Origin of the sequence: Methylobacterium isbiliense (assembly GCF_022179325.1) — a bacterium.
In the GTDB taxonomy this organism is placed as follows: domain Bacteria; phylum Pseudomonadota; class Alphaproteobacteria; order Rhizobiales; family Beijerinckiaceae; genus Methylobacterium; species Methylobacterium isbiliense.
On the sequence record NZ_BPQQ01000040.1, the window covers coordinates 1 to 111,283 of the forward strand.

The window sequence follows — 111,283 nt, forward strand, 5'->3', positions numbered from 1 at the left end:
TGCGCCGGGGGTTTTCTGCGTTCCGGACAGGCCGGAGTACGTCAGTGCCACTCCGGATGATGCGGCACGTCGTGACCATGAGCGATGCCGACGAGTCCCACCTCACCGTGCAAGTCCGTCTCCAGGGCCGCATGTCCCGGTGCCGCCGAGCCTGACGGCTTGGTGTCGGTCGCAAACACCAGCGTGCCATCCGGGCCGATCGCGGCCAGAGCGGGACTTGATGCGGCTGTGGCACCCGCGCCGTGCGAGGCCGGACCGCCTTGCGCTCCCGCGGTGGGCGACGAAGAGGACGGAGCGGCACCCGGCGTCACGGGCGAACCCGATCCGGTTGCGTCCAGCGGTGCATGCGCGACAGACGGGTGCTGCGGATCCGCCGCGGTGGCCGGACGGTGATCCTGGTTTGCCCCGGTGGCTTCCGTCCGCGACGGACCTGTCCCCACGGCGCTCGCTTGGCCGGTAGTCGTCGGCAAGGCTGCCGTCGCGCTTTGAGCACCTGGGGCGTGGCTGCCGGCGGACGCTTGCGGCACCGGAGCGGCGAGATCGGCCGTCGCACCCGGGCTCTGACTCGCAACGGTGCCGTCCTGCGACGTGCCGGCCCCATCCGCGCTGGTCTCGGTGCTCATCTGGCCCGGCGTGCTCGGCAAGGTGTCCGCCCGCGACGCGTGCGCGCCCGCGCCGGCGTGATCAGGACCGGTCGTCGTCACGGCCTCGGGCGCGCTGGCGGCGACGTGGCTCGGACCGGATGCTGGCCCGTGCGGGGAGGTCACGGCCTCCTGTACGGGCGTCTCCTGCGCCGCCGGGCGGCCGACCGCGCTGGGGCCGTCCGAACCGAGGACGTCCACCGGCTTGGCGGCATCGACCGCCGGGCTCTGACCGGGCGCTGCACCGTCCGCAGGCAGGTGGCTCGCCGCGGGCGCTGTGGCCGGGGTGCTCGTCGGCGGGCCGTGGCCGCCTGCAGCCTCGCTGTTCACCGTCGCGGCGCCGTCGGCTGCCGGGCTCGGCCCCCGAACCGGCGTGCCACTGACCGCATGGGCTTGGCTGGCCGCGGCTGCCGTACCGGCTGCATTCGTCTCGCCCGGCAGGTCCGATGGGGCATCCGCCTTCGGGCCGTGTGCGACTGTGCCGGAGTGATCCGTGCCGGTGCTGCCTTCTGCCGGTGCCGTGCCGGCGAGCCCGCCCTGGCTCGGACCGGGCGCTGGGGCGCCTGCCGCCGGGCTCGCCTCCGGTGCCTGGGCCTTGGCGCCCGCCGCATCGGGAGCTGCGGGCAGGGCGCCTGCCGCCGGGTTCTCAGAGGCCGGCCTGTGGTCGCCGGACGGCGTGCCTTGCCCCGGCGCCGAGGCGCGCGCGACCTCGCCGCTGGTCTGATCCGAGACCGCGCCGTGCACGGGCGTGGGGCCGGGTCCGGCCGCGCCGGTCTCGGTGCCCGTGTGGCTCGGCGTGCTCGCTGATGCGTTCGCCGGTGAGCCGTGTGCGCCCGAACCGGGCTGGTCCGGAGCAGCGCTCGGTGCCGTCTCGGGCGTCCCCGCGGCGACCGCTTGGCCGTCGCCAGCTGGTGGACTGGCCGCTTGTGAGGCTCCGGCCTGCGGTGCGCTGGCCTCGTGCGATGCCGCCGGGCCGGCGGTTGGACCGTGAGCGGCAGCACCGCTGCTGTCCCCCGGCGTGGCGGCTCCGCCAGCCGGGCTTGGTCCGGACGCCGCACCGTCCACCGCAGGATCCGGCGCCGGTGCCTTGGGCTCTGAACTCGCCGCCTGCGGTGGAGCGGAGGCTGCGTCCGCCCGCGCAGCCTGCGCGTTCGAGCCGGGGTGATCGCGCGTGGCCGCCTCGGGCGTGCCGGTGGCGCCGGCGTGGCCCGGGCCGGACGCGGCGGTGCTCGCCTGCGAGGCGGCCGCCTCGGATGCCTTGGTCTCGGCGGCGGCCTTGGGCGGCGCTGCCGCGGAGGTGTTTTCCGTCGGACCGTCCTTGCCCGCACCACGGCTCTCCGCCGTCGTGGAGACGCCGCCGGCCGGGTTCGGGCCGGGGCCGGACACGCCCTTGCCCGCAGCGGTGTGGTCCGCCTGGGGCTGGCTCGCCTCGGCCGGTCCGGCCCCGGTGCCGGCCGGGTCCGGCGTGCCGTTCGCCTTTGCGGCGGAGGCGTCCGAGTCGGAGCCGCGGGACCCGGCGGCCTTCTGTGTCTCGGCGGTGTCGACGGCCGGGCTCTGGCCTGGGGTGGAGGTGCTCCGGCCCGCTGCGGCGCCCGTCTGGGTGGCGTTCTCCTTGGCGGTGTTCTCCTTGATGGGGTTCCCTTGGGCGGCGTTCCCTTGGGCAGCGTTCCCTTGGGCTGGGCCGGCCCCGGCCTCGTCGCTCCGGGGGGCAACCGCGCCGGGCGTACCCGGTGCGGCCTCCGCCCTCGCGCCGCGCGCCTCCGGGCCAGGATGGTCCGATACGGCGCGGAGCACCGGCTCGGCGAGGTCGAGGGCCGGGCTCTGGCTGCGGCCGTGAGGCGACGCCGGGCCGTCCGCCGGGGGCGCACGGCCCGCATCGGCCTCAATCGGCACGGCGGGCGAGACCGCCGGTGGTGCATCGGCCCTGGCCGGACCGGGAGTCTCGATCGCCGGACCCGCGGCACGGCTTGGTTCGGGCGCCGGATCGGCCGGAGCCCGGCTCTCGGCGGGTTTGGGATCGGGTCGGGACAGCACCCTCACGGCATCGAAGCGAAGCTCCGAGGCGGCCGCGGCCGGCGGATCCGACGTGACCTGAAGCGCCGATTGCGCTGCGCTCGGCTGCACCTTCGAGCCCGCCTCCTCGGTCGGCCCCCCCGGCGTGGAGACGGCCGGCGCGGAGGCAACCGCGGGGGCGGCGGGCGGGGATGAGGGCGCCGCGCTGGTATGCTTCACCTCGGCGCTGCCGTCCGACGCGCTCGCCGTCTCCGCCGGACGGTGATCGCTCGATGGGCGTTCGGTCGCGGTGCGGGGATGCCCCGTCTCGATGCTCCTGACCTGTCGGATGCCGTCGAGCTTCAGGCCGGCGGGGTGATCGACCGTCGGCAGCTTCGGAAAGTCGGGTCCCTCGATGCCGATATCGGGCCGGCTCTGCTGGATCACGCTGCTGTGCTCCGCCCCCGAGGGCGTCGCGTCCGTGTGCGCTTGGCGCGCCAGGGCGGGGGCCGGGGACGGTGCCGATGGGGCGCCCGGATCCGGCGCGCGTCCGCCGCCGGCGGCCGGGACCGGCGGCAGTGCCATGTCGCCCTGCGCCGCCTGGTCCGCCGTGTGGCTCGCCTGCCGGGTCGCGGTCAGCTCGGGATTCGTCTTCGGATCCAGATCGTCGACCGACGCCGTCTGCGCGGCGAACAGCATCGCCGAGAAGACGATCGCCTCGATCTGCCGGCGGTGGTCGGCGTGCTCGGGGGCGTCCGCGCCCCGCTCTTCCGACGTCCGCGCAGGGGAGGGGGGCTCGACGTGACGGGAGCCGGCGGCCGGCGGCACCGCCACGGGTCCCTCCGGCTCGGCCGGGGCGATCCCGCCGGCGAAGGCCTCCTCGGGCGACAGGCTCAGGGCCGCCGCGGCGATGATGGCGGTCAGCAGGGCTGCCGGATGCACCACGAGCTTGGCGCCCGGCTCGGCCCGCGGGATGGGCAGGAGGGTCGGGTACTGGGCCGCGATCTGGTTGAGGAGGCTGCGGAAGTCGGGCCCCCGCATCGGGTGCTCCAGCGCCTCCGAGGCGACCACGTAGCTGCCGTCGATCCTGGCGAAATGCATGATCGCATCGCCGTTCGGCCGGCAGAAGACGAACCACGGATCGTCCTCGTCGCTCAGCCCCTGCTCGCAGGTGATCCGCATCCCGGCCCGGATCAGCGCGGCCTCGACCCGGTAGAACTCGGCCAGCTCCTGCTGGGACCATGCGCCCTGCGTGGTCGGAGCGGGCCGGAAGAAGGAGATGATCGCACCCATATCGCTCTCACTCCCGGGAGCCGGATGGCCACGCGGCGGCCGGGCCGCCGGGGCGGACCGGTCGCCGCGCTCTGCGTCTCGCACCCGGTCTAGCGCTCATGGAAGGCCCGTCCCATGGCGTCGAAGAAGGGGGAGACCATGTAGTCGAGGGCGGTCCGCTCGCCTGCCGAGACGACCACCTCCGCGGGAAGCCCCGCCACCAGGCGGTGCTTCACCTCGTCCGGGATCTCGTGCTCGTCGATCTCGACGACCCCGGCGAAGTAGGCCTGTTTCGTCGTGTCGTCGATCAGGCGGTCGCGCGACACCGTCCTGAGCGTGCCGAAGATCGCCGGGGTCCGGCGCGTCTGGAAGCTCGGGAACTTGACCTCGGCCGCCATCCCGGCCCGCACGGTTTCCAGCTCGTGGGGCGAGAACTGGACGCTGATCACCAGCCTGTCGCTGATCGGGACGATCTCCATCAGCGCCTCACCCGACCGGATGACCTGCCCGATCGTGTAGACCTTGAGGCCCTGCACCACCCCGCCGTGCGGGGCGCGGATCTCGTGCCGCCGCAGCACGTCCTGCGCGACGAGGAGCTTCTCGCGCACCTCGGCGATCTTCTGGCGCGTCTCCAGGAGCTGGGCGCTGACGGCTTCCTGCAGCTTCTGCTTGATCTGCGCGATCTGGATCACCGCTTCGCCGATGGCGTTCTGCGCCTTGGCCGTCTCCGCCACGGAGCGTCCGATCACGCCCTGGAGCCGCGTGCGCTCGCGCTCCATGACGAGCAGCCGCGAGAGCGGGATCAGGTTCTTCTCGCGCAGGCTGCGCAGGCCGCCGAGCTCCTCGTCGATGAAGCCCACCTGGGCCTCGACCGACGCCTTCTCGACCGCGAGCCCCACCATCTCGTTCTGCAGCTGCTTCACGCGTGCCTCGATGAGGTCGATCTGCGACCGCAGGGACTTGCGGCGCTCCGCCAGCTGGTTCGTCTGGTCCCGGATGGTGCGGGCGATCGCCGGCTCGTCGCGCCGCGCGACGATGTCCGGCGGCAGCTCCAGCTCGGTCGTCTGGTCGTGTTCGGCGCGCAGGCGCGCTTCGAGGATGAGGGCGGCGTCGAGCTGCGTCCTGAACAGGTCCGCGCTCGCGCGGGATTGCAGGGGATCGATGCGCAGGAGGACGTCGCCCTCCCGCACGGTCTGGCCGTCGCGCACCAGCACGTCGAGGACCATGCCGCCCTCGAAATGCTGGATCACCTTCCGGCTGCTCTCCACCGTGACGACGCCGGGGCTGATGACGGCGCGGTCCAGGCGGACGACGGCCGCCCAGCCGCCCATGATTCCGAAGGTCGCCAGGATGAGGGCGTAGCCCGCGACCGCGTAGCGGCGCCAGCTCGTCAGGCCCGGCGGCGGCCCGGCCCTCCGCTCGCCCCGGTCCTCTCCGGGGCGGGGCGGCCGGTCTGCCGGCCAGGAGGGGGCGGAGGATGAGGGGGCGGAGGCCGTCGTCATGGCTCAGCCCGTCGCCGCGCGCGGCCGCTCGAGGAGCCGGCGGTCGACGGTCGCGTCCGTTCCCGTCGCGGGGAGCGGGGCGGGCCTCGCGCCGGTCACCTGCGCAAGGATCTGCTCGGCCGGGCCGAAGGCCTGGATGCTGCCGCCGTTCAGCACCAGCACCTCATCGGCCTCCGCCAGGAGGGCGAGCTTGTGGGTGACGATGACGACCGTCGTGCCGGCCCGCTTCAGCTCCGCCACCGCCTGCATCAGGGCCGTCTCGCCGGCCTGATCGAGGCTCGCATTCGGCTCGTCGAGCACGACGAGGCTCGGCTGGCCGTACAAGGCCCGGGCCAGCGCGATGCGCTGGCGCTGCCCGCCGGACAGTCCGTGTCCTCCGGTCCCGATCCGGGTGTCGTAGCCGTCGGGGAGGCCCTGGATCAGGGCGTGGCAGCCGGCCAGCCGCGCCACCGCGATCACCGCGGCCTCGTCCTCGACGCCGAAGCGGGCGATGTTCTGCGCCACGGTGCCCTCGAAGAGTTCCACGTCCTGCGGCAGGTAGCCGATGTGGCGTCCGAGCGCCTGCGGGTCCCAGTGCCCGATCTCGGAACCGTCGATCCGCACCGTGCCGCTCGCGAGCGGCCAGACGCCCGTCAGCGCCCTGACGAGCGTCGACTTTCCCGCCGCGCTCGGTCCGATCACGCCCACGACGTGTCCCGCCTCCAGCCGGACGCTGAGGCCGTGCAGGATGGGCGCCGTCGTGCCGGGCGCCGCCACGACGGCGGCCTCGATCTCGACCACTCCCTGCGGGCGCGGGAGGACCATCCGGTGGGGCTCCGATCCGGCCGCCGCGACCAGGCCGGTCAGGCGGCGGTAGCTGGCCCGGGCGGCGGTGAAGCCCTTCCAGTTCGCGATCACCAGCTCGACCGGAGCGAGCGCGCGGCCGATGATGATCGAGGCGGCGATCATCGACCCCGCGGAGATCTCCCGGCGGATGGCCAGATAGGCGCCCAGGCCCAGAACCATCGTCTGCAGGAACATCCGGACGAAGCGCGTCGCCGCGACGATCACGCTGGCCCGGTCGCTGGCGCGCGCCTGCAGCAGCAGCACCTCGTCGTGGCGCGAGCGCCACCGCTCGCGCAGCGCGCCGAGCATGCCCATGGATTGCAGCACGTCGGCGTTCCGGACGGTCGCGCGGGCCTGCTGCCCGGCCACCGCGGAGGCGCGGCTGGCCGCGGTGAGCGACCGGCGCGTGGCGAGTTCGTTGAGGAGCGTCAGCCCGAGGATCACCGACCCGCCGGCGAGCGCCATCCATCCGAACCACGGATGCAGGATGAAGCAGGCGAGGAGGAAGATCGGGGTCCAGGGCGCGTCGCAGAAGGCCAGGAGGCCGCTGCCCGTCAGGAACTCGCGCAGCGTGTCCACGTCGCGCAGGGCCGTGTCCTGCCCGAGGCCGGGCCTGCGCAGGACGCTGCGATGCACGGCATCGTAGACCGGCCCCGCGATGGCGTGGTCGAACGCCACCCCGCCGCGGACCAGGATGCGCGCGCGCAGCATCTCGAGGATCGCGTAGACGGCCAGCGCGAAGGCGGCGATGAGCGTGATGCCGAGGAGGGTCGCCTCGTTCCGGCTCGCCAGCACCCTGTCGTAGATCTGCAACATGTACAGGGGGCCAACAAAAAGCAGTATGTTGATGAAAAAGCTGAACACGAAGGCCGTTACGAGCATGGGGCGCATCGACCGTATGCCATTTTTCAATGCGGACGATGCCTCGTTGTGGGCCATGCCAATGTCCCGCCGGAATATTGTCGCTTGGCAATAATAGCCGATGCCACAGGGCCGTCACAATGCCCGTGGATTTGTTCTCCATCAAGCCGGGTATCGCGCGATCGGCTCTCGACCGCCCTGCAGGAGCGATAGCGTGCGCCGCGCAGGGTGCGCCGGGGTGGTCCCCTCAGGATGATCCGCTTTGGCTTCAGGCAAGTCCGTCCATGATCATGCGTACCGGCTCCTCTGCGGGCATCGCTCCGTCGGGGCGCGCCGTTGCGCCGAACGTTTGTTGTAGACTCGACCGGGCCTGGCGGCCTATGTGTATATCACTGTACGGGTCGACACGACGCCATCCACGCCCGCGAGAAGGCTCCCTCCCCGTGTATGCTCATCACCAGCGCTTGGATTCGGAAGAAGTTCAGGAACTGCGCCGGGAAGGCGGGCGCTACCTGAAGGAGTTGCGCGAGGCGCGCGGCCTCTCGCAGCGGCAGCTCGCGGCCCTGGTCGGGACCGAGTACTACACGTTCATCTCGCAGCTGGAGACCGGGCGCGGCCGTATTCCGCCCGACCGGTACCGCGCCTGGGCCGAGGCGCTGGACATCGACGTCCGGCAGTTCGTCCAGACCCTGATGCGGTTCTACGACCCGTTGACCTACGACATTCTGTTCGGCCCCGAGAGGGGCAGCGCCGCCCGGAGCGGTGGCCCCGGCCCGCGCGGGACGACCGTGCAGGCCGGCTGATCGCGCCTCGCCGGCGCGGATGGCCCGGTGCGGTCGATCGGGTCGGAGGGGCCGGGCACGGCCTCGGAGGACGGCAGGGGAGAGGGGCCATGCCCGCGGGAGGTCGGCAGGATCCGCACCCGGCGACGCCGAAGGCCGACCCCGTCGAAACACGGATGGTGTGTCGTGGCGGCTTGATGGCGATCGGGCTGCGGGTATACAGTGAAAAGATAACATGATTTTGCTGTATGGTCGGCGGGATCGGGGCGGGCGCGAGGGCAGCGACGACGAGGCTCGGTCGGAGGGATGGTTCACGGGCCGACCGGGAGCGAGGTGACAATCGAGAGCGTGCGCAGAGCGAGAGGAGCCGGACGCCATGTCTCACGCCGCCAAGATGATCATGCTGGACGAACACCCGCCTCACGGTCACGCGACCGCGGACGTCCGCACTCACGTGCGCAAGCTGATCCTGGACCTCGTCCGCAAGGGCGCGAGCGGCACCGGCTGCGGGAAGCCCTGATCCGACCGCCCCTGCGTGCGGCGGCGGGCGGGAGAGGGACCGGGATGCCGGAGCGGCCGGGGGTGCCTCATGCGCGCTGCGTCAGTACGAGGCAGGTGTAGGGGCCGAAGCCGATCGTGCCGCTGAAGCCGAGTCCGTCCCGGGGCTCCGCCTCGGCCGTCGTGGGGTGGCCGGGATGATCGCCGAAATCGGGTGAGTAGCCGGACCCGTCGCTGTTGAGGACGACCTGCCAGCCGCCGCCGCGCGGCAGCCCGATCCGGTAGGCATCCCAGGCCCGGTTGGCGCAGTTGAGCACCACCACCACGTCGTCCCCCGGCCCGCCGCGATCCCAGCGGTGGAAGGCCAGGACCTTGTCCCGGTCGTTCAGGTGAAAGACGTTCACGCCCTGGCCGGTCAGGCCGCGGCTGCGGTCGTTCCAGTTGCGGCGCAGCCGGATCAGGTCACGGTACAGGGCCAGGATACCGGCGAAGCGCCGGGTCTTGCTCCAGTCGAGCGGGTCGACGTCCCGGAACCACTCGTCCTCCAAGAATTCCTGGCCCTGGAACAGCATCGGGATCCCCGGCGCCGTGAGGACGAGCGCCGCACCGAGCGTGGAGCGCTTGCGCGCGAACCAGCCGCCGGGATCGTCGGGCGCGATCTCGCTCGGCAGGCGCGCCTTCCCGTTCGCCACCTCGTCGTGCGATTCGGTGTAGAGCACGCGCGTGAGCGCGGTCCCGCCGTAGCGGCCGAGGATCGCGTCGCGCAGAGCCGCCATGCTGCGATCCTCGTCGCGCGCCGCGATCAGCGTCCGGCGCACCGGGTGCACGAAGTTGGCGGCCCATTGCGCATCGAACGCCGCCCCGCCGTCCTCCGCCGCGACGGTGAGCCAGGGATTGTCCTGCAGATCCTCCGCGATGCTGATCTTCCAGGGATAGCGCGCGTCGATCTCCCGGTTGATCCACTGCATCAGGCTCCAGCCGTCGGGCAGGGTCTGGCCGGGATCGGCTTCGTTCCCGTCGACGGTGCGGATGTAGAGCGTCATGTCCCAGCGCAGGCCGTCCGCGTGAAGCTCCTCCAGCCAGTAGAGCGCGCTGTCGCGCAGGTACTGGCGCACCTCGCCGCGCCCGTAATCCGGCCGCCCGCTCTCCGTCCAGGGCGTGCGGGAGCGCCAGTCGTTGTAGAAGTAGATGCCGCCCTTGCCGGGCTCGTGCCAGCCGTCGAACTGCCACAGGATGAGGTCGTCCGGCCCGAGATGGTTGTAGACGACGTCGATGATGACGGCGAGGCCGAGCGCGTGGGCCGCCTTCACGAACGCCTTGATCGCGTCGTAGCCGCCGTACCGGCTCTCGATCGCGAAGGCGGAGGCCGGGTTGTAGCCCCACGAGAAGTCGCCCGGGAATTCCTGCAGGGGCATGATCTGCACGGCGTTCGCGCCGAGATCCGCCACATGCGCGAGCCGCCCGATCGCCGCCGTAAGGTCCCCGGGCGCGCCGCCCGGCACGTCGTTGAAGGTGCCGACATGCATCTCGTAGATGACGAGTTCGTGCCACGGCGGCGCCCGGAAGCGTTCGTCCTCTCCCCACGCGAAGGCGTGCGGATCGACGATCACCGAGGGGCCGTTCGAGTGATCGAGCTGGCGCGCGTAGGGGTCGCGCCGGCTGAAGCGCTGGCCCGCGTGATCGATGACATAGCAGTAGCGCGCGCCCGGACCCGCGCCCGCGACCTCGGCGGACCAGTAGCCCTGCCCCTCGGGCGCCAGCGGATCCTGCGTTTCCGACCAGCCGTTGAAGTCGCCCGCGACCGCGACCCGGGTCGCGTGGGGCGCCCAGACCCGGAACGCCGTGCCGCCCGGACCCGGGACGGCGCCCATGCCGGGCCGGCGCGCGGGGCGCGGCCGGTCCGCCTCGACGGGCCGGATCTCCGAATCCATGGCCGCCTCCTCGCAACCCGGGCGTGCCCGCGCGCCATGCGCGGGACCCGGCCCGGACTACCCTACGGTTCGGCGAGAAGAATGCGGGAAAACGCGCAGAATCCAAGCACGGGCGCGTCCTCAGGCCGCGCGCGTCTTCAGCCGCGCCGCCACCGTGTCGAACGCCTTCTGGTAGACGCCGTCGTGCACCTGGGGGATCAGCACGAGGTCGTCGGCCGGCGAGGCGGTCCAGTCGCCGAACCACGTTCCGAAGGTGCGGTTCGTGTCCGTCACCGGCCACAGGCGCGGTCCCGAGACGTAGTGCAGCCAGGGCATCGGGCTCTTGGTGATGCGGTAGGTGTAGGAGCGGCTGCGGTCGCAGAGCTGGATCAGCTCCTCGTTCAGGTGCCCCTCACCGAACAGGAAGTCGCGCACCCCCGAGACCTTGTCCGCCCGCACGCCGCCGAGCATGTGCATGCGCGAGATCTCGTCGTGCCAGCCGGCCATGCCGGCGAAGTCGCGCATCATCGCCCAGACCGCGTCGACCGGCGCGTCGATCACCGAGGAGCAGAACACCTTGTGCGGCGGCAGGCCCTGCCAGCGCACGGCGCCCGCGGGCGGCGCGGGAGTCTCGGCCGCGATCCGCGCCTTCAGGGCGTCCCAGCCGGCCTTGAAGACGTTCGTGGCGATGATCTCGCCGTATCGGCCTTCGTCGCCGGGGCGCTCGTCGAAGGTCGCCTCCCACTCGGCGAAGGTGGCGTTGCCGTTCGTGACCGGGATCAGCGCGACCCGGGCGAGGTAGTTGTCGACCGGGAAGGCCGGCGTCTCGAAATTGTAGCTGAAGCCATAGCGGTGGTCGTCGAGCGAGAGCAGGCGCTCACGCACGAGCGTGCCGTCCCGGAGGTGGAAGGCGCGCACGCAGCCGACGACGTCGGCGTCGAGCCCGTCCTCGATCGTGCTGTCGGCGACGGCGGGCACCCAGGACGGCAGCCCGTTGAAGTCGCGGATCAGCGACCAGACGGTCTCGACGGGGGCCTCAATGATCGTGGAGGCGTAGGCGCGGGCCATCAGGCGGTCTCCGGGAAGGCGATGGACTTGAAGGCGCGGGTCTGGCCGGTGAGGGCCGTCTCGGTCGGCAGGCGCTCCATCGAGGAGGCGCCGTAGAAGCCGTGGCAGAGGCTGGTGTTGGCGAGCACGTAGGCGGCGTCCTCGGGCGTGGCGATCGGCCCGCCGTGGCAGAGCACGATCACGTCGTCGCGCACGCGCCGCGCGGCCTGCGCCCATTCCTCGATCAGGGCGGGGCAGTCTTCGAGCTTCAGGGCCGTCTCGGCGCCGATCGCCCCGCCGGTGGTCAGGCCCATATGCGGGACGATGATGTCGGCGCCGGCGCGCGCCATCTCGGCCGCCTCGTCGGCGGAGAAGACGTACGGGGTGGTGAGCAGGTCCTTGGCATGGGCGAGCCGGATCATGTCGATCTCGAGCGAGAACCCCATCCCGGTCTCCTCCAGGTTCGCCCGGAAGGTGCCGTCGATGAGCCCCACCGTCGGGAAGTTCTGCACGCCCGAGAAGCCGAGCGCGATCAGTTCGTCGAGGTGGTGGTCCATGATCACGAACGGGTCGGTGCCGTTGACCCCGGCGATGACGGGCGTGTGCCGCACCACCGGGAGCACCTCGCGGGCCATCTCCTTCACGATCTCGTTCGCGTTGCCGTAGGCGAGCAGCCCGGCGAGCGAGCCGCGCCCGGCCATGCGGTAGCGGCCGGAATTGTAGATCACGATGAGGTCGATGCCGCCGGCCTCCTCGCACTTGGCCGAGAGGCCGGTGCCGGCGCCGCCCCCGATGATGGGCCGGCGCCGGGCGATCATGTCGTGGAACGTCGCCAGCAGGTCGCGGCGGGCGTGGCGGGGCATGGGCTCAGGTCCTCTCCTGCGCGGCCTCGCGGAAGGCGGCGACGAGCGCCTGCGCGAAGGCCGGGTCGTTGATGGCGGCGTCGACCGCGACGAGCCGCCGGTTCGGGGCCTCCCGGAAGCCGGCGCGGATCGTCTCGAACAGGGCGGCATCGGCATCCGGGTCGTGGAACGGCAGGCCGGGCACGTCGATCGCCGAGACGCCGCCGAGGGGCAGCAGGAAGCGCACCGGCCCCTCCATGCGGTTGAGCCGCTCGACGATGAAGGCGCCGATCCGCCGGTTCTCGTCCGGCGTGGTGCGCATCAGGGTCACCTGCGCGTTGTGGACGTAGAGGTTCCGGTCGCGGTACCGGGCCGGGACCGTCTCCCGGGCGCCGAAATTCACCATGTCGACCGCGCCCACCGAGCCGACATAGGGCAGCCGGGTGCGGATCGCGGCGCCGAAGCGGTCCGCCGTGCAGGGGAAGACGCCGCCGAACAGGTGGTCGGGCACCTCCGTGGTGGTGATGTCGAGGAAGCCCGCGAGCAGGCCGGAATCGGCGAGCTTCTCCATCGACTGGCCGCCGGTGCCGGTGGCGTGGAAGACGTAGGGCTCGTACTCGGCTTCGAGCATTTGACGCACCTGCGTCACGCAGGCCGTGGTGACGCCGAACATGGTGAGGCCGAGGCCGGGCTTGTCGGCGTGCGCCTCCGGGGGCGTGCGCAGCGCCATGCCGGCCACCGCATGCGCGGCGTTGCCGATCACCCGGCGCGAGATCGCGTTGAGGCCCGCGACGTCCACCACCGAGTACATCATGGCGATGTCGTTGGGGCCGACATAGTCGGCGGTGTTGCCCGAGGCCACCGTCGAGACCATCAGCTTGGGCACGCCAATCGGCAGCGCGCGCATCGCCCGCGTGACGAGCGCGGTGTTGCCCGAGCCGCCGAGGCCGAGCACCGCGCCGATGTCGGTACGCCCGGCGAGGAAACGCGTCAGGGCCTCCGCCATCGCCGAGACGGCCGCCCCCCGGTCGTCGCGTCCGAGCACGGCGCCCGCGCCCTCGGGATGGTGGCGCGCCACCTCCCCGGCCGGCACGTCCGCACCGGCCGATGCGCCGCGCGTGCCGACATCGACGAGCAAAGCCGGGACGCCGGCCGCCCGCACGAGGTCGCGGGCGTAGACGAGTTCGGCCTCCTTGGTGTCGCAGGTGCCGATGACGTAGACGTGGCCCGCTCCGTGATTCGCTCCGTGGTTCGCTCCTTGGCCCATCCGCTCCCTCCCCTCAGTGGCTCCCGGCCGCGACGCCGAGGTAGCGCCGCTGCAGGGCCTCGTCGGCGACGAGGTCCGCCGCCGGCATCGTCGCGGCGATCCGGCCCGTGACCATCACGGCGACCGTGCCGCAGACCGCCGCGGCCATGCGCAGGTTCTGCTCGACGAGGAGCAGGCCGGTGCCCTCGGCCGCGAGCCCGCGCAGCACCTCCGCGAGGTGGTCCACGATCACCGGCGCCAGCCCCTCGGAGGGCTCGTCCATGATCACGAGCCTGGGATTCATCAGGAGCGCGCGGGCGATGGCGAGCATCTGCTGCTCGCCGCCCGAGAGCTGCGTGCCGCCGTTGCGCCGCCGCTCGGCGAGGCGCGGGAAGGTCGCGTAGGCCCGCTCGATCGTCCAGCGGGCGCGCGGCCCCTGCGCCACGAGCCGCAGGTGTTCGTCCACCGTGAGCGACGGGAAGGTCCGCCGGCCTTGCGGCACCAGGGCGAGGCCCGCCCGGGCGACCCGGTTCGGCGGCCGGCCGGCGAGGCCCTCGCCGTCGAGGCTGATCTCGCCCTCCCCCGGCACCATGCCCATGATGGTCTGGCAGAGCGTCGTCTTGCCCATGCCGTTGCGCCCGACGATGGCGAGGGGCTCGGGCCCCACCGCGAGGTCGACGCCCTGGAGGATGTGCGCTTGGCCGAAGCGCACGTGCAGGCCGCGCACCACGAGCATTCAGTGGCCTCCGCCGAGGTAGATCGCCTGCACGACGGGGTCGGAGCCGATCCGGTCGGGCGGCGCCTCGACCGCGATGGCCCCGTCCTTCATCACCGTCACCACGTCGGAGGCGGGCAGCGCCACGTCCATGTCGTGCTCGACGAGGACCAGGGTGAGGCTGCGCGGCAGGCCCTTGAGCAGCGCCAGCAGCTCCGGCCGGTCGCCGGGCGACAGGCCCGCCGCGGGCTCGTCCAGCATCAGCACCTTGGGGTCGCAGGCGAGCGCCATCCCGACCTCCAGCTGCCGCCGCTGCCCGTGCGAGAGGTCTGCGACCGGCCGCTCCGCCACGTGGGCGAGGCGCATCCGCTCGGCCAGCGCCCGCGCGCGGGCGAGGTCCGGGTCGCCGCGGCCGGGCCTGCGGACGGAGAAGCGGCCGGGTCGACCGCCGCGCACCGCGAGGTAGAGGTTGTCGAGGACGCTGAGACCGTTGAACAGCAGCGAGGTCTGGTAGGTCCGCCCGATGCCGAGCCGCGTGCGGCGGTGCGGCGGCAGGTGCGTGATGTCGGCGCCGAAGAAGGCGATGCGCCCCTCGGTCGGCGGGATGTCGCCGCAGACGAGGTTGAACAGCGTGGTCTTGCCGGCGCCGTTGGGGCCGAGCACCGCCCGGCGCTCGCCGGCCGCCACCGTGAGCGTGACGTCCCGCACCGCGTGCAGCGCGCCGAAGCGGCGGCCGATCCCGGTGAGGTGGAGGGCGGGGGCTGGGTCGGGGGGCATCGCTCGCGAGGCTTCCACGTGAGGCAGGGGGGAGAACCCCTCTCCCGAGGGGGAGAGGGGATCCCGCGCTCATCCTGGACGGTCGGCGCCGCTCACCCCGCCACGATGCAGCCGGTGTTGTTGCGCGAGGGCGCGCCCAGGGCCAGGAACTGCGCCTCCGGCACGCCGAGGGTCTGGTTGATCTGGGCCGCGCGCGCGAAGGCCACCGTGACGGGCTTGCCCTCCCGCTCCTCGATCTTGGTGAGGAAGATGTCGGAGACGGCCTGGCGGTTGTGGTCGAGGGAGACCTCGGCCCCCATCGGGTTCTTGAACCGCCGCTTGGCCAGCGCCGCCTGGAAGGCCTGCTGGTCGCCCGAGAGGTCGCCGCGCACCTCCTCCAGCGCGCCGAGGATGCCCTGGAGGTTGGTGGTGTAGTTCACCCCGTGGATCGACGGGGACTGGAAGCCGCCCTCGTTCGCCCAGCGCTTGCGGTAGCGGGCGACGAACTCGTTCCAGTTCGGGTCGTCGTTGACATCCGCGATCGGCCCGCCGCTCACCATGCCGGTCATCAGCTTCCGGTGCGGGCCGCGGGCCGACATCATGGTCTGGTCGGCCATGATCGAGCCGCCGATGATCGGCAGGGAGCCGCCGGCCTGCGCGTACTGCGTCATGAAGGCGAGGCCGTCGGTGCCACCGTGGACCACCACGAGGGCGCCGGCGCTCTTGGGGATCTGGGCGATCTGCGAGGCGTAGTCGGTGGTGCCGAGCGGCGACCAGAGGTAGGTCGCCTTGCCGCCCGCGCGGCAATATTCGAGGCTAAAGCCAAAAACCTGCGCGTACGGAAAGGCGTAGTCGCCCGCCACCACGCAGACCTCCGGGATGTTGAGGGTCTTGCGCACGTAGTTGCCGACGCCGGCCATCCACTGCGTGCCGTCGGTGGAGAAGCGGAAGAAGTTCTTCGAGGGGTTGCGCAGGGTGGTGTCGGCGGCGGCCGAGGAGCCGTTGACGATGGTCTTGCCGGTGAGCGTCGCCGAATAATCCTTGAGCGCGATACCCTCCGCCCCCGAGAGCGGCCCGAGCACGATGTCGACCCCGTCCTGCTCGACGAGCTTGCGGGCGCGGGCGAGCGCCACGTCGGCCCGCGCGTTCGAACTCTCGCGGATGAACTCGATGCGCCGGCCCCCGGCCGTGTGGTTGATGCGCTCCAGCTCCATCTGGACGCAGCGGTAGGCGTCCTGGCCGCCGGTGGCGAAGGGGCCTTCCAGGGTGGTGAGTCCGCCGAGCTTGATCGGCGCGTTCTGGGCGATGGCCGGGGCCGGGAAGGTGCCCGCGAGCGTGAGGGAGCCGGCTCCCGCGAGGGCCTGACGGCGGGTGAGCGTGGGGGTCATGGTCGTCTCCTCCTGTCGTTCTTGTGGGGTCCGGCGTCGGGCCGCCGGGGTTCAGCCGGTCTCGGCGGGTCTCGGGGCGGGCTGCTCCCCGGCGCGGGATGGCCGACGCAGGCCGCCGAGGCGGCGCGCGAGGCCGACGATCCCGTCCGGGGACGCCAGCACGATGCCGAGGAAGACGAGGCCGATCAGGGTGTTGAAGCGGTCGCGGTCGTACAGGGAGGCCGCGAAGGTGTCGAAGACCGCGAAGATCAGCGAGCCCACGAAGGCGCCCGCCGGGTGGCCGAGGCCGCCGATCACGCTGATGATCAGGATGTTGACGCTGGCGCCGAGCCCGATCGAGCCGGGCGAGATGCCGATGTTGTAGATCGTCGTCAGCACCCCGCCGCAGCCCGCGATGAAGCCCGCGACCCCGAAGGCGGCGATGCGGTGGAGGGAGACGTCGTAGCCGAGCGCCGCCACCCGGCGGGGATTGTCGCGGATGCCCTGCAGCACCAGCCCGAACGGGGTGCGCACGAGATAGAGCACGCCCGCGTAGAGGGCGGCGGCGGCCGCGAGCGCGACGTAGTAGAACAGGTGCGGATCGCGGAACGGCACGCCGAACAGCACCGGCCCCACCACGTTGCGGATGCCCTCGTAGCCGTTGAACCAGTCGATGTTCGATTCCGCGAAGCGCGCCACGCCCATCGCCAGCGCCAGCGTGATCATCAGGAGGTAGATGTCGCGGGTGCGCACCGCGATCGCCCCGACGAGGAGTCCGGCGAGCGTCGCGGCGAGCAGGGCGGCCGGCACCGCCGCCGCGTAGGGCAGGCCGCCGACGATCCCCGGCACCGCCCCCTCGACCAGGATGGCGAGCGCGTAGCCGGCGATGCCCGCGAGCGTCATCTGCGCCAGCGAGACGAAGCCGCCGTAGGTGGCCAGGAAGGTGAGCGAGAGCGCCACGATGCCGTACACCAGCGCGCGGCCCAGGATGTTGGCGGTCCAGAACTGCGCCTGGTTCGGCGGCAGGACCAGCCCGAGCAGGGCCGGCGCCAGCACGAGGAGCGCGAGGGCCAGGAGGGAGAGGCGGGCGCTCACGCGGAGCGCCCCAGCAGGCCCTGCGGGCGCACGGCGAGCACCGCCACCATCAGCGCGAAGGTCAGGATCACCGCATAGGTCGGAAACAGCGCCTGCCCGACCTGCTCGGCGAGACCCACCAGCACGGCGCCGACCGCGGTGCCCGGGACCGAACCCATGCCGCCCACGATCACCACGACGAGGGAGGTGAGGAGGAAGCGCCCGTCCACCCCCTGCGCGAGCGGCTGGGCGGTCGCGCCGATCACCCCGCCGAGCCCCGCGAGCGCGGCCCCGAGCCCGAAGACGGCGAGCGACACCAGCGGCACGTTCACGCCGCAGGCGGCGAGCATCGCCCGGTCGTCGACGCCCGCCCGCACCATCAGCCCGAGCTTGGTGCGCGCGAGCAGCCACCACAGCCCGATCCCCACCCCGAGCGCCACCGCGATCTGGACCAGCCGGAAGGTCGGGTAGCGGCCGACCAGGGGCAGCGGCGTGGTGCCGAACAGCGCGTCGGGGGCGAAGAACTGCCGGGGCGTGCCGCCGAACTGCGCGAGCAGCTGGTCGGCCACCACGATCGAGACGCCGATGGTGACCAGGGCTTGGCGCAGCTCCTGGCCCTGCATCCAGCCGAGCAGCACGCCCTGCAGGGCGATGCCGGCGAGGCCGGCCGCCGCCATGCCCACCGGCACCGCGAGGTACCACGCGTACCACGCGTCGCGGTCGTAGAGCGGCTCGAACACCGCGTAGGCCACGTAGGCGCCGACGAGGTAGAGGGCGCCGTGGGCCATGTTCACGGTGCGCATCAGGCCGAAGATCAGCGAGAACCCCGACGCCACCACGAAGTAGAGCGCCGCGAGCGTCAGCCCGTTCAGCAGCACGGTGGCGGCGAGCGCCATCGATGATCCCTCCCCCTGCGCGGCCTGTCCGTCCGCGCGCCGGTCCGCGATCCCGGCCGGTCTGCGGGCGGAGAATTCCTTGGGCGGGGCCGGGCGGTCCAGTGCGGGAGCGCGGGCTTGCGGGTAAGAATGGGTAACCGCAGAACGAGGGGAGGGGCGAGGGACAGGCCATGAGGCAGCCGATCTTCCGCGACCGCCCCGCCAACGACCTCCTGGTCGGGGCGGCGATCGGGCTCGGCATGACCGCGCGGGCGGTGGTGCAGGGCGGGGCCGACTTCCTGCTCGCGCTCAATGCCGGGCGCCTGCGGGTGATGGGCGCGGCCTCGATCGCCGCGCTCTTCCCGCTGCGCGAGGCCAACGGCTTCACGGATGCCTTCGCGCGCAGCGAGATCCTCGACCGGGTGCCGGTGCCGGTCTTCTTCGGCGCCTCGGTGTTCGACCCGCGGCTCGACGTGCCGGCGCTCGTCGCCCGGCTCGCCCGCACGGGCTATGCGGGCCTCGCCAACTTCCCCACCGCGATCCACTTCGAGGGCCGGTTCCGCGCCGCCCTGGAGGCGGCCGGCATCGGCTTCTCGCGCGAGGTCGCGCTGCTGCGCAGCGCCCGCGCGGCGGGGCTGTCGACCTTCGGCTACGCCAAGACCCGCGAGGAGATCGAGGCGCTGCTCGCCGCCGAGGTCGACATCCTGTGCCTCAACTTCGGCTGGAACGCGGGCGGCTCGCTCGGCATCGCGGGCGTGGCCCTCGACGAGGCGGCGGACCGGGCGCGGCGGGTGTTCCAGTGGGTGCGCCAAGCCCGGCCCGGGACGCTCTGCATGGTGGAGGGCGGGCCCATCGTCGATTCCGCCGACATGATCCGGGTCTGCGACGAGGCCAAGGCGGACGGCTACGTCGGCGGCTCCACCCTCGACCGGCTGCCGCTGGAGATGTCGGTGATGCAGACGACCTCCGCGTTCAAGACCGCGAGCCTGCTGCGGCCGCTGCGCGACGAGGCGCAGCGCGAGCACGTCCGCATCACGGCGCTCGCGGGCCTCGTCGGGCAGTCGGAGGCGATCGCCCGCATGGTCGAGCGGATCGCCCGGCTGGTCGCCACGGACCTCGCCGTGCTGGTCTGCGGCGAGCCGGGCTCCGGCCGCACCACGGTCGCGCGCGCCGTCCACGTGGCGAGCCGGCGCACCGGGCCGTTCCTCGTCCTCGACGCGGCCGATCCGGAGATCGAGGCGACGCTGTTCGGGGGCACGGGCGCGCTCGCCGCGCCGGACGCGACCGTGGTGGTGGAGGGCATCGCGGCGCTCGCCCCCGCCCTGCAGGAGCGTCTCGCGCGGGTGCTGGAGCAGGCGGTGGTCGGGCGCTTCGGGCGCGGCGAGCGGCGGGGCGGGCGCCTCGTCGTGACGGCGGGCGACCCGGCCGACCTCGCGCCCGCGCTGCTGGGGCGGGTCGAGGCCGGGCGGGTGGACGTGCCGCCGCTGCGCGACCGGCCGGAGGACATCCCGCTCCTCGCCCGCGCGATGCTGCGGAGCGTCGCGCGCGAGAAGCGGCCGGCCGTGGTGATCGAGCCCGCCGCCTACCGGCTGCTGATGACCCGGGACTGGCCGGGCAACCTCCGCGAGCTGCGCTCGCTGCTGGCCCGCGCGGCGAGCGAGAGCCCGGACGGCACGATCCGCAGCGACCTCGTGGCCCGGCTCTGCCGCGGCCCGGCCGCGGCCCGGCCCGAGCCGGTGACGGACGAGCGCGCCTGGATCGTCGACGCGCTGCGCCGCAACCGCTTCCGCCGGGCCGAGACCGCGGCCTTCCTCGGCCTCTCGCGAAAAACCCTCTACAACAAGATGCGCCGCTACGGCCTCAGCGGGTGAAGGGGGGGAAATCGCGCCGGCCCGCGCCGGGCGGCGGCACCGCGCGGATCTCCGTCATGCCGGCGGCCGCGAGCCGCGCCGCGAAGGCGGGCGAGGCGGCGCAGCCGACCGCGACGAGGCCGGCCTGCCGCAGCCGCAGGAGCGTCGCCAGCTCCTCCTCGGGCCCGTACCCCACCGCCGCGATGGCCCGGCCGGTCTCCCCGTCGATCACCTGCACGCTCGGATAGTTCGCCACCCGGCGCACGCCCGCCGCCAGCAGGGCCTCGGCCATGTCCGCCACGCGCAGGAACGGATCGGCGCAGAACACCGCCGCGACGGGCGCCTCCCCGGGCGGAAAGCGCCCCTGCCGCGCCAGCGCCGCCAGGAGCGCGCCGTTGACGTCCGCCACCGGCAGCAGCGCCAGGAGATCGAGCAGCGCCTCCGGCGCCCCCGCGAGGGCGGGCAGGAACAGCGTGCGGGCGCGCTCCGCCGTGTCAAGCCCGTCGAGGGTAGCGCGCAGGATGAGGGGGGCGGTCATGGGCGGGGGCGTCTCCGGTGGTCCCGATCCGATGCTTGGCACCTGCCACGAGGAGCTGCTTGCGGCCCTCAACAGGCATTGGCGTGCGCCGTTCCGAGCCGCAGCGTCCCGTTGCGGTTCGAGGGGTGTATGTTCAAACTGCGGTGGCCAATGTCGCCCGGAGCCTGTGCGCGGTGCCTGCCGAACCGATCAAGGGGCCTGCCTCGTATTTTCCATCGATCGAGAAGAAGTACGGCCGACCCATCGGGGAGTGGCAGCAAATCGTTCGTGACAGGCTACCGGCCAAGCATATGGAACTGGTCGCGATGCTGAAGGCCGAACATGGCATGGGTCATGGGCACGCCAATGCGATCGTGGCGTACGTCCTGTCAGCGGAGAGGACCTGACAGGCTCAGACGCTGTAGGGCTTGGGCCGCTTTTCACCCCTTGCGGGATGTCCCGACAGCGACCTGATCCGCCGAGCCACCGGGGCCGATCTGCCGCTGCTCGCAGGCTGGCGTCATCGCGAGCACATCCGCCGCTGGTGGGGACCACCGGATAGCGAGCCTGAAACACAGAGGTGGCGCGAGGCGCGATGGCGGGAGACCGTCCTGTGGCCTTCATCCAGGGATTACGCCGTCGCCGACTGGTCATCCCACCACTTCAATGATCGTCCGCCCGGCCGATGCGGACGGGATCTCTCCCCCGGCGAGGTCGATGCGCTCGGCCAAGGGCACGGCGCCAGGATCGCGGCAGCACGTCGATCATCTCGTCCATCTCGGCGTACCGGCCGTCGACATCGATCCCGATCCGGAGACTATGCGGGCGCGGGGGGCTTTCGCGCGGCCAGGGTTCGAGAGGGCCGCTGCTCCCCTCGACACCCGCTGGGACCGGGCGATGCTCCTGCACCGGTTCGCGTGAGGGAGGCGTCCGTCGGGCCGGAGATCGAACGTCCGGCCTCCACCGGTTGCGCACCGCGCGAGCCGGCACCAAGCATCGGACCCGGACCCTCAGGACCCAGGCCGTCCCCCGCGGTCGTCTGGCTCGACGACGACGTTCGGCACGGCCTCGCCGAGCGCCTGCTTCAGCTCGCCCTCCTCGATCGACGCGACCGTCGCCTCCGGGGTCGGGGCCGCGATCCGCCGCGCCCGCGGCGACGCGGTCGCGGGCGCCGCGGAGGCCGCCTGCTCGGCCGCCACCGCCGTCACGGTCTCGGGGGCGACCAGGCCGAGGCCGGCGGCGTGCTCGGCCATCGCGCGGCTGTCGGCGGCGAGCACGAGGCTGCTGCCGGCCGCCGCCACCGTCACGGCGAGGCGCTCGATCTCGGAGGCCCGGCCCGGATCGGGCGAGACGTTGCGGATGTAGACCGCCAGCACCCGGCCGGGATGGGCGCCGACGATCGCGGCATAGACCTCGGGGTCGTGCTGGCCGCTGTCGCCGATCAGCACGAAGGGCAGGTCGCGGTAGAGCGCCAGCATGCGGTCGATCAGCTCGCGCTTGTGGTCCTCGGCCCGGCGCGGCAGCGGGTGGCGCCAGGACAGGCCCCATTCGCGCAGGAAGAGCACCGGGCCGATCGGGATGCCGTGCAGGCGGAAGAACTCGGTCAGCATGTCGTAGATGCCCCACGGCGCCCGCGAGACGTAGAGCATCGGGTTCTGCTCGGCGCCGGCCGCGCCGTCGTGCAGCGCGCGGTAGAGGGCTGCCGCGCCCGGAAAGGCGACCCGGCTCTGCGCATCGGCGACGAAGAGGCGCCAGAGCATCGTGAGCCGGTTGGCGACGCCAGTGTGCATCACCGTGTCGTCGATGTCGCTGATCACCACGAAGCGGCACCGGTCGGGCGGGATGAACACCCGGGCCTGCGCGGCGACCGGCGGATCGGTGTCGAGGGTGAGCGCCACCGGGTGCCACGCCGCCGCGCCGTCCGGCCGCTCGCGCGGGCGCAGGTGCACCCGGAAGTAGCCGTCCCGGTCCGTGGCCACCCGCACGGTGCTGCCGCCGAACCGGGCCGTGATCGCGGCGCCGGCGAGCTTGCGGCGGCGGATCCGCCGGCCGATGTCGCGCAGATGCGCGCGCAGATCGTCCGGGTCGGCCTCGGGCGCGGCGTGCGACTGCCGGAAGACCCGGCCGATCAGAAAGATCTCCTCGCGCGAGCCGTAGCCCCGGTAGGGCTCGACGACGACGCCCTCCGCCCCCTGCGCCCGGCGCGCCGGCCGGGCGACGAGGCCGAGGAGCCGGATGGCGGCGCGTCGCCAGCCCCTCGCGCGGCCCGGCGGCACGTCCTAGCCCGCCAGGCTCGACGGCGGCTGCCAGATCACGCCGGGATGCTCGCGGATGTCGCCGGCCGCTTGGCCCGTATCCGCGTCGCTCACCCACTCGCCGGGCTCCGCGACCTCGGCGATCGCCGCCTCGGGATAGGCCGCTTCGAGGAAAAGCCGCGCCTCGCCCTCGCCGGCCGCCCGCACGGTCACGAGGGGGCGCGGCCGGCCCGCCTCCACGATCTTCGCGATGAAGAGCTTCGCCATGCCGAGCCCCCTTCGTGGCCTTGCGCGGTGATCCGCCCCCGACAGATAGGGCGGTCCGCGCGGAACGGCTCGTCGTCCGCGATCCCTGATGGCGATGCCGGCATCACCATCAGGAAGATCGAGACAGGGAGGACGGCGCAGAGCACGCTCAGCCCCGGGACATCACTCCGTCGCCGAGCGGCCGCCGGCACGCCGCGCGGCAGGACACCCCCGCGCGGCGCCTCAGAGATAGCCGGTCCCGGCCTCGGCGGCGAAGCGGTCGGGGGTGCCCTCCCAGACGATGCGGGCGTGCTCCAGCACGTAGACCCGGTCGGCGTGGGGCAGCGCGAAGGTGACGTTCTGCTCGCCCAGCAGCACGGTGATCGGCGTCGTCTGGCGCAGGCGCTCCAGGGCCTTCGAGAGCTGTTCGAGGATCACCGGCGCGAGGCCGAGGGTCGGCTCGTCGAGGATCAGGAGGCGCGGGCGCATCATCAGGGCGCGGGCGATGGTGAGCATCTGCTGCTCGCCGCCCGAGAGGGTGCGGGCCATCTGGCCGCTGCGGCTGCGCAGGATCGGGAAGAGGTCGAGCAGCCAGTCGAGCTGGCGCGCGCTCTCGGCCTTGGGCAGGTGCTGGCCGCCGAGATCGAGGTTCTCGCGCACGCTCATCTCGCCGAACAACTCGCGCGTCTCGGGCACCTGCACGATGCCGGAGCGGGCGATGGCCGCCGGGGTGCGGCGGCTCAGGTCCTCGCCCCCGCAGGCGATGCGGCCGGAATACGGAACGAGGCCCGACACGGCGTTGAACAAGGTCGTCTTGCCCGCCCCGTTGAGGCCGACCACGGAGACGAACTCGCCCTCGTGCACGTGCAGGCTCACGCCCTGCAGGGCCTGCGCCTTGCCGTAGAGGACGTCGAGCGCCTCGATCTTCAGGAGCGGCTCGCCCGAGAAGGCGGATTGCGGGCGCGCCGCCGTCTCGATGGCGCCGCCGAGATAGACCCGGCGCACGGTCTCGTTGCGCATGACCTCGGCGGCCGAGCCCTCGGCGACGCGCTCGCCGAGATACATGGCGAGCACCCGGTCCACGAGGGCGGCCACGCTCTTCACGTTGTGGTCGACGAGGAGCACGGCCTTGCCCTCGTCGCGAAATCCCCGGATGAGCTGCGAGAAATCCGCGACCTCGCCCTGGGTCAGGCCCGCGAAGGGCTCGTCCACCAGCACCACCTTGGGGTCGCGGGCGATGGCCTTGGCGAGTTCCATCCGGCGCAGGTCCGCGAAGGGCAGCGTGGCGGGCCGGCGGTCCATCACGGCGCCCAGGCCCACCCGCTCGGCGATGACGCGCGCCTTCGCCTCGACGCGGGGATCGGCGATGAGGCGCAGGAGGTTGTCGGGCAGGAGCGCGAGCTTGATGTTCTCCAGCACGGTCTGCCGGTGCAGCGGCCGGGAATGCTGGAAGACGAGGCCGATGCCGGCGCGCGCCACCCGGTGCGAGGGCCAGCCGGCGATCTCGGTGCCGTCGAGCCGGACGCTGCCGGCATTCGGCCGCTCCAGGCCCATGATGAGCTTCATCACGGTGGACTTGCCCGAGCCGTTCGGGCCGATCAGGCCCAGGATCTCGCCGGGGCGGACCGCGAAGCCGATCGACTTCACCGCAACGAGGCCGCCGTAGCGCTTCTGCAGGCCCTCGACCGCCAGCAGCGGGCGGGCTGCGACGGGAGGATGCAGGGGGTGGGGGAGGACGGCCGCGGTCATCACGTTCCGCTCCGCTTGCGAGGGCGCCGTCACGCCCGCTGCCCCTGCCGGGTGAGGAGGCCGAGCAGGCCCGCCGGCACGAACAGGATCACCACCAGGGCGGCGGCCGAGACCACGAAGGTGGAGAGCGCCCCGAGCGGCCGCAGCAATTCGCCCGCCGCGATGAGGAAGACCGCCCCGAGCACGCCGCCCACGATGGTGCGCCGCCCCCCGAGCACCGCCGCGATGATGACCTGGACGCCCACCGACACGTCCACCAGCGTGCCCACCGAGGCGGTGCCCATGTAGAAGACGAGGAGCGCCCCCGCGAGGCCGGAGAAGACGGCGCTGACGCAGAAGGCCGCGAGCTTGTGCTTGGCGACGTTGAAGCCGAGCGCCCCGGCCTCGACCGGGTCCTGCCCGCTCGCCTGCAGGATCAGCCCCACCGGCGAGGTGGCGATGGCAAACAGGATCAGCCCGCTCACCGTCATGAAGCCGAGCGCGATCCAGTAGTTGGTGGCGGCGTCGATGCTGATGACGTCCGGCACCGTGAGGCCGATCTCGCCGCCGGTGGTCTCGGCGAAGACCACGATCAGGTTCTGCAGGATCAGCACCGCCACGACCGTGGTGAGGCCGAAATAGGGACCCCGTACCCGCAGCGCCGGCAGGGCCAGCACCACGCCGCCGATCACAGCCGCGGCCGCGCCCGCCGCGAGGCAGAGCGCGATCGGCACGCCGTGCCCGTTGAGGATGCCGGCCGAGTAGGCGCCGAGCCCGATCAGGAAGGTCGGCCCGAAATTGACCTCGCCGGCGAAGCCGAACAGCAGGTCCCAGGCCATCGAGAACACGCCGAAATAGTACGCGACCGTGAGGAGGCCGAGGATGTAGCCGGAGACCCACAGCGGCAGCACCGCGGCGAGGCCGAGGCCGATGACGGTGAGCCAGAGGAGCGGGCTGCGCAGGAGCGTGTGGAGCATGAAGCCTCTCGGGAGGGGCGGGGGCGCTCAGCGGCGCCCGAGCAGGCCTTGCGGGCGCACGTACATCACCGCCACGAGCAGCAGCAGGGACGGGATGGTGCGGTAGGCCGGGGAGATCAGGTAGGCGGTCAGCGTCTCGAGATAGCCCACCACGTAGGCCGCGATGAGCGAGCCCGAGACGCTGCCGAGGCCGCCCAGCACCACGATCGAGAAGGCGCTCGCGGTGAGCGGGCCGACGCTGTAGGGCGACACGCCGAGGAACTGGCCGAGCAGCACGCCCGCGATTCCCGCGAGCACGCCGTAGATCAGCCAGATCGCCACGTAGATCCGCGACAGCTCGAAGCCCAGCAGCGTGACCCCGCGCGGGTTCATCGAGGCCGCGAGCACCACCTTGCCGGTGCGGGTGCGGTTCACCAGCACCCACAGCAGCGCGATCGTGCCCCAGCAGATCACGGCGGTGAAGATCTGGTTCCAGGGGGTGCGCACGCCCGCGATCACCACCACGCCCTCGACGATCGGCCTCACCGTCTTGGCGTTGCTGGTGAACAGGTAGGCGATGAACTCCTGGATCATGATGCCCCACAGGAGCGTGCCGGTGAGGATGAAGATCTCCTTCTCCTCGGGAGGGATCGCCCGGGAGCGATCGATCGGCTTCACGACGAGGCCGTAGGTGGCGAGGGTCAGCAGGGTGCAGACGGCGACGCCGACCCCGGCGCCCGCATAGGCGCCGAGGCCGAGCTCGCTCGACGCCGCCCAGGCCACCACCGCCGCCGTCACCATGAGCGCGCCGTGGGACAGGTTGAGGACGCCCGACACCCCGAAGATCAGGGTGAAGCCGGTGGCCCCGAGCGCGTAGAGCGCCGAGATGGCAAAGCCGTCGATGAGGATCTGGATGGCCGTCATGATGTTCCGCGGGCCGAAAGGCGCGGGAGGCCGGCAGGCCCCCCGCCGGAGGCGCCGGGACGCGCGGGGCGCCCCGGACGCGGCGGGGCCGCCGTCAGTTCGCGGCCGAGCCGGCCTTGACGAAGCTCGGGAAGGTGATCTTGCCGTTGGCCACCTGCGGCGGCCAGACGGCGAGCTGCTTGCCGTCCTGCCACTGCATCATCATGCCGGAGACGAGGCCGGGGCCGTACTTGATCGAGTGGGTGAAGTCGTCCTCGCGGCCGTAGAACTGGATGCGCCCGAGCGTGCCCTCCCAGTCGGTCTTCTCCAGCGCCTCGACCAGCTTGTCGGGATCGGTCGAGCCCGCGCGCCGCACGGCATCGGTGATGTAGTAGACCTCGTCGTAGGCGGTGTAGCCAGCATAGCTCGGGTAGTTGCCGTACTTGGCCTTGAAGGCCTCCGCGAAGGGCGCGGTCTTCGGGGTGACGTTGGTGCCCGGGGCGGCGAACATCTCGAACAGCACGCCCTCGGTCGCGCCGTTCGTCTCCTTCCAGAAGGTGGCGTTGGTGGCCTGCGAGGCGATGCCGATCATCGGGATCGGCACCTGCTGGCTCCTCCACTGCACGGTCGGCTGCACGCCGACATGCGAGATGCCGGTGACGATCACGTCGGGCTTGGCGCCCTCGATGCGGCTGAAGATCGGGTTGAAGTCGGTGGTGCTCGGCGAGAAGCGGATGTGGTCGAGCACCTTGAGGCCGACCTTGGGCAGGCATTCCTTGTAGCCCTCGTCGAGGGGCTTGGTCCACGCCGCGTCCTCGCTCATGATCACGGCGGTCTTCATCTGCCGGCCCTCGACGAGGATCGCCTTGGCGGCGTCGCAGACCGCCTGCGACTGGGCCTTCGAGGTCAGGTAGCCGTGGAAGGAGTACTTGTTGCGGGCATAGTCCTTGTGGACGTTGAGCGGGATCTCGTTGGAGGCCGCGCCCGGCGTGATGAAGGGCATCTTCAGGCGCGCCGACCACGGCTGGAGGGCGAGCACCACCTCGCTGATGTAGCTCGCGATGACGGCGTGGACCTTGTCCTCGCTGGCCGCGCGCTGGAAGGCGCGGACCGAATCCGCCGCCGAACTCTTGTTGTCGTAGGTGACGAGTTCGACCTTGCGCCCGTCGATGCCGCCCTTGGCGTTGATCTCGTCGGCGGCGATCTGGGCCGCCTGCGGGATCGAGGCGCCGGCAAGCGCCTGGGCCTCGGCGATCACCGCGATGCGGATCGGGTCCGCGGCCTGGACCGTTGACGTGACGGCATGGCTGCCGATCAGGACGGTCGAGGCGAGAAGCGCACGGACGAGCCGCCGCGTCGCGGCAGGCGCGAGTTTCCTCATGGCGTTTCCTCTCCGATGCCGCTGATTGTATTGGTATTGCGGCGCGGACCGGAGTGTAGCGCGGTCGATTGTTATAACAAGCGGGCGGGTCCGCCTTCGCGGCGATGCCTGCCGCCGCGCCGCCGAGCCATCGAATTTCTGCATGGCTCGGCGCGGGCGAGGCCTCAGCGCACGAAGCGGCTGACGTAGTCGGCGCCGAGACCCGCCTGCGTATAGTGGCGGCGGCACATCTCGATCTTGGTGAAGACGTCCTCGTAGCCGGTCTGGCGGCCCCAAGGGTCGACGTAGATCATCACGCCGGTGATGTGGAAGAGCGTGATCATCTCGGGGCAATCGTCCGGCACCACGAGCGTGTGCGTCTCGCCGGGCGGCTCGAACACGTAGGATCCGGTCTCGGCCACCCAGTCGTGTTCGAGGTAGTGCCAGCGCCCGCGCAGCACGTGGCCATGCACCGGCGCGGGGTGCCGGTGGCGGCTCAGCACGCCGGCCCGGCGCACCCGCAGCAGGTTCACCCAGTAGCCCTGGGAGGCGTTGAGGCAGAGCGGCCGGAACCAGACGTTCTCGGCCTGCGGCACCCAGATCCGCTCGTCCTCGGGGATCGCCTGCGGCTCCACGATCTCCACGCCGGCCTCCGGCGGGAAGGGGAGCTGGTAGGGCATGCGGCGCTCGTCGGTCTCGGACATGGTTCTTGGTCTCCGTCAGGGCGCCGCTCAGGCGATGAGGTAGCCGCCGTCCACCGGCAGCACGGTGCCGGTGATGAAGGCGGCGGCGGGGGAGCAGAGGAACACGACCGCGCCCGCGACGTCCTCCGGTCGGCCCCAGCGGCCGAGCGGCGTGCGGGCGAGGATCGGGCCGGAGCGGCCGGGGTCGTCCTGCAGGGCCTGGGTCAGCGGCGTGGCGATCCAGCCCGGCGCCACGGCGTTGACCCGGATGCCATCGGGCGCCCAGCCGATGGCGAGGCTCTTGGTGAGCTGGGCGATGCCGCCCTTGCTGGCGCTGTAGGCCGGCACCAGCCCGCCGCCGAAGAAGCTCAGCATCGAGGCGACGGTGACGATGGCGCCGCGGGACTGCGCCAGCAGCGGCCGGCAGGCGGTGCACAGGCGCATCGTGCCGGTGAGGTTGACGGCGATCACCTGCTCGAAGACGGGCAGGTCGTACTCGGCGCCCCGGCGGATGATCCCGGCGGCGTTCACCAGGATGTCGAGGCGCTCGAACCCCGCCGCCAGCGCCTGCACGCTGTCGGGGTCGGCGACGTCGAGGGCGCGGGCGGGCGCGCCGGCCTCGTCCCGCACGCCCTCGCCGCCCGTGAGGTCGGCGACGATCACCTCGGCGCCCGCCTCCCGCAGCCCGGCCGCGATCCCGGCCCCGATCCCGCTCATGCCGCCCGTCACCAGCGCGGTGCGGCCCGTCAGGTCCATCCTCATGGCGCCTCCCGATCGTCTCGTTGCGACCGTTATCTCACAGGCTGCGCGCCGCACGCACGCGCGGCGGTCAGGGCGGCCATGCCGGCCGGAAGTGGTCCGCGGCCCGCATCCGGTGCTAACGAGCGCGAACGAGCCGGCGCAGGGAACGCCGGCCGGGGAGGAGACGGGCGGCATGGGCCTCATCACCTATCTCACACGCATCCAGTTCGAGCGCGGCGCGATCCGGCTGATCCCGGAGGAACTCGCGCTGCTCGGCGCGCGCCGGCCGCTGATCGTGACCGACCGGGGCGTCGTCGCGGCGGGGCTCGTCGCGCGGATCGTGGCGACGCACGCCGCCCTCGCCGAGGCGCCGGTCTTCGACGCGACGCCGGAGAATCCCACCGAGGCCGCGGTGCTGGCGGCCCGGGACCTGTTTCGCGCGCGCGGCTGCGACGCGGTGCTGGCCATCGGCGGCGGCTCGCCCCTCGACCTCGCCAAGGGCGTGGCCCTGATGGCGACCCACGCCGAGCCGCTGTCGCACTACGCGGCGGTGCTCGGCGGCCTGCCGCGCATCCGCGCCGACCAGCCCCCCGTCCTGGCGGTGCCCACCACCGCGGGGACCGGCAGCGAGGTCGGGCGCGCGGCGCTGATCACCCTCGCGGACGGGCGCAAGCTCGGCTTCATCGCCCCCTCGCTGATCCCGAACGTCGCGATCTGCGACCCCGACCTGACGCTCGGCCTGCCGCCTCACCTCACCGCGGCGACCGGCATGGACGCGGTCACGCACTGCATCGAGACGTATCTCAGCCCGCGCGACAACCCGCCCGCGGAGGCGATCGCCCTCGACGGGCTGAAGCGCGCGATCCCGGCGCTGCGGCGGGCCTACCGGGACGGCCACGACATCCCGGCGCGCGAGGCGATGATGATGGCCGCGCTCGAAGGCGGCATGACCTTCCAGAAGGGGCTCGGCGCGGTCCACTCGATGTCCCACGCGCTCGGCGGGCGCAAGATGCAGCCCCTGCACCACGGCACCCTCAACGCCGTGATCCTGCCGCACGTGCTGCGCTTCAACGCGCCGGCCTGCGAGGCGAAGTACGCGGCCCTGCGCGAGGCGATGGGCCTCGCCCCCGGCGCCGACCTCGCCGAGGCGGTCGAGGCCCTCAACCGCGACCTCGGCCTGCCCCGGACACTCGCCGAGATGGGCGTCACCGCCGAGGAATGCGAGGCGCTGGTGCCCTGGGCGGTGGAGGACCACTCGACGGCGACGAACGGGCGCCCCGTCGGCGCGGAGGAACTGCGGAGGCTGTTCGCGGCGGCGTTGCGGGGGTCCTGACGACCTCCCCCGAGGAAGGCGGCGGGCGCGCCGTCACCGCCGCGCGGCCAGGTCGTCCGCCACCGCGCGGATCACCTCGCCCGCCCGCGCGATGCCGGCGCGGTCGACCTCGAGGCTCGCGGTCGCCCGGATCATCTCCTCGCCGATCGCCCGCACCCGCACCTCTTCCGCGAGGCAGGCGGCGGCGAAGGCCGAGGCGGTGACGCCGAGCCCGGCCACCGAGAAGCACAGGATGTTCGACTGGCCCGCCGTCTCGTCGAAGGCGAGGCCGGGCGCGTCGGCGATCGCCGCGTGCAGGCGGCGGGCATTCGCGTTGTCCTCGGCGAGCTGGTCCATGTGGTGGTCGAGCGCGTAGAGGCCCGCCGCGGCGAGCACGCCGCTCTGGCGCAGGGCGCCGCCGAGCCGGTACTTCCAGCGCCACGCCTCGGTGACGAAGTCCCGGCTGCCGCACAGCACCGCGCCGACCGGGCAGCCGAGCCCCTTGCTCAGGTCGATCCAGGCGCTGTCGAACCCCGCCGCGTAGGCGTCCGCCGGGATGCCCGTGGCCACGACCGCGTTGAGGAGCCGCGCCCCGTCGATATGCGCCTTGAGGCCGTGCGCGTGGGCGAGGTCGCGGATCGCCCGCATGGTGCCGAGGTCCCAGACCGTGCCGCCGGAGAAGCTCGTGGTCTGCTCGATCGAGATCAGGGCCGAGCGCGGTGCGGTGCGCTGCGGGACCCGGATCGCGCCTTCCGCCTGCGCGAGCGTGTAGAGGCCGACCCGCGTCGGCAGCGCCCGCACCGACACGCCGCCGATCGCCGCCGCGCCCGCGGCCTCGGTGTTGTAGATGTGCGACTGGTCGTCGACGATGATCTCGTCGCCGGCCCGCGTCTGCACCAGGATCGAGACGAGGTTGCACATCGTGCCGGAGGGCATGAACACGCCGTCCTCCAGGCCGAGCAGCGCCGCCACGCGCTCGCACAGCGCGTTCGTGGTCGGATCGGAGCCCGACTGCTCGTCGCCGACCTCGGCCCGCGCCATCGCCTCGCGCATGCCCGGCGTCGGCCGGGTCTGCGTATCGCTGAAGAGATCGATCATCACCGCGTGCGCGCCTCGTGGAGCAGGTGGGGAGTCTTGCCGTCTGCGGCGGATCGGCCGCGTCGCGGATTCGCGGTTCCCATGATACCGGAACCTCGGTCGCGGGAGGACCCGCGCCCGCCGCGACGTGAGGCGCGCTCGCCGAACCTTCCAGGGCCGACATCGACGGTTGGGTCGGTGCATCGGCCGGCTGCGCTGCCGACGCAACCATCGGACGCCTACGTCCGAATTCGTTTGACTCTCGGACGTCTGTGTCCGGCATCCCGTCCGCGGCAGCGGAGGCGGAGGGGATGAAGCGGGAGGATCTGATCCGGGACCTTCGCCGATAAGCCAGGAAGAACAATCTGGAATTTGCAGTGTTGAAGGACAGAGGGGCGGGCTCTCACTACATGGTCAGACTCGGAGACCACGTGACGATCGTGCAGAACGGTGAGTTGAGTCCCCTGATGGTTCGCAGGATCTGCAATCAGCCGAAGATCGATCCGAACCGGCTTCAGGATGGCAGCACCCGGTTCTGGCCTGCCGTTCAGGACCGGCGGCGAGGAGGTCGCGCGATGGAACAGGAATGGGTCTACGGCTACGCCTTGCGGGAGGAGGAGGGAGAGATCCACGCCTACGCCTCGGCCGCCCCCGAGGCGATCGTGTCGGGTGCGACGCGTGAAGAGGCCGCACAGGCGATGCGCGACGCCTTGACCGCAGCCGTGCGCGGACGGATCAAGCTGGGACTCGATCTGGTGCCGCCGGCAGCGCCGGACGCCGACGAACGGGAGGTTTTCATTCTGCCCGCAGCGCTCGCCGCCAAGGCGACCCTCTACACGGCGTGGAAAGCCTCCGGCCTGTCCAAGGTGGCGCTCGGAGCTCGGATCGGCTGCGCGGAGAAGGAAGTGCGCCGCATCCTCGATCCCGACTATCCGACCGGCCTCGCGCGCAGGGAGCAGGTGGCCCGGGCACTCGGGGTGGAACTGGTGGTCGGCGCCCGGCCGGCCGCCGCCGTCGCGGCCTGATCGGCCCCAGGATATTTCATGACAGCACACATGCAGCCGAATTCCGGACTGGCCCGGCGGCTGGCGGCCTCCCTGCAGGGGGAGGTGCGGTTCGACGCCTTCACCCGCGGGCGCTACGCCACCGATGCCTCGATCTACCAGATCATGCCGGCGGGCGTGGTCTTCCCCAAGAGCCGCGACGACATCGCGGCGACCCTGACGGCCGCGGCCGAGCACGGCCTGCCCGTCATCCTGCGCGGCGGGGGCACCTCGCAGAACGGGCAGCCGATCGGCACCGGCCTCGTGGTGGATTGCTCGCGCCACCTCGGCGCCGTCACGGCCTACGATCCCGAGGCCGGCACGGTCACGGTGGAGCCCGGCCTCGTCCTGGAGCGGCTGAACGCGCGGGTGAAGGCGGACGGCTGGTTCTTCCCCGTCGAGCCCTCCACGGCGAGCCGCTGCACCATCGGCGGCATGGCCGGCAACAATTCCTGCGGCGCCCGCTCGCTGCGCTACGGCAAGATGAGCGACAACGTCCTGGCGATCGAGGCCTTGTTCCCCGACGGCGAGGCCTTCGGCTTCGGCCTCACCGGCAACGAGGGGCTCGGCGTCGCGGGATCGGCCCGCGCCCAGGATCTCGCCCGGCGGATGCTCGCCCTCGCCGACCGGAACCGCGACGAGATCGCGCTGCGCTATCCGAAGGTGCAGCGCCGGGTCGGCGGCTACAATCTCGACGCGCTGGTCGCGCCGCGGCCGAACCTCGCCCATCTCCTCGTCGGCTCGGAGGGGACGCTCGCCGCGACCACCGCGGTGACGCTGCAGCTCGCGCGCCTGCCGACGCACCGCGTCATGGGCGTATGCCACTTCCCCTCGTTCCGCGCCGCGATGGAGACCACGCGGCACATCGTCGATCTCGGCCCCGCGGCGGTCGAACTCGTCGACAACAACGTGCTGGTGCTCGGGGCCGACATCCCGCTGTTTCGCACCACGCTCGCCGACATCACCCGCGGCCAGCCGAACTGCCTGCTGCTCACCGAGTTCGCGGGCGACGACCGCGACAGCCTCGCGCGCGACCTCGCGCGGCTCGACGCCTGCATGGCCGACCACGGCTTCCCGGACGCGGTGGTCGCCGTGACCGAGCCCGTGCGCCAGCGCGCGGTCTGGGAGGTGCGCGAGGCCTGCCTCAACATCATGATGTCGATGAAGGGCGACGCCAAGCCGATCTCCTTCATCGAGGATTGCGCGGTGCCCCTGGAGCATCTCGCCGACTACACGGACGCCGTCACGGCGGTGTTCGAGAAGCACGGCACGCGGGGCACGTGGTACGCGCACGCCTCGGTCGGCTGCCTGCACGTGCGCCCGATCCTCGACCTCAAGCAGGCCGGGGGCGTCGCCCGGATGCGTGCCATCGCGGAGGAGACCGCCGAGCTGGTGCGGCGCTTCAAGGGCTCCTATTCGGGCGAGCACGGGGACGGCATCTCGCGCTCCGAGTTCGTCGCCCCGCTGTTCGGGCCGGTCCTCGCCTCCGCCTTCGAGACCGTGAAGGACGCTTTCGATCCCGACAACCGCCTGAATCCCGGCAAGATCGTGCGCCCGCTGCGGATGGACGACCGCAGCCTGATGCGCTTTGCGCCCGGTTACGCGGCGACGCAGCCGGCGGCCCCCGTTCTCGACTGGTCGGACTGGGGCGGGTTCGGCGGCGCGGTCGAGATGTGCAACAACAACGGCACCTGCCGGAAGCTCGCGGGCGGGGCGATGTGCCCGTCCTACCGCGTCACGCGCGACGAGCAGCACCTCACCCGCGGCCGGGCCAACTCGCTGCGGCTGGCGATGTCGGGCCAGCTCGGCCCGGACGCCTTCACCAGCCCCGAGCTGAAGCGCACGCTCGACCTCTGCGTCTCCTGCAAGGCCTGCCGCCGCGAATGCCCGACCGGCGTCGACATGGCCCGGATGAAGATCGAGTTCCTGCACCACTACCATGCCCGGCACGGCCTGCCGCTGGCCGAGCGCCTCGTGGCCGAGCTGCCGCGCTACGCCGGCCTCGCCGCCCGGCTCGCGCCGCTGCTCAACTGGCGCGACCGCGTGCCGGCGCTGGCGCGCCTCTCCGAGCGGGTGCTGGGCCTGTCGGCGCGCCGCTCGCTGCCGGCGTGGCGCCGGCCCTGGCGCGAGACCGGGGCGACGGCGAGCCCGGGCGATGTCGTGGGCGATTCCCGCGACGTCGTGCTGTTCGCCGACACCTTCAACCGGGCCTTCGAGCGCGAGAACCTGGAGGCGGCCGAGCGGGTGCTGCGCGCCGCCGGCTACCGCCTGCACCGGGTGGCGCCGCCGACCCGGCGGCCGCTCTGCTGCGGCCGCACGTGGCTCGCCTCCGGCCAGACCGGGCGGGCGCGCGAGGAGGCGCAGCGCAGCCGCGAGGCGCTCCTGCCCTTCGTGCGGGCCGGGGCCCGCATCGTCGGGCTGGAGCCTTCCTGCCTGCTCACCTTCCGCGACGAGGCCCTGGCGCTCGATCCCGGCGAGGCGGCGCGGGAGCTGGCCGGCGCCGCCCTGCTGTTCGAGGAGCTGCTCGCCGCCGACCTCGCGGCGGGGCGCATCACCCTCCCGCTCGGCGATCAGGGCGGACGCGTCGCGCACCTGCACGGGCACTGCCACCAGAAGGCGTTCGGCGCCATGGGCGCGGTGGAGAGCGTGCTGCGCCGCGTGCCGGGCCTCGACCTGCGGGTGATCGAGTCGAGCTGCTGCGGCATGGCGGGGGCCTTCGGCTACCGCCCCGACACGGTCGACGTCTCGTTCGCGATGGCCGAGCTGTCGCTGTTTCCGGCCCTGCGCGCGGCCGGCCCCGACGATCTCGTGGTCGCGGACGGGACGAGCTGCCGCCACCAGATCCGCGACGGGGTGGACCGGGAGGCGCTGCACGTGGCGCGCGTGCTCGACGCGGCGCTGGCGCCCTGACCGGCGCCCGGGCCGGCGCGGCCGATCCGGGCCGACCGGTCCCCCGACGGACGCACGCCCCGTTGCCCGCACCGCGTCGGCGGCCGAAGGCCGCGTGCCGTCAGGGCGAGGCGGAGGCCACGCGCCCCGGCAGCAGCCGCCGGACGAGGCGCCGGCCGATCTCGGACAGGGGCCCCCAGACGAGGAGCAGCAGGCCGAGGATCATCAGCGTCGAGACGAGCCCGTTCGAGAAGAACACCGACAGGTCGCCGCCTGAGCCGAGCAGCGCCTGCCGGAAGGCGTCCTCGGCGCGATCGCCGAGCACCAGCGCCAGCACCAGCGGGGCGAGGGGGTAGTCGAGCTTCTTGAACACGTAGCCGACGACGCCGAAGACCAGCATCAGCCAGATGTCGAAGCGGGAGGATTCCACCGTGTAGGCGCCGATGGCGCAGACGACGAGGATCAGCGGCGCCACCAGCGCGAAGGGGATGCGCATGATCGCGGCGAAGACCGGCACGGTGGCGAGCACGATCAGCAGGCCCGCGACGTTGCCGAGATACATCGAGGCGATCAGGCCCCAGACGAACTCCTTCTGCTCCACGAACAGCAGCGGGCCGGGCTGCAGGCCCCAGATCATCAGGCCGCCGAGCAGGACCGCGGCGGTGGCCGAGCCCGGGATGCCGAGCGCCAGCATCGGCAGCAGCGCCGAGGTGCCGGCGGCGTGCGCGGCGGTCTCGGGGGCGAGCACGCCCGCGACCTCGCCCTTGCCGAACCGCTCGGGGTCGCGCGCGAAGCGCTTGGCGAGGCCGTAGCCCATGAAGGAGGCGGCGATCGCCCCGCCCGGGGTCACGCCCATCCACATCCCCACCACCGAGGAGCGCACCAGCGTGGCCCAGTGGCGCGGCAGGGCCGCCCAGGTGCGCAGCACCACCGCGAGGTCGATCGCCGCCCGCTTGCCCTTGAAGTGCAGCCCCTCCTCGATAGTGAGCAGGATCTCCGACACCCCGAACAGGCCGATCACCACCACGAGGAAGTCGAAGCCCTTCATCAGCTCGCTCGCCCCGAAGGTCAGGCGCAGGTCGCCCGAGATCGTGTCGAGGCCGACCGCCGCGAGCAGGAAGCCGAGCGCCAGCGAGGCGACGATCTTGGCCTTGTTCTCCTTGCCCATGCCGATGAAGGAACAGAAGGTGAGGAAGAAGACGCCGAAGAACTCGGCCGGGCCGAAGCGCAGGGCGAAGCGGGCGACGAGCGGCGCCACGAAGGTGATCAGCACCACGCCGGCGAGCGCGCCGATGAACGAGGCCGTGAAGGCGGCCGTCAGCGCCTCGCCCGCCCGGCCCTGCTGGGCCATCGGGTAGCCGTCGAAGGTGGTCGCTACCGACCACGCCTCGCCCGGGATGTTGAACAGGATCGACGTGATCGCGCCGCCGAACAGCGCCCCCCAGTAGATCGACGACAGCAGGATGATCGCCGAGGTCGGATCCATGCCGAAGGTGAGCGGCAGCAGGATGGCGACGCCGTTGGGGCCGCCCAGGCCCGGCAGCACGCCGACCACGATGCCGAGCAGCACGCCGATGATCATGAAGGCGACGTTGTGCCAGGTCAGCGCGATCTGGAAGCCCAGGAGCAGCTGGTTGAGATTGTCCATCGCGGATCCTTCCGGGGCTTCAGTAGCCGAGCGCGGCCTCGAGCGGCCCCTTGGGCAGGGGAACCCGGAACTGCAGTTCGAACACCCAGAAGACGACGAGCGGCACCAGCAATGCGGCGAGCGCCGTCTGCCACCAGCGGAAATCTCCCAGCGTCAGCATGAACCCGGCCATGAAGGCGGCCGAGGCGAGGTAGATGCCCAGATACGCGATGGCCAGCACGTAGAGGGCGAGGGGCACGAAGACCCGGGCCACGAGGCGCAGCTGGCCGTAGGTGACGAACACGCTCTCCTCGCGGCGCAGCGCGCTCACCAGCGTGGCGAGCGCCGCGGCGGCCAGGATCCAGCCGACGCGCGCCGGGAAGAAGCCGTTCTCCGGCCCGCCGTCCCAGCCGGCGCCGCGGCCGTAGGAATCCCACAGGGTCAGCGCCGCGACGCCCAAGAGCAGGAGCGAGACGAGGCATTCGACGAGACGGCGCGAGACGCCGCGCTCGTCGGCCGGAGGGGAAGCGTCGATCATCCGTATCCTTTCGTGCCGCCGGAGACCCGGTCCCCGGCGGGACCCGCCCGGCGCGGGCCGCATGCCGGGGTATCGAGGCGGCCGCCCGGTTCCGTTCCCGACCGGCCGCCGGGTCATCGCCCCGACGTCCGACCGTCGGGCTCATTGCGTGGCGATGAAGCCCGCCTTGCCCATCAGTTCCTTGTGCTTGCGCTCGTCCTCGGTGAGGAAGTCGACGAAGGCCTGGCCCGAGCGGAAGTCGGGCACCAGCGCGTTGCGTTCCAGATAGGCCTTCCACTCCGGCGTCTCCGTGACCTTCCGGAAGAGGTCGACGTAGAACGCCTGCTGCTCCGGCGTGACCTTGCCGGGCATGAACATCCCGCGCAGCATCTCGTAGGTGACGTCGAGGCCCTGCGACGGGCAGGTCGGGATATCGGCCCAGCTCATGTCCGCCGTCACCTTCTGGGTGTAGGCGAGCGGCTTCTTCGAGAAGACGCAGAGCGGCCGCGTCGCGCCGGAGCGCCAGTTGGCGACCTCCTCGGCCGGGTTGTTCATGTTGGCGTCGATGTGCCCGCCCGCGAGCTGGACCGAGGAGGGGCCGCCGCCCTGGTAGGGCACGTAGGTGATCTTGACCCCCGCGCTCTGCTCCATCGTCACGGAGATCAGGTGGTCCTCGCGCTTCGAGCCGTTGCCGCCCGTCTTGAGGGGCGGGGCCGCGGTCCGGGCGGCGTCGATGAAGTCCTTGGCGGTCTTGTACGGCTTGGCGGCGTTCACCCAGAGCAGGAAGGCGTCCTGGGCCATCATCGCCACGGGCGTGAAGTCCCGCCAGCTCACCGGGAGCTTGGTGGCGAGCGGGGTCATGTAGATGCCGCTCGACGTGGTGATCAGCTTGTGCGGATCGCCCGCCGACTTCTGGATGTCGAGCATCGCCTCGCCGCCGGCGGCGGCGGGCTTGTTCACGATGATGATCGGCTGCTTGGCGAGTTCGTTCTTCTGGATCGCTCCCTGGATGGTGCGGGCCATCTGGTCCGACGAGCCGCCGGGCGGGAACGGGACGATAATCTCGATCGGTTTCGTCGGCTCCCAGGCGTGGGCGGAGGCGAGGGGCAGCACCGCGACCGCGGCCGCAACAAGGGCTCTCATGGCGTCTCCTCTCGATCTGCTCTTGTCGGCACGATCGGATGAATCTTGGAGGATGTGCCCGGGGCGCGCAAGCGACCGATCCCGGGCCATTGGAATGAGGCGAGGAGGCCCGACCCGCGACGACCGGCGCCGTGCGCGCCAGCGGCAGAGGGCGGGCGCCCGGGCCCGGAGGCGTCGCGCCCGCCCTCTGCCGCAGGGCTGCCGGCAATCGTTCGCTAAAACAAACCCACATCGCGTCGGGCCGAGAAGCAGTCCCGGGTCCGCGCCTGCGTTGCGCGGTGCCAATGCCACGATCAGGCCAGCCGCCGCCGAAAAGAATGGGATTCTGCCCGCTTACGGCTCGACCAGGATGATCGTCTCCGCCGTGTCGTTCTTTTGATAGAACGTTTCATTGACCCGCTCCGGGTTCTGCAACAGCATTTCCGAACACGGGCGCCGGCCGCCGAGCGGCGGCCGCACCCCTCCGGAACCAGCAGCGGAACCCTCCATGACGCGCCTCAGACTCGTCGGCTTCAGCGCGAACCTGCAGCGGCCCTCCAAGACCCGCGCCCTCGTGGAGGCCATCGCCGAGGAGACCGCCGCGCGGCTGCCCGTGGAGGTGCGCCTCTTCGACGTGGTGGATGCCGGGCCGGGGCTCGGCGCCGCCTGGGCGCGGGCGGACCTGCCCCTGCCGGCCCGCCGCATCGTCGAGGCGATCGAGGAGGCGGACGGGCTCATTGTCGGCTCCCCGGTCTACAAGGGCGCCTATACGGGCCTGTTCAAGCACCTGTTCGACTTCGTCGAGCCGGGGGCGCTGGTGAACCGGCCGGTGGCGCTCGCCGCGACCGGGGGCGGGCCGCGCCACGCGCTGGTGGTCGAGCACGCGCTGCGGCCGCTGTTCGGCTTCTTCTCGGCACTCGCGGTGCCGAGCGCGGTCTATGCCTCGGACGCGGATTTCCAGGACGGCGTGCTCGCGGCGCCGGCGATCCGCGCCCGGGTCGCCGAGGCGGCCGACCAGCTCGCCGGCCTGCTCGGACACGGCGCCGGCCTCCGGGAGCAGCCCGTCGCCCGTGCGGCCGGGGCCGGCCGATGATCAGCCGCCGCAGCCTCGTCGCCGCCGCACTGGCGGCGCCGGTCCTGCCGCTCTCCGCCGCCGCATCCGGTCTCCTGCGGATCGGCTACCAGAAGAACGGTATCCTGGTCGTCGCCAAGCAGCAGGCCGCGATCGAGGCGCGCCTGAAGCCGCTCGGCGTCGCGGTGAGGTGGGTGGAGTTCTCGTTCGGCCCGCCGCTCCTCGAAGCGCTGGGCCTCGGCAGCATCGATCTCGGCCAGACCGGCGACGCGCCGCCGATCTTCGCGCAGGCGGCGGGTGCGAACCTCGTCTACGCGGCGTCCCAGGAGGCGGCCGGCTCGGGCGCGGCGATCCTGCTGCCGAAGGGATCGGCCATCCGCAGCCTCGCCGACCTCAAGGGCAAGCGCGTCGCCTTCGCCAAGGGGTCGAGCGCGCACAACCTCACGGTGGCGGCGCTGGAGAAGGCGGGCCTGACCTACCGGGACATCGAGCCCGTCACCCTCGCGCCCGCCGATGCCGCGGCCGCCTTCGCCCGCGGCAGCATCGACGCCTGGACGATCTGGGACCCGTACTTCGCGATGGCGGAGGTCGGGGAGGGGGTGCGCATCCTGACGCTCGCCACCGAGATCGCGCGCCAGAACAGCTACCTGCTCGCCAACCGGGGCTTCGCCGAGGCGAACGCGCCCGTCCTCATCGCGGCGCTCGACGCGCTCGCAGACGTCGCCCGCTGGTGCGGGGAGAACCGCGGCGAGGTCGCCGCGCTCCTGTCGCAGGGCACCGGCGTGCCGCTGCCCGCCACGCGCCGGGCGGTGGACCGGGCCGAGTACGTCATCGGGCCGGTGACGCCCGCGATCATCGCCGAGCAGCAGCGCGTCGCCGACCGCTTCCACGCCCTCGGCCTGATCCCGCGGCCGATCCGCATCGCCGACGCGGTCTGGGCGCCCCCGATCCGGAACGGATGAGGTCCCGCATGTCCACCTCCCCCGCCCGCGCCTCCGCGCGCCTCTCGCCCCAATCCGGCCGCTGGCCCGGCGCGCGGGCGCGCCTGCTGCCCTGGCTGCTCCCGGCCGCGGTGCTGACCGGCTGGCAGGCGGCGAGCAGCGCCGGCCTCGTCTCGACCCGGTTCATGCCCGCGCCCCTCGACGTGCTCGCGGCGGGCTGGCGGCTCGCCGGCACCGGCGAATTGTGGACCAATCTCGGCGTGAGCTTCCTGCGGGCCGCGACGGGGTTCCTGATCGGCGGCGGCATCGGCTTCCTGCTCGGCCTCGCCAACGGCCTGTCGCGCCTCTCCGAGGGGCTCACCGACACCACCGTGCAGATGATCCGCAACATCCCCCACCTGTCGCTGATCCCGCTGGTGATCCTGTGGTTCGGCATCGGCGAGGAGGCCAAGCTCTTCCTCGTCGCGCTCGGCGTGTTCTTCCCGATCTATGCCAACACCCTGCACGGCATCCGCTCGGTGGATCCGCAGCTCATCGAGATGGGCCGGGTCTACGGCCTGTCGCGCGCGACGCTGTTCCGGCGCGTGGTCCTGCCCGGCGCGTTGCCGTCCGTCTTCGTCGGGCTGCGCTACGCGCTCGGCATCATGTGGCTCACCCTCATCGTCGCCGAGACGATCTCGGCCTCCTCGGGCCTCGGCTACATGGCCATGCAGGCGCGCGAGTTCATGCTGGTCGACGTCGTGGTGCTGGCCATCGTGATCTATGCCGGCCTCGGCAAGGTCGCGGACGCGCTCACGCGGCAGCTCGAACGCGCCTGCCTCGCCTGGAACCCGGCCTACCGCGCGGCCTGACCGCCGCGCCCGTCCCGCCCCCTCGCCGAGACCCTCCCCGCATGATCGCCAGCACGCTGCGCCGCCTCGACCCGACGTCCCTCCCCGCGGCCGCCTCCCGCCGCACCGCGCCGCCCGCCGCGTCCGGCCCCGGGACGGGGCTCGCCGTGACCCTGCGCGGCCTGTCGAAGGACTTCGACGGCACCCCGGTGATCCGGGGCGTCGACCTGCACGTGCCGGCGGGCCAGTTCGTCGCCGTGGTGGGCCGCTCGGGCTGCGGCAAGAGCACCCTGCTGCGCCTCGTCATGGACCTGGAGACGCCGAGCGGCGGCCGCATCGGCCTCGATGCGGCGCGCGCGGGCAGCCCCACGCGCCGGATCATGTTCCAGGAACCGCGCCTGCTGCCCTGGGCGCGGGTGATCGACAACGTCGCGGTCGGGCTCGGCGAGGAGGGCACGGCGCGGGCGCGGCAGGAGCGGGCGCGGGCGGCGCTCGCCGAGGTCGGGCTCGCCGACAAGGCGGACCAGTGGCCCGCCACCCTGTCGGGCGGCCAGCGCCAGCGCGTCGCCCTCGCCCGCGCGCTGGTGAGCGGCCCGGGGCTCCTGGCCCTCGACGAGCCGCTCGGCGCCCTCGACGCGCTCACCCGCATCGGCATGCAGGACCTGATCGAGCGGATCTGGCGCGCGCAGGGCTTCACGGCGCTCCTCGTCACCCACGACGTCGCCGAGGCGGTGGCGCTCGCCGACCGCATCCTCCTGATCGAGGACGGCGGCATCGCCCTCGACCTGCGCGTCGAGGTGCCCCGGCCCCGGCGGCGGGGCGATCCCGACCTCGCCGCCCTGGAGGGCCGCATCCTCGACCACCTGCTCGGCGAGCGCGCCGCTCTCCCGGAGACAAGCCGATGACCGCACAGACCGACGTCCTCTGGTTCCTGCCGACCCACGGCGACGGCCGCTACCTCGGCAGCCAGGACGGTGCCCGCGAGGTCTCGCTCGCCTACCTGCGCCAGATCGCGCAGGCGGCGGACGATCTCGGCTATTACGGCGTGCTCCTGCCCACCGGCCGCTCCTGCGAGGATTCCTGGGTGGTGGCCTCGGCGCTGGCGCCGCTCACCCGGCGCCTGCGCTTCCTCGTCGCGGTGCGCCCCGGCCTGATGCAGCCGAGCGCCGCCGCCCGCATGGCCGCGACCCTCGACCGGATCTCGGACGGGCGGCTCCTCATCAACGTGGTGACGGGCGGCGATCCGGTGGAACTGCGCGGCGACGGCGTCTTCCTCGACCACGAGGCGCGCTATGCGGTGACGGACGAGTTCCTGCGCGTCTGGCGCGGCCTGATGGCGGGGGAGAGCGTCACCTTCGAGGGCCGGCACCTGCGCAGCGAGGACGGACGCCTGATCTTCCGGCCGGTGCAGGACCCCCATCCGCCGCTCTATTTCGGCGGCTCGTCGGAGCCAGGGATCGCGGTCGCGGCCGAGCATTGCGACGTCTACCTCACCTGGGGCGAGCCCCCCGCGCAGGTCGCCGACAAGCTCGCCCGCGCCCGGCGCGCGGCGGAGGCGAAGGGCAGGACCTTCTCGTTCGGCATCCGGCTGCACGTGATCGTGCGCGAGACGGAAGGCGCCGCCTGGGCGGCGGCGGACGCGCTGATCTCGCGCCTCGACGACGCCACCATCGCGCGGGCGCAGGAGACCCTGCGGCGGCAGGATTCGGTCGGCCAGAGCCGGATGATGGCGCTGCACGGGGGCGACCGCAGCCGCCTCGTGGTGTCGCCGAACCTGTGGGCGGGCGTCGGCCTCGTGCGCGGGGGCGCCGGCACCGCGCTCGTCGGCTCGGCCGAGCAGGTGGCCGACCGGATGAAGGAGTACATCGATCTGGGCATCGACCGCTTCATCCTCTCGGGCTACCCGCACCTGGAGGAGGCCTACCGCTTCGCCGACCTCGTCTTCCCCAAGCTGCCGCTGCGGGCGACCACCGGCACCGCCCGGGGCCCGGCGCGCAACGACGGCCCCTTCGGCGAGGTGATGGCCAACGACATCGTGCCGGCCCGCCGCATCGCCGCCCACTGACGGGCACGGTTCGCCGCCTTGCCGGTCCCGGGGCGGGGTGCTAGGCGCCGGAGACGGGGGCGCCGCGCCGCCCCGTCAGCCGGATCCGAGACCCATGCCCCACCGCCTGCACCGCGGCGACCTGCCCGACGACTACGTGGCGGGGCCGGCCATCGCGGTGGACACCGAGACCCTCGGCCTCGAACCCCACCGCGACCGCCTCTGCGTGGTGCAGATCTCCCGCGGCGACGGCGAGGCCGACGTGGTGCAGATCCCCAAGGCCGGTCCCGAGCCGGTGGTGCTCAAGCGCGTCCTGGCCGATCCGGCCGTCACCAAGATCTTCCACTACGCCCGCTTCGACCTCGCGGTGCTCTCCCATCGGCTCGGCGTCATGCCGGGGCCGATCTACTGCACCAAGGTGGCCTCGCGGCTGGTGCGCACCTACACGGACCGCCACGGGCTCAAGGACCTCGTGCGCGAACTCCTGGGCGTCGAGCTGTCGAAGCAGCAGCAATCCTCGGACTGGGGCGCCGACACGCTCACTCCGGCGCAGATCGACTACGCCGCCTCGGACGTGCTGCACCTCCACGCCCTGCGCGCGCGCCTCGACGCGATGCTCGCCCGCGAGGAGCGCACCGAGATGGCGCAGGCCTGCTTCGCCTTCCTGCCGACCCGCGCGCGCCTCGACCTCCTCGGCTGGGACGAGGTGGACATCCTGGCCCATTCCTGAGGTTTTCGCGCGGACGGCCACAACTTCGACACCGGCCCGCGGCATGCCCGGGACCGGGCCGGCCTCTCCCGCGGCGGCATCCGAGCCGGAGCGCGTGCGCAGGTGGCCACCTCAGTCCTGGAACCGGTCGAGACCACGGGCCATCCGTCGCTGGATCCCCGGCGCCTGCGGGCGCACGGCCGGGCGCGGCGCCACAGCGCCCTGGTGCGTGCCCTGCGCGTGATGATTCCGGTCGGCTCGGCGGCGGCGGGCCTCGCCATCGTGATCGGTACCTACTTCAATCCCTTCGCGGATCTCGGCGTCTCGGTGAGCCTGGGCTCGATCGGCGTCTCCGGCTCCAAGGTGACGATGGAGAGCCCGCGCCTCGCGGGCTATCGCGGCAAGGACAACCGCCCCTACGAGGTGACCGCGAGGGCCGCGCTGCAGGACGTGCGCCGCCCCTTCGTGATCGAGCTGCAGAGCATGAAGGGCCGCATCCACACCGACGAGGCCGGCGGCCTCGCCCATCTGGAGGCGGCCAGCGGCGTGTTCGACACCCAGAAGGAATCGCTCGACCTCGCCCGGAGCATCCGGCTGTGGACCGACAAGGGCCAGGAGGCGCGCCTCTCCTCCGCCCAGGTCAACTTCAAGGCCGGGACCCTGACCTCGCGCGAGGCGGTCGCCGTCACGCTGCCGGACGGGACGATCCGGGCCGACGGGCTCGACGTCACCGACAACGGCAAGACCATCTCGTTCGTCGGCAACGTCAGGGCCGTGTTCGGCGGCGACACCGCCATGCCCCTGCGCACCTCCTCGGCGGAGGTCAGGGAGGACAAGCCGTGAGCCCCCGCATCGCCCTCATCCTCGCTCTCGCCCTCGCCCCCCTGCCGGCGGCCGCGCCCGTCCTCGCCGAGACCGCGCCGCCCAAGAAGGAGCGCGGCTCCGGCTTCGGCGCCTTCGGCTCGGCCAAGGACCCGATCAAGATCGACGCCGACCGCCTCGACGTGTTCGACCGCGAGAACAAGGCGATCTTCGCCGGCAACGTGGTGGCGGTGCAGGGCGAGAGCACCATCCGCTGCTCCAGCATGACCGTCCACTACCAGCGCAACCGCGACAGGGATGCGGGCGGCAGGGAGCCGCCGAAGGGCGCCGAGGCCAAGCCCGCCGAGACGAAGCCCGCCGATCCCGCCGACACGGGGGCGATCCGGCAGGTGGTCTGCGCCGGGCCGGTCACGGTGGTGTCCAAGGATCAGGTCGCGACGGGCGACAACGCCGTCTTCGACAAGGTGGCCAACCGCGTGGTCGTCACCGGCAACGTGGTGCTGAGCCAGTGCCAGAACGTCACCCGCGGCAGCCGCCTCGTCTACGACATGAACACCGGCCGGGCGAACATGGACCCGACCGCGGGCGGTCGGGTCTCGGCGATGTTCGTGCCCGGCTCCAAGGACGACAAGCCGGGCGGCAAGCAGGCCGGCTGTCCGCAGCCCCCGGGCCAAGCCGCCAAGCCGGCCCCGAAGAAGGCGCAGGCGAACTGAGCGCCGGCCGGGATCGATGGCCGGCCCGCCTCCCGCAGGTGGACGGCGCAAGTGGACGGTTCGATCCGAAGCCATGACGTCGCGATGAACGAGACGCTCATCGACGCAACCGCACCGGACCGCTTCGCAGACCTGACGTCCCTGTCCGAATCCGGAAAGGGGCAGGCATGGCTCGGAGAGGAGCGGGTTGTGCTCGGCTACCGGGATGACCTCGCCCTTCGCGCGCGGGCCGGCGACGAGGATGCGGAGGACGAGATGACGGTTCTCATCGCGGCGGAGCGGCAGCGCGCCATCGACGAAGGCGTCGACGTCGTGCTGCCGGGCTGGCTCGCCGAGGGCCGCGCGAGGGAACGGCAGCGTCCTGCGCGGGCTGCGTGATCACCGCGCCAGGGCACAGGATGACATCGCGCGCGGCCGGCCTCCCTCTGGACGGGTACCGCGACATCGAACGGGGTGCGGCCGCACCGACCCTAGAGGTGCTGGACCGCCTCTCCGCGGTGCTCGACCTCGATCCGGTTTGGCTGCGCCGCATCGAGGGCGGCCGCGCCGCCGGAGCCTGAGGGCCGTTCGCCCTCAGGGAAACTCCACGCTGTCCACCAGCTTGCGGAAGCGCGGGAGCATGGCCTCCCGGTCCTGGGCCTTCACCACCCCGACCGCCCGGAAGTAGCCGTCCGGCTTGAAGCGGATGGTCTGCGAGACCACCACTGGCATGCCGGAGGGCACGTCGGTGGCGCGCGCCACCAGCTCGTGCCAGTCGGCGCCCGCCTGCCGGAAGGTCTGGGCGCGCTCGATCGCGAAATCCTTCATGGTCTGGTTCGAGTAGAGCGCCGCCTTGGCGAAGGCGTCGCGCTGGTCGGCCGGCAGCGGCGGCTGCACCGCCTCGGCCAGCACCAGGATCGGCTGTTCGAGGCTCATCATCTGGTCCTTCGGGCCGTCGGTGTAGAGCACCGAGTTGCCGGCCAGCACCCGCACCGGCCGGAAGCCCGCCGTCTCGGTGATCCGGAACGGGAGGGCGGCGACCTGCTGCTCGACGGTGAGCGGCGCGCGCACCCGCACGCTCGTCAGCATGCCCCGCATGGTCTGCTCGGTCTCGACCCCCGGCAGGCTCTGGCCGATGACGAGGCCGGTCACGCTCGGGTCGGCGACGAGGAGCACCCACTTGGCGATGGTCGGGGCGCCGGGCTGCTCGATCGGCTGCTCGCCCGTGAACAGGATCCCCTTGCGGTCGTCGGGAAGCGTGATCTCCTCGCGGTTCTTCACCGTCAGGCCCTGCGACTTCAGGCTCTCGGCGGTGAAGCTCGCGGTGAGCGTGCCGTAATCCTGCGGCGGCAGTTCCACCACCGAGACCGTCGCCCCGCCGCCCGGCCGCTCGAAGCCGGTGAAGCGGCGGGAGACCTGCATGTCGGCGGCCGGCTCGAAGCCGAAGCGGGAGCCCGGCGGATAAACCGGCTCCGCCGCATGCGCCGCGCCCGACAGGACGAGGCTCGCGAGCAGGGCGGCGAGGACGCGCAAGGCCATGTCGAACGTTCTCCTGCGGGCCGGCCCCACGCGGCCGGCCGGATCTCTGGGCACCAGTCCCGGGCGATGGGTCGGCTTCAGGCCCGCCCGTGTCAAGCGCGGGCTGGGCCCGAGACGCGCCGCAGAGTCACATTCAGGCGACCGCCGGGCGGCACCGCCTCCCGCAGCACCGGGGCCGCCGGCGCACCCCCGAGGAGGTCGGGCGCGGCCGGCGGCAGCAGGCGGTCGACGCCGTGGAAGATCAGGCGCGAGGCCCCGCCGATCACCAGCGCGTCGCCGCTGCGCAGATGCACCGACCGGGTCGGGTCGCCGCGCCGCAGCCCGCCGAAGCGGAACACCGCCGTCGCCCCGAGCGACAGGGACAGGACGGGGGCCGACAGGTCCGCCTCGTCGCGGTCCTGATGCAGGCCCATGCGGGCGCCGGGCGCGTAGAGGTTGATCAGGCAGGCCTCCGGCGGCTGCGGGCAGCCGGCGAGCGCCGCCCAGGCGTCGCGGATCGCCGCCGGCATCGCCGGCCACGGGCGCCCGGTCTCCGGGTGGTGCGGCTGGTAGCGGTAGCCGTCCCGGTCCGAGACCCAGCCGAGCGGCCCGCAATTGCTCATCCGCACCGAGAACGGCTTGCCCGTCCGCGGCATGGTGGGGGTGAAGGGCGGGGCGGCGCGCAGCACGGAAGCGAGGTCGGCCGCGAGCGTGGCCTGCGCGGCGGCATCGAGGTAGCCCGGATGGTGGTCGAGGCCCGGGGCGAGGGAGATCAGGGGCGGCCTCCTGCGGTCGGATCCGCGGTCCATAGCGCGATTTCCGCGTGAGGCCAGGAATCCCGCATGGTAAGCGCGCCGCATGACCGTCCGTACCGCCACCCTGATCGGATCCGGCGCGATCCTGCTGTGGTCGCTGCTCGCCCTGTTCACCGCCGCCTCCGGCGCCGTCCCGCCGTTCCAGCTCGCCGCCATGACCTTCCTGGTCGGCGGCCTGATCGGCTGCGCCACCTGGGTGGTGCGGCCCGCCGGCCTCTCGGCCCTGCGCCAGCCCCCCGCCGTCTGGGCGCTCGGCCTCGCCGGCCTGTTCGGCTACCACGCCCTCTACTTCGCGGCCCTGCGCCTCGCGCCGCCCGCCGAGGCCGGCCTGATCAACTATCTCTGGCCGCTCCTGATCGTCCTGTTCTCGGCGCTGCTGCCGGGGGAGGCGGGCCTGCGGCCGGCGCATCTCGCGGGGGCGCTGCTCGGGCTGTCCGGCGTGGTCGCGCTCTTCCTCGGGCGCGGCACGCTCAGCTACGACGCCGCCGCGCTGCCGGGCTACCTCGCGTCGCTGGCCGGCGCCTTCGTGTGGTCGGGCTACTCGGTGCTGTCGCGGCGCGTGGGCGCGGTGCCCACCGACGCGGTGGCGGGCTTCTGCCTCGCCACCGCGGCGCTCAGCCTCGCCTGCCATCTCGCCTTCGAGACGACGGTCTGGCCCGCCGGTCCCGGGCAGTGGGGCGCGGTGCTGGCGCTGGGGCTCGGCCCGGTGGGCGCGGCCTTCTATCTCTGGGACATCGGCGTGAAGCGCGGCGACATCCGCCTGCTCGGCATCGCCTCCTACGCGGCCCCGGTGCTCTCGACCCTGATCCTCGTCGCGGCCGGCTACGCGTCCGCGACGCCCGCGCTGGCGCTCGCCTGCGCGCTCATTGTGGCGGGGGCGCTGGTGGCGACGCGGGCGGGACGGCCCCGGGACAAGCCGGCCTGACCTGCGTGGCCCGGCGCCGGCGCCGCGACGCGCGGCACTCCCGTCCCGGCTCCGTCAGCCCACGCCCCGCGCCGGCTCCGTGTCGGCCGCGAGCACGCCCAGATAGGTCTCGACCACGCGCTTGTCGGCCTGGAGCGCGCGGCTCTCCCCCTCCAGCACCACGCTGCCGCCGTCCATCACGTAGCCGTAATCGGCGACCTGCAGCGCCGCGCGGGCGTTCTGCTCCACGAGCAGCACCGCCACGCCCTGGCCGCGCAGATCGGCGACGGTGCGCATCACCTCGGCGACGATGAGGGGAGCGAGCCCGAGGCTCGGCTCGTCGAGCATCAGGAGGCGCGGGCGTCCCATCAGGGCACGGGCCATCGCGAGCATCTGGCGCTCGCCCCCCGAGAGGGTGCCGGCGAGCTGGCGGCGACGCTCCTTGAGGCGAGGGAACAGCGCGAACATCGCCTCCAGGCTGCCGCCCTCCTGCGGGCGCCCGCGGAACCGGAAGGCGCCGAGCCGCAGGTTGTCCTCCACGCTCATGGTGGCGAACAGCTCGCGCCGCTCGGGGATCAGGCTCAGCCCCGCCGCCACCCGCTCCTCGACCGGCAGCCGCGCGAGGTCGCGGCCGTCGAAGCGGATCGCGCCGCGCGCCGGCAGCACGCCCATGAGCGCGTTGAGCAGGGTGGTCTTGCCGGCGCCGTTCGCGCCGAGCACCGTCACGACGCGGCCGGGCTCCACCGCGAGCGACACCCCGCGCACCGCCTCGATCTTGCCGTACGCGACCGTGACGTCCTGCGCCTCGAACAGCCGGCTCATGCGGCGCTTCCCAGGTAGGCCTCGACCACGGCGGGGTTGGTGCGCACCGCCACGGGCGGGCCCTCGCACAGCTTGGCGCCGAAGTTCATCACCACGAGGCGGTCGGCGAGCCCCATCACGAAGTCCATGTCGTGCTCGACGAGCAGGATGCCGAGCCCGTCCCGGCGCAGCTGGCGAAGCAGGTCGCCGAGCGCCTGCTTCTCGCGGAAGCGCAGGCCCGCGGCCGGCTCGTCGAGCAGGAGGAGGGCCGGGGAGAGGCAGAGCGCGCGGGCGATCTCGACGATGCGCTGCTGGCCGAGCGCGAGGCTCGACGCCGGGCGGTCGGCCAGCTCGGCGAGGCCGACGCGCGCGAGCTGCCGGCGCGCCTCCGCGAAGATCGCCGCCTCCTCGGCGCCGTCGAGGCCGAGCGCGCCGCGCACCGGGCCGGCCCGCCCCCGCAGATGCGCGCCGAGCGCCACGTTCTCGATCACCGACATGCCGCCGACGAGCTTCACGTGCTGGAAGGTGCGGGCGATGCCGAGCCGCGCGATGGCCCGCGCCGGCTCGCCCGAGACGTCCCGGTCGAACAGGCGCACCCGGCCGGCGGTGAGGCGCGCCACCCCGGTGACGAGGTTGAAGGTGGTGCTCTTGCCCGCCCCGTTCGGGCCGATCAGCGCCACCACCTCCCCGGCCTTGACCGAGAAGTCGATGTCGTTGACGGCGACGAGGCCGCCGAAGGTCTTGCGCAGCCCCGCCGCGTCGAGGAGGACGCGGCCGGGGGGCTCGGCCGGGCGGGGCGCCAGCGGCGCGGCCGGCGCGGGATGGTGCGGCGGCAGCGGCGTCGCCCGGCGGGTGAGGAGCGGCCAGAGGCCGTCCGGCGCCCGCTGCAGGATCAGCACGAACAGGATGCCGAAGACGATCGCCTCGAAGTTGCCCTGGGCGCCGAGCAGCAGCGGCAGCACGTTCTGGAGCTGGTCCTTGAGCAGGGTCACGAGCGTCGCCCCGAACACGCCGCCCCAGACCGAGCCCGCGCCGCCGAGCACCGTCATCAGCAGCACCTCGATGCTGGCGTTGAGGCCGAACGGCGTCGGGTTGATGGCCCGCTGCATGTGGGCGTAGAGCCAGCCCGAGAGCCCGGCGAGCATCGCCGCGTACACGAAGGCGACGATGCGGGTGCGGCCGGTGTCGACCCCGAAGGCCTCGGCCGCGATCACCCCGCCCTTGAGGGCCCGGATCGCCCGCCCGGTGCGCGAGCGCAGCAGCCGCTGCGTCACGAGGATGCTCAGGGCCACGCAGACCCAGATCAGCGCGAAGAGGTGGCGGCTCTCGACGAGGGGGAAGCCGAACAGGACGATCGGCGGCAGGCCCGACAGGCCGTCGTAGCGCCCGAGCGCATCGGTGTTGCCGAGCACGTAGAAGAACGAGATGTTCCAGGCGATGGTGCCGAGCGGCAGGTAATGGCCCGACAGGCGCAGCGTGATCGCCCCGATCACGAGGGCGGCGAGCCCCGAGGCGGCGAGCGACACCGGCAGGCTGAGCCAGGGCGAGAGGCCGAGATGCAGGCTCAGGAGCGCCGTCGCGTAGGCGCCGATGCCGACGAACATCGCCTGCCCGAAGGACATGATGCCGGCGATGCCGGTGAGCACCACGAGCCCCACCACCACGATGGCCGAGAGGCCCGCGTAGTTGAGGAGCGTGAACCAGAACGGCGGCACGCCCGGCACGAAGGGCAGCGCCGCGACGAGGAGGAGGCCGAGGGCCGCGAGCAGGGACTGGCGCATGCGGCTACTCCTCGTCCTCGACCGGATCGGCGCGGGCCGAGCGCCACAGCAGCACCGGGATGATCGCCATGAACACGATCACCTCCTTGAAGGCGCTCGCCTCGAAGGCCGCGACCGATTCGATGATGCCGACCAGCACCGCGGCGGCGGCCGCCGCCGGATAGCTCGCGAGCCCGCCGATGATCGCCGCGACGAAGCCCTTGAGGCCGATCAGGAAGCCCGTGTCGTAGTAGATCGTGGTGAGCGGCGCCACCAGCACGCCCGAGAGCGCCCCGATGAAGGCCGCGACCGAGAAGCTGAGGCGCCCCGCCATGCCCGGACCGATGCCCATCAGCCGCGCGCCGAGCCGGTTGACCGCCGTCGCCATCAGGGCCTTGCCCAGAAGCGTCAGGCCGAAGAAGGCCCAGAGCGCGACGATGATCGCCAGGGTGAGCCCGATCATCCACAGCGACTGCCCGCTGACGCTGAGGGGCCCGGCCGGCAGCATCGCGTCGGAGAGGGGCGGCGTGCGCGAGCCCTCCGCGCCGAAGAAGACGAGGCCGAGGCCGGTGAGCGCGAGATGCACGCCCACCGCCGCCACGAGGAGCACGAGCACGCTCGCCTTCTCCAAGGGCCGGAAGGCGATGGAATGCAGGTAGGCGCCCATCGGCGTGACGATGGCCAGCGTCAGCGCGATGCCGAGCGCGAGGGTCGGCTTGCCGGGGCCGAGCGCGTAGGCGAGGGCGGCGACCGCACCCGGCAGGACGAGATCCCGCAGGGCGATCCGCAGGATCCGGCGCGCGTCGAGCGCGTGGCGCGCCTCGACCAGGTCCGCCGCGCAGGCGGCCGCGCCGAGCGCGAGCAGCAGCGGCACGGTGCCCGGCACCGTGCCGGCCTCGAAGGCCGCGAGGGTGAGCGCCCCGAAGGCGACGAACTCGCCCTGCGGGATCAGGATCACCCGCGTGACCGTGAAGACGAGGACCAGGGAGAGGGCGATCAGGGCGTAGATCGCCCCGTTCACCACCCCGTCCTGGAGCAGCAGCATGAGGATCGTGGCGTCCACGGGCGGTGTTCCGGTTGGCTGTCTTCGGGCGGGCGTCGCGTGCCGTCGCGGCGTGGACCGGCGCGGGGTCTCCTCCCCCTCTCCCGCACGGGAGAGGGGATCCCCGCATCCGCTCGGAGCCCCTCTCCCGTGCGGGGAGGAGGGGCTCCGCCGGGCTCAGTTCGTCGGCGACAGCAGCTTCCAGCGCCCGTTCTCGATCGTCACCATCACGCGCGAGCGCTCGTCCTGGCCGATATGGTCGGAGGGGCTCATCGTGGCGACGCCGTGCGTGTAGACGACCTCCTTCAGGCCCTCGATCGCGTCGCGCAGGGCCGTGCGGAATTCCGGCGTGCCCGGCTTGGCGGTCTTGAGCGCCACGGGAAGCGCGCTGGCGAGCAGCACCGAGGCATCGAAGGCGTGGCCGCCGAAGGTCGCGAGCGTGCCGGGGCCGTACTTCGCCTCGTAGGCCTTGGTGTAGTCGAGCGCGACCTTGCGCACCGGGTTGCTCTCGGGAAGCTGCTCGGCGACGAGGAGCGGCCCCGCCGGCAGGATGGTGCCCTCCACGTCCTTGCCGCCGACGCGCAGGAAGTCGGCGTTCGCGACGCCGTGGGTCTGGTAGTACTTGCCCGCGTAGCCGCGCTCCTTGAGGGTCTTCTGCGGCAGCGCCGCGGGGGTGCCCGAGCCCGCGACCAGCACCGCGTCGGGCTTGGCGGCCATCACCTTGAGGGCCTGGCCGGTGACGCTGGTGTCGGTGCGCGCGTAGCGCTCGGTGGCCACGAGCTTGATGCCCTTGGCGTCGAGCCGCGGGGTCATCTCCGCCAGCCAGCCGTCGCCGTAGGCGTCGTTGAAGCCGATGAAGCCCACCGACTTCACGCCCGCCCGCACCATGTGGCCGACGATCGCCTCGGCCATCAGGCTGTCGTTCTGCGCGGTCTTGAACACCCAGCGCCGCTTGTCGTCCATCGGCGCGATCAGCTTGGAGGAGGCCGCGATGGTGATCATCGGCACCTTCGCCTCAGCCGCCACCTCGATCATCGCGAGGGAGACGGGGGTGATCGAGGAGCCGACCACGGCGTCGACCTTGTCGTCGCTGGCGAGCTTGCGGATGTTGGCCACGCCCTTCGTGGTGTCAGAGGCGTCGTCGAGGACGATCCACTCCACCGGCTGGCCGCCGACCTGCGCCGGCATCAGCGGCACGGAGTTCGATTGGGGGATGCCGAGCGAGGCCGCCGGCCCCGTCTTCGAGATGGTGACGCCGATCTTGATCGGCTGCGCCGCGGCCCCGAAAGCCACCAGCGCGCCCGTCAGCGACAAGGCCCAGACCAACCGCTTCATGTCTTCTCCTCCCTGTGGCGCGTCCCCGCGCGGGGGCGGCCCGCCGGCCGCGGCCGGTCGCGTGTCCTCCGGGCAGGCCCGTTATGCGCCGGGCCTTAGCACGTCCTTGCCGCCGCGGGAGGCCCCCGCGTCGCGCGCGGGTGCCGCTCCGGCAGGCGGCGGCGTATAATCGACCGGACGGTTGGTCAATGCAAGGGGCGGCGTGAGGGTCGAGGCTGCCGGGCGCGCCCGGCGGAGGGCGCGGCTGCGCTCCTCAGGTCGGCCCGGATCGTCTCAGCGCGGAGCACGGTCGGCCTCGGCGACGTCGCGCTTCGCACAGGCCAGGAGGATTTCGGTCGCGACCCGCGCCTCCAGGTAGTCGGGGGTGAAGCCCGCGAAGGATTCGAGCTGCCGGGAATCCGGGACCGTGAGCACGCCGCGGTTGAAGCGCAGCAGGCCGCTGCCGCGCAGGGCCTGGAGGGTCCGGTTGACGTGCACCGTCGAGAGGCCGAGCGTGTCGGCGAGATCCTCCTGGGTCAGCGGCAGCACGCAGCGGTCGCCCGCGCTGCGCCCGACCTGGCGCAGGCGCGTCAGCAACTCGCTGAACAGGTGGGCGACGCGCCGGTCGGCGCTGCGCGCGCCGATGTTGACGATCCACTCGCGCAGGATCTGCTCCTGCGTCAGCGCCGCCGACCACAGGGCGCAGCCGGCCAGGGGGTGGCGCAGCAGCAGGTCGGCCAGGGCCTCGCGGCCCACCGTCGCGACGAGGCAGGGTGCGAGGCTGGCGATGCCGGCATGGCGCGCGCCGAGCAGCACGGCCGGCAGGCTGCTGCAATCGCCGGGCAGCAGGAAGCCGGTGATCTGGCGGCCGCCGTCGCGCAGGTGCGAGAAGCAGCAGGCGAAGCCCTGCACCACGACGCAGAGGCCGCGGGCCGGCTCGTCCTCTCCGAGGATCACCTGCCGGGCCGGCACCGTGCGCGTCGTCGCGGTCAGGCGCTCGATCGCATCGCGGTCCGGACCCGACAGGGGGATGGTCCGCTCCAGCCTCGTGATGAACGGGTGCGTCATGAGCCGCCGCGCTGCCGGGTCCGCCCGGCGGATCGGCCGGACCGACCCGCCGCGGGCGCCGTCCGGGAGCCTGGGCCGGACGCCGGGTCGACCGAAGGAATCAAATGATAGACCGTTCCGGAGCGCGACAGGAGAGGCGGGAGGGATGGCGATCCGGCGCTCTCGGATGAGCCCGGATCGCCCGGAGGAGTGGTCCGGCTCCTCCGCAAGAGGCGCAGGCGGGCCGCCCGTTCGAGGCTAGGCTGTTCTGCGCACCGTGTCGTCCGCGGCATCCTGCCCGCGTCGCTTCGGCACGCCGGGAGGAGGCAGATGCCCGTCAAGGACACAGCACCGGAGAACCCCGTCGAGATCACCGCGGCCATCGTCAGCGCCTACGTCGCCAACAACCCCGTGGCGACGAGCGATCTCGCCCGGTTCGTCGCCTCCATCGGCGATGCGGTCGTCACGCTGCGCCCGGAGCGGCCGGCCCCGCGGCCCTCCGAGGCCGAGATCCGGGACTCGATCGGCCCGGACTACCTCGTGAGCTTCATCGACGGCCGGAAGTACAAGCTGCTGCGCCGCCATCTGCGGGCGCACGGGCTGACGCCCGAGGCCTACCGGCGCCGCTTCGGCCTGCCGGCCGACTACCCGGTCGTGTGCACCGATTATTCGGCCCGGCGCTCGCGGATCTCGCGGGAGCGCTGGCACCCGGAGGATTCTTGAGGATCAGCCCCGCGGCACCCGCCACAGCACCGCGACGAGGACGACGTTCGCCGCCGAAAGCCCGGCCAGGAGGCCGAGCGTCGCCCCCGGCCCGCCCTGCGCGATCAGGAGGGCGGCGAGGGACGGCGCCAGCGCCTGCGCGAGCAGGTTCGGCAGCGCCAGGCGCCCCATCAGCGAGGCATAGCGCGCCGGCCCGAACAGGGCGAGGGGCAGCGTGCCGCGCGCGATGGAGGAGAGGCCGTTGCCCGCCCCGTAGAGCACTAGGGCGAGCCCCAAAGCCGGGACGGCCGCCCAGAGCAGGGCGAGGCCGAGCGCGACCAGCCCCATCGCGGCCGTCAAGGTCCAGAGCGGGTGGTGGCGGCTCCGGTTCGCCATCTCGATCACCCGGGCGCCCACCTGCGCCGGGCCGATCAGCGTGCCGAGGGCGACCGCCGCGGCGAGCGCCAGGCCCTGGGCCTGCAGCAGAGTCAGCAGATGCACCGAGACGATCGCCGAGGTGGCGCCGCCGAGCGTCATGATGGCGGCGAGCAGTGCGAAGGCCCGCCGCTCGCTCGCGAGCGGCCCGGTGTCGGCGGCGGCCTCCCCTGGCGCCGGCCCGGGACGCGGCGGGGCGGGCGGCAGCGCACGCAGGATCATGGGCAGCGCGACGGCGAGGTGCAGGCCCGCATAGGCGAGGCAGGTGCCGCGCCAGCCGACTTGCGCGACGAGAAAGGCCGAGAGCGGCCAGCACACCGTGCTGGCGAAGCCGCCCCACAGGGTGACGGCCGAGATGGCCGGGCGCGCCGCCGCGCCGTAGAGCCGCCCGAGCGTCGCGAAGGCGGCGTCGTAGAGCCCCGCCCCCATGCCGAGGCCGAGGATCAGCCAGCCCGCGACGAAGACCGGCAGGTTCGGCGCCGCCCCGACCACCGCGAGCCCGAGCGCCAGCACGAGCGCCGCCCCCGCGAGCACCGGCCGTCCGCCGTGCCGCCCGATCGCCCGGCCGATCCGCGGCGAGGCCAGCCCCGAGACGAGGAGGCCCGCCGAGAGGCTGCCGACGATCCAGGGCAGCGGCCAGCCCGTGTCCGCGGCCACCGGCCCGGCCAGGACGGCGAGGAGATAGTAGGAGGTGCCCCAGTTGAGGATCTCGACGAGGCCGAGGGCCGAGGTCACCTGCCAGCGGCGGTGTTCCCGCATGCGCGTCGGGCTCAGCGCGCGGTGGTCAGGATGCGCGCCGCGAAGGCCCCGAACAGCCCGGCGAACAGCCAGTCGATCGCCCGCAGCACCCGCGGCCGGGCCTGGAGCGCCCCGGTGATGCGCTCGGCGCCCAGCACCAAGAGCACGCCGAGCGGCAGGTTCATGGCCACGAAGGTCACCCCCAGGAAGGCGAGCTGGCCCGTGGGGTTGGGGGCGTCGGCGTGCACGAACTGCGGCAGGAAGGTGATGAAGAACAGGACCACCTTCGGGTTCGTCAGGTTGACGCCGAACCCCATCCAGACCGTGCGCCACAGCCCGGTGCGCACCCGCTCGGCCCGGACGGTGAGCGCCGAGCCGTGCCGGATGGCGTCGATGGCGAGCCACGCGAGGTAGAGCGCCCCCACCACCTTGAGCACCGTGAAGGCCGTGGCCGAGGCCGCGATCAGCGCCGAGATCCCGAACGCCGCCGCCAGCGTATGGACCAGCGTGCCGAGGCCGGTGCCGATCACCGTGGCGATCCCCGCCCGGCGCCCGCCCCCAATGGTGCGCGCGAGCGTCAGGCTCATGTCCGGGCCGGGCGTGATGAACAGCACGAAGCCGGCCAGCACGTAGGCGAGCAGCGTCGGGGCGTCGGGCATGAAGCTGAAGGGAGGGCTCATCGGGCAGGTCTCGGCGGGGCGGGAATCCCGCAAACCTCGCCTTGCACCGGCGCCGGGCGGGGGGCAAGCGGGCGAGGGCAAGCGGGCGAGGGCAAGCGGGCGCTTGGCTCGACGGCCGAGGCGGCGGCGCCATCTCGAATCCTGCGCCTTTCGGCGCCCGTCGACGGGCGGGTCCGGCTCGGATCACCGTAGGCTCCGGAAGCGTGTCGCAGAGGAACCCCTTTCCGGACTGGGAGAAGGGTCCCCGCGCCATACGTGTCACCGTCGGGCCACCCTCGACGGTGGGACCGCGATCCGCTTGGGTCGGCATCGGGGAGGCGGGCGCCGACCCTTCTGCCGGCCGCATGCCAAGGAGACTCCATGCCGATCCGCCGGACCCTCGCCGCCCTCGGAGCGGTCCTCGCGCTCGCCTGCGCGGTGCCGGCCCGCGCGCAGGGCCTGCCGCCCGGCATGCCGGGCGCGGGCGCGATCCAGTCCGACGCGGCCCGCCTCCTCCCGGCCTATGCGCCGCACGGGATGGTGGTGTCGCAGGAGGCCCGCGCGACCCGGGTCGGTGCGGCGATCCTCGCCAAGGGCGGCAACGCGGTGGACGCGGCGGTGGCGGTGGGCTTCGCGCTCGCCGTGACCCTGCCGCGGGCGGGCAATCTCGGCGGCGGCGGCTTCATGCTGGTGCACCTCGCCGCCCGCAACGAGACGGTGGCCATCGACTACCGGGAGACCGCCCCGGCGGCGGCGAGCCGCGACATGTTCCTCGGTCCCGACGATGAGCCGGACCCGAAGCTCTCGACGGCGTCGGGCCGGGCAGTGGGCGTGCCCGGCACGGTGCGGGGCCTTGCGGAGGCGCTCGCCCGCTACGGCTCCGGCCGCTTCCGCCTCGCCGACCTGATCGCGCCCGCCGAGGAACTCGCCCGCGCGGGCATCCGGGTCGAGGAGGATCTCGCCGATTCGCTGCCGCACGCGGCAGGGCTGCTGGGGCGCTGGTCGTCGAGCCGGGCGGTGTTCTTCAACGGCGAGCGGCCCTTCGCCTGGGGCGAGCGGCTGGTGCAGCCGGACCTCGCCGCGACCCTGCGGGCCATCGCGGCCAAGGGGCCGGACGCCTTCTACGCGGGCGAGACGGCGCGCCGGATCGCCGCCGCGGTGCGGGAGGCCGGCGGCGTGATGAGCGAGGCCGACCTCGCCGACTACCGGGTGGCGGTCCGCGCGCCCGTGCGCGGCACCTATCGCGGCCACGAGATCGTGGCGATGCCCCCGCCGAGTTCGGGCGGCGTGCACCTCATCGAGATCCTCAACATCCTGGAGGGCTACGACCTCGCCGCGATGGGGGCGGGCAGCGCCGACGCGATCCATCTCCTGGCGGAGGCCATGAAGCAGGCCTATGCCGACCGCGCCGCCTATCTGGGCGACCCGGACCGGGTGCGGGTGCCGGTGCGCGGCCTCACCGCCAAGGACTACGCGGCGACGCTCCGCGCCCGGATCGACCCGGCCCGCGCCCGCCCGGCCGAGGAGGTGAGGCCGGGCGACCCCCTGCCGCACGAGCCCGACCAGACCACGCACTTCTCGGTGGTGGACCGGGACGGCAACGCGGTGGCCAACACCACCACGCTCAACTTCTCGTACGGGCTCGGGCTGGTGGCGGCGGGCACGGGCGTGCTCCTCAACAACGAGATGGACGATTTCTCCGCCAAGCCCGGCGCGCAGAACGCCTTTGGGCTCGTCGGCGGCGAGGCGAACGCGGTGGCCCCGCGTGCCCGGCCCCTGTCCAGCATGACGCCGACCTTCGTGTTTCGCGACGGCCGGCTCCTCCTCGTCACCGGCAGCCCCGGGGGCAGCCGCATCATCTCGACGGTGCTGCAGGTGGTCACCGGCGTGATCGATTTCGGCCTGAGCCTCGCGGAGGCCGTGGCGGCTCCGCGGGTCCACCACCAGTGGCGCCCCGACGCGCTCCTCGTGGAGCGCGGGCTGTCGCCGGACACGCTCGCCCTCCTGCGCGCGCGCGGCCACCGGGTCGTGGTGGGGTCGAGTTCGGGCTCGGCGAGCTCGGTGATGGCGGTGCCGGGCGGTCTGGTCGGCGCCGCCGACCCGCGCCAGCGCGGGACCCTCGCCGAGGGGCCGTGAGGCCCTTCGCAGGCCCTTGCCGGAAGGCCCTTGTTTTAAAAACAATCGTTCGTATAGATTGCACAAAACACCCGGAGGACGCCCATGATCCCGAACGCCGCGCGCGAGTTCAATTTCGGCCTCGGCGAGACGGCCGAGGCCATCCGCGACAGCGTGCGCAGCTTCGCGCAGGATCGGATCGCGCCGCGGGCCGAGGAGATCGACCGCACCAACACCTTCCCGCGCGACCTCTGGCCCGAGATGGGCGCGCTCGGCCTGCACGGCATCACGGTGGAGGAGGAATACGGGGGCCTGGGCCTCGGTTATCTCGAGCATTGCGTGGCGATGGAGGAGGTCTCGCGGGCCTCCGCCTCGGTGGGCCTGTCCTACGGCGCCCATTCGAACCTCTGCGTGAATCAGATCCGCCGCAACGGCTCGGACGCGCAGAAGCGCAAGTACCTGCCGAAGCTCATCTCCGGCGAGCATGTCGGCGCGCTCGCGATGTCGGAGCCGGGCTCGGGCTCGGACGTGGTCTCGATGCGCACCCGGGCCGAGAAGCGCGGCGACCGCTACGTGCTCACCGGCTCGAAGATGTGGATCACCAACGGTCCCGTCGCCGAGACGCTGGTGGTCTACGCCAAGACCGATCCGGCGGCCGGCCCGCGCGGCATCACCGCCTTCCTGATCGAGAAGGGCCAGAAGGGTTTTTCGACGGCCCAGAAGCTCGACAAGCTCGGCATGCGCGGCTCGGACACCTGCGAACTCGTGTTCGAGGAGTGCGAGGTGCCCGAGGAGAACGTGCTCGGCGAGGTCGGGCGCGGGGTCAACGTGCTGATGTCGGGTCTCGACTACGAGCGCGCCGTGCTGGCGGCGGGGCCGCTCGGCATCATGCAGGCCTGCCTCGACGTGGTGCTGCCCTACGTGCACGAGCGCAAGCAGTTCGGGCAGCCGATCGGCGAGTTCCAGCTCGTCCAGGGCAAGCTCGCCGACATGTACGTCGCGACCAACGCCGCCAAGGCCTACGTCTACGCGGTGGCGCAGGCCTGCGACCGCGGCGAGACTACCCGCGAGGACGCGGCGGGCGCGATCCTGTACGCGGCCGAGCGGGCGACGCAATGCGCGCTGGACGCAATCCAGCTGCTCGGCGGCAACGGCTACATCAACGACTATCCGACCGGCCGGCTCCTGCGCGACGCCAAGCTCTACGAGATCGGCGCCGGCACCAGCGAGATCCGCCGGATGCTGATCGGCCGCGAACTCTTCGCCAAGTCGGCTTGAGCCGTCCGATGCCGGTCCTTCAGACGAGCGCCGACCTCGGCAGCACCGAGGCGGCCCAGAACCGCGCCGCCTGGGGCGAGTTGCGCGCCACCCTCAAGGCGCGCCGCGCGGAGGCCGCCGCGGGCGGTCCCCCCCGCGCCCGCGAGCGCCACCTCGCGCGCGGCAAGCTCCTGCCGCGCGACCGCGTGCTGCGCCTGCTCGATCCGGGCTCGCCCTTCCTGGAGATCGGGCCGCTCGCGGCCTACGGGATGTACGACGACGCCATCCACGCGGCCGGGGTGATCGCCGGCATCGGCCGGGTCGCGGGCCGCGAGGTGATGGTGGTGTGCAACGACGCCACCATCAAGGGCGGCACCTACTACCCGCTGACCGTCAAGAAGCACCTGCGCGCGCAGGAGATCGCGCTCCAGAACCGCCTGCCCTGCCTCTACCTCGTGGATTCGGGCGGCGCGAACCTGCCCCAGCAGACCGAGGTCTTCCCCGACCGCGAGCATTTCGGGCGCATCTTCTTCAACCAGGCGCAGATGTCGGCCGCCGGCATCCCGCAGATCGCCTGCGTGATGGGCTCCTGCACGGCGGGCGGCGCCTACGTGCCGGCGATGTCGGACGAGAGCGTGATCGTGCGCCGCCAGGGCACGATCTTCCTCGGCGGGCCGCCGCTGGTGAAGGCCGCGACCGGCGAGGTCGTCTCGGCCGAGGATCTCGGCGGTGCGGACGTGCATGCCCGCCTCTCGGGCGTGGCCGACCACTACGCCACCGACGACGCCCACGCGCTCGCGATCCTGCGCCGCATCGTCGGCACGCTCAACAGCGTCAAGCGGCCGGACCTCGACATCGCGCCGCCGCACGACCCGCTCCACCCCGCCGAGGATCTCGACGCGATCGTGCCGGTGGACCTGCGCAAGCAGTACGACGCGCGCGAGCTGATCGCCCGCCTCGTCGACGGCTCCGAGTTCGACGAGTTCAAGCGGCTCTACGGCACCACGCTGGTCACGGGCTTCGCGCGCCTGTGGGGCATGCCGGTGGGGATCCTGGCCAACAACGGCATCCTCTACTCGGAGAGCGCGCTCAAGGGGGCGCATTTCATCGAGCTGTGCTGCCAGCGCCGGATCCCGCTCCTGTTCCTGCAGAACATCTCGGGCTTCATGGTCGGGCGCGAGGTCGAGGCGGGCGGCATCGCCAAGAACGGCGCCAAGCTCGTCACCGCGGTGGCGACCGCCGCGGTGCCCAAGCTCACGCTCCTCGTCGGCGGCTCCTACGGGGCGGGCAATTACGGCATGTGCGGCCGGGCCTACTCGCCCCGCTTCCTGTTCGCGTGGCCGAACTCGCGCATCTCGGTCATGGGCGCCGAGCAGGCGGCGAGCGTGCTCGCCACCGTGCGGCGCGACAACATCGAGGCCTCCGGCGGCACCTGGGCGGCGGAGGAGGAGGAGGCGTTCAAGGCCCCGATCCGCTCCGGCTTCGAGGCCGAGGGATCGCCCTACTACGCCACCGCGCGGCTGTGGGACGACGGCATCATCCTGCCCGAGGAGACGCGCCGGGTGCTCGGCCTCGCCCTCTCGGCCGCCCTGAACGCCCCCGTGCCGGAGACCCGGTTCGGCCTGTTCCGGATGTGACCCCCAAGAGATCGCACGGATGAGTTCGCACAGGGACAGCTGCATGACCGGGCTCCGCTCCGTCCTCATCGCCAACCGGGGCGAGATCGCCTGCCGGGTCATCCGCACCGCCCGGCGCCTGGGCCTGCGCACCATCGCGGTGTACTCGGAGGCGGATCGGCGCGCGCTGCACGTGGCGCTGGCCGACGAGGCGCATGCGATCGGGCCGGCGGCGGCGGCCGAATCCTACCTGCGCATCGACCGCATCCTCGACGTGGCCAAGCGCAGCGGCGCCGAGAGCATCCATCCGGGCTACGGCTTCCTGTCCGAGCGGCCGGACTTCGCCGAGGCCTGCGCGGCGGCCGGCATCGTCTTCGTCGGCCCGCCCGCCGGGGCGATCCGGGCGATGGGCCTCAAGGATGCCGCCAAGGCCCTGGTCGCCGAGGCCGGGGTGCCGGTGGTGCCGGGCTACCACGGCGCGCGCCAGGAGCCCGATTTCCTCGCCGCCGAGGCGGCGGCGATCGGCTACCCGGTCCTGATCAAGGCGGTGGCGGGCGGCGGCGGCAAGGGCATGCGCCGCGTCGCGCTTCCGGAGGATTTCGCCGCCGCCCTCGAAGGGGCGCAGCGCGAGGCGCAAGGGGCGTTCGGCGACCCGCGCGTCCTGGTCGAGAAGTACGTGCTGAGCCCCCGCCACGTCGAGATCCAGGTCTTCTGCGACGCGCACGGCCACGCCGTGCACCTGTTCGAGCGCGACTGCTCGCTCCAGCGCCGCCACCAGAAGGTGATCGAGGAGGCGCCCGCCCCCGGCATGCCGCCGGAGGTCCGCGCCGCCATGGGCCGGGCCGCCGTCGAGGCCGCCCGGGCGGTGGGCTATGTCGGGGCCGGCACGGTCGAGTTCATCGCCGACGGCCGCGAGGGCCTGAAGCCGGACGGCTTCTGGTTCATGGAGATGAACACGCGTCTCCAGGTCGAGCATCCGGTCACCGAGGCGATCACCGGGCTCGACCTCGTGGAATGGCAGTTCCGGGTCGCGGCGGGCGAGCCGCTGCCGCTCGCCCAGGACGACCTCGCGATCCGCGGCCACGCCGTCGAGGCGCGGCTCTACGCAGAGGATCCGGCCGCGGGCTTCCTGCCCTCCACCGGGCGGCTGCGCGCCCTCGACCTGCCCGCGGGGGAGGGCGTGCGCGTCGATACCGGCGTGCGGGCGGGCGATACGGTCTCGCCCTTCTACGACCCGATGATCGCCAAGCTGATCGCCCACGGGGAGAGCCGCGATCAGGCCCTCGACCGGCTGGCGCAGGCGCTGGGCCGCACCCTGGTGGCCGGCCCCAAGGCGAACGTCGCCTTCCTGAAGGCGCTGGCCGAGGCGGAGGAATTCCGGGCCGGCCGCTTCGACACCGGCTTCATCGACCGCAACCTCGACGCGCTCACCGGCCGGGCGGCCGGCCTCGACCCCGACGCGGTGCGGGCAGGGGTCGAGGCCCTCGTCGCCGCCGTCGCGGCGCCCGCGCCGGGCCGGGGCTCGCCCTGGGATCGCGCGGACGGGTTCCAGCTCGGCGCCGGGCGGCGCCAGGCCTATCCCGTCCTGATCGAGGGCGAGGCGCGCGAGGTGGTCCTGGCCTGGCCCGAAGGCGGCGGCGCGCTCGCCGTCGAGGCCGGGGAGGGGAGGGGAGCGGCCCCCGTGGTGGTGCCGACCGAGCGCGGCGTGCTGGTGGTGGCGGGCGGGCGGCAGGTCGCGATCGAACCGCCCGATCCGTTCGACGTCGACCTCGACCACGCCGGCGCGGGCGGCACCGTCAAGGCGCCGATGCACGGCCGCCTCGTCGCGGTCTTCGTGCGCCCCGGCGAGCGCGTGACGAAGGGCCAGCGCCTCGCCATCGTCGAGGCGATGAAGATGGAGCACGCCCTCGCGGCGCCCGCGGACGGCGAGGTGACGGAGGTGACGGCGGAGGCCGGCGCGCAGGTCGCGGAGGGCGCGCGCCTCATCAGCATCCGCACGGAGGACGACGCATGACGAGCCCCAACCCCGTCCCGACCCATCCCCGCGGCGGCCTCTACTTCGAGGATTTCGAGGTCGGGCACGTCTTCCGCCATCGCCTCACCCGCACGGTGACGCAGATGGACAACATGCTGTTCTCCAACATGACGCTCAACCCGCAGCCCCTGCACATCGACGCGCATTTCTGCGCCACCGAGACCGAGTGGGGGCGGCCGCTGATGAACTCGCTCTTCACCCTCGGGCTGATGATCGGCATCTCGGTCAACGACACCACGGTGGGCACCACGATCGGCAATCTCGGCATGACCGACGTGCGCTTCCCCGCGCCGCTCTTCGAGGGGGATTCGATCCGGGTCGAGACCGAGGTGGCGGCCAAGCGCGAATCGCGCTCGCGCCCCGATGCCGGCCTCGTCGAGTTCCTGCACCGCGCCTACAAGCAGGACGGCACGCTCGTCGCCGAGTGCCGGCGCCAGGCCTTCATGCGCCGCCGCCCGGCGGAGGCCGCCTGATGCGCTCGCTGCTCTTCGTGCCGGGCGATTCCCCCCGCAAGCTCGACAAGGCCCTCGATTCCGGCGCGGACGCCCTGATCCTCGACCTGGAGGACTCGGTCGCGCCGAGCGAGAAGCCGGCGGCCCGGGCCGCCGCCGCGGCCTTCCTCGCCCGCACCCGCGGCGCGGCCGCCCGGCCCCAGCTCTACGTGCGCATCAACGCCCTCGATACGGGGCTCGCCGACGACGACCTCGCGGCGGTGATGCCGGCCGGCCCCGACGGGATCATGCTGCCCAAGGCCGTCGGCGGGGCGGACGTGGCGGCGCTCGGCGCGCGGCTCGCGGTGCACGAGGCGCAGGCGGACCTCCCCGACGGCGCGACCCGCATCCTGCCGATCGCCACCGAGACCGCGCAGGCGGTGTTCGCGCTCGGCACCCTGGCCGGCGCGAGCCCGCGGCTCGTCGGCCTGACCTGGGGGGCGGAGGATCTCTCGGCCGATCTCGGGGCGGAGACGAACCGCGACGAGGCCGGCTGGACCGCGCCGTTCCGGCTCGCCCGCAACCTCGCGCTGCTCGCCGCCGCCGCCGCGGAAGTCGACCCGATCGACACCATCAACGCCGCCTTCCGCGACCTCGACGGTTTGGCCCGCGAGTGCCGCGAGGCGCGGCGCGACGGCTTTACCGGCAAGATGGCGATCCATCCGGCGCAGGTGCCGGTGATCAACGCGGCCTTCACGCCCTCGCAGGCCGAGATCGCCCGGGCGCGGGCGGTGGTGGCGGCCTTCGCGCAGGCCCCCGGCACCGGCGTGGTCGGCGTCGAGGGCCAGATGCTCGACCGCCCGCACCTGCGGCGCGCCGAGCGGCTGCTGGCGCGGGTGAAGCCCGCGTGATCTCTCGGCGGCGGGGCGGCGGGTCGGACTTCTCGCGCCGGATCTCCTGTGCGACCCTTGTCCGGACGTTAGAACCCGGTGGCAGGAACGTGGAACTCACCGTCGCCATCCCGGATGATCTCGCCGAGCGGCTGGGAGCCGATGGCGAGGACATCGCCCGTCGCGCGCTCGAAGCCTTCGCGGTCGAGGCTTATCGGGCCGAACGCCTGACCTTGCCGGAATTGCGCCGACTGCTCGGCTTCGGCACCCGCGCGGCTCTGGACGCCTTCCTCAAGGCGCGCGGCATCTATGCTCCGCTCGAACTCGCGGATATCGACCAGGATCGGGCCGACCTCTCACGCCTGGGCTTATGAGCTTGCGGGTCGTCGCGGATACTGGGCCGCTGAACTATCTGCTGCTGATCGGCCAGATCGATCTGCTGCCGCACCTGTTCGACGGCGTGTGCGTGCCTCGGGCCGTGCAGGTTGAATTGAGTCATCGCGATGCGCCCGATGCGGTCCGGCTCTGGATCGCCGGTGATCCAGACTGGCTGACCGTGTGCCCCGATCCGATGATCGAGGAGGATGCGCTGCGCATGCTGGACGAGGGCGAGCGGGCCGCGATCGCGCTGGCGATCGCGCTGCGGGCCGACCTGATCCTCATGGATGACCGGGCCGGAGTCGGCGCCGCCCGGGCCAGGGCCTTCGCCGTCACGGGAACGCTGGGGATCTTGGATCTTGCAGCGCGGCGGGGCCTGATCGACTTGGAGCGTGCCGTGACCCGGTTGCGCGGGACGAGCTTCCGGTGCCGCCCCGCCCTGCTCGACGCGCTCCTGGACCGCCATCGCGCCGAGATGGGCGCGTCCGATCGCGGCGCCCGCGACATCCTGGAGCATGATGCCGAAAAGGAGCCCGGTTCTCCGAGGCCATCCCGTGATCCAGCGCAAGCCTGAGCGAAGCGGGCCGCATGACGGCTCTGATGTGGGAGAGGACCCGATGCCCGAGCACTACGACGCGCGCGAGACCGAGAGTCCCGAAGCCCGCGACGCCGCCCTGTTCGCCCGCCTGCCCGCGGCGCTTGGCGCCGCCCTCGGCACGCCGGCCTATGCGGCGCATCTCGGCGGGATCGATCCCGAGGCGGTCACCGACCGGGCGGCGCTCGCCCGGCTGCCGGTGCTGCGCAAGGGCGAGATGCCGGCCCGCCAGCGCGAGGGGCTGCCCTTCGGCGGCTTCGTGCCGGTGCCGCCCGGGCGCTTTCCCCGGCTCTTCACCTCGCCGGGGCCGATCTTCGAGCCGCAGCGGTCGGGCGAGGATCCGTGGGGCGGGGCGCGCTGCCTGCACGCGGCGGGCTTCCGGCCGGGCGACGTGGTGCTCAACACCTTCGGCTACCACCTCACGCCGGGGGGCTTCATCTTCGACACGGCGGCCCGCGCGCTCGGCTGCGCGGTGATCCCGGCGGGTCCCGGCAACACCGAGCAGCAGCTCGACCTGATCGAGGCCTACCGCCCGGCCGGCTATTGCGGCACGCCCGACTTCCTGAAGATCCTGGTCGAGGCGGGCCGGGCGGCCTCCCGGGACGTGTCGTCGGTCCGCAAGGCCCTCGTCTCGGGCGCGGCCTTCCCGCCCTCGCTGCAGCAGGCGGTGGCGGCCCTCGGCATCGAGGCGTATCAGGCCTACGCCACGGCGGATGTCGGCTTCATCGCCTACGAGACGCCCGCCCGCGAGGGGCTCCTCGTCAACGAGGACCTGATCCTCGAGATCGTGCGGCCGGGCACCGGCGACCCGGTGCCGGAGGGCGAGGTCGGCGAGATCGTCGTGACGGTGCTCGATCCCGACCGGCCGCTGATCCGCTACGCGCTCGGCGATCTCACGGCGGCGCTGCCGGGGCCGAGCCCCTGCGGGCGCACCGGGCCGCGCATCCGCGGCTGGATGGGCCGGGCCGATCAGGCCGCCAAGGTGAAGGGGATGTTCGTGCGCCCCGAGCAGATGGCCGAGATCGCCCGCCGCCATCCGGAGCTCAGGCGGCTGCGCCTCGTGGTGACGCGGGCCGACGAGACCGACGCGATGACCCTGAAGGCCGAGGCGGACCAGGAGGTCTCCGCGGACGCCGTCGCCGAGACGCTGCGGGCGGTGACCAAGCTCAAGGGCGCGGTCGCGATCGTGCCGCCCGGCAGCCTGCCGAACGACGGCAAGGTCATCGCAGACGAGCGGCCAGCCGGGTGAGCGGGGCCGGGGGGGCCTGGACCGCCGCCTCCCCCTCGCCGCGCGCGAGCGCCAGCACCATGCCGGTGAAGATGGCCTGCACGGCATCCGTCGAGAGCCGGCCGTCCGGCCGGTACCAGTTGCAGATGCCCGACAGCATGGCGAGGATGGCGAGCGTTCCCATCCGGGTGTCGGCGAGCTGGAACTCGCCGGTCTCGCGGCCGAGGTCGAGGATGGCGCCGAGCTTGCGCTCGTAGTCGCGCCGCATCGCCACGATGACCTCGAGATTGTCCGGTTCGAGGCTGCGCAGCTCCGAGTAGCAGATGAAGACCTGCTGCGGCCGCTCGATGTGATAGGCGACGTGGAACTCCACGAACCGCTGCAGGCGCTCGGCCGCGCTCCCCTCCCGCAGCAGGGCCGCATCGAGCGCGGCGTGCAGATCCTGCATGTGGGTGCGGATCAGGTCGAACAGGAATTCCTGCTTGTTGCGGAAGTAGTTGTAGAGGGACCCCTGCTGGATGCCGACCTCGGCGGCGAGCTGGCGCAGGCTCATCGCCGCGTAGCCGTGGGTGTAGAGAAGCTGAAGGCCCGCCCTGCGGATCGCCTCCTCGGTTCTCGGCCCGGATGAGCCTGCGATGCGCGCCATGTCCGTCCCGCGTCCTCTCCTGTCGACCTTATACCGGAGCCGGTCCGAACGGCAGCGTCCCGGATCCGCCCCGCCGGGCATCCCCGACGATCGTCGGGGCCAGTGTACGCTTGACGGCCGGAAAAAAACAGTCGAACGTATAGTCGGCATGCAGGGCTCCGCTTCGCGGCGTGCATGACCCAGAGGCAGAGCCGCCCCGCGCACGAGGGCGGCCGCCGCTCCAGAGGGAGGTTGCCGGTGGCGGAGGCCCTAGAGGTTCGCCAGATCTCGCTGCGCTTCGGTGGCGTGAGGGCCCTGACGGATGTCGGGTTCACGGTCGCGCAGGGCGAGCTGTTCTCGATCATCGGCCCCAACGGCGCCGGCAAGACCTCGATGATCAACTGCATCTCGGGGCGCTACCGGCCGAGCGAGGGGCAGATCCTGTTCCACGGCCGCGACATCACCCGCGAGAAGACCAATGCGCGGCCGAAGCTCGGCATCGGCCGCACCTTCCAGAACCTCGCGCTGTTCCACCACATGACCGTGCTCGACAACATCATGGTCGGCCGGCATCACCTGCTGCGCAACAACTTCCTGACCGGCTCGCTCTACTGGCTGCCGGGGGTGCGCGGCGAGGAGCTGGAGCACCGCCGCCGCGTCGAGGAGATCATCGACTTCCTCGACCTGCAGGCCTACCGCAAGGCCACCGCCGGCACCCTCTCGTACGGCCTGCGCAAGCGGGTCGAACTCGCCCGCGCGATGGCGCTCGAACCCAAGCTCATCCTCCTCGACGAGCCGATGGCCGGCATGAACCTCGAGGAGAAGGAGGACATGGCCCGCTACATCGTCGACCTCAACGAGGAGTTCGGCATGACGGTGGTGATGATCGAGCACGACATGGGCGTGGTGATGGACATCTCGCACCGGGTGATGGTGCTCGATTTCGGGCGCCGCATCGCGCTCGGTCGCCCCGAGGCGGTGCTGGCCGATCCCCACGTGCGCCGCGCCTATCTGGGCGAGGAGGACGAGCCGGAGGCGGCGCCGGTCGCCGCGCCCGGCCGCGAGGCGCAGCCCCCGGTTCGGGCGGTGTCGTGATGGCGGCCGATTTCGCCGCGCTCGCCGCCCGGGCCGACACCTTCCCCAAGCTGCTCGCGCTCAACGCCGCCGAGCACCCGCACGACATTGCGCTGCGCGAGAAGGATTTCGGGCTGTGGCGCCCGACGACCTGGGTGCAGTACAATGCCCGCGTGCGCGACTTCGCGCTCGGCCTGCGCGACCTCGGCCTCGGCGAGGGCGACGTGGTCGGGCTGATCGGCGACAACCGGCCCGACTGGGTGGCCGGCGAGATCGCCGCCCACGCGCTCGGCGCCCTCTCGCTCGGCCTCTACCGCGACGCGCTGGAGGACGAGGTCCACTACCTCCTCGATTACGGCGAGGCGCGCGTCGTCTTCGCGGAGGACGAGGAGCAGGTCGACAAGCTCCTGAACCTCGCCGACCGCCTGCCGCACCTGCGCCACATCGTCTATTGCGACCCCCGCGGCATGCGCAAGTACGACGACCGCCGGCTGATCTCGGCCGAGGCGCTGGCCAAGAGGGGGCAGGCGCTGGAGGCGGCCGAGCCCGGCCTCTACGACCGGCTGGTCGCCGCCACGCACGGCGACGCGGTGGCGATCCTGTGCACCACCTCGGGCACCACGGCGCGGCCCAAGCTCGCGATGCTGAGCGCCGGCCGCGTGCTGCGCCACTGCGCGAGCTACCTCGCGGCCGACCCCAAGGGGCCGCAGGACGATTACGTCTCGGTGCTGCCGCTCCCCTGGATCATGGAGCAGATCTACGCGCTCGGTCAGGCCCTCCTCTGCCGCATGACGGTGAACTTCGTCGAGGAGGCCGACACCCTGATGCACGATTTCCGGGAGATCGCCCCGACCTTCGTGCTCTTCGCCCCCCGGGTCTGGGAGGCGGTGGCGGCGGACGTGCGCGCCCGGATGATGGACGCCTCGCCCCTCAAGCAGTGGCTGTTCGCGCGCGGCATGGCGGCGGGCCTCGCGGCGCTCGATTCCGGCCGGCGCTCGCCCTTCGCCGACGCGATCCTGTTCCGGGCGCTGCGCGACCGGCTCGGCTTCACGCGCCTGCGCTCGGCGGCCACGGGCGGGGCGGCGCTCGGCCCCGACACCTTCCGGTTCTTCCGGGCGCTCGGCGTGCCCCTGCGCCAGCTCTACGGGCAGACCGAGGCGATGGGCGCCTACACGCTCCACCGCGGCGAGACCGTCGACTTCGACACGGTGGGGGTGCCGTTCGACGACGGCATCACCCTCCGGATCGCCGAGCCGGACCGCAACGGCATCGGCGAGATCCAGGCCCGCCACCCCAACATGTTCCTCGGCTACTACAAGGCCCCCGAGGGCACGGGCGACGTGGTGGACGGCTGGATGCACACCGGCGATGCCGGCTACCTCGACGCCAAGGGCGAACTCGTGGTCATCGACCGCGTCAAGGACCTCGCCACCAATGCCCGCGGCGAGCGCTTCTCGCCGCAATACCTCGAGAACAAGCTCAAGTTCTCGCCCTACGTCGCCGAGGCGGTGATCCTGGGGGCCGGGCGCGACTACCTCGCCGCCCTGATCTGCATCCGCTACGCCGTGGTGGCGAAGTGGGCGGAGAAGAACCGCATCGCCTTCACCACCTACGCCGACCTCGCCGCGAAGCCCGAGGTGATCGCGCTCCTGCGCGCCGAGGTCGAGCGGGTGAATGCCGGCCTCGCGGAGGCGCAGCGCATCGCCAAGGTCGTGCTCCTCTACAAGGAACTCGACGCCGACGACGGCGAACTGACCCGCACCCGCAAGGTCCGCCGCGGCGTCATCAACGAGAAGTACGCCGACCTGATCGACACGATCTATGCCGGCCAGCCCGTCTACCGGGTCGACACGGTGATCCGCTTCCAGGACGGCACGACCCAGCGCATCCGCACCACGCTCCCGGTGGTCGACCTGCTGCCCGCCGCGCCCGCCCTCGCCGCCGCCGAATAGGCCCCGCCCATGAACACCCATCTGCTGCTCCAACTCGTGCTCAACGGGCTGATCGTCGGTGCGCTCTACGGCGTCGTCGCCATGAGCTTCGTGCTGATCTACAAGGCGAGCCAGGTCGTGAACTTCGCGCAAGGCGAGTTCCTGCTGATCGGCGCCTGGGTGTGCTGGTGGCTGCTCACCACCTACCAGCTCCCGTTCTTCGTCGGCATGCTCGTCACCTTCGCGTTCATGCTGGTCTTCGGCATCGCCCTGCAGGTGGTGGTGCTGCGTCCGCTGATCGGCGAGCCGATCATCTCGGTGATCATGGTGACGATCGGCCTGTCGATCTTCTTCCAGGCCCTGTGCAAGTGGCTGTTCGGCGTGTTCGCCCAGCCCTTCCCGCCGATCTTCACCACGAGCCAAGTGTCGATCCTGGGGCTGGAGATCCAGACCGTCTACCTCATGAGCCTCGGCATCTCGGTGGCCATGATGGCGGCCTTCGCGTGGTTCTTCCGCTACTCCAAGCACGGGCTGGCCATGCGGGCCACCGCCTTCGACCAGCAGGTGGCCCAGTCCCTCGGCATCCCGGTGCGCAACGTCTTCGCGATGGCCTGGGCGATCTCCGCGGTGGTCTCGTCGGTGGCCGGCATCGTGGTCGGCATCGTCAACGGCGTCTCCTCGGCCCTGTCCTTCTACGGCATCAAGGTCTTCCCGGCGGTGATCCTGGGCGGCCTCGATTCGGTGGCCGGCGCGGTGGTCGGCGGGCTCGTCATCGGGCTGCTCGAGAACCTCGCCCAGTACGTCGACGGGCAGTACCTGCACTGGGGCAACCTCTACGAGATCGTGCCCTTCTACGTCCTGGTGGTGATCCTGATGATCAAGCCCTACGGGTTCTTCGGCACCCGCGACATCGAGCGGGTGTGAGACGATCATGGCGACCCAGAGCCTCATCCCGGCCGGCGACTTCCGCAGCACCTACGCGGCCGACACCACCATCTTCCCGACGGCGGGCAGCCGCTACGCGGTCTGGGCGGCGCTCGCCCTCCTGTGCCTCGCGCCGCTCGTCCTCGACCGCTACTGGCTGAGCCTGCTCATCCAGATCGGCTACTTCGCGGTGGCCGCGCTCGGGCTCAACATCCTGGTCGGCTTCACCGGCCAGATCTCGATCGGGCACGCCGCCTTCTTCGGCTTCGGCGCCTTCGCGTCGGCGTGGCTGTCGAACAACCTGCACATCCCGGTCGTGCTGGCGATTCCGCTCGCGGGCGTCGTCACGACGGCGGTGGGCCTCATCTTCGGCCTGCCGGCGGCCCGGCTGAAGGGCCTCTACCTCGCCATCGCGACCCTCGCCGCCCAGTACATCCTGCAGGACTTCTTCGCCCGGGCGAACTGGTTCACCGGGGGCGTGGCGGGGACGCACGCGGAGGCGTTCTCGATCCTCGGCTTCACCTTCGACACCGACCAGCGCTACTTCTACGTCGTGCTCGGCACCCTGGTGCTTTGCTTCGTGGCGGCGACGAACCTGATGCGCACCCGCGACGGGCGGGCGCTGGTGGCGGTGCGCGACCACTACCTCTCCGCCGAGATGATGGGGATCAACCTCACGCGCTACCGCACCCTGTCCTTCGGCCTCTCGGCCTTCTTTGCGGGGATCGGCGGCGCGCTCTACGCCCACTACTTGCAATTCGTCTCGGTGGAGGGCTTCGGCATCCTGCTCTCGATCCAGTTCCTCGGCATGATCATCATCGGGGGCCTGGGCTCGATCATGGGCACGCTGATGGGCACCGCCTTCATGGTGATGGTGCCGGAGGCCATGGGCTGGCTCACCGACGCCCTGCGCGGCTCCCCCGTCGACCGGGCGCTCTCCCTCAAGGACAACCTCTCCTTCCTGCGCGAGATGGCGATCGGCCTCGTGATCGTCCTCTTCCTGATCTTCGAGCCGGACGGCCTCGCCCACCGCTGGCGCCAGATCAAGGCCTACTGGAAGCTCTACCCGTTCTCGCACTGAACCCGAGAACCAACACGGCCAACAACCGCCGATCCCGAACCGGAGGAAACCCGACCATGCTACGCCCCGTGACCCTCGTCCCGAGCCTTGTCCCGAGCCTCGTTCTCGGACTCGCGCTCGCCCTGCCGGCCCGCGCCGCCGACGTGCCGATCGGCCACCTCGCCGACCAGAGCGGCGCCACCTCGGACGTGGGCGTGCCCTACGCGCAGGGCGTCGCCGACGCCCTGGCCTGGATCAACCGCAAGGGCGGCGTCGGCGGGCAGAAGCTCGCCGTCGAGACCGTCGATTACGGTTACCAAGTCCCGCGCGCGGTCGCCCAGTACAAGAAGTGGACGAGCGGCAGCAAGGTCGCGGCGATCCAGGGCTGGGGCACCGCCGACACCGAGGCGCTCTCCGGCTTCGTCGCCAAGGACGAGGTGCCCTACATCTCCGGTTCCTACGCCGCGCAGGTGAGCGACCCGACCGGGGCCAGCGGCAAGGCCAAGGCCGCCCCCTACAACTTCTTCTACGGGCCGACCTACTCGGACGGCCTGCGCGCCATGCTGATCTGGGCGGCCGACGACTGGAAGGCCAAGGGCCGGACCGGCAAGCCCAAATACGTCCACATGGGCGGCAACCACCCCTACCCGAACTCGCCCAAGGAGGCGGGCGAGGCGATGGCGCGCGACCTCGGCTTCGAGGTGCTGCCCCCGATCGTCTTCGCGCTCGCGCCGGGCGACTACACGGCGCAGTGCCTCACCGCCAAGAACGCGGGCGCGAACTACGCCTATCTCGGCAACACCGGCGGCTCGAACATCTCCCTGCTCAAGTCCTGCAAGGCCGTCGGCGCCGACATCCAGTTCATGGGCAACGTCTGGGGCATGGACGAGAACGCCGCCAAGGCGGCCGGCGAGGCGGCCAACGGCGTCGTCTTCCCGGTGCGCACCGCGGCGGTGACGGGCGGCAACGCGCCGGGCCTCAAGACCGTGGCGGAGATCTCCAAGGAATCAGATTCTGCCGGCACCGCCTACCGGCCGGTGCACTACCTCGCGGGCGTCTGCGCCGCCCTCTACATGAGCGAGGCGATCGGCTGGGCCAAGGACAATGGCGGGGTCACCGGCCCGAACGTCCGCAAGGGCTTCTACCAGAAGAAGGGCTGGGTGCCGGCCGGCATGGAGGGAGTCTGCGTGCCCTCGACCTGGACCGAGTCCGATCACCGCGGGATGATGGCGGTCAGCATCTACCGGGCGAAGGTCTCGGGCGCGACGGACGGCCCCATCGCCGACCTGATCAAGGCCGGCACCGTGAAGCTCGAGCCGGTGAAGACCGTCGAACTGCCGCGCAAGCCGGACTGGTTCGGCTGGTAAGTCCCTCGCCGGTCCCGCGCGAGGCGCGGGGATCCCCTCTCCCGTGCGGGTGAGGGGATCCCGCGCTTCGATCACGACCCCGCTTGCTCTCGGATGGTGCGGAGCCTGCCATGTCCCAGATCACGACGCTGGAGCGCCCCGCCCAGGAGGCAGACGTCAGGGCCGAGGGCAGGGCCGAGGCCGCGGCGCCGCTCCTGGCCCTGCGCAACGTCGAGGTCGTCTACGACGACGTCATCCTGGTGCTGCGGGGCCTGAGCCTCGACGTGCCGGCGGGCTCCATCACCGCGCTGCTCGGCGCCAACGGGGCCGGCAAGTCGACGACGCTCAAGGCGATCTCGGGCCTGCTGCGCTCGGAGAACGGCGAGGTCACCCGCGGCGAGATCCAGTTCGACGGCAGCCGCATCGACGGCGTCGAGCCCGACCTCATCGTCCGCCGGGGCATCTTCCAGGTGATGGAGGGGCGCCGCATCGTCGCCGACATGACGCCGATGGAGAACCTGCGGCTCGGCGCCTTCTCGCGCCGCGACCGCGGGATCGCCGACGACCTCGAGCGGGTGCTGACCTACTTCCCGCGCCTCAAGGAGCGCACCGGGGCGGCCGGCTACCTGTCGGGGGGCGAGCAGCAGATGCTGGCGATCGGCCGCGCCCTGATGGCCCGGCCCCGCCTGATCCTGATGGACGAGCCCTCGATGGGGCTCTCGCCGCTCCTCGTGAAGGAGGTCTTCGGCATCATCCGGCAGATCAACCGCGACCTCGGCGTCACTATCCTGCTCGTGGAGCAGAACGCCCGCGCGGCCCTCGCCGTGGCCGACCGCGGCTACATCATGGAGCAGGGCAAGGTCGTGCTCGACGGCTCGGTCGAGGAATTGCGCTCGAACGAGGACGTGAAGGAGTTCTACCTCGGCGGGGCTGGCGACCAGCGCAAGACCTTCAAGAACCTGAAGAGCTTTAAGCGCCGCAAGCGCTGGATCTGAGCGGCGGACGGACATTCCGATCGTGGCTTGCGATCATTTCGAAGCGGGGCGGCACCATCTTGGCCTCTCGGGCGTTATTGGGCGTCATACGGAGCCCGACGCGGATGTCCCTCACCACCCACCTCTCGCCGGATGAGCGCGATGCCCTCGCCAAGGCCGGCGAGGAAGCCCTGAATCTCTGCCTCGGCCGCTTCGTGGCGGAGGAGCGCGCCGCGTTCTGGCACGCCATCCGCTGCTGCTACGTGCAGTCGCCCAAGCCGGCGCCCAAGGCCCCGCAGATGCCGGCCGGCGTCCCGGTGACCGCGCCCGAGGCGCTGCCGCTGCCCGACCTCGCCGCCCTGCCGGATCCGGCGGCGATCCCGGCCCCCCACGTCATCCAGGCCGCCGCCGACCTGTAGTCGCGGCGGGGATCCGCTGAGGCGGCCTCCGGAAGCCGCATTACCGCCAGGACGGTGCCCGGGACCGCGCCTGGCCTCGCCATTGCGCGCCGCCAGAACCGGCTAGCGCCAACGGCCGATCGCCGCCGATGGTCCGCGCCTTGCGGTCCGGCCGGGATTGCGGCTTTGTCGGTGGCGCGAGGCGGAGCAGGACCCATGACCCAGCGGGCGAAGGTGGCCTTCATCGGCACCGGCGGCACGATCTCCTCGGTGGGCCGCGACAGCCTCGATCTCCTCGACTATACGGCCACCGGCACCCGCCTGGAGGCCGGCGCGATCCTCGACGCCGTACCCGAGGCGCGCGCGGTCGCCGACCTGATCCCGGTGCCGTTCCGGGCGGTGCCGAGCCCGGCGATCGGCTTTGCCGAGTGGCGCGACCTCGTGCTCCTGTGCGAGCGGCTGGCGGGCGACCATCCCGATCTCGCCGGCATCGTCATCGGCCACGGCACCGCGACCCTGGAGGAGACCGCCTACGCGCTCGGCCTCACCCTCACGGTGGATCTGCCGGTGGTGCTGGTGGGGGCGCAGCGCCCGATCAGCGCCCTGTCGAGCGACGCGGGGCTCAACCTCGTCGCCGCCCTGCGCACCGCCGCGGACCCGGCCTCGCGCGGCCGGGGCGTCCTCGTGGTGCTCAACGACGAGATCCAGGCGGCCCGCGAGGTGACCAAGACCTCGGTCGCCCGGCTCCAGACCTTCCGCACCGCGGATTTCGGCGTGCTGGGTCAGGTCGACGGCCCGGACGTCCGCTACTACCGCCGCGCCGAGCGGCAGCACGCGCCCGGCACGCCCTTCGACATCCGCGGCCTCTCCGCCCTGCCCCGGGTCGACGTGTCCTACGCCCACGCGGATGCGGACGGGACCGCGGTGCGGGCCTTCCGGGCCGCGGGTGCCCGCGGGATCGTGTCGGCCGGCCTCGCGCCCGGCATGACGCCCCCCGCCGAGGCCGAGGCGCTGGCGCAGGCGGCGGCCGCCGGGATCGTCGTGGTGCAATCGACCCGCGCGGGCAGCGGCGTCGTGCCCCTGACCACCCGCCTGCGCGAATGCGGCATTCTCAGCGCCGACAACCTCACCCCGCAGAAGGCGCGCATCCTGCTTGCGCTGGCGCTCACCGTCACCGCCGACCCGCAGGAGGTCGCCCGGATCTTCGCCACGTTCTGAAGGATTGAGCCGCCTTCATCGCCGAATCACCACGCCGCCTGCAGCACAGTGCCGGCTGGGAATCTGCAGTTATTTGCTGATTCAACAGTAACCTTTGTTAATTGAGCGGATTCTGCCTTATCTCTGCCACAAGTTGGCAAATCAATCCGGTCCGGGCGACGGGGTTCTTGTGCAGGAGTACCCGATGAGCATGGTGGTTCTCGACCCACTGACGGGAAACCGCGTCGTCATCGGCCAGGAGGCCAGAGGGACCGGCCATCCGGCGTCCGAAACGAGCGTTTCGGCCGCGCCGGGACGGGCCGGCCGGGTCGGCCCGGAGGATTGCGTATGCACCGCTTCTACTTCCATGCCCTCGTCGGCGAGGACATCGTCACCGACCTCGCGGGCGAAGCTTTTCCCGATCCCGAACAGGCCTGGCACGCCTCCCGTGCCGTGGTGGCGGCGATGATGAGCGAGCCGCGCACGCGCGACCGGCTGATGGAGGCGAGCCTCGTGGTGACGGACGAGTCCGGCGAGGTGGTGTTCGACCTCCCCTTCGCCGAGGGGCTGCCGCTGGCGGCCGAGCCCGAGGCGCTCTCCGCGGCGTAGGCGGCGGGAGAACCCGGGCGGGAGAACCCGGGCGGCCGGAGCGCCGGCACGGCGCGGCGACCGTCCGGTCCGTGCCGGCCTCCCTGCCGGCTGCCCGGCCGTTCGCGGCTTCGCCCTCGGACTGGGCGCAGAGAATCGGCGCGCCCGTGTCACACCGCACGGCCCTGTCTCGTCATGGGATCGACGGCGCCCCTCGGGCGCCCCCGAGCGGATGACAGGGAGCGGAGCGATGAAGATCGTGGTGATCGGCGGCACAGGGCTGATCGGCGGCAAGCTGGTGGAGCGGCTGCGGGGCGGCGGCCATGAGGTCGTGGCGGCCAGCCCCTCCACCGGCGTCGACGCCGTGACGGGGGAGGGCTTGGCCGGCGCCCTCACGGGCGCCGCGGCGGTAGTGGACGTGACGAACGCCCCCTCCTTCGCGGACGAGGCCGTGATGGCGTTCTTCGTGCGCTCCAGCCGCAACCTGCTCGCGGCCGAGGCCGAGGCGGGCGTGAGGCACCACGTCGCCCTCTCGGTGGTGGGCACCGATGGCCTGACCGTGAGCGGCTACTTCCGCGCCAAGCTGGCGCAGGAGGAGCTGATCACCGCCGGGCCGATCCCCTCCACCATCGTGCGCGCGACGCAGTTCTTCGAATTCCTGGACGGCATCGCGCAGGCGGCGACCCGGGACGGGCGCGTGCACCTGCCCCGCGCGCAGATGCAGCCCATGCTGTCCGACGACGTGGCGGCGGCTTTGGCCGAGGTCGCGCTCGCCGCGCCCGCGGGCGGACGCGTCGAGATCGCCGGCCCGGAGCCCTTCCGGATGGACGAGATCGTCCGGCGCCTCCTCACGGCCCGGGGCGACCCGCGCCCGGTCGTGACCGATCCGGCCGCCTCCTATTTCGGCATCGCTCTGGACGAGCGCTCGCTCCTTCCCGGGCCGCAGGCGCGCCTCGCGCCGACCCGCTTCGACGCGTGGCTGCAGCGCACCGCCCTCCGGGGCTGAGCCCAGCGCATCCCCATCCTTGAGGCCTCGTCATGATCAGGATCCTCACCCGCGCCGCCGTGCTCGCCGTCCTCTGCGGCGGCAGCGCCCACGCCCACGACCCCGCCGCGAGCGCCACGGTCACGCAGGTATTCGACCACGCGATCCCGAACCTTCCCGGCAAGAGCCTGAGGGGCGTGCTGGTCGCGTACGCGCCGGGCGGCGCCTCTCCCGCCCACACGCACGCGCCGAGCGCCTTCATCGCCGCCACGGTGCTGGAGGGCGCGATCCGCAGTCAGGTCAACGACGGTCCGGTGCGGACCTACCGGGCGGGCGAGCACTTCGTCGAGCGGCCGGGCGACCGCCACGCCGTCAGCGCCAACGCGAGCGACACCGAACCGGCGCGCCTGCTCGCCGTCTTCGTCGTCGACACGGCGGAGACGGTGCTCACCATGCCGATCCGGTGAGGCCCCGGGGTCACCGCCTGCCCATCCATCGACCGTCCCCGGACATGGACCACGCGCAGGCACGCTCCCGGAATGGGCTTGCGGGGGGCCGGGCATCGTCCAGCGGGAACACCCCCTTGCAGAGGCCGGTTGGTCAGGCAGCCCCCAGACGCCTGTCCCCTTTGCCAAGGCACACCGCGTGGAAAAGCCCCCTGCACGGACGACCTATCCGCCTCCTCAAGCCGGAGGATTGGCTCCCGCCCTCATCCGCAACATCCAGACGCTGCAGGAGCGCAGGAGGGCGGCCGAGCGAGGCGCGTCCACGCAGGAGCGGATGGCCGAGGCGATCACGCGATTCACAGGCAGCATGGCGTTCGTCTACCTGCATCTCGTGCTCTTCGGCCTTTGGGCCCTCGTGAATACTGGTCTGCTGCCGATCCTGCCGAAATGGGACGAGTCCTTCGTCATCCTGGGCACCTCGGCGTCGGTCGAGGCGATCTTTCTCTCGACCTTCGTGCTGATCAGCCAGAACCGGATGGCTGCAGCGGCCGATAAGCGAGCCGATCTCGATCTTCACATCAGCCTGTTGGCCGAGCACGAGGTGACGAAGCTCGTCGCCATGGTGTCGGCGATCACGGAGCGGCTGGGCATCGACACGGAAGCTGATCCTGAAGTCGATGAGCTCAGGCAGGACGTTGCGCCTGACGTGGTGCTCGACGAGATCGAGCGTAGCGCTCGGCCGTGATTGTCTTTTGTGTGGCAATCGCTGCAATTCAGCACATCTGGAAACCAGATGTCGGTCTGCTGAGGGCGGTTCTGCTTCCGGTCGCGTGCACTGACGGCATCGCGCAGCCTGAGGGACCACGGAGCGCCACCTCCAGACCTCGGCCCTTTGCCAGAACCGGGCGCCCTCGACGGGCGTTCACGCGGCCAAGCTGCCCGCGGCCAAGCTGCCCGCGGCCAAGCCGATTGCGTTCAGACCCTGCGCCGCCGTCGCCCTGCGGGATCCACCCCGGCGCGGCCGGCGGCTAGATCAGCCGCGCCGCCGCGAGTTCGCGCTTCAGGTACGCGTAGAAGACCGGCGCCGCCACCACGCCCGGCAGGCCGAAGAGCGCCTCCATCACCAGGATGGCGAGGAGCAGCTCCCAGGCCCGCGCCTGGATGTGGCCGCCCATCACCCGGGCGTTGATGAAGTATTCCAGCTTGTGGATGATCACCAGGAAGGCGAGCGAGCCCGCCGCCAGGAGGGGCGACACGCTGAGGCTGACGAGCACGATCACGGTGTTCGAGATCAGGTTGCCGACCACCGGCAGGAGCCCGGCCACGAAGGTGATCACCACCATCGTCTTGGTGAGGGGCAGCGGGAAGCCCAGCCAGGGCACGACCACCAGCAGGTAGACCGCCGTGAGCGCGGTGTTGATGGCCGAGATCCGCACCTGCGCGAACACCACGTCGCGGAACGCCGCCCCGAGCCGGCGGGCGCGCACGCTCAGCGCCTGCACCAGCGGGCCGCGCTCCGCCGGCCCGATCTCGCGGCTCACCGCGATCATGCCGCCGATCACCATGCCGAACAGGATGTGGAACAGGGCGCGCCAGACGTCCTGGCCGACCGAGCGCACCTGCCCGGCATGCTCGCGCAGCCACGCCACCGCCGTCGCCCGCAACTCGGTGGGCTCCTCGGGCAGCGAACTGAGCACCCAGGCCGGCAGGTGGCTGCGCGCGGTCTCGATCACCTCGGCGAGCTTCTGCAGCAGAACCGACAGGTTGTCCGAGCGGCCCGACAGCAGGGCGATGAGGCCCAGGATCGCCGCCCCGATCAGCGCGATGACCAGGGCCGCCAGCAGGGTGACGACCAGGATCTTGGCCGTGTGGTGGTGGACGAAGCCGCCCTCGCGGGTGGGGGCGAGCAGGCAGACCAGCTCGTAGACGAGGAGCCCGGCGAACAGCGCGGAGAGCAGGTGGAACTGCAGCGTGCCGAGCAGCGCCAGGACGGCCAGGACCTGCGCCGCGGCCTCGATCCGCGGGGAGGCGGCGAGGCCGGTCGCAAGGGGGGCGGCAGGGGGAGCGGCAGGCGGAGCGGGCGGTCGGGGATCGAGCATGGCGGCGGACTCGCGGAGAGGCGACACCTCCGTTCTACTGCGCCGCGGGCCGATCGCGCAGGATCATCCGGCACCCTCCGCGAGGCGCGCGTGCTCCAGGATGGCGCGGGCATTGCCGCAGAGGGGGCTGGCCCCGAAGGTCTGGGCCTCCCGCCCCGCCAGCAGGGCCGCCGCCGTGTCGGCCCGGCCCCAGGCCTGGAGCGCGCGCGCCGCCGCGAGCACGCCCAGCGTCTCGGCCAGCGCCCGCGCGTGGCGCTCCTCGGCGAGCCGGTGCGGATCGGCGCCCGCGAGGAGCGCCGCCGCCCCCGCGCCGAGGTCGCGCAGCGGCGCGAGATGCTCGCGCAGCCGCGCGAAGGCGTCCGCATCGCGCCCGAAGGCCCGCAGCAGGTCGAGGGCGATGACGTTGCCCGACCCCTCCCAGATCGCGTTGAGCGGGGAGGCCCGGAAGAGCCGCGGCATCGGCCCCTCCTCGATGAAGCCCGCGCCGCCCTGCACCTCCATCGCCTCGGCGACCACCGCCGGACAGCGCTTGGTCACCCAGTACTTGGCGAGCGGGATCAGCAGGCGCGCCAGCGCCGCCTCGCCGGCATCGCCCGCCACGGCGCAGTCGAGGGCCTGCGCGGCCCGGAAGGTCAGCGCCATGTGGGCCTCGACCTCGACCGCGAGGCCGGCCAGCACCTGCTCCATCAGGGGCTGGGCGACGAGGCGGCGCTGGAACGCCGTGCGCCCCTCCGCGTGGCGGATGGCGAGCGACAGGCTCTGGCGCATCAGGCTCGCGGCGCCGACCGCGCAGTCGAGGCGGGTGTGGTTGACCATCGCGATGATGGTGGGCACGCCGCGGCCCTCCTCGCCGAGGCGCCACGCCAGCGCACCCCGGTACTCGATCTCCGCGGAGGCGTTGGCCCGGTCGCCGAGCTTGTCCTTCAGCCGCTGGATCTCGATGGCGTTGCGCTCGCCGTCCGGCCGCCAGCGCGGGACGAGGAAGCAGGTCAGGCCGCCCTGCGCGTAGGCGAGCGTGAGGAAGGCGTCGCTCATCGGCGCCGAGCAGAACCACTTGTGGCCGGTGAGCGCAAAGAGCCCGTCGCCCGCGGGCGCCGCCCGGGTGGTGTTGGCCCGCACGTCCGACCCGCCCTGCTTCTCGGTCATCGCCATGCCGAGGGTGAGGGCGCGCTTGCGCTCCGCCGGCAGCACCCGGGGATCGTAGCCCGTGGCGAGCGCGCCCGAGAGCCAGGGTTCGGCCAGCGCGGGCGCGTGGCGCAAAGCCGCCACGGCCGCGTAGGTCATCGACATCGGGCAGGTCACGCCGCTCTCGGCCTGCGACATCAGGAAGAGCAGCGCCGCATGCGCGACGTGGCCGCCCTGCGGGTGCGTCCAGGCCCGGGCGGCCACGCCGGCCTCCAGCCCCATCGCCATCAGGGCGTGATAGGCGGGGTGGAACTCGACCTCGTCGAGGCGCCGGCCGTAGCGGTCGAAGGCGGCCAGCACCGGGGGATGGCGGTTGGCCTGCGCCCCGAGCGCCGCCGCCTCGGCGCTGCCGACGCGGGCGCCGAAGGCGGTGAGGTGCGCCGCATGCGCCGCGGCCCCCGCCCGCGCCACCAGACCGGAGAGCAGCCGGTCCCCGGCAAAGAGGTTCGCGTCCTCCAGCGGGGCGGGCTGGTTGAAGACCTCGTGCGTCTCCAGGGTCGCGCGCGGCTTGTAGGCGGTCATGCGCAAGGTCTCCCGTCTCTCGATGCCGTCTCCGCGGCGCGGAGAACAAACGTCGCAGCGGCCCGGGCCCCTGTGTCGTATGATACGGCTCGGGGGCGGCGCACGTCACGCACGACGATGTCGTGCAGGCGGGAGCGAGGGTCGGCTCGCATGCGAAGCCTTCCCCTGACGGCCCTGGTCGGGCGGGTCTTCGACCGGCAGTTGCGGGCGGTCCCGCTTGCCGGCCGCCTCACCATCGTGGCGGCCGATGGACGACGCTACACGGCCGGCGACGGCGGCGGCCCGCAGGTCACCCTGCGCCTGCGCGACGGGGCGGCCGCCTGCGCCCTCCTGCTCGATCCGGAACTCAAGCTCGGCGAATTGTACACCGAGGGCCGGATCGTCCTGGAGGGCGGCACGCTGCCCGACCTCCTCACGGTCCTGCTGGCGCGCAGCCACGGCGTGGCGCCGGTCGCCGCCCTGCCGGTCATGGCGGCCCTGCGCGCGCTGGTGCGGCGCCTCGGGCTGGGCAACACGCCCGCGCGCGCAAGGCGCAACGTCTCGCACCATTACGAGTACGACGAGCGCCTCTACGCGCTCTTCCTCGACGAGGCGTGGCAGTATTCCTGCGCCTACTACGAGGCGGAGGGGGACGACCTCGCGACGGCGCAGCAGGCCAAGATGCGCCACATCGCCGCCAAGCTGCTCGCCGGACCCGGACAGCGCGTCCTCGACATCGGCTGCGGCTGGGGCGGCCTCGCGCTCTATCTCGCCCTTGCCGCCGGCTGCGACGACGTGCGCGGCATCACGCTGTCGGGCCGGCAGCTCGCACGCGCCCGGGCGGAGGCCGCGGCGCGCGGCCTCGCCGGCCGGGTGCGCTTCGCCCTGGAGGATTTCCGCAGCACGCGGGGCACCTTCGACCGGATCGTCTCGGTGGGCATGTTCGAGCATGTCGGGCGGCCCGACTACGCCACGTTCTTCGACCTCGCCCGGGCGCGGCTCGCCGAGGACGGCGTGATGCTCCTGCACACGATCGGACGCACCGGCGCGCCCTACCCGACCAATCCCTGGATCACCCGCTACATCTTCCCGGGCGGCCACCTGCCGACCCTGTCCGAGATGATGCCGGCGATCGAGCGCTCGGGCCTGATCGTCACCGACATCGAGGTGCTCCGGCTGCACTACGCCCGCACCCTGGCGGCGTGGCGGGCGCGCTTCCTCGCACGGCACGAGGCGGCGCGGGGCCTCTACGGCGAGCGCTTCTGCCGGATGTGGGACTGGTATCTCGCGAGCTGCGAGGCCGCCTTCCGGTACGAGGACGTGGTCGTGTTCCAAGTCCAGCTCGCCCGGCGCAACGACGCCGTGCCGCTCACCCGCGGCTACATCGTGCAGGCCGAGGCGCGCCTGGCCGCGCGCGAAGCTGCCTTGACGGGCCGCCCCGCGATGACCGACGCCTGAGCCATCAGGTGCGGCGTGCCGGGAGGAGAGGCGATGGCGGACGGCTTGGCGGGGGACGGCTTGGCGGCGGACGAAGCGCGGGACGGGGTCGGGGCGGTCGCCCGCCGGGTGCTGGCGGCCCTGGACGGGCGGCGCCAGATCGCCTCGCTGGAGCGGGCGGGGGAGCTTCCCTCCCTGGCCGCGGCCTACCGGGTCGCGAGCGCCGTGCGCCGGGTGCGCGCGGCGCGGGGCGAGCGTCCGGTCGGGCGCAAGATCGGCTTCACCAACACGCGGATGTGGGACGAGCACGGCGTGCGCGCGCCGATCTGGAGCACCGTCTACGGAACGACGCTGATGCCCCTCGCGGGGGAGCCTCCGTTCGACCTCGCGGCCGTGGTCGAGCCGCGCATCGAGCCCGAGATCGTCTTCGGCCTCGCGCGGGCGCCGGAGCCCGGCATGGACGAGGCGGCACTCCTCGGCTGCGTGGCCTTCGTGGCGCACGGCTTCGAGATCGTGCAGTCGCTCTATCCGGGCTGGCGCTTCACCGCCGCCGACACGGTGGCGGCCTTCGGGCTCCACGGCGCCCTGCTGGTCGGGCCGAAGAGCCCCGTCACGCCCGGCACGGCGGCGGCGTGGCGCGCGAGCCTGTCGGCCTTCACGGTCACGCTCCTGCGCGACGGCGTCGTGGCGGACGAAGGGTCGGCCGCCGAGGTGCTGGGCGGCGGCCCGCTCACCGCCCTGCGCCATCTCGTCGAGATCCTGGCGGAGGATTCCGACGGCCCGCCGCTTGCGGCCGGCGAGATCGTCTCGACCGGCACCCTGACCCGCGCGCTGCCCGTGGCCCCGGGCGAGACCTGGACCTCGCGCCTCTCCGGCCTGCCGCTGCCGGATCTGCGCCTCACCCTGGCCTGACCGGGGGCGATGCCGCCTACGATCCGGTCCTGGCGGTGCTCGGCCTGCGCCCGATCCAGCAGGACGAGGCGGGCCCCCATGGCGGCACCGGCGACATCCTGTTCGGCCTCTCCCGGTCGACGGCCGCCCGGCGAAAGGCGCCCGCCACCACGCGCGAGGCGGTGACCGGCGCGGCGGCGTGGGGCGTGCCCTCACTTCGCGTCGGCGTAGACGGTCGCCCGGGACACGCCGAGATGGGCCGCGATGATCTCGGCCGCGCGCCGGACCTCCAGGCAGCCCTCCGCCTTGAGTTCGCGCAGCAGGTCCCGCCGCTCCTCCGCCCTGAGGGTGCGGGGCGTGGTGGCGCGGCGCGCCGCGAAGGCGTCGATGCGCGCCCGGATGGCGTCGGCCCCGACCGGCGCGAGGCTCTCGCGGCCGCCCGGCGCGTCGGTGCGGGCGAACCGGCCGACCAGGCCCTGGAGGGCGTGGAACAGCGTCAGGTCGACGTTGAGGCAGAGCGCCGCCACGTAGGTGCCGTCGTGGTCCTTGATGCCGATGGAGGTGCTCTTGGCCGGCCGGCCGTCCGCGAAGGCGTTCGCGTAGTTGGCGACGACCTGCGGATAGTCCGGGTCGGCGATGCGGGCGAGGCCGAGTTCCGTGGCGGGCTCGCCCACCGCGCGCCCGGACAGGTTGTTGTGGATGGCCAGGATCGCCTGCGCCGGATCGGTGAGGTCGTGCAGCACCACCTCGCAGAACGGCGCGAAGGTGTCGCCGAGCCCCTGCGCGATCTGCCCGAGCTGGTCGAACAGGGCGTCCCGGGCGGCGTCGCACGGGCGCGTCATCGCCGGGCGCCTCATGGCCGGGCGACTCATGGCCGGGCGACTCATGGCCGCGGCCCGTCCTGCACGAGGTCCGCCACTGCCGCGGCGGCCTTCAGCCCGGTTCCGGTGACGATCACCACGGTGGTCTCGCCGGCCCGGATGGCGCCGACGCCCGCCAGCCTGTCGAGGGCCGCCGCCGCGCTGGCGCAGGTGGGCTCGACGAACAGGCCCTGCCGCGCGAGCCGCCGCAGGGCACCGGCGATCTCGTCCTCGGTCAGCGCGACGGTGCCGCCGCTGCTCTCGCGCAGCGCCCCGATGATCTCGCGCAGCCGCAGCGGGCGCCGGATGGCCGTGCCCTCCGCGAGGGTCGGCGCGACCGGCCGCGGCACGGGCGTGTCGACGCCGGCCCGGAAGCTCGCGTCGATGGGCGAGCAGGCGAGCGGCTGGGCCGCGAACAGCCGCGGCAGCCGCGCGATCTGGCCCGCCCGCAGCAATTCCCGGAAGCCGAAGGCGCAGCCGAGCAGGCTGCTCCCCGCGCCGACCGGCATGACGACGTTGTCCGGCGCCGCGAAGCCGAGATCCTCCCAGATCTCGTAGGCGAGGGACTTGGTGCCTTCGAGGAAGAAGGCCTGCCAGTTGTGGCTGGCGTAGAAGGTGCGGTCCGCCTGCCGGATCGCCTCGGCCTCCGATTCCTCCCGCGGCCCCTCGACCAGCTGCACCGCGGCCCCGTAGGCGCGGACCTGGGCGATCTTGGCCGGCGAGGTCGAGGCGGGCGCCAGGATCTTCACGCCGAGGCCGCCCGCGGCCCCGTAGCCGGCGACCGAGGAGCCGCCGTTGCCCGAACTGTCCTCCAGCACCGCGTCGATGCCGTGCTGCCGGAGATAGGACAGCATCACCGAGGTGCCGCGGTCCTTGAAGCTGCCGGTCGGATTGAACCATTCGAGCTTGAAGACCGGCCGCAGGTCGCCCCAGGGCCGCTCGACCGCGGGCGTGCAGCCCTCGCCCAGGCTGATCGGATCGGCGATGGCGACGGGCAGCGCCGCCCGGTAGCGCCATAGCGACCGCGTCCCGCGCTCGATCTCGTCCCGCGACAGGCCCCGCCCCGGGGTGACGAGCAGCGGGCGGCCCTCGTCCGAGCACCAGCGCGGGCGGTCGAGTGGGTAGAGCGTGCCGCTCGCGGGGTCGACGTAGTGCGCCTCGGACATCATTCGGCCTCCCGCACGAGCACCGGCTCGCCTCGCGAGAAGACGAAATGTCTGAAGTCAGATTTTTTGTCCAGAGGCCGGGGCTACGTCGCCCGCCTGAGCGCCAGGGCCGCCAGCAGGGCGGCGCCCAGCAGCGTCACGGCGAGCGGCGTCGCCGAGGCGTCGTGCCAGGAGGCAACGACCAGGGTGAACACCGCCCCGAAGGCCATCTGCAGGAAGCCGTAGAGGCTCGATGCCGAGCCGGCCGCGTGCGGATCGACGTTCATCAGGCCCGCCACCGCGTTCGGCCCGAGCAGCCCCACGCCCACCGCGTAGAGGAGGAGCGGCGCGAGCAGGCTCGCCACGCTGAGCCAGCCAGACCGGTCGACGAGGAGCAGCAGCGCGGCGCCCGCGAGGCAGATCAGGTTGCCGGCCCGCGCCGCGCGCCGGATCGGGACCCGCCGGGCGAGCCGGGTCGCCAGCGACGCCCCCGCCACCATGCCGAGGACGACGAGCAGGCAATCGAAGCCGACCTCCTGCGCCGAGCGCCCGAGCCGGCCGACGAGCAGGAAGGGCGCGACCGCCAGGAATGCGTAGAGGCTGGTGCCCGCGCAGGCGCCCGCCACCGTGTAGGCGCGGAAGACCGGGTGGCGCAGCAGCCGCAGGTAGCCCGCCAGGATGGCGCCGAGGCCGGGCAGGGCCGTGGGGTGGCGGTTGGTCTCGGGCAGCGCGACGAGCACGAGGCCGGTGAGCAGGGCGACGATGCCGGCCAGCGCCACGAACACGGCCCGCCAGCCGAAGGCGTCGTTGAGGAGCCCGCCGATCGCCGGCGCGAGCGCGGGCGTCAGCGTCATGGCCATGGTCAGGATGGCGATCTTGCGCGCCGCATCCGTGCTGGTCGAGACGTCGCGCACCATCGCGCGCCCGATCACCAGGGAGCCGCAGGCGCCGAGGGACTGCAGGATGCGCGCCGCCACCAGCACGTCGATGCGCTGGGCGGGAATCGCGAGCAGCAGGCCGAGCAAGTAGAGGCCCAGGCCCGTCAGCAGCACCGGACGGCGGCCGAACCGGTCGGAGAGCGGCCCGTAGACGAGCTGCCCGCCCGCCAGCCCGACGAGGTAGAGGGTAATGGTGAGCTGCATCTCGGTCGGGCTGGTGCCGAGATCGACGGCGGCGGCCGCGAGCGCCGGCACGAAGATGTGCAGCGCCACGGTGCCGGTCATCGTGATGGCGACGAGCAGCCAGAGCGGGGCAGGGCGGGGCGGCGGGGGGCTCGGGAGGGGGGAGGGCGTCGTCACGAGATCCGTGGCGGAAGGGGGCGGAAGGGGCGCGGCAGGGGTGAGGTCACCAATAGGCGATGAGCCGGCCGGCCGCGATCGCCCCGAGCCAGCTCGCCAGGGACACGAGCCCGGCGGCGCGCAGGCGCGGACCGGCCGCCTCCGCGCGCCAGGCCGCCCGCCGGTGAAGGAGCGCGATGTTGACGAGGCCGACGCCGATCGCCGCGAATTTCGCGTAGAGGAGCGGGTTGGCGGCGTAGTCCACCGCCTGCACGGTGAGGAGCAGCGGCCCCGTCGCGAGGGCGAGCCCCAGCCCCGCCCCCGCCACCGGCACGAGCGGGCGGGCGAGCGCCTCCAGCGGCACGCCGCGCCACAGCCCGAGCAGGCGCAGGTCCAGCGCCGCGATCGCCCCGAACAGCAGCGCGATCCCGAGCAGGTGCGTCAGGTTGACGAGCGGGTAGAGCCACGCGCTCGCCCGCAGGGTCTGCGCCAGGGCGGTGGCCTGCAGCCACGCCGCCGCCTCGCCGATCACAGCCGGTCGGGGTAGATGTCGAAGCTGCGCCCGGCCACGACCAGGCGCTCGGTCTTCATCTCGCGGCGGCCGGGGTCGAGGTGGCGGTGGCCGTAGGCCGTCACCGCGGCGCCTGCCGGGACGAGATCCTCGGTGAGACCGGCGCGGCGCTGGTTCGACGGCGGTCCGAGCACCACGTCCCAGACGCCGTCCGCGGCCCGGACCTTGACGACGCCGTGCGGGTTGCCGAGCGTTGCCCCCTCGACGGTGCCCGTGAGCGAGAAGTCGTCGGTGCCGTAGCCGGACCAGCCGTGATGGGCCGCCGCCGCCGCGGGCAGGAGCGCGGTAAAGCCGAGCGCCGCGAGCGTCCGGCGCCGCGAGAGGATGCACGTGAGCATGGGACTCTCCCGATCCTGATGGGTCCCGGCCGAAGGCCGGGTCCTCGGGACGATCTAGGGCGGCCGGCGCGGGCCGCCCGTCAGGCGGTGAGCGCGCGGCTGATGACGATGCGCTGCACGTCGCTCGTGCCCTCGTAGATCTGGCAGACGCGCACGTCGCGGTAGATCTGCTCGACCGGGTAGTCGGCGAGGTAGCCGTAGCCGCCGTGGACCTGGATCGCATCCGAGCAGACCTGCTCGGCCATCTCGGAGGCGAAGAGCTTGGCCATCGCCGCCTCCTTCAGGCAGGGCTGGCCGGCATCGCGCAGGCGCGCGGCGTTGAGGACGAGGAGGCGCGCCGCCTCGATCCGGGTCGCCATGTCGGCGAGCCGGAAGGCGACCGCCTGATGCGCGGTGAGTTTCTGCCCGAAGGTCTCGCGCTCGCCCGCATAGGCCAGCGCCGCCTCGAAGGCCGCCCGCGCCATGCCTACCGCCTGGGCGGCGATGCCGATGCGCCCGCCCTCCAGGTTCGAGAGCGCGATCCGCAGGCCCTCGCCCTCCTGGCCGAGCATCAGGTCGGGGGTGAGTTCCATCTCCTCGAACACGATCTGGGCGGTGTCCGAGCAGCGCTGGCCGAGCTTGTGCTCCAGGCGCGCCACGCCGTAGCCGGGCGTCGCCGTCGGCACGATGAAGGCCGAGATGCCCTTCTTGCCCGCCTGCGGGTCGGTGACCGCGAAGACGATCGCCACGTCCGCGTTCTTCCCCGAGGTGATGAACTGCTTGGTGCCCGAGAGCACCCAGCGGTTGCCGACGCGGCGGGCGCGGGTCTTGAGGGCGGCGGCGTCCGAGCCGGCGCCGGGCTCGGTGAGGCAGAAGGCGCCGAGCATCTCGCCGCGGGCGAGGGGATCGAGGAAGCGCCGCTTCTGGTCGTCGCTGCCGAACTTCAGGATCGGCATGCAGCCGACCGAGTTGTGCACGCTCATGATGGTCGAGACCGCCCCATCGCCGGCCGCCACCTCCTCGATGGCGAGCGCGTAGGCGACGTGGTCGGCGGCGGCGCCGCCATGCTCCTCGGGCACCAGCATGCCCATGAAGCCGAGCCGCCCCATCTCCCGGATCGCCTCGCGCGGGAAGGTGCCGGTGCGGTCCCACTCGGCCGAGAACGGCCTGAGGCGCGCCTGCGCGAAGCTCCGGGCGGTGTCGCGGATCAGGATCTGGTCGTCGGTCAGCATCGGGCGCGTGTCTCCCCTGGGAGGCGGTGCGATCCGCCTCTCGCGAGCGTGTGCCGGATCCTACGCCAGGGTCGCCGTCCCGGGCGATGGGGATCGGGGCCGCACCGTGACCTCGACCCGCAGCCGAGCCGGTCGAGGCAGCGCACCAAGCGATCGATCGAGAACCGGCCGGTGCGCCCGGTGACGATCGCCGAGACGTCCGGCTGCTTGAGCCCCAGCAGATCGGCGGCGGCCTGGGTGGGAAGGCGGCCGGCGATGATCCTGCGGATCCCGCGGGCGAGCTTGGCCTTCCTTGGCTCCTCTTCGGGAAACGGTTCTCCTACTCGCGAGCGGGCATGGTGCGCCGCATGTAGGCATCGAACAAGGGGACGGTAAAGGCCGTTTCTCCATGCCTTGGAGAATAGATCATGCCCTTCTTGATCAGGTTGTTACGCGTCGGAGCGGCGCTGGTTGTTTTTTGTCCGGCCTGATTTGCGATGTCTCCGGATTTTTGGGTTCCGGGACCTAATTCTGCCAAAGCCCGCATGTATTTCTTCTCGGACGGATTGCATCGATCGAAGCGGACCTTGAAGAAATTCTCGTCGAGGGTTGCGAGGGCTTGCTCGGTGGCGGTCTCCACGTCCATCTTGGTGATGACGTTGCCGGATGCGGCGTTCCACGCATCGTGCCCCCATTGCTGCAGGAAATAGGGGTAGCGTTCGGTCAGCCTCAATATTTCCCTCAAGGCATCGTCGGTGACCATGGCTCCCTCCGTCCTGACGGGTTTGACGATGGCGTCGATGGCATCCTCGTCGGTCAAGGCTCCGATGCTCGGGTATTTGAACAATTGCTCCGAGTAGGATTTGGACTCGCCGGCGAGGGCCAGGATCTGCGGAAGCCCGGCGCCGACGAGCGTCAAAGGTAAGTTTGTCTGTGATATTCGATGTATGGACATGATCAGAGCGCTGAACTCTTTGACGCTCAGATATTGCAGTTCATCGATCAGGAGGACGACGGGGCGATTGGCCGCCTTCGCGGCTTCGGCGACCGCCAGAAACAGAGTTGGAAGATCGTGTTCGATATCGCCGCTATCGGCGGAGCCGGGCTCGGCATCCAGAGTCAGGCCGATGTCGAAGCCGCCTGCCGACACGCTCACTTTGGTGAAGAAGCTTTTCAGGACGCGCAGCCCGCGGCGCGCATGCTCTTTGGCGCTGTCGACATAACTCAATGACAGAAGTACCGACTTGAGCCCGGGGCCGATCGTCTCCGGCAGCGTTTTTCCTTCGTGAGCCTCTGCCAGATAAGCCTTGTACCCCTTGATCTCGGCGATCTCGCGCGCCTTGTTGAGTAGAACGGTTTTTCCGACGCCGCGTAGTCCGACCAGGATCGCGCTTTGCGTCGGCCTGCCGATCGCGATGCGTTGTAAGGCGATGTCGATATCGGTGATGATGGACCTCCTGCCGGCCAGTTCCGGTGGCGGGGTTCCTGCACCTGGCGCGAACGGGTTGCGCACGGGGTCCATGACGCTCTATTCCGAGTTTAGGTGTTTATAGCGAATTTCAGGCCAAAATCACTATAAACGCATAAACTCGCTATGTGGAAGCCATTTCGGCATCAGCTGCCGCGGGTCGCGTGCCTGCATCCATGCGAATCGAGACACCTCGCGCCGCATATCCGGCTTGTCCGACAAACTATGGGTGCCTACTATCACCTTATTCTTGTGCTTGTCCGACAAACTCGCTAGCCGTAGGGGCAGGACGACCGGAGCAGGCCCGTGCTGGCTGCCGCAGAGGACCGTTTCGAGAGGGTCGAGGTCGCCTCCGCCTGCCACCTCGTGGCGGAGGCGATCGAGCGGGAGATCCTGTCCGGGCGGCTGCGCCCGGGGGACGGGGTCGGCACCGAGGCCGCGCTCTGCCGTCAGTTCGGGGTGAACCGCTCCACCGTCCGCGAGGCGATCCGGATGCTCGAACAGGGCGGGCTGGTGCAGCGCGGGGGCGACCGGCGCCTCTACGCCAGCCTGCCGCGCTACAGCGGCCTCTCCTCGCGGGTGAGCCGCGCGCTGATCCTGCACGAGGTCACCTTCCGCGAACTCTGGGCCACCGCGCGGGTGCTGGAGATCGCGGCGGCCGAGCAGGCGGCCGAGAACGCCGACGCCGCGGCGATCGACGCCCTTGAAGAGAACCAGGCCCGGGCCGAGCAGGCGCTCGACGATCCGGCCCGGCTCGCCGAACTCGACTCGCAGTTCCACTCGCTGATGAGCAAGGCCTCGCGCAACCGCGTGCTCGACCTCGCGCGTGAGCCCGCGGGGCTGCTGTTCTTCCCCACCACCGAGATGATCTGCCGCCGCGTGCCCAAGGGGGCGGCCCGGATGGTGGCGGCCCACCGCCACCTCATCGAGGCGCTGAAGGCCCGCGACGCGGCGGCCGCCGCGCTCTGGATGGCGCGTCACGTGGCCGACTGGCGCAAGGGCTTCGAGCGGGCCGGGCGCGACCTCGACGAGCCGGTCGAGCGCGTCTTCGCCCGCCACGCCCTGCGGGCGCCGTACTGATGACGACGGCCCGGGATGCCGAGGCATCGGGCCGTCGTTCCCTCTCGACGTGTCGACACCGCGCCAGCGGCTTGGCGAGACGTCGGGAGCGGGACCGGCGGTCATTTCCGGTGACCGCCGGTATGGGAGCCGATGCGCCGCCGTGAGGCGGCGCGAGACGACGAGGCCGCAGGCTCGAGATGCGGGGAGAACCGCGCCGGGGCGGCCGAGGGAGGAGCCGAGATGGGACCACAGCCGGCCCCGCGCCCCGAGGACGCCCCCGCGGGTGCGCCGTCCGCCGCGGCGACGCCGAGCCTCGCGGTGGCGGGGCTGTCGCTGCGCTTCGGCGGCCTCAAGGTCCTCACCGGCGTCTCCTTCGACGTGGCGCCCGGCTCCATCACGGCGGTGATCGGCCCGAACGGGGCCGGCAAGACCTCGCTGTTCAACTGCATCTCGGGCTTCTACCGGCCGCAGGAGGGGACGATCGCCTTCGAGGGCGAGGCGATCGGCCGGCTGCATCCGCCGGCCCGCGCCCGGCGCGGACTCGCCCGCACCTTCCAGAACATCGCGCTCTTCCGCGGCATGACCGTGCTCGACAACATCAAGCTCGGCCGCCACGTCCACATGCGCACCAACCTCCTCGACGCGCTCGTCTACTGGGGCCGGGCGCGCCGGGAGGAGATCGAGATCCGCGCCGAGATCGAGGAGCGGGTGATCGACTTCCTCGACCTCAACCACATCCGCCACCAGCCGGTCGCCTCCCTCGCCTACGGCTTGCGCAAGCGGGTCGAACTCGCCCGGGCGCTCGCGATGCGCCCCCGCCTCCTGATGCTGGACGAGCCCGTGGCCGGCATGAACCGCGAGGAGACGGAGGACATGGCCCGCTTCATCCTCGACGTGAAGGAGGAATGGGGCACCACCATCCTGATGGTCGAGCACGACATGGGGCTCGTCATGGACATCTCCGACCACGTCGTGGTGCTCAATTTCGGGCAGGTGATCGCGCGCGGGCGCCCCGCCGAGGTGACGCGCAACGAGGAGGTGATCCGGGCCTATCTCGGCGCGGGCGATGTCGGGGCGCTGCGCGCCCGCATCGAGGGGCGGGAGGCGGCCTGATGGAGGGGTTCGACCCGCTCTTCTTCGCCGAGGTGACGCTGGCGGGCCTCGGCTCCGGGGCGCTGCTCGCGCTCACCGGGCTCGCCTTCGTGCTGATCTACAAGGCCACCCGGGTGGTGAACCTCGCCATCGGCGAGATGCTGATGGTGGGCGCCTACCTGTTCTTCGCCTTCGCGGCGGGCCTCGGCCTGCCGGCCTGGGGGGCGATCCCGCTCGCGCTCGCGGGCGGGGGCCTGCTCGGCGCCGCCATCGAGCGCGCCATCATCCGGCCGATGCTCGGCGAGAGCCCGATCGCAATCTTCATGGTGACGATCGGGCTCGGCTCGGTGCTCGTCGGCCTCGTGGAGATCGTCTGGTCGCCCAACCCGACGCAGCTGCCCGACTTCATCGGCGCGGCCCCGGTCTTCCTCGGGGAGGCCTACGTGTCGCGCAAGATCGCGGTCGGCTTCGCGGTGGCCTGCCTCGTCATCGCGGGCTTCCTCCTCGCCTTCCGCACCTGGCGGGGCGGCGTGGCGCTGCGCGCCACCGCGGCCGACCAGGCGGCGGCCTATTCCTGCGGCATCGACGTGCCGGCGGTCTTCTGCGCCGCCTGGGCGCTCGCCGGGGTGGCGGCGGCCGCCGCCGGCATCCTCGTCGGCGCGGTCGGCGGCATCTCGCCGACGATGGGCGTCTTCGGCCTCTCGGCGCTCGTCGTCGTGATCGTCGGCGGGCTCGATTCGGTGGCGGGCGCCCTCGTGGGCGGCCTTGTCGTCGGCCTGCTCGAAGCGTGGTCCGGCACCTTCCTGGGGGGAGAATACAAGATCGTGGCGACCTTCAGCCTGCTGCTCGCCGTCCTGGTCGTGCGGCCCTACGGCCTGTTCGGCACCGCCGAGATCGAGCGGCTCTGATGCGGATCGGCGCCCTCAAGACCTCCTATGCGGCCGACCACGCGCTGTTCGACACGCCCGTGCAGCGGGCGTGGCTCGGCCTCGGCGCCGCCCTGCTGCTGGCGTTTCCCTTCGTCGCCGACGATTACTGGCTCTACCTCGCCTGCCTCGTCGCGATCCACGTCATCGCCACCACGGGGCTCAACATCCTCACCGGCTTCACCGGCCTCGTGAGCCTGGGGCATGCGGCCTTCATGGGGGTGGGCGCCTACACGGCGGCGCTGATGGAGATCCGCCTCGGCGCGCCCTTCCTCCTCAACCTCCTCGGCGGGGGGCTGATGGCGGCGGGCGTCGGCGTCCTCGTCGGGCTGCCGAGCCTGCGGGTGAAGGGGCTCTACCTCGCCATCGCCACCATCGCGGCCTCGTTCATCCTGCACTTCGTGTTCCAGAACTGGAGCACGGTGACCGGAGGCATCGCCGGGCTCAGCGTGCCCCCGGCCCGGATCCTCGGGATCGAACTCGCGCGGCCGGCCGCGCTCTACTGGGTGATCCTGCCGCTCGCCGGCCTGTCGGTGCTGGCGGCCGCCAACCTCTTCCGCACCCGGATCGGCCGGGCCTTCATCGCGATCCGCGACCGGGACATCTCGGCCGAGATCCTCGGCATCCCGCTCCTGCGCTACAAGCTGATGAGCTTCGGGCTCTCGGCCTTCTACGCCGGGCTGGCGGGCGGGCTGTTCGCCTATTTCTTCCGCTCGATCACGCCCGAGAGCTTCCCCCTCGTCTACTCGATCTTCTTCCTCGCCGCGGTGATCGTCGGCGGCATGGGGACGATCCTCGGCGGCATCCTCGGCGCCGCCTTCATGACGATGGTGCCGGAGGTGCTCAAGCTCGGGGTGGGCCTCGCCTCGCCCTGGCTGCCGAACGCGGTGGCGATCCTCTCGCCGGTGCGCACCGTGGTGTTCGGCCTGCTCATCATCGGCTTCCTGATCTTCGAGCCGCACGGACTGGCCGAGATCTGGCGGCGCATCCGCCGCTTCTTCCACCTGTGGCCCTTCAGAACCTGAACAAGACGAAAACCGGAGGAGACGCAACGCCATGACGATGACCCCGACGACCACGCGAGGCCAGGCCCTCACCCGTCGCCAAACGCTCGCGGCGGGCATCGCCGGGGCGGGCCTGCTCGCCGGCCTCTCGCCCGTCCGCGCCCAGGCCAACGAGATCGTCATCGGCGGCTCGATCCCGCTCACCGGCGTCTTCGCCTTCGCCGGTGTGGGCATCAACGACGGCATCGCCGACTACGTGAAGATCGTCAACGAGGCCGGCGGCATCCAGGGCCGCAAGGTGCGCTACATCCCGGAGGATACGGGCTACAAGGTTGACCAGTCGGTCGCGGTCTTCAACAAGATCACCGGTTCCAATCCGGTCAGCTTCTACTACAGCGACTCGACCGGCTTCGCCAAGACCATCAATCCGGAATTGAACCGCAAGAACTCGATGATCATGGCGGGCGCCTCGTTCGCGTCCGAGCTGAACAACCCGAAGGCCTATCCGAACCAGTTCGTCGCCGGTCCCGATTATTCCGAGATGATCGGCGTCCTGCTCGAATACATCGCCAAGACGCAGCCGGGCGCCCGCCTCGCGCTGGTCAACTCCGACACCGAATTCGGCCGCGACCCGGTCGCCGCCACGGAGGCGATGGCGGCCAAGCTCAAGTTGCCGATCGCCGTGAAGATCGTCACCCCGCCGACCTCCGTCGACGTGTCCACCGAGGTGCTGAAGCTGCGCCGCGCCAACCCGGACTTCACCCTCTTCCACGGCTACATCCTCGCGCCCCTGCCCGAGTTCATGAGCCAAGCCAAGCAGCTCGGCCTCAAGACCAAGTTCATGGGCACCTTCTGGTCGATGGACAACTCGATCTGGGCGCGGGTCGGCGAGCCCGCGGACGGGTTCATGGGCGTGATGCCCTACCGCTACTACTACGACGAGGCGCCCGATGCGCCGATGCTGCAGAAGATCCGGGCGATGCGGCCGGAATACCAGTCCACCGCCTACATGCAGGGCTTCCTCACGGCGATGCTGTTCTGCGAATCCGCCAAGCGCGCGCTGGCGGCGGGCCAGGAGCTGACCGCCCCCAACCTGAAGGCGGCGCTCAACACCCTCAAGGACTTCGACACCGGCGGGATCATCGGGGTGCCCATCACCCTGTCGGGCAACACCATCCCGGTCGGGCGGGTCTACCGCTACGATGCGGCGGCCAAGCGCATGATCGGCGAGGGCGACTGGATCCGCCTCGGCAAGGACGCCGGATGAGCGCGCCCGGCCCGATCCTCGACGTCGCCAACATCGAGGTCATCTACAACAGGACGGTGCAGGTGCTGCGCGGCCTGTCGCTCGCGGTGCCGCGCGGCCAGGTGGTGGCGCTGCTCGGCTCCAACGGCGCGGGCAAGTCCACCACCCTCAAGGCGGTCTCGCGCCTGCTCGAGATCGAGGACGGTGCGCTGACGGGGGGCGCGATCCGCTTCGACGGGCAGGACGTGGCGGCGTTCGCGCCCCACGCGCTGGTGCGGCGCGGCCTCTTCCACGTCATGGAGGGGCGCCGGATCTTCGAGGATCTTAGCGTCGAGGAGAACCTCACCGCCGCCACCTTCGCGCGGCCGGGAGGGCGGCCGTCCCGGGGTTTTGCCCTCGTCTACGAGTATTTCCCGCGCCTGTTCGAGCGCCGCTCCGGCCTCGCCGGCTACCTCTCGGGGGGCGAGCAGCAGATGCTGGCGATCGGCCGCGCGCTGATCGCCGAGCCGCAGCTGATCCTCCTCGACGAGCCCTCGCTCGGCCTCTCGCCGATCCTGGTCGAGGAGATCTTCTCCATCATCGCCCGCATCAACCGCGAGCAGGGCACCGCCATGCTGCTCGTGGAGCAGAACGCGGCCGTCGCCTTCGCGGTCTCGCACTACGCCTACATCATGGAGACCGGCAAGATCGTCATCGACGGCCCGGTGGAGCGGCTGATGCACGATGCCGACGTGCGCGAATTCTACCTCGGGCTCGGCGCCGCCGGCCAGGGCAGGAGTTTTCGCGACGTGAAGCACTACAAGCGGCGCAAGCGGTGGCTCTCGTGACCGCAGCCTCCGACCTCACCCTGCCCGATCTCACCCTGCCGCAGATGCTGCGCGAGCAGGCGCGCGTCCAGCCCGACCGCGTGGCGATCCGCCAGAAGGATTTCGGCATCTGGCACCCGGTCACCTGGGCGGCCTACGCGGCGCGGGCGGAGGCCGCCGGCCTCGGCTTGCGGGCGCTCGGCCTTCCGGCCGGCGGCCACGTGGCGGTGCTGTCCGAGAACCGGGTCGAATGGGTGCTGGCCCAGCTCGGGGCCGGCCTCGTCGGCGCCGTGACGGTGGGCGTCTACCCGACGAGCCCGGCGGGCGAGGTCGCCTACGTGCTCGGCCATGCCGAGGCCGAGATCGTGGTCTGCGAGGACCAGGAGCAGGTCGACAAGGTGCTGGAGCGCCGCCACGAGCTGCCGCGCCTGCGCCGCGTCGTGGTGATGGAGACCAAGGGCGCGCGCGCCTATCCGCCCGATCTCGTCCTCACCTTCGCGGCCCTGGAGGCGGCGGGGCGCGCCTACGGCGAGGCGCATCCGGGGCTCGTGGACGAGGTCCTGGCCCGCCAGAGCCTCTCCGACATCGGGCTGATGATCTACACCTCGGGCTCGACGGGCAAGCCGAAGGGCGCGATGCTGAGCTACCGCAACATCCGGGCGCAGGCGCTCGTGATCGCGGAGCGCATCGGGCTCGACCGCGACGGCGTCCACCTCTCCTACCTGCCGCTCTGCCACGTGGCCGAGCAGATGCTGACCACGATGGGACCGATCTACCGCGGCTCGCAGGTGAATTTCGGCGAGTCGCTGCGCACCGTGCAGGACGACCTGCGCGAGGTCGCCCCCACCCTGTTTCTCGGCGTGCCGCGGATCTGGGAGAAGCTGCACGCGGCCATCACCATGAAGCTCGCCGAGGCGGGCGGCTGGCGGCTCTCCCTGTTCGAGCGGGCCCTGCGCGCCTGCGAGCCCTTCGCGGAGGTGCCGCGGGAGCGCCGCACGCTCCTCCAGCGCCTCACCTTCGGGTTCTGGTACGCGCTGGTGTTCCGGGCGCTGCAGAACTTCATCGGCCTGCGCCGCGCGCGGGTCGCGATGACCGGGGCGGCCCCGATCCCGGCCCGGATCGTGCGCTTCTTCCGCACCCTCGGGGTGCCCCTCGTGGAGGCCTACGGGGCGACCGAGACCTCCGGCATCGCCGCCTGCCAGCGGGTCGGGGAGGTGGTGCCGCTCTGCGTCGGCCCTGCGGCCCACGGGGTGGAGCTGGCGCGCGGCCCGGACGGCGAACTGCTCGCCCGCGGCGACACTGTCTTCGTCGGCTACTACCGCAACGCGGAGGCGACGCAGGCCGCCTTCACGCCGGAGGGCTTCCTGCGCACCGGCGACGTGGCCGAGACGGTCCAGGGCCAGTGGCGCATCGTCGACCGGCTCAAGGACATCATGATCACGGCCGGCGGCAAGAACCTCAGCCCCTCCGAGATCGAGAACACCGTGAAGGCGAGCCCCTACGTCAAGGAATGCATCGTCATCGGCGAGGGCCGCAAGTTTGTCTCGGCTCTGATCCAGATCGACGCCGAGACGGTGGGGCAATGGGCGGAGGCGCAGGGCATCACCTTCACGCATTTCCGCAGCCTCGCCGAGCACCCCCGGGTGCGCGAGCTGATCGACCGCGAGGTGGCGGCGGCCAACGGCCAGCTCGCCCCGGTGTCCCAGGTGCGGCGCTTCCACCTGCTCGCCAAGGAACTCGACCACGACGACGACGAGGTGACGGCGACCATGAAGGTGCGCCGCGCCTCCATCCAGACCAAGTACGCCGAGGAGATCCGCGGCCTCTACGCGGCGTGAGCGACGAAGGAGCCGGCATGCAGCCCGTGATCGACAGCTTCGACGAGGAGACCGGCATCGCGGTCCTCACCTTCAACCGGCCGGAGGTGCTGAACGCCCTCGACGTGCCGACCGCCGTGGCCTTCCGGGCGGCGGTGGAGCGCTGCGTGGCACGGGAGGGCGTGCGCTGCCTCGTGCTGAAGGGTGCGGGGCGCGCCTTCGTGGCGGGCGGGGATGTCGCGAGCTTCGGCCCCGACCCGGAGCGGGTCGTGAACGCGCTCCTCGACGCGCTCCACCCGGCGATCCTGGCGCTGCGCGCCTGCCCGGCGCCGGTGGTCGCGGTGGTGCAGGGGGCGGCGGCCGGAGCGGGCCTGAGCCTCGTCCTCGGCGCCGACCTCGTGCTCGCGAGCGACCGCGCCCGCTTCCTCCTGGCCTACGACCGCCTCGGCACCACGCCGGATTGCGGGGCGACGTGGTTCCTCCCCCGCCGGGTCGGGCGCGAGCGCGCCTTCGCGCTGATGCTGCTCGGCCGCGACCTCGACGCCGCGGCGGCCCGCGAGGCCGGCCTCGTGACCGAGGTCGTCCCGGCGGACGAGCTCGAAGCGCGCAGCGACGCCGTCATCCGCCGCATCGCCGCCGGCCCGACCCTGGCCTATGGCCGCTACAAGCGCCTGATCGACGAGGGCTCGGGCCCCTCCCTCGCCGGCCAGCTGGAGGCCGAGCGCGCGGCCTTCCTCGCCTCCACCCGCACGGCCGATTTCCGCGAGGGCGTCGCAGCCTTCCTGGCCAAGCGCCCGGCGGCCTTCCGGGGCGCGTGAGGATCCGCGGCGTGCCTCCCGGATGAAGGGGGGACGTAACCACCTGCCCGCCCGGCACGAAGGAGCTGACGAATCCGTCCAGGCGGGAGGGAGCCGATGCGACGACCCGGTCTCACCGTCCCGGCCCGTTCGGGCACCGGAGCAGGAGCCGAGCGCGGAACCATCGGATCCTGCGCGAACGTTCTGATGGTGCCGCCTTGTCTGCGACGAACCGGGAACCTGTCCGTCGGACGATGCTCCCGTCGCGTGCTGACCGCGAACTTAGTGGCGGCGAGCGCGCGGGCGGGCCAGGCGGCCCGGCTCCCGCGCCGGGCCGCGACGGGCTATCCTGAGGTCAGGGCCGGCGGGACGCCCATGGACCTCGAAGCGAGACTCTCCTCCGCGATGACGGCGGCGCAGGGCGGCGATGCCACCGCCTATCGGGCGCTGCTCGGCGCCTGCGTGCCGGTCATCGCCGCCGCCGCCCGCGCGCAGGGCGTGCGGGGCGATGCCGTGGACGACGTGGTGCAGGAGACCCTGCTCACCCTGCACCGGGCGCGTGCCAGCTACGACCCGGACCGCCCGTTCCTGCCCTGGCTGCGCGCCATCGCGCAGCGCCGCGCCGTCGACCTGATGCGCCGGGCCGGGCGCCGGCCCCAGGAGGTCCACGACCCGCTCGCCTACGAGGCCGAGATCGATACCGGTCCCGGTCCGGGAGAGGGCATGGAGCGGCGGCAGCGCGAGGCGCGCCTCGCCCGGGCGGTGGCGGCCCTGCCGGAGGGCCAGCGGCAGGCGGTGGAGCTGCTCTCGCTGCGCGAGCAGTCCCTGGAGGAGGCCGCGGCCGCGACCGGCCGCAGCAAGGGCGCGCTCAAGGTCAACCTGCATCGGGCGCTCAAGGCGCTGCGCGCCGCCCTGCGGGGCGATAGGGAAGAGGGCCATGTCTGACGCCGCACCCCACGACGCCCTGGTCGAGGGGCTCGTCGCGCGCCTCACGCCCGTGCGCCCGCTGCCCCCGCCCGCCCTGCGCGGCCTCGTCTGGTGCCCCGCCGTGATCGGCATCGGGCTCCTCGCCCTGCCCTTCGCCGACCTCGCCGGCCTGCGCGCCCGGATGGCGGTGACCGACCTGCGGCTCGCCGCCATCGGCTCGGCGCTGACCGCCTGGACCGCGGCGGTCGCGGCCTTCGTGACCAGCGTGCCGGGGCGCTCCGCCCGCTGGGCGCTGCTGCCGCTCGCGCCCGCCGCCCTCTGGGTCGGCGCGAGCGGCCTCGGCTGCCTGCGCACGTGGCTCGTGCCCGGCACCACGCTGGCGGACGGGGCCGACATGCGCGGCTGCGCCGCCATCCTGATCGGCTTCTCGCTGCCGCTCTCGGTGGCGCTCGTCGCGATGCTGCGCCGGGCCTGCCCCTTGCGCCCGACGCTCACGGCGGCGCTCGGCGGGCTCGCGGTCGCGGCAGCGGCGGCGACGCTGCTGGTGCCGGTCCACCCGCACGACGCCACCGTCACCGATCTCGCGATCCACGCGGTAGTGGTCGCGGCGGTCATCGCCCTCAACGCGCTGGCGGGCGGGCGCCTGCTCGACCGCGAGCGGCCATGAGGGTAGCGGCCATGAGGTAACCGCCGCTGTTGCACCTGCGAAGAGCCGTGGCATGGGACGCCCGTTCCCACCAGAGCCTTGCGGGAGACGGTGATGAAACTGCTCATCGCGGCGACGCCGCTCACCGGCCACCTCAACCCGCTCCTCGCGATCGCGCGGGCGGCGCTCGCGCGGGGGGACCAGGTAGCGGTCACCACCGCGTCGGCGTTCCGGGACCGGGTCGAGGCCGAGGGGCTGCGCTGCCTGCCCTACGAGGACGACCACGCCGCCGAATACCGCGCGACGGAGCTGCCGGCCGGGCCCGAGCGCTACCGGCGCGAGTTCGAGCGACGCTTCATCGACGGCATTCCGAGCCAGGCGGAGTGGCTGCGCGGCCTGATCGCGCGCGAGCGCCCGGACGCGCTCGTGGCGGGCAGCCTCGTTCTCGGCGTCCTGCCGCTGCTGCTCGGCGCCGGTCCGCGGCCTCCGGTCGTCACCTGCAACGTGAGCTTCCTGTTCCTCGACCGGCCGGACGGCGCGCCGGTCGGGCCGGGCCTGCCGCCGGCCCGCGACGCCGCGGAGCGGGCCCGCTACGCGGCGATCCGCGCCCAGGTCGAGGCCGCCTTCACCCAGCCGGTGCGCGCCTATACGGATGCGGCGCTCGCGCGCGCCGGCGCGCCCGGGCTGCCGGCCTCGCTGACGCACGCCATCCTCACCCTGCCGGACGCCCTGGTGCAGTTCACCACCCCGGCCTTCGAGTACGACTTCTCGCCCCTGCCGCCGTCGATCCGGTTCGTCGGCGCGCTGCCCCCGCCCGCGCAGGCGGCTCCGCGCCCCGACTGGTGGGGCGACCTCGCGGGCGGGCGCCGGATCGTTCTCGTCACGCAGGGCACCCTCGCCAACGCGGATTTCGACGAACTCGTCGCCCCGACCCTGGCGGCGCTCGCCGGGCGCGAGGACGTGCTCGTCCTCGGCACGACGGGCGGGCGCCCCCTCGACGCGGTGCGCGGGCCGATCCCGGCGAATGCCCGCCTCGCCACCTTCCTGCCCTTCGCCGACCTGATGCCCCGGCTCTCGGCCCTCGTCACCAACGGCGGCTACGGCACCGTGCAGGCGGCGCTGCAGGCGGGCGTACCGATCCTCTCGGCTGGGCTCACCGAGGACAAGGCCGAGATCGGCGCCCGGGTTGGGTGGTCGGGGGCGGGGCTCAACCTCGCCACGAACACGCCCTCACCCGGCGAGATCCGCCGCAGCGTCGATGCGCTCCTCGACGATCCGTCCTTCCGCCTCCGCGCCCGGGCCCTCGCGGCCGACTTCGCACGCCACGATCCCCTCGCCGAGACCCTGGCGGTCATCGACGAGGCGGTCCGGGCCGGCTGGCGCTGAGGGGCTGCGCGCGGCGCGACCGCCCGGGCCGCAACTCCGCCCTTGCGGGTTCCGTCCGGCTCAGCTAGAAAGAACATATGGCGAACAGACGGGCATTGTCCTGGTCGGCGGCGATGCGGGACATCGAGAACGATCGGTCGAGGAGGTCGGGCGTGCGCGAGGAACGGCTCAGGGCGACGATGAACCTCCGCGGCACGCCGGCCCTGCCGCTGAGCGCGTGGCGCGGGCAGTCGGGCCGGCGCTACGTGGTGGGCATCCACGGTCTCGACGCGGATGCGGCCGAGATCGGCGCCGCGGTGGTGATCGCGGTGCGCCGGGACGGCGGTGGCACGGCGGAACTGCTCGATGTGGCGGCGGTGGGCGACAGCCCGCGGGAGCGGCTCGGCGGCTGGCTGCGCCGCGCCCGCGCCCGGGGCGCCACCGAGATGCACGTCCACCGCCTCGCCGAGGGCGAGGCCGAGCGCAAGGCCGTGGTGGCGGATCTCGGCGGCACGGCGGTCAGTAGATCGGTCCGGACGACCATGCGGGACTGGTGAGGGGCAGCGGCGCGGCCTCCGGCAACTCGTCCGGGGCCGTCGCGTAGCGCGGCGGCGCGGGGCGGGGTGCCGCCACCGCGGGCGGCGGGGCGGGAGCCGGCGTGCGGGCGACGCGGCTCGGGCCCGGCGCATGGCGCGAACTCATCGGCGTCACGCCATAGGGATCGTCCTCCTCCACGTCGATCGGCGCCGGCTCGGGCGCGGGCTGCCACGCCGGAGGCTTCCTGCGGATCGGCGAGGCGGGCGTGCCGGGGGGCGGCAGCTGCGGCTGGAACTTGATCAGCGGCTTGCAGATCCGGCGCAGGCCGCGCGGGTCGTGGCGCGCCAGATCGAGATGCAGGTGGTCGTAGTGGAAGGCGTCCGAGCCTGGCGCCAGCACGGTGGTGAAGTGGTTGCAGGCCCCGAGGAAGACCTCGCGCAGGAAGGCCTGCTCGGCCTCGGTGCCGCGCCAGCCGCCCTTCACCGTCACCACGTAGCCGTCCGCGAAGCGGAAGGACATCACGTCGACCGCGTTGCCGAAGGCATGCTCCGAGAGCTTGGCCCCGACCTGGTTGTTGCGGCCGCGGCAGGCGTAGGAGCCGGAATTGATCTCGACCACGGGCTGCCCGAAGTAGAGCGTCGCCGCCGGCTGCACCGTGCCGTGCAACCACGCCTCCACCTCCGGGATGATCGGGCAGGCGAGCGTCATGCGCTGCTTGAGGGCCACGGTGCCGCCCGCGAGCCGCGTGACCCGGAAGGGCTGCACCATCCCGCACACGCCCGGGCCGTCGATCTCCTTCATCGGCACCATGTCCTCGCCGGCCTTGACGAGGCCGCGGGCGAGGCAGGTCTGTTCCGCCTGCGTGCGCCAGGGTTCGCGCTGCTCAAAAGTCTTGAGCGCGCATCCGGTAAGCCCCAGGCCGAAGAGCGTGAAGGCTGAGAACGCAACGATGCCACGACGCATGGCGCCGACAATGCGCGCGATGCCGTAAACGATTGGTCAACCGTGAGTGGCGGACCCGTGCGTCATCCTGGGGCGTCCGGTTCAGGCCTTCACCGAGACGTGGACGTGCCGCGTATCCTCGTAGAGGACCCAATCGAAGCGCGACTCGACAGCCAGCCTCGCGAGCCGGCCCAGTTTCGCGCCGTCGACCGGGAACGTGGTGATGTCGGCCGCCCGGCCCTCGTAGTGGAGCGCCTGGGGGGAATGCTCGTCGTTCTCGTCCCAGGCTTCCGTGACGCGCAGCTTCACCCCGCTCCATTCCTGCGCGACGCGGTCGGCCAGCGTGTCCAGGCATGCCTGAAGCTTGGGCGACATCATCCTGTCGGCGCCGGTGCCTTCCTCGTCCTTGAACACGATGTCCGGGTTGGTGTTGGAGACGAGGAGCGCGAACTCGGGGTCGCCGCGCCGGATCCTTTTCCTGATCCGCCCCGAAGCCTCGGCCTCGGACGTGTCGGGAACCTTCTGGCCGGGCCTCAATGCGGAGTCGAGCGCGAAGGTCTGGGGGGCCTCGTCGTCGCGGCGCGCGCCGGCGCGCGCCGCGCCGCTCTCGCTGCCCTTGCCGCCGAACGCCGGGTTGGTGCCCGGATTGATCCCGAAATACGCGTAGGCGGCGGAGACGGCGAGGCCGAGCCACGTCGTTCCGATGTCGGACAGGGTCTGGTTGATCTTCGGGTAGATCATCAGGCCGACGACGAGGGCCGCCAAGCCCGTGGCGATCCAGGCGAGCAGGTACAGCACCGCGACGCCCGTCACCGCGTAGCCGCCCAGCCGCGATGCCGGCGTGAACGCGGCCACCGTGGGCGCCTTGCCGGGTTCCGTGACGCTCAGCTGCGCGATCACCAGCGCGGACACGAGGCCGCCGACGGTCGTGACGACGTAGACGAACCCTTCGCCGATCAGTGGATCCTTCGGCGGCACGCAGGGATTGGCAGCCGCGCAGAAGCGCGTGACCTCACTCACCATGTAGAAGGTCGACGAGGTGAACAGCATCAGCAGGATCACGGCGACCAGCGCGCCGAAGATCGCTCCGACCGGTGAGCTCATCGCACCCGCTCCCCGCATGTGCATCTTGCGACGACGTTGATGGGACCGTGCCAGAAGTGCATTATCAATGCAACCAAAAATAGTATGCGCGAATGCGAGAGTAGCGCATTTCCCGGGCATGGTGCCGACGCCGGCCGTTCTGCCTCTCTGCTGACCTGTGCGCGCGTCGTCGGCCGATGAGGAGGGCGGTAGAGTCCCGTGCTCCACGATCCGTGCTGCGCTCCATCCCGATCGGCCGATGCGCAGGCCCCCGTGGCGCGGCTTCCCCTCGGACGCCGCCGACGGTGCGCACCGGAGCGATCCTGGCGACCGGCCGGGATCCCCGCCGAACCACCGGGTCCGGGTCGCGATCGGCCCGCAACGTCCGACCGCGGCGAGACCCGACCGGCGCATCTGCGGCAGATCCTTCGCCGGAGGCCTGACATCCCGCGCGGCGCGGCTATGCTTGCGGCGACCTGAACCGCCGGGAGTGAGCGCATCGTGATCCGCCTGCAGCCGCGCAGCGAGACGCCGCGCCTTCTCGCCCTCGCGGTGCCGGTGGCGGCGGCGCTCGCGGCGCTGGCGCTGGCGGCGATCCCGCTCGCGCTCGCGGGCGCGCCGATCGGGCGGGCCTACGCCACCATGCTGGAGGGGGCGTTCGGCTCCCGCTTCGCGCTGGCCGAGGTGCTGACCCGCGCCACCCCGCTCATCTTCACGGGGCTGGCCGCCGCCGTGGCGTTCCGGGCGCGCCTCTACAACATCGGGGCGGAGGGGCAGCTCTACCTGGGCGCCCTGGCGGCGGTGGCCGTGGGGGCGGGCGCGGTCGACGGCCCGCCCGCCCTGGTGACCCCGCTGGTCCTCGCCGCGGGGGCGCTCGCGGGGGCCGCCCTGATGCTCGGGCCGGCTCTGGCGCGGGTCCTCCTCGGGGCGGACGAGGTCGTCACCACCCTTCTCCTCAACTTCGTCGTGCTCCTCCTCGTGCAGATGATGATCGAGGGGCCGATGAAGGACCCGATGAGCCTCGGCTGGCCGCAATCCGAGCCGCTGATCGACGCCGCCCAATTGCCCAAGCTGATCGAGCGCACGCGGCTCCATGCCGGCCTCCTCGGCGCGCTCGCCTGCGCCCTGGCCGTGCACGTCCTCCTGTCGCGCACGGTGGCCGGCTACGCCATCCGGGCGGTCGGGGCGGCCCCCGCGGCGGCGCGCTTCGCGGGGCTGCCGGTCGCCGGCACGCTCGTGGGCGTGGGCGCGCTCTCGGGCGCCCTCGCCGGGCTCGCGGGGGCGGGCGAGGTCGCGGGCGTGAAGGGCTTCCTCGCCGCCGACCTCTCCCCCGGCTACGGCTATGCGGGCATCGTGGTGGCGATGCTGGCGGGGCTCTCGCCGCTGGGCACCGTGGCGGCGGCGTTCTTCGTCGCGGCGGTGTTCGTGGGCGCGGATTCGATGAGCCGGGCCGTCACGGTGTCGAGCTACATCGCCAACCTGATCGTCGCGATGGCGCTGATCGCCGTGCTGGTGGCGGGGATCCTCACCCGCTACCGGGTCCGCCTCGCCCGGGCCGGGAGCGCCTGACCATGCAGACGGCCCTCGACATCCTGCTCACCGTCTCGTTCTGGGCCGCGGCCCTGCGCATCGCCACGCCGCTGATCTTCGGGGTGGCCGGCGCGGTGCTGTGCGAGCGCGCGGGCGTGCTCAACCTCGGCATCGAGGGCATCATGACGGCCGGCGCCATGACGGGCTGGCTCGTGGTGCATCTCGGGGCCGGCCTGTGGGGCGGGGTGCTGGTCGCGGCCCTGACGGGGGCGCTGCTCGGCCTGCTCGTCGCCGGGCTCACCGTGTCGCTCGGCCTGTCGCAGCACGTGAGCGGGCTCGCCGTCACGCTGCTCGCCACCAGCGCGTCCTATTTCGGCTACCGCCTCGCGCTCCCGGCCGCCGCGGACCCGCCGCGGATCGTGCCCTTCGCGCCCCTCGACCTGCCGGTCCTGTCGGACCTGCCGGTGCTCGGCCCCGTGCTGTTCCGCCAGACCGCGCTCACCCTGCTGGCGCTCGGCGTGATCGCGCTCCTCGCGTGGTTCCTCGCCCGCACGCCGCTCGGCCTCGCCGTGCGGGCGGTGGGCGAGAACCCGGCCGCCGTGGAGGCGCAGGGGATCGACGTGCACCGCCTGCGGATCGGCGCGGTGGTGGCCGGCTCCGCCCTGATGGCGGTGGGCGGCGCCTTCCTGACCCTCTCGGCCTTCAACGCCTTCTTCTTCGAGATGGTCGCCGGGCGCGGCTGGATCTGCATCGCGCTCACCGTCTTCGCCGGCTGGCGGCCGGCCAAGGCGCTCCTGGGGGCGGTGCTGTTCGGCGCGTTCGACGCGTTCCAGGTCCGGCTGCAGCAGGTCGCGGGCGGCGCGGTGCCGGGGCAGGTCTTCCTGATGCTGCCCTACCTCCTGTCGATCGCGGCCCTGCTGGTGGGCGCCCGCAACGCCCGGGCGCCGAAGGCCCTGATGACCCCCTATATCCGCGGCGAGCGCTGAGGCGCGGCGATCACGAGGGCGCTGCCATGGACATCGATCTCATCGTCCGCAACGCCACCCTGCCGGACGGGCGCAGCGGCCAGGACATCGCGGTGGCGGGCGGGCGCATCGTCGGGCTCGAACCCCGCATCCCGGCGACCGCGCGCGAGGAGATCGACGCGGGCGGCAACCTCGTCGCGCCGCCCTTCGTCGACTGCCACTTCCACATGGACGCGACGCTCTCCCTCGGGCGCCCGCGGCTCAACGAATCCGGCACGCTCCTGGAGGGCATCGCGCTCTGGGGCGAGCTGAAGCCGCTCCTGACGGCCGAGGCGGTGATCGAGCGGGCGCTCGCCTACTGCGACCTCGCGGTGGCGCAGGGCCTGCTCGCGGTGCGCAGCCACGTCGACGTCTGCGACGACCGGCTGCTCGCCGTGGACGCGCTCCTCGACGTGAAGCGGCAGGTCGCCCCCTATCTCGACCTCCAGCTCGTCGCCTTCCCGCAGGACGGCTACCTGCGTTCGCCCACGGCCGCGGCGAACCTGGAGCGCGCCCTCGACCGTGGCGTGGAGGTGGTGGGCGGCATCCCGCATTTCGAGCGCACCATGCCGGAGGGCGCCGAATCGGTGCGCCGCCTGTGCGAGATCGCCGCCGCGCGGGGCCTGCGGGTGGACATGCATTGCGACGAGACCGACGACCCGCTCTCGCGCCACGTCGAGACGCTCGCCGCCGAGACGGTGCGGCTCGGGCTCCAGGGGCGGGTGGCGGGCTCGCACCTCACCTCCATGCACTCCATGGACAACTACTACGTCTCGAAGCTCCTCGCCCTGATGGCGGAGGCGCGCCTGCAGGTGGTGGCCAATCCCCTGATCAACATCGTGCTCCAGGGGCGGCACGACACCTACCCGAAGCGCCGCGGCCTGACCCGGGTGCCGGAGCTGCGGGCGGCCGGGCTTCAGGTCGCCTTCGGGCAGGATTGCTGCATGGACCCGTGGTACAGCCTCGGCTCCGCCGAGATGCTCGACGTCGCCCATATGGGCCTGCACGTCGCCCAGACGACGAGCCGCGAGGCGATGCGCGAAGCGTTCGAGGCGGTGACGACCCGCGCCGCCGCCGTGATGGGGCTGGCGGATTACGGGCTCCATGTCGGTGCCCACGGCGACCTCGTGCTGCTCCAGGCCCGCGACCCGATCGAGGCGATCCGCCTGCGCCCGCCGCGGCTCGCGGTGGTGCGCCGCGGCCGGGTCGTCGCCCGCACCCCGGCCCGGGTCGCGGCCTTGAGCCTGGAAGGGCGGCCGGGCCGGGTCGATCCGGCCGCCTACGCGCCGGCCGCAGGGTGACGGGGCCGATCCGGCGGCGGAGGCCCGGCAGGCGGAGCGGCCGGCCCGGGCTCACGTCCCGTCGGCCGCCCCGTCCGGCTTGCGGCGGCGCCGCTGCTGGCCCAGGCCGAGGCTGCGGGCGAGCTGCGAGCGCTGCTCCGAATAGCCCGGCGAGGTCATCGGGTAGTCGGGCGGGAGGCCCCACTTCGCCCGGTAGGCCGCGGGCGTCAGCCCCCTGAGGAACAAGTGCCGGCGCAGGGTCTTGTAGGGCTTGCCATCCTCGAAGCT

107 protein-coding genes (1 of these 107 cut by a window edge) are annotated in these 111,283 nt (G+C 72.5%); 58 read left to right on the top strand and 49 right to left on the bottom strand.

Going from position 1 to position 111,283, the window contains the following annotated elements; genetic code table 11:
- Window positions 1-41 precede the first annotated feature (41 nt).
- The 3 genes from MFF61_RS17190 to MFF61_RS17200 form a co-directional block, all read right to left on the bottom strand.
- Window positions 42-3,926: a hypothetical protein gene (locus MFF61_RS17190; protein WP_238236429.1), complete on the bottom strand. Its 3,885-nt coding sequence runs from the start codon at window positions 3,924-3,926 to the stop codon at window positions 42-44.
- A gap of 89 nt (window positions 3,927-4,015) precedes the next feature.
- A complete protein-coding gene (locus tag MFF61_RS17195) occupies window positions 4,016-5,407 on the bottom strand; it encodes an HlyD family type I secretion periplasmic adaptor subunit (RefSeq protein WP_238236430.1) in 1,392 nt (463 codons plus the stop codon).
- A 3-nt stretch (window positions 5,408-5,410) separates the two neighbouring features.
- Window positions 5,411-7,171 (bottom strand): type I secretion system permease/ATPase, encoded by a 1,761-nt coding sequence (locus tag MFF61_RS17200; protein WP_238236432.1) that lies wholly within the window; start codon window positions 7,169-7,171, stop codon window positions 5,411-5,413.
- 365 nt (window positions 7,172-7,536) lie between these two features.
- Between MFF61_RS17200 and MFF61_RS17205 the strand changes: the two genes are divergently transcribed.
- Both MFF61_RS17205 and MFF61_RS17210 read left to right on the top strand, forming a co-directional pair.
- A complete protein-coding gene (locus MFF61_RS17205) occupies window positions 7,537-7,896 on the top strand; it encodes a helix-turn-helix domain-containing protein (RefSeq protein ID WP_238236433.1) in 360 nt (119 codons plus the stop codon).
- 355 nt (window positions 7,897-8,251) lie between these two features.
- The gene (locus tag MFF61_RS17210) at window positions 8,252-8,395 is read left to right on the top strand and encodes a hypothetical protein (RefSeq protein WP_238236434.1); all 144 of its coding nucleotides are present in this window, start codon (window positions 8,252-8,254) and stop codon (window positions 8,393-8,395) included.
- Window positions 8,396-8,462: 67 nt separating this feature from the next.
- Here MFF61_RS17210 and MFF61_RS17215 read toward each other — a convergent pair whose 3' ends face one another.
- The 9 genes from MFF61_RS17215 to MFF61_RS17255 form a co-directional block, all read right to left on the bottom strand.
- Window positions 8,463-10,304: an alpha-amylase family glycosyl hydrolase gene (locus MFF61_RS17215; RefSeq protein WP_238236437.1), complete on the bottom strand. Its 1,842-nt coding sequence runs from the start codon at window positions 10,302-10,304 to the stop codon at window positions 8,463-8,465.
- Between the two features lie 120 nt (window positions 10,305-10,424).
- Window positions 10,425-11,351, bottom strand: a complete 927-nt coding sequence (locus MFF61_RS17220; RefSeq protein WP_238236439.1) for an SRPBCC family protein — start codon at window positions 11,349-11,351, stop codon at window positions 10,425-10,427.
- Window positions 11,351-12,193, bottom strand: a complete 843-nt coding sequence (locus MFF61_RS17225; protein WP_238236441.1) for a phosphoenolpyruvate hydrolase family protein — start codon at window positions 12,191-12,193, stop codon at window positions 11,351-11,353. Before MFF61_RS17225 ends, MFF61_RS17220 begins: the two co-directional genes overlap by 1 nt.
- A gap of 4 nt (window positions 12,194-12,197) precedes the next feature.
- Complete coding sequence (locus tag MFF61_RS17230) at window positions 12,198-13,439, bottom strand: Tm-1-like ATP-binding domain-containing protein (protein WP_238236443.1); 1,242 nt, start codon at window positions 13,437-13,439, stop codon at window positions 12,198-12,200.
- A 13-nt stretch (window positions 13,440-13,452) separates the two neighbouring features.
- Entirely contained in the window at window positions 13,453-14,154 is a 702-nt protein-coding gene (locus MFF61_RS17235; protein WP_238236445.1) for an ABC transporter ATP-binding protein, read from the bottom strand.
- The gene (locus MFF61_RS17240) at window positions 14,155-14,910 is read right to left on the bottom strand and encodes an ABC transporter ATP-binding protein (RefSeq protein ID WP_238236447.1); all 756 of its coding nucleotides are present in this window, start codon (window positions 14,908-14,910) and stop codon (window positions 14,155-14,157) included.
- A gap of 92 nt (window positions 14,911-15,002) precedes the next feature.
- Window positions 15,003-16,277: an ABC transporter substrate-binding protein gene (locus MFF61_RS17245; protein ID WP_238236448.1), complete on the bottom strand. Its 1,275-nt coding sequence runs from the start codon at window positions 16,275-16,277 to the stop codon at window positions 15,003-15,005.
- A 51-nt stretch (window positions 16,278-16,328) separates the two neighbouring features.
- The gene (locus tag MFF61_RS17250; protein ID WP_238236449.1) at window positions 16,329-17,351 is read right to left on the bottom strand and encodes a branched-chain amino acid ABC transporter permease; all 1,023 of its coding nucleotides are present in this window, start codon (window positions 17,349-17,351) and stop codon (window positions 16,329-16,331) included.
- Entirely contained in the window at window positions 17,348-18,226 is an 879-nt protein-coding gene (locus MFF61_RS17255; protein ID WP_238236450.1) for a branched-chain amino acid ABC transporter permease, read from the bottom strand. Before MFF61_RS17255 ends, MFF61_RS17250 begins: the two co-directional genes overlap by 4 nt.
- A 170-nt stretch (window positions 18,227-18,396) precedes the next feature.
- On the opposite strand from MFF61_RS17255, the gene MFF61_RS17260 reads away from it, so the two are divergent.
- Complete coding sequence (locus tag MFF61_RS17260; protein ID WP_238236452.1) at window positions 18,397-20,076, top strand: phosphoenolpyruvate hydrolase family protein; 1,680 nt, start codon at window positions 18,397-18,399, stop codon at window positions 20,074-20,076.
- Here the strand turns inward: MFF61_RS17260 and MFF61_RS17265 are convergent.
- Window positions 20,066-20,593 carry a phosphoenolpyruvate hydrolase family protein gene (locus MFF61_RS17265; RefSeq protein ID WP_238236453.1) on the bottom strand — a complete coding sequence of 176 codons (528 nt, stop codon included), beginning with the start codon at window positions 20,591-20,593 and terminating at the stop codon, window positions 20,066-20,068. The genes MFF61_RS17260 and MFF61_RS17265 overlap by 11 nt on opposite strands.
- A 173-nt stretch (window positions 20,594-20,766) precedes the next feature.
- Between MFF61_RS17265 and MFF61_RS17270 the strand changes: the two genes are divergently transcribed.
- Both MFF61_RS17270 and MFF61_RS17275 read left to right on the top strand, forming a co-directional pair.
- Window positions 20,767-20,979, top strand: a complete 213-nt coding sequence (locus MFF61_RS17270) for a DUF4287 domain-containing protein (protein ID WP_238236668.1) — start codon at window positions 20,767-20,769, stop codon at window positions 20,977-20,979.
- 310 nt (window positions 20,980-21,289) lie between these two features.
- Window positions 21,290-21,493: a hypothetical protein gene (locus MFF61_RS17275; protein WP_238236455.1), complete on the top strand. Its 204-nt coding sequence runs from the start codon at window positions 21,290-21,292 to the stop codon at window positions 21,491-21,493.
- 89 nt (window positions 21,494-21,582) lie between these two features.
- Here MFF61_RS17275 and MFF61_RS17280 read toward each other — a convergent pair whose 3' ends face one another.
- From MFF61_RS17280 to MFF61_RS17315, 8 genes are all read right to left on the bottom strand, one after another.
- Entirely contained in the window at window positions 21,583-22,848 is a 1,266-nt protein-coding gene (locus MFF61_RS17280) for an App1 family protein phosphatidate phosphatase (RefSeq protein WP_238236456.1), read from the bottom strand.
- A gap of 3 nt (window positions 22,849-22,851) precedes the next feature.
- Window positions 22,852-23,094, bottom strand: a complete 243-nt coding sequence (locus MFF61_RS17285; protein WP_238236459.1) for a hypothetical protein — start codon at window positions 23,092-23,094, stop codon at window positions 22,852-22,854.
- A 222-nt stretch (window positions 23,095-23,316) separates the two neighbouring features.
- Window positions 23,317-24,822, bottom strand: coding sequence for an ATP-binding cassette domain-containing protein (locus tag MFF61_RS17290; RefSeq protein ID WP_238236461.1), 1,506 nt, complete (start codon window positions 24,820-24,822; stop codon window positions 23,317-23,319).
- Window positions 24,823-24,851: 29 nt separating this feature from the next.
- Complete coding sequence (locus MFF61_RS17295; protein ID WP_238236464.1) at window positions 24,852-25,778, bottom strand: branched-chain amino acid ABC transporter permease; 927 nt, start codon at window positions 25,776-25,778, stop codon at window positions 24,852-24,854.
- A gap of 27 nt (window positions 25,779-25,805) precedes the next feature.
- Window positions 25,806-26,681 carry a branched-chain amino acid ABC transporter permease gene (locus tag MFF61_RS17300; protein ID WP_238236466.1) on the bottom strand — a complete coding sequence of 292 codons (876 nt, stop codon included), beginning with the start codon at window positions 26,679-26,681 and terminating at the stop codon, window positions 25,806-25,808.
- A 94-nt stretch (window positions 26,682-26,775) separates the two neighbouring features.
- Window positions 26,776-28,041, bottom strand: a complete 1,266-nt coding sequence (locus MFF61_RS17305) for an ABC transporter substrate-binding protein (RefSeq protein WP_238236467.1) — start codon at window positions 28,039-28,041, stop codon at window positions 26,776-26,778.
- 164 nt (window positions 28,042-28,205) lie between these two features.
- Entirely contained in the window at window positions 28,206-28,724 is a 519-nt protein-coding gene (locus MFF61_RS17310; protein WP_238236468.1) for a 2,4'-dihydroxyacetophenone dioxygenase family protein, read from the bottom strand.
- A gap of 27 nt (window positions 28,725-28,751) precedes the next feature.
- Window positions 28,752-29,465, bottom strand: a complete 714-nt coding sequence (locus MFF61_RS17315) for an SDR family NAD(P)-dependent oxidoreductase (RefSeq protein WP_238236469.1) — start codon at window positions 29,463-29,465, stop codon at window positions 28,752-28,754.
- A gap of 172 nt (window positions 29,466-29,637) precedes the next feature.
- Between MFF61_RS17315 and gbd the strand changes: the two genes are divergently transcribed.
- Window positions 29,638-30,777: a 4-hydroxybutyrate dehydrogenase gene (gbd, locus tag MFF61_RS17320; protein WP_238236470.1), complete on the top strand. Its 1,140-nt coding sequence runs from the start codon at window positions 29,638-29,640 to the stop codon at window positions 30,775-30,777.
- Between the two features lie 33 nt (window positions 30,778-30,810).
- Here the strand turns inward: gbd and MFF61_RS17325 are convergent, their stop codons facing one another.
- Window positions 30,811-31,854 carry a threonine aldolase family protein gene (locus tag MFF61_RS17325; protein WP_238236471.1) on the bottom strand — a complete coding sequence of 348 codons (1,044 nt, stop codon included), beginning with the start codon at window positions 31,852-31,854 and terminating at the stop codon, window positions 30,811-30,813.
- 410 nt (window positions 31,855-32,264) lie between these two features.
- Here MFF61_RS17325 and MFF61_RS17330 point away from each other — a divergent pair, with 410 nt between their 5' ends.
- Together MFF61_RS17330 and MFF61_RS17335 are read left to right on the top strand one after the other, a co-directional pair.
- Complete coding sequence (locus tag MFF61_RS17330; RefSeq protein ID WP_238236472.1) at window positions 32,265-32,858, top strand: hypothetical protein; 594 nt, start codon at window positions 32,265-32,267, stop codon at window positions 32,856-32,858.
- A gap of 18 nt (window positions 32,859-32,876) precedes the next feature.
- Complete coding sequence (locus MFF61_RS17335; RefSeq protein WP_238236474.1) at window positions 32,877-35,786, top strand: FAD-binding and (Fe-S)-binding domain-containing protein; 2,910 nt, start codon at window positions 32,877-32,879, stop codon at window positions 35,784-35,786.
- Between the two features lie 100 nt (window positions 35,787-35,886).
- Here MFF61_RS17335 and MFF61_RS17340 read toward each other — a convergent pair whose 3' ends face one another.
- From MFF61_RS17340 to MFF61_RS17355, 4 genes are all read right to left on the bottom strand, one after another.
- The gene (locus MFF61_RS17340) at window positions 35,887-37,413 is read right to left on the bottom strand and encodes a tripartite tricarboxylate transporter permease (protein ID WP_238236476.1); all 1,527 of its coding nucleotides are present in this window, start codon (window positions 37,411-37,413) and stop codon (window positions 35,887-35,889) included.
- Window positions 37,414-37,432: 19 nt separating this feature from the next.
- Window positions 37,433-37,930 (bottom strand): tripartite tricarboxylate transporter TctB family protein, encoded by a 498-nt coding sequence (locus MFF61_RS17345; protein ID WP_238236478.1) that lies wholly within the window; start codon window positions 37,928-37,930, stop codon window positions 37,433-37,435.
- A gap of 141 nt (window positions 37,931-38,071) precedes the next feature.
- Window positions 38,072-39,052: a Bug family tripartite tricarboxylate transporter substrate binding protein gene (locus tag MFF61_RS17350; RefSeq protein ID WP_238236480.1), complete on the bottom strand. Its 981-nt coding sequence runs from the start codon at window positions 39,050-39,052 to the stop codon at window positions 38,072-38,074.
- 333 nt (window positions 39,053-39,385) lie between these two features.
- Window positions 39,386-39,541 carry a hypothetical protein gene (locus MFF61_RS17355; RefSeq protein WP_238236482.1) on the bottom strand — a complete coding sequence of 52 codons (156 nt, stop codon included), beginning with the start codon at window positions 39,539-39,541 and terminating at the stop codon, window positions 39,386-39,388.
- On the opposite strand from MFF61_RS17355, the gene msuE reads away from it, so the two are divergent.
- The 10 genes from msuE to MFF61_RS17405 all read left to right on the top strand — a co-directional run bounded on the left by msuE (window position 39,540) and on the right by MFF61_RS17405 (window position 46,722).
- The gene (gene msuE / locus MFF61_RS17360) at window positions 39,540-40,124 is read left to right on the top strand and encodes an FMN reductase (protein WP_238236484.1); all 585 of its coding nucleotides are present in this window, start codon (window positions 39,540-39,542) and stop codon (window positions 40,122-40,124) included. The genes MFF61_RS17355 and msuE overlap by 2 nt on opposite strands.
- On the top strand, window positions 40,121-41,065 hold the full coding sequence (locus MFF61_RS17365; protein WP_238236485.1) for an aliphatic sulfonate ABC transporter substrate-binding protein: 945 nt from the start codon (window positions 40,121-40,123) through the stop codon (window positions 41,063-41,065). Before msuE ends, MFF61_RS17365 begins: the two co-directional genes overlap by 4 nt.
- Window positions 41,038-41,895, top strand: a complete 858-nt coding sequence (locus MFF61_RS17370; RefSeq protein ID WP_373324729.1) for an ABC transporter permease subunit — start codon at window positions 41,038-41,040, stop codon at window positions 41,893-41,895. Before MFF61_RS17365 ends, MFF61_RS17370 begins: the two co-directional genes overlap by 28 nt.
- 41 nt (window positions 41,896-41,936) lie before the next feature.
- On the top strand, window positions 41,937-42,779 hold the full coding sequence (locus MFF61_RS17375) for an ATP-binding cassette domain-containing protein (protein ID WP_238236487.1): 843 nt from the start codon (window positions 41,937-41,939) through the stop codon (window positions 42,777-42,779).
- Window positions 42,776-43,939 (top strand): FMNH2-dependent alkanesulfonate monooxygenase, encoded by a 1,164-nt coding sequence (gene ssuD, locus MFF61_RS17380; protein WP_238236490.1) that lies wholly within the window; start codon window positions 42,776-42,778, stop codon window positions 43,937-43,939. The genes MFF61_RS17375 and ssuD overlap by 4 nt, the downstream gene beginning before the upstream one ends.
- Before the next feature lie 94 nt (window positions 43,940-44,033).
- Entirely contained in the window at window positions 44,034-44,648 is a 615-nt protein-coding gene (locus MFF61_RS17385; RefSeq protein WP_238236491.1) for a ribonuclease D, read from the top strand.
- Between the two features lie 102 nt (window positions 44,649-44,750).
- Window positions 44,751-45,470 carry a lipopolysaccharide-assembly, LptC-related protein gene (locus tag MFF61_RS17390; protein WP_238236494.1) on the top strand — a complete coding sequence of 240 codons (720 nt, stop codon included), beginning with the start codon at window positions 44,751-44,753 and terminating at the stop codon, window positions 45,468-45,470.
- Window positions 45,467-46,162, top strand: a complete 696-nt coding sequence (locus MFF61_RS17395; protein ID WP_238236495.1) for an LptA/OstA family protein — start codon at window positions 45,467-45,469, stop codon at window positions 46,160-46,162. The genes MFF61_RS17390 and MFF61_RS17395 overlap by 4 nt, the downstream gene beginning before the upstream one ends.
- 84 nt (window positions 46,163-46,246) lie before the next feature.
- A complete protein-coding gene (locus MFF61_RS17400; protein ID WP_238236496.1) occupies window positions 46,247-46,540 on the top strand; it encodes a hypothetical protein in 294 nt (97 codons plus the stop codon).
- A 20-nt stretch (window positions 46,541-46,560) separates the two neighbouring features.
- The gene (locus MFF61_RS17405; protein ID WP_238236497.1) at window positions 46,561-46,722 is read left to right on the top strand and encodes a helix-turn-helix domain-containing protein; all 162 of its coding nucleotides are present in this window, start codon (window positions 46,561-46,563) and stop codon (window positions 46,720-46,722) included.
- 13 nt (window positions 46,723-46,735) lie between these two features.
- Here the strand turns inward: MFF61_RS17405 and MFF61_RS17410 are convergent, their stop codons facing one another.
- Together MFF61_RS17410 and MFF61_RS17415 are read right to left on the bottom strand one after the other, a co-directional pair.
- On the bottom strand, window positions 46,736-47,680 hold the full coding sequence (locus MFF61_RS17410; RefSeq protein WP_238236498.1) for a hypothetical protein: 945 nt from the start codon (window positions 47,678-47,680) through the stop codon (window positions 46,736-46,738).
- A 92-nt stretch (window positions 47,681-47,772) separates the two neighbouring features.
- Complete coding sequence (locus tag MFF61_RS17415; protein WP_238236499.1) at window positions 47,773-48,468, bottom strand: alpha-ketoglutarate-dependent dioxygenase AlkB; 696 nt, start codon at window positions 48,466-48,468, stop codon at window positions 47,773-47,775.
- Between the two features lie 49 nt (window positions 48,469-48,517).
- Between MFF61_RS17415 and yddG the strand changes: the two genes are divergently transcribed.
- Window positions 48,518-49,399, top strand: coding sequence for an aromatic amino acid exporter YddG (yddG, locus tag MFF61_RS17420; RefSeq protein WP_238236500.1), 882 nt, complete (start codon window positions 48,518-48,520; stop codon window positions 49,397-49,399).
- Between the two features lie 54 nt (window positions 49,400-49,453).
- On the opposite strand, the gene MFF61_RS17425 is transcribed toward yddG, so the two are convergent.
- The 5 genes from MFF61_RS17425 to MFF61_RS17445 form a co-directional block, all read right to left on the bottom strand.
- On the bottom strand, window positions 49,454-50,200 hold the full coding sequence (locus MFF61_RS17425) for an ABC transporter ATP-binding protein (protein ID WP_238236505.1): 747 nt from the start codon (window positions 50,198-50,200) through the stop codon (window positions 49,454-49,456).
- Entirely contained in the window at window positions 50,197-51,960 is a 1,764-nt protein-coding gene (locus MFF61_RS17430; RefSeq protein WP_238236507.1) for a branched-chain amino acid ABC transporter ATP-binding protein/permease, read from the bottom strand. Before MFF61_RS17430 ends, MFF61_RS17425 begins: the two co-directional genes overlap by 4 nt.
- 4 nt (window positions 51,961-51,964) lie before the next feature.
- Window positions 51,965-53,002: a branched-chain amino acid ABC transporter permease gene (locus MFF61_RS17435; protein ID WP_238236510.1), complete on the bottom strand. Its 1,038-nt coding sequence runs from the start codon at window positions 53,000-53,002 to the stop codon at window positions 51,965-51,967.
- 156 nt (window positions 53,003-53,158) lie between these two features.
- Window positions 53,159-54,316, bottom strand: coding sequence for an ABC transporter substrate-binding protein (locus MFF61_RS17440; protein ID WP_238236512.1), 1,158 nt, complete (start codon window positions 54,314-54,316; stop codon window positions 53,159-53,161).
- 273 nt (window positions 54,317-54,589) lie between these two features.
- Window positions 54,590-55,363 (bottom strand): Crp/Fnr family transcriptional regulator, encoded by a 774-nt coding sequence (locus MFF61_RS17445; protein WP_238236513.1) that lies wholly within the window; start codon window positions 55,361-55,363, stop codon window positions 54,590-54,592.
- 309 nt (window positions 55,364-55,672) lie between these two features.
- On the opposite strand from MFF61_RS17445, the gene MFF61_RS17450 reads away from it, so the two are divergent.
- A complete protein-coding gene (locus MFF61_RS17450) occupies window positions 55,673-56,065 on the top strand; it encodes a Ros/MucR family transcriptional regulator (RefSeq protein WP_238236514.1) in 393 nt (130 codons plus the stop codon).
- A gap of 3 nt (window positions 56,066-56,068) precedes the next feature.
- Here MFF61_RS17450 and MFF61_RS17455 read toward each other — a convergent pair whose 3' ends face one another.
- Together MFF61_RS17455 and MFF61_RS17460 are read right to left on the bottom strand one after the other, a co-directional pair.
- A complete protein-coding gene (locus tag MFF61_RS17455) occupies window positions 56,069-57,238 on the bottom strand; it encodes an MFS transporter (protein WP_238236515.1) in 1,170 nt (389 codons plus the stop codon).
- Window positions 57,239-57,249: 11 nt separating this feature from the next.
- The gene (locus tag MFF61_RS17460) at window positions 57,250-57,897 is read right to left on the bottom strand and encodes a LysE family translocator (RefSeq protein ID WP_238236517.1); all 648 of its coding nucleotides are present in this window, start codon (window positions 57,895-57,897) and stop codon (window positions 57,250-57,252) included.
- Window positions 57,898-58,257: 360 nt separating this feature from the next.
- Between MFF61_RS17460 and ggt the strand changes: the two genes are divergently transcribed.
- The 9 genes from ggt to MFF61_RS17505 all read left to right on the top strand — a co-directional run bounded on the left by ggt (window position 58,258) and on the right by MFF61_RS17505 (window position 68,442).
- The gene (gene ggt, locus MFF61_RS17465; RefSeq protein ID WP_238236518.1) at window positions 58,258-60,012 is read left to right on the top strand and encodes a gamma-glutamyltransferase; all 1,755 of its coding nucleotides are present in this window, start codon (window positions 58,258-58,260) and stop codon (window positions 60,010-60,012) included.
- Window positions 60,013-60,096: 84 nt separating this feature from the next.
- Window positions 60,097-61,269, top strand: a complete 1,173-nt coding sequence (locus tag MFF61_RS17470) for an isovaleryl-CoA dehydrogenase (protein ID WP_238236519.1) — start codon at window positions 60,097-60,099, stop codon at window positions 61,267-61,269.
- Window positions 61,270-61,277: 8 nt separating this feature from the next.
- Entirely contained in the window at window positions 61,278-62,885 is a 1,608-nt protein-coding gene (locus tag MFF61_RS17475; RefSeq protein ID WP_238236521.1) for a carboxyl transferase domain-containing protein, read from the top strand.
- 43 nt (window positions 62,886-62,928) lie between these two features.
- Window positions 62,929-64,878 (top strand): ATP-binding protein, encoded by a 1,950-nt coding sequence (locus tag MFF61_RS17480; protein ID WP_238236523.1) that lies wholly within the window; start codon window positions 62,929-62,931, stop codon window positions 64,876-64,878.
- On the top strand, window positions 64,875-65,372 hold the full coding sequence (locus MFF61_RS17485; protein ID WP_238236524.1) for a MaoC family dehydratase: 498 nt from the start codon (window positions 64,875-64,877) through the stop codon (window positions 65,370-65,372). Before MFF61_RS17480 ends, MFF61_RS17485 begins: the two co-directional genes overlap by 4 nt.
- A complete protein-coding gene (locus MFF61_RS17490; protein WP_238236528.1) occupies window positions 65,372-66,241 on the top strand; it encodes an HpcH/HpaI aldolase/citrate lyase family protein in 870 nt (289 codons plus the stop codon). The genes MFF61_RS17485 and MFF61_RS17490 overlap by 1 nt, the downstream gene beginning before the upstream one ends.
- Window positions 66,242-66,330: 89 nt before the next feature.
- Complete coding sequence (locus MFF61_RS17495; protein WP_238236530.1) at window positions 66,331-66,594, top strand: UPF0175 family protein; 264 nt, start codon at window positions 66,331-66,333, stop codon at window positions 66,592-66,594.
- 2 nt (window positions 66,595-66,596) lie between these two features.
- Window positions 66,597-67,172 (top strand): PIN domain-containing protein, encoded by a 576-nt coding sequence (locus tag MFF61_RS17500; RefSeq protein WP_238236531.1) that lies wholly within the window; start codon window positions 66,597-66,599, stop codon window positions 67,170-67,172.
- 43 nt (window positions 67,173-67,215) lie between these two features.
- Window positions 67,216-68,442: a phenylacetate--CoA ligase family protein gene (locus MFF61_RS17505; RefSeq protein WP_238236532.1), complete on the top strand. Its 1,227-nt coding sequence runs from the start codon at window positions 67,216-67,218 to the stop codon at window positions 68,440-68,442.
- Here the strand turns inward: MFF61_RS17505 and MFF61_RS17510 are convergent.
- On the bottom strand, window positions 68,414-69,067 hold the full coding sequence (locus MFF61_RS17510) for a TetR/AcrR family transcriptional regulator (RefSeq protein ID WP_238236533.1): 654 nt from the start codon (window positions 69,065-69,067) through the stop codon (window positions 68,414-68,416). The genes MFF61_RS17505 and MFF61_RS17510 overlap by 29 nt on opposite strands.
- A 237-nt stretch (window positions 69,068-69,304) precedes the next feature.
- On the opposite strand from MFF61_RS17510, the gene MFF61_RS17515 reads away from it, so the two are divergent.
- The 12 genes from MFF61_RS17515 (at window position 69,305) to MFF61_RS17570 (ending at window position 80,714) form a co-directional block, all read left to right on the top strand.
- Window positions 69,305-70,141: an ABC transporter ATP-binding protein gene (locus MFF61_RS17515; RefSeq protein WP_238236534.1), complete on the top strand. Its 837-nt coding sequence runs from the start codon at window positions 69,305-69,307 to the stop codon at window positions 70,139-70,141.
- Window positions 70,141-72,072, top strand: coding sequence for a long-chain fatty acid--CoA ligase (locus MFF61_RS17520; RefSeq protein WP_238236536.1), 1,932 nt, complete (start codon window positions 70,141-70,143; stop codon window positions 72,070-72,072). Before MFF61_RS17515 ends, MFF61_RS17520 begins: the two co-directional genes overlap by 1 nt.
- Window positions 72,073-72,081: 9 nt before the next feature.
- On the top strand, window positions 72,082-72,975 hold the full coding sequence (locus MFF61_RS17525; RefSeq protein WP_238236539.1) for a branched-chain amino acid ABC transporter permease: 894 nt from the start codon (window positions 72,082-72,084) through the stop codon (window positions 72,973-72,975).
- A 7-nt stretch (window positions 72,976-72,982) separates the two neighbouring features.
- Window positions 72,983-74,056: a branched-chain amino acid ABC transporter permease gene (locus tag MFF61_RS17530; RefSeq protein ID WP_238236541.1), complete on the top strand. Its 1,074-nt coding sequence runs from the start codon at window positions 72,983-72,985 to the stop codon at window positions 74,054-74,056.
- 56 nt (window positions 74,057-74,112) lie between these two features.
- Window positions 74,113-75,402: an ABC transporter substrate-binding protein gene (locus MFF61_RS17535; RefSeq protein WP_238236546.1), complete on the top strand. Its 1,290-nt coding sequence runs from the start codon at window positions 74,113-74,115 to the stop codon at window positions 75,400-75,402.
- 110 nt (window positions 75,403-75,512) lie between these two features.
- A complete protein-coding gene (locus MFF61_RS17540; RefSeq protein WP_238236548.1) occupies window positions 75,513-76,376 on the top strand; it encodes an ABC transporter ATP-binding protein in 864 nt (287 codons plus the stop codon).
- A 104-nt stretch (window positions 76,377-76,480) separates the two neighbouring features.
- Entirely contained in the window at window positions 76,481-76,774 is a 294-nt protein-coding gene (locus MFF61_RS17545) for a hypothetical protein (RefSeq protein WP_238236549.1), read from the top strand.
- Window positions 76,775-76,969: 195 nt separating this feature from the next.
- Window positions 76,970-77,971 (top strand): asparaginase, encoded by a 1,002-nt coding sequence (locus tag MFF61_RS17550; protein WP_238236550.1) that lies wholly within the window; start codon window positions 76,970-76,972, stop codon window positions 77,969-77,971.
- A gap of 327 nt (window positions 77,972-78,298) precedes the next feature.
- Window positions 78,299-78,559 carry a DUF6894 family protein gene (locus MFF61_RS17555; protein WP_238236551.1) on the top strand — a complete coding sequence of 87 codons (261 nt, stop codon included), beginning with the start codon at window positions 78,299-78,301 and terminating at the stop codon, window positions 78,557-78,559.
- 229 nt (window positions 78,560-78,788) lie between these two features.
- The gene (locus MFF61_RS17560; RefSeq protein WP_238236554.1) at window positions 78,789-79,544 is read left to right on the top strand and encodes an SDR family oxidoreductase; all 756 of its coding nucleotides are present in this window, start codon (window positions 78,789-78,791) and stop codon (window positions 79,542-79,544) included.
- A 32-nt stretch (window positions 79,545-79,576) separates the two neighbouring features.
- A complete protein-coding gene (locus MFF61_RS17565) occupies window positions 79,577-79,990 on the top strand; it encodes a cupin domain-containing protein (protein WP_238236555.1) in 414 nt (137 codons plus the stop codon).
- A gap of 178 nt (window positions 79,991-80,168) precedes the next feature.
- Complete coding sequence (locus MFF61_RS17570) at window positions 80,169-80,714, top strand: DUF1003 domain-containing protein (protein WP_238236556.1); 546 nt, start codon at window positions 80,169-80,171, stop codon at window positions 80,712-80,714.
- Between the two features lie 283 nt (window positions 80,715-80,997).
- Here the strand turns inward: MFF61_RS17570 and MFF61_RS17575 are convergent, their stop codons facing one another.
- Together MFF61_RS17575 and MFF61_RS17580 are read right to left on the bottom strand one after the other, a co-directional pair.
- Entirely contained in the window at window positions 80,998-82,068 is a 1,071-nt protein-coding gene (locus MFF61_RS17575; protein WP_238236557.1) for an AI-2E family transporter, read from the bottom strand.
- A 63-nt stretch (window positions 82,069-82,131) separates the two neighbouring features.
- Entirely contained in the window at window positions 82,132-83,775 is a 1,644-nt protein-coding gene (locus tag MFF61_RS17580; RefSeq protein ID WP_238236558.1) for an acyl-CoA dehydrogenase family protein, read from the bottom strand.
- Between the two features lie 150 nt (window positions 83,776-83,925).
- Between MFF61_RS17580 and MFF61_RS17585 the strand changes: the two genes are divergently transcribed.
- Together MFF61_RS17585 and MFF61_RS17590 are read left to right on the top strand one after the other, a co-directional pair.
- Entirely contained in the window at window positions 83,926-85,212 is a 1,287-nt protein-coding gene (locus tag MFF61_RS17585; RefSeq protein WP_238236561.1) for an SAM-dependent methyltransferase, read from the top strand.
- Window positions 85,213-85,245: 33 nt separating this feature from the next.
- Window positions 85,246-86,103 (top strand): 2-keto-4-pentenoate hydratase, encoded by an 858-nt coding sequence (locus MFF61_RS17590; RefSeq protein WP_238236562.1) that lies wholly within the window; start codon window positions 85,246-85,248, stop codon window positions 86,101-86,103.
- A 191-nt stretch (window positions 86,104-86,294) separates the two neighbouring features.
- Here MFF61_RS17590 and MFF61_RS17595 read toward each other — a convergent pair whose 3' ends face one another.
- The 8 genes from MFF61_RS17595 to MFF61_RS17630 form a co-directional block, all read right to left on the bottom strand.
- The gene (locus tag MFF61_RS17595; protein ID WP_238236565.1) at window positions 86,295-86,924 is read right to left on the bottom strand and encodes a helix-turn-helix transcriptional regulator; all 630 of its coding nucleotides are present in this window, start codon (window positions 86,922-86,924) and stop codon (window positions 86,295-86,297) included.
- A 41-nt stretch (window positions 86,925-86,965) separates the two neighbouring features.
- Entirely contained in the window at window positions 86,966-88,108 is a 1,143-nt protein-coding gene (locus MFF61_RS17600; RefSeq protein WP_238236568.1) for a threonine synthase, read from the bottom strand.
- Between the two features lie 83 nt (window positions 88,109-88,191).
- Window positions 88,192-89,385 carry a multidrug effflux MFS transporter gene (locus tag MFF61_RS17605; protein ID WP_283206010.1) on the bottom strand — a complete coding sequence of 398 codons (1,194 nt, stop codon included), beginning with the start codon at window positions 89,383-89,385 and terminating at the stop codon, window positions 88,192-88,194.
- A gap of 46 nt (window positions 89,386-89,431) precedes the next feature.
- Window positions 89,432-89,896 carry a DUF2214 domain-containing protein gene (locus MFF61_RS17610; protein ID WP_238236569.1) on the bottom strand — a complete coding sequence of 155 codons (465 nt, stop codon included), beginning with the start codon at window positions 89,894-89,896 and terminating at the stop codon, window positions 89,432-89,434.
- On the bottom strand, window positions 89,893-90,273 hold the full coding sequence (locus MFF61_RS17615) for a DUF6152 family protein (RefSeq protein WP_238236570.1): 381 nt from the start codon (window positions 90,271-90,273) through the stop codon (window positions 89,893-89,895). Before MFF61_RS17615 ends, MFF61_RS17610 begins: the two co-directional genes overlap by 4 nt.
- An 80-nt stretch (window positions 90,274-90,353) precedes the next feature.
- Window positions 90,354-91,484: an acyl-CoA dehydrogenase family protein gene (locus MFF61_RS17620; RefSeq protein ID WP_238236573.1), complete on the bottom strand. Its 1,131-nt coding sequence runs from the start codon at window positions 91,482-91,484 to the stop codon at window positions 90,354-90,356.
- Window positions 91,478-91,753: an XRE family transcriptional regulator gene (locus MFF61_RS17625; RefSeq protein WP_306423400.1), complete on the bottom strand. Its 276-nt coding sequence runs from the start codon at window positions 91,751-91,753 to the stop codon at window positions 91,478-91,480. The genes MFF61_RS17620 and MFF61_RS17625 overlap by 7 nt, the downstream gene beginning before the upstream one ends.
- A gap of 50 nt (window positions 91,754-91,803) precedes the next feature.
- Window positions 91,804-92,985 carry an ATP-binding protein gene (locus MFF61_RS17630; RefSeq protein WP_238236576.1) on the bottom strand — a complete coding sequence of 394 codons (1,182 nt, stop codon included), beginning with the start codon at window positions 92,983-92,985 and terminating at the stop codon, window positions 91,804-91,806.
- Between the two features lie 252 nt (window positions 92,986-93,237).
- Between MFF61_RS17630 and MFF61_RS17635 the strand changes: the two genes are divergently transcribed.
- From MFF61_RS17635 to MFF61_RS17690, 12 genes are all read left to right on the top strand, one after another.
- On the top strand, window positions 93,238-94,011 hold the full coding sequence (locus MFF61_RS17635) for a FadR/GntR family transcriptional regulator (RefSeq protein WP_238236577.1): 774 nt from the start codon (window positions 93,238-93,240) through the stop codon (window positions 94,009-94,011).
- Window positions 94,012-94,233: 222 nt separating this feature from the next.
- On the top strand, window positions 94,234-95,106 hold the full coding sequence (locus MFF61_RS17640; RefSeq protein ID WP_238236579.1) for an ABC transporter ATP-binding protein: 873 nt from the start codon (window positions 94,234-94,236) through the stop codon (window positions 95,104-95,106).
- The gene (locus MFF61_RS17645; protein WP_238236581.1) at window positions 95,106-95,993 is read left to right on the top strand and encodes a branched-chain amino acid ABC transporter permease; all 888 of its coding nucleotides are present in this window, start codon (window positions 95,106-95,108) and stop codon (window positions 95,991-95,993) included. Before MFF61_RS17640 ends, MFF61_RS17645 begins: the two co-directional genes overlap by 1 nt.
- Window positions 95,993-97,036 (top strand): branched-chain amino acid ABC transporter permease, encoded by a 1,044-nt coding sequence (locus MFF61_RS17650; RefSeq protein ID WP_238236582.1) that lies wholly within the window; start codon window positions 95,993-95,995, stop codon window positions 97,034-97,036. Before MFF61_RS17645 ends, MFF61_RS17650 begins: the two co-directional genes overlap by 1 nt.
- Window positions 97,037-97,067: 31 nt before the next feature.
- A complete protein-coding gene (locus MFF61_RS17655; protein WP_238236584.1) occupies window positions 97,068-98,282 on the top strand; it encodes an ABC transporter substrate-binding protein in 1,215 nt (404 codons plus the stop codon).
- Window positions 98,279-99,088: an ABC transporter ATP-binding protein gene (locus MFF61_RS17660; RefSeq protein WP_238236585.1), complete on the top strand. Its 810-nt coding sequence runs from the start codon at window positions 98,279-98,281 to the stop codon at window positions 99,086-99,088. Before MFF61_RS17655 ends, MFF61_RS17660 begins: the two co-directional genes overlap by 4 nt.
- Window positions 99,085-100,905 (top strand): AMP-dependent synthetase/ligase, encoded by a 1,821-nt coding sequence (locus MFF61_RS17665; protein WP_238236586.1) that lies wholly within the window; start codon window positions 99,085-99,087, stop codon window positions 100,903-100,905. The genes MFF61_RS17660 and MFF61_RS17665 overlap by 4 nt, the downstream gene beginning before the upstream one ends.
- 17 nt (window positions 100,906-100,922) lie before the next feature.
- Window positions 100,923-101,702, top strand: a complete 780-nt coding sequence (locus tag MFF61_RS17670) for an enoyl-CoA hydratase/isomerase family protein (RefSeq protein ID WP_238236587.1) — start codon at window positions 100,923-100,925, stop codon at window positions 101,700-101,702.
- Window positions 101,703-102,056: 354 nt separating this feature from the next.
- Window positions 102,057-102,626, top strand: a complete 570-nt coding sequence (locus MFF61_RS17675) for an RNA polymerase sigma factor (RefSeq protein WP_238236674.1) — start codon at window positions 102,057-102,059, stop codon at window positions 102,624-102,626.
- Window positions 102,619-103,275 carry an NrsF family protein gene (locus tag MFF61_RS17680; RefSeq protein ID WP_238236588.1) on the top strand — a complete coding sequence of 219 codons (657 nt, stop codon included), beginning with the start codon at window positions 102,619-102,621 and terminating at the stop codon, window positions 103,273-103,275. Before MFF61_RS17675 ends, MFF61_RS17680 begins: the two co-directional genes overlap by 8 nt.
- Window positions 103,276-103,368: 93 nt before the next feature.
- Entirely contained in the window at window positions 103,369-104,640 is a 1,272-nt protein-coding gene (locus tag MFF61_RS17685; RefSeq protein ID WP_238236590.1) for a glycosyltransferase, read from the top strand.
- Window positions 104,641-104,717: 77 nt separating this feature from the next.
- A complete protein-coding gene (locus MFF61_RS17690) occupies window positions 104,718-105,176 on the top strand; it encodes a hypothetical protein (RefSeq protein ID WP_238236592.1) in 459 nt (152 codons plus the stop codon).
- Here MFF61_RS17690 and MFF61_RS17695 read toward each other — a convergent pair.
- Both MFF61_RS17695 and MFF61_RS17700 read right to left on the bottom strand, forming a co-directional pair.
- Window positions 105,139-106,119, bottom strand: coding sequence for an extensin-like domain-containing protein (locus tag MFF61_RS17695; protein WP_238236599.1), 981 nt, complete (start codon window positions 106,117-106,119; stop codon window positions 105,139-105,141). The genes MFF61_RS17690 and MFF61_RS17695 overlap by 38 nt on opposite strands.
- 81 nt (window positions 106,120-106,200) lie before the next feature.
- Complete coding sequence (locus MFF61_RS17700; protein ID WP_238236600.1) at window positions 106,201-107,202, bottom strand: hypothetical protein; 1,002 nt, start codon at window positions 107,200-107,202, stop codon at window positions 106,201-106,203.
- A 480-nt stretch (window positions 107,203-107,682) separates the two neighbouring features.
- Between MFF61_RS17700 and MFF61_RS17705 the strand changes: the two genes are divergently transcribed.
- From MFF61_RS17705 to MFF61_RS17715, 3 genes are read left to right on the top strand one after another with little or no spacing between them, the layout of a single operon-like run.
- Window positions 107,683-108,750: an ABC transporter permease gene (locus MFF61_RS17705; protein ID WP_238236601.1), complete on the top strand. Its 1,068-nt coding sequence runs from the start codon at window positions 107,683-107,685 to the stop codon at window positions 108,748-108,750.
- A gap of 2 nt (window positions 108,751-108,752) precedes the next feature.
- Window positions 108,753-109,697: an ABC transporter permease gene (locus tag MFF61_RS17710; protein ID WP_238236602.1), complete on the top strand. Its 945-nt coding sequence runs from the start codon at window positions 108,753-108,755 to the stop codon at window positions 109,695-109,697.
- A 26-nt stretch (window positions 109,698-109,723) separates the two neighbouring features.
- On the top strand, window positions 109,724-111,016 hold the full coding sequence (locus tag MFF61_RS17715; RefSeq protein WP_238236604.1) for an amidohydrolase family protein: 1,293 nt from the start codon (window positions 109,724-109,726) through the stop codon (window positions 111,014-111,016).
- A 51-nt stretch (window positions 111,017-111,067) separates the two neighbouring features.
- On the opposite strand, the gene MFF61_RS17720 is transcribed toward MFF61_RS17715, so the two are convergent.
- Window positions 111,068-111,283, bottom strand: the final stretch of a protein-coding gene (locus MFF61_RS17720) for a Ros/MucR family transcriptional regulator (RefSeq protein WP_238236605.1). It continues 228 nt past the right edge of the window; 216 of the gene's 444 nt are visible here — the last part of the coding sequence; its start codon lies off the right edge, out of view; its stop codon occupies window positions 111,068-111,070.

What these genes read in the sequence shown, in the direction of transcription:
- MFF61_RS17190 (WP_238236429.1), bottom strand. Translation starts at nt 3,926, where the DNA reads ATGGGTGCGATCATCTCCTTCTTCCGGCCCGCTCCGACCACGCAGGGC.
- MFF61_RS17195 (WP_238236430.1), bottom strand. Translation starts at nt 5,407, where the DNA reads ATGACGACGGCCTCCGCCCCCTCATCCTCCGCCCCCTCCTGGCCGGCA.
- MFF61_RS17200 (WP_238236432.1), bottom strand. Translation starts at nt 7,171, where the DNA reads ATGGCCCACAACGAGGCATCGTCCGCATTGAAAAATGGCATACGGTCG.
- MFF61_RS17210 (WP_238236434.1), top strand. Translation starts at nt 8,252, where the DNA reads ATGTCTCACGCCGCCAAGATGATCATGCTGGACGAACACCCGCCTCAC.
- MFF61_RS17215 (WP_238236437.1), bottom strand. Translation starts at nt 10,304, where the DNA reads ATGGATTCGGAGATCCGGCCCGTCGAGGCGGACCGGCCGCGCCCCGCG.
- MFF61_RS17220 (WP_238236439.1), bottom strand. Translation starts at nt 11,351, where the DNA reads ATGGCCCGCGCCTACGCCTCCACGATCATTGAGGCCCCCGTCGAGACC.
- MFF61_RS17225 (WP_238236441.1), bottom strand. Translation starts at nt 12,193, where the DNA reads ATGCCCCGCCACGCCCGCCGCGACCTGCTGGCGACGTTCCACGACATG.
- MFF61_RS17230 (WP_238236443.1), bottom strand. Translation starts at nt 13,439, where the DNA reads ATGGGCCAAGGAGCGAACCACGGAGCGAATCACGGAGCGGGCCACGTC.
- MFF61_RS17235 (WP_238236445.1), bottom strand. Translation starts at nt 14,154, where the DNA reads ATGCTCGTGGTGCGCGGCCTGCACGTGCGCTTCGGCCAAGCGCACATC.
- MFF61_RS17240 (WP_238236447.1), bottom strand. Translation starts at nt 14,910, where the DNA reads ATGCCCCCCGACCCAGCCCCCGCCCTCCACCTCACCGGGATCGGCCGC.
- MFF61_RS17245 (WP_238236448.1), bottom strand. Translation starts at nt 16,277, where the DNA reads ATGACCCCCACGCTCACCCGCCGTCAGGCCCTCGCGGGAGCCGGCTCC.
- MFF61_RS17255 (WP_238236450.1), bottom strand. Translation starts at nt 18,226, where the DNA reads ATGGCGCTCGCCGCCACCGTGCTGCTGAACGGGCTGACGCTCGCGGCG.
- MFF61_RS17260 (WP_238236452.1), top strand. Translation starts at nt 18,397, where the DNA reads ATGAGGCAGCCGATCTTCCGCGACCGCCCCGCCAACGACCTCCTGGTC.
- MFF61_RS17265 (WP_238236453.1), bottom strand. Translation starts at nt 20,593, where the DNA reads ATGACCGCCCCCCTCATCCTGCGCGCTACCCTCGACGGGCTTGACACG.
- MFF61_RS17275 (WP_238236455.1), top strand. Translation starts at nt 21,290, where the DNA reads ATGCGCTCGGCCAAGGGCACGGCGCCAGGATCGCGGCAGCACGTCGAT.
- MFF61_RS17285 (WP_238236459.1), bottom strand. Translation starts at nt 23,094, where the DNA reads ATGGCGAAGCTCTTCATCGCGAAGATCGTGGAGGCGGGCCGGCCGCGC.
- MFF61_RS17290 (WP_238236461.1), bottom strand. Translation starts at nt 24,822, where the DNA reads ATGACCGCGGCCGTCCTCCCCCACCCCCTGCATCCTCCCGTCGCAGCC.
- MFF61_RS17295 (WP_238236464.1), bottom strand. Translation starts at nt 25,778, where the DNA reads ATGCTCCACACGCTCCTGCGCAGCCCGCTCCTCTGGCTCACCGTCATC.
- MFF61_RS17300 (WP_238236466.1), bottom strand. Translation starts at nt 26,681, where the DNA reads ATGACGGCCATCCAGATCCTCATCGACGGCTTTGCCATCTCGGCGCTC.
- MFF61_RS17305 (WP_238236467.1), bottom strand. Translation starts at nt 28,041, where the DNA reads ATGAGGAAACTCGCGCCTGCCGCGACGCGGCGGCTCGTCCGTGCGCTT.
- MFF61_RS17310 (WP_238236468.1), bottom strand. Translation starts at nt 28,724, where the DNA reads ATGTCCGAGACCGACGAGCGCCGCATGCCCTACCAGCTCCCCTTCCCG.
- MFF61_RS17315 (WP_238236469.1), bottom strand. Translation starts at nt 29,465, where the DNA reads ATGAGGATGGACCTGACGGGCCGCACCGCGCTGGTGACGGGCGGCATG.
- gbd (WP_238236470.1), top strand. Translation starts at nt 29,638, where the DNA reads ATGGGCCTCATCACCTATCTCACACGCATCCAGTTCGAGCGCGGCGCG.
- MFF61_RS17325 (WP_238236471.1), bottom strand. Translation starts at nt 31,854, where the DNA reads ATGATCGATCTCTTCAGCGATACGCAGACCCGGCCGACGCCGGGCATG.
- MFF61_RS17335 (WP_238236474.1), top strand. Translation starts at nt 32,877, where the DNA reads ATGACAGCACACATGCAGCCGAATTCCGGACTGGCCCGGCGGCTGGCG.
- MFF61_RS17340 (WP_238236476.1), bottom strand. Translation starts at nt 37,413, where the DNA reads ATGGACAATCTCAACCAGCTGCTCCTGGGCTTCCAGATCGCGCTGACC.
- MFF61_RS17345 (WP_238236478.1), bottom strand. Translation starts at nt 37,930, where the DNA reads ATGATCGACGCTTCCCCTCCGGCCGACGAGCGCGGCGTCTCGCGCCGT.
- MFF61_RS17350 (WP_238236480.1), bottom strand. Translation starts at nt 39,052, where the DNA reads ATGAGAGCCCTTGTTGCGGCCGCGGTCGCGGTGCTGCCCCTCGCCTCC.
- msuE (WP_238236484.1), top strand. Translation starts at nt 39,540, where the DNA reads ATGACGCGCCTCAGACTCGTCGGCTTCAGCGCGAACCTGCAGCGGCCC.
- MFF61_RS17355 (WP_238236482.1), bottom strand. Translation starts at nt 39,541, where the DNA reads ATGGAGGGTTCCGCTGCTGGTTCCGGAGGGGTGCGGCCGCCGCTCGGC.
- MFF61_RS17365 (WP_238236485.1), top strand. Translation starts at nt 40,121, where the DNA reads ATGATCAGCCGCCGCAGCCTCGTCGCCGCCGCACTGGCGGCGCCGGTC.
- MFF61_RS17375 (WP_238236487.1), top strand. Translation starts at nt 41,937, where the DNA reads ATGATCGCCAGCACGCTGCGCCGCCTCGACCCGACGTCCCTCCCCGCG.
- ssuD (WP_238236490.1), top strand. Translation starts at nt 42,776, where the DNA reads ATGACCGCACAGACCGACGTCCTCTGGTTCCTGCCGACCCACGGCGAC.
- MFF61_RS17385 (WP_238236491.1), top strand. Translation starts at nt 44,034, where the DNA reads ATGCCCCACCGCCTGCACCGCGGCGACCTGCCCGACGACTACGTGGCG.
- MFF61_RS17400 (WP_238236496.1), top strand. Translation starts at nt 46,247, where the DNA reads ATGAACGAGACGCTCATCGACGCAACCGCACCGGACCGCTTCGCAGAC.
- MFF61_RS17405 (WP_238236497.1), top strand. Translation starts at nt 46,561, where the DNA reads ATGACATCGCGCGCGGCCGGCCTCCCTCTGGACGGGTACCGCGACATC.
- MFF61_RS17410 (WP_238236498.1), bottom strand. Translation starts at nt 47,680, where the DNA reads ATGGCCTTGCGCGTCCTCGCCGCCCTGCTCGCGAGCCTCGTCCTGTCG.
- MFF61_RS17415 (WP_238236499.1), bottom strand. Translation starts at nt 48,468, where the DNA reads ATGGACCGCGGATCCGACCGCAGGAGGCCGCCCCTGATCTCCCTCGCC.
- yddG (WP_238236500.1), top strand. Translation starts at nt 48,518, where the DNA reads ATGACCGTCCGTACCGCCACCCTGATCGGATCCGGCGCGATCCTGCTG.
- MFF61_RS17425 (WP_238236505.1), bottom strand. Translation starts at nt 50,200, where the DNA reads ATGAGCCGGCTGTTCGAGGCGCAGGACGTCACGGTCGCGTACGGCAAG.
- MFF61_RS17430 (WP_238236507.1), bottom strand. Translation starts at nt 51,960, where the DNA reads ATGCGCCAGTCCCTGCTCGCGGCCCTCGGCCTCCTCCTCGTCGCGGCG.
- MFF61_RS17440 (WP_238236512.1), bottom strand. Translation starts at nt 54,316, where the DNA reads ATGAAGCGGTTGGTCTGGGCCTTGTCGCTGACGGGCGCGCTGGTGGCT.
- MFF61_RS17445 (WP_238236513.1), bottom strand. Translation starts at nt 55,363, where the DNA reads ATGACGCACCCGTTCATCACGAGGCTGGAGCGGACCATCCCCCTGTCG.
- MFF61_RS17450 (WP_238236514.1), top strand. Translation starts at nt 55,673, where the DNA reads ATGCCCGTCAAGGACACAGCACCGGAGAACCCCGTCGAGATCACCGCG.
- MFF61_RS17455 (WP_238236515.1), bottom strand. Translation starts at nt 57,238, where the DNA reads ATGCGGGAACACCGCCGCTGGCAGGTGACCTCGGCCCTCGGCCTCGTC.
- MFF61_RS17460 (WP_238236517.1), bottom strand. Translation starts at nt 57,897, where the DNA reads ATGAGCCCTCCCTTCAGCTTCATGCCCGACGCCCCGACGCTGCTCGCC.
- ggt (WP_238236518.1), top strand. Translation starts at nt 58,258, where the DNA reads ATGCCGATCCGCCGGACCCTCGCCGCCCTCGGAGCGGTCCTCGCGCTC.
- MFF61_RS17470 (WP_238236519.1), top strand. Translation starts at nt 60,097, where the DNA reads ATGATCCCGAACGCCGCGCGCGAGTTCAATTTCGGCCTCGGCGAGACG.
- MFF61_RS17475 (WP_238236521.1), top strand. Translation starts at nt 61,278, where the DNA reads ATGCCGGTCCTTCAGACGAGCGCCGACCTCGGCAGCACCGAGGCGGCC.
- MFF61_RS17480 (WP_238236523.1), top strand. Translation starts at nt 62,929, where the DNA reads ATGACCGGGCTCCGCTCCGTCCTCATCGCCAACCGGGGCGAGATCGCC.
- MFF61_RS17485 (WP_238236524.1), top strand. Translation starts at nt 64,875, where the DNA reads ATGACGAGCCCCAACCCCGTCCCGACCCATCCCCGCGGCGGCCTCTAC.
- MFF61_RS17490 (WP_238236528.1), top strand. Translation starts at nt 65,372, where the DNA reads ATGCGCTCGCTGCTCTTCGTGCCGGGCGATTCCCCCCGCAAGCTCGAC.
- MFF61_RS17505 (WP_238236532.1), top strand. Translation starts at nt 67,216, where the DNA reads ATGCCCGAGCACTACGACGCGCGCGAGACCGAGAGTCCCGAAGCCCGC.
- MFF61_RS17510 (WP_238236533.1), bottom strand. Translation starts at nt 69,067, where the DNA reads ATGGCGCGCATCGCAGGCTCATCCGGGCCGAGAACCGAGGAGGCGATC.
- MFF61_RS17520 (WP_238236536.1), top strand. Translation starts at nt 70,141, where the DNA reads ATGGCGGCCGATTTCGCCGCGCTCGCCGCCCGGGCCGACACCTTCCCC.
- MFF61_RS17525 (WP_238236539.1), top strand. Translation starts at nt 72,082, where the DNA reads ATGAACACCCATCTGCTGCTCCAACTCGTGCTCAACGGGCTGATCGTC.
- MFF61_RS17530 (WP_238236541.1), top strand. Translation starts at nt 72,983, where the DNA reads ATGGCGACCCAGAGCCTCATCCCGGCCGGCGACTTCCGCAGCACCTAC.
- MFF61_RS17535 (WP_238236546.1), top strand. Translation starts at nt 74,113, where the DNA reads ATGCTACGCCCCGTGACCCTCGTCCCGAGCCTTGTCCCGAGCCTCGTT.
- MFF61_RS17540 (WP_238236548.1), top strand. Translation starts at nt 75,513, where the DNA reads ATGTCCCAGATCACGACGCTGGAGCGCCCCGCCCAGGAGGCAGACGTC.
- MFF61_RS17545 (WP_238236549.1), top strand. Translation starts at nt 76,481, where the DNA reads ATGTCCCTCACCACCCACCTCTCGCCGGATGAGCGCGATGCCCTCGCC.
- MFF61_RS17550 (WP_238236550.1), top strand. Translation starts at nt 76,970, where the DNA reads ATGACCCAGCGGGCGAAGGTGGCCTTCATCGGCACCGGCGGCACGATC.
- MFF61_RS17555 (WP_238236551.1), top strand. Translation starts at nt 78,299, where the DNA reads ATGCACCGCTTCTACTTCCATGCCCTCGTCGGCGAGGACATCGTCACC.
- MFF61_RS17560 (WP_238236554.1), top strand. Translation starts at nt 78,789, where the DNA reads ATGAAGATCGTGGTGATCGGCGGCACAGGGCTGATCGGCGGCAAGCTG.
- MFF61_RS17565 (WP_238236555.1), top strand. Translation starts at nt 79,577, where the DNA reads ATGATCAGGATCCTCACCCGCGCCGCCGTGCTCGCCGTCCTCTGCGGC.
- MFF61_RS17575 (WP_238236557.1), bottom strand. Translation starts at nt 82,068, where the DNA reads ATGCTCGATCCCCGACCGCCCGCTCCGCCTGCCGCTCCCCCTGCCGCC.
- MFF61_RS17580 (WP_238236558.1), bottom strand. Translation starts at nt 83,775, where the DNA reads ATGACCGCCTACAAGCCGCGCGCGACCCTGGAGACGCACGAGGTCTTC.
- MFF61_RS17585 (WP_238236561.1), top strand. Translation starts at nt 83,926, where the DNA reads ATGCGAAGCCTTCCCCTGACGGCCCTGGTCGGGCGGGTCTTCGACCGG.
- MFF61_RS17590 (WP_238236562.1), top strand. Translation starts at nt 85,246, where the DNA reads ATGGCGGACGGCTTGGCGGGGGACGGCTTGGCGGCGGACGAAGCGCGG.
- MFF61_RS17595 (WP_238236565.1), bottom strand. Translation starts at nt 86,924, where the DNA reads ATGACGCGCCCGTGCGACGCCGCCCGGGACGCCCTGTTCGACCAGCTC.
- MFF61_RS17600 (WP_238236568.1), bottom strand. Translation starts at nt 88,108, where the DNA reads ATGTCCGAGGCGCACTACGTCGACCCCGCGAGCGGCACGCTCTACCCA.
- MFF61_RS17615 (WP_238236570.1), bottom strand. Translation starts at nt 90,273, where the DNA reads ATGCTCACGTGCATCCTCTCGCGGCGCCGGACGCTCGCGGCGCTCGGC.
- MFF61_RS17620 (WP_238236573.1), bottom strand. Translation starts at nt 91,484, where the DNA reads ATGCTGACCGACGACCAGATCCTGATCCGCGACACCGCCCGGAGCTTC.
- MFF61_RS17630 (WP_238236576.1), bottom strand. Translation starts at nt 92,985, where the DNA reads ATGGACCCCGTGCGCAACCCGTTCGCGCCAGGTGCAGGAACCCCGCCA.
- MFF61_RS17640 (WP_238236579.1), top strand. Translation starts at nt 94,234, where the DNA reads ATGGGACCACAGCCGGCCCCGCGCCCCGAGGACGCCCCCGCGGGTGCG.
- MFF61_RS17645 (WP_238236581.1), top strand. Translation starts at nt 95,106, where the DNA reads ATGGAGGGGTTCGACCCGCTCTTCTTCGCCGAGGTGACGCTGGCGGGC.
- MFF61_RS17650 (WP_238236582.1), top strand. Translation starts at nt 95,993, where the DNA reads ATGCGGATCGGCGCCCTCAAGACCTCCTATGCGGCCGACCACGCGCTG.
- MFF61_RS17655 (WP_238236584.1), top strand. Translation starts at nt 97,068, where the DNA reads ATGACGATGACCCCGACGACCACGCGAGGCCAGGCCCTCACCCGTCGC.
- MFF61_RS17660 (WP_238236585.1), top strand. Translation starts at nt 98,279, where the DNA reads ATGAGCGCGCCCGGCCCGATCCTCGACGTCGCCAACATCGAGGTCATC.
- MFF61_RS17670 (WP_238236587.1), top strand. Translation starts at nt 100,923, where the DNA reads ATGCAGCCCGTGATCGACAGCTTCGACGAGGAGACCGGCATCGCGGTC.
- MFF61_RS17675 (WP_238236674.1), top strand. Translation starts at nt 102,057, where the DNA reads ATGGACCTCGAAGCGAGACTCTCCTCCGCGATGACGGCGGCGCAGGGC.
- MFF61_RS17680 (WP_238236588.1), top strand. Translation starts at nt 102,619, where the DNA reads ATGTCTGACGCCGCACCCCACGACGCCCTGGTCGAGGGGCTCGTCGCG.
- MFF61_RS17685 (WP_238236590.1), top strand. Translation starts at nt 103,369, where the DNA reads ATGAAACTGCTCATCGCGGCGACGCCGCTCACCGGCCACCTCAACCCG.
- MFF61_RS17690 (WP_238236592.1), top strand. Translation starts at nt 104,718, where the DNA reads ATGGCGAACAGACGGGCATTGTCCTGGTCGGCGGCGATGCGGGACATC.
- MFF61_RS17695 (WP_238236599.1), bottom strand. Translation starts at nt 106,119, where the DNA reads ATGCGTCGTGGCATCGTTGCGTTCTCAGCCTTCACGCTCTTCGGCCTG.
- MFF61_RS17700 (WP_238236600.1), bottom strand. Translation starts at nt 107,202, where the DNA reads ATGAGCTCACCGGTCGGAGCGATCTTCGGCGCGCTGGTCGCCGTGATC.
- MFF61_RS17710 (WP_238236602.1), top strand. Translation starts at nt 108,753, where the DNA reads ATGCAGACGGCCCTCGACATCCTGCTCACCGTCTCGTTCTGGGCCGCG.
- MFF61_RS17715 (WP_238236604.1), top strand. Translation starts at nt 109,724, where the DNA reads ATGGACATCGATCTCATCGTCCGCAACGCCACCCTGCCGGACGGGCGC.